The organism is Legionella stuttgartensis (genome assembly GCF_977063405.2).
Genome location: NZ_CDRUHA020000059.1, coordinates 1 through 115,343 on the forward strand (window position 1 = coordinate 1; position 115,343 = coordinate 115,343).

Genomic DNA, 115,343 nt, shown 5'->3' on the forward strand with positions numbered 1-115,343 from the left:
TCATTAGTCCCTTTATTTTAGATGAGTTTTCTGTCTTGGTCTTTTTGTAAACTTCTTGGGGTATTTTCTGGTGAAACTTTATTGATGGCCTGCGCCATTTACTAGCGGGTTATTAGCACTGTCTACACCATTTTATCCATTACTCATTGCCCTACTTTTCTTTGCCCTTTCCTGTTTCTATACCGCATACTTTAACGTAGATATTAATTTTAACCGTATTGCATTTTCACGAGGACTAGCCGGTATAGGCCTAGCATTATTTTTATCCCCCCTCTTTCATTTATCAGTATTCACTTTTCCTGAAACAAAGCTCGCTGAATGCATATGTTTTTTTCATGTGTCACGTTTGCTTGGTAGTGCGTTAGGCGTTTCATTATTTCTTATTTTATGGCATAGACGCGAAGTCTTTTTTCACCTTCGATTGGGCAGCAATTTGACTGCATTTTCCCCTGAAACACAAAATTTTTTACAACAGGCAAAACTATTCCATCTCCAAGGTAAACATGCTCTTGCTCAATTAAATAATTACCTTACGCGTCAGGCTATTGCTTTGGCACTTGATGATTGTTTTTATCTTATGGGTTGGATGGCGCTTTCTATGATGTTTTTGTTAATTTTTATAGCCGTAGCTCGTGCTAATAAAGATCAACCCCTTACAAGAATGGTATTAAATCATAGTGTTCCAAAAGTTAAGCAATCTTAAATATTTTTTGAACATATTATTCTATTTTCCATCAACAATTTGCAACAATTAAAAAGTTTTGTCCATTTATTACGCTTTTGAATTGATAATTTATCATTTTTACAAAATTTACATACTCCTGAAAGCTTAAATTTAGTTCCTCTTCAAATAAATATTCATATTCAAAAACAATTGGCATTTTATATTTTTCTATTGTTTTTACCGCCCCTTGCATTGCCAATAAATCACCGCCTTGAATATCGATTTTCATAAAGCTTACTGGTTTTTCAAAATCAAGATCATCTATCATTATTGATTTGACTGGACGCCCTTTCCCATAGACATAATCTATTCCGTAAGAACCATAAGTAGAAAATCGCTCGAAATCTTGGACAGGAAAAAACAGAGTCTCATCCCTACGATTATGGACTGCACCGAAATGACTTATGATGTTTTGGGCATTTTCTGCAATATTTTTCCTCAAAACAGAATAAACAAAATCATCAGCCTCAAATGCATGTACGACACCTTCATCACCCACTAATTGAGAAAACAAAACTGCCATTTGACCAAAATTAGAACCAATATCTAATACTGTAGTTCCGGGTTTAATATAACGCTTAGCTACTTCATAAATAGGCTCATCAAAAATATTCCCAGAAATGATGGCATTCGCAATAATGTCTTCATGCGCATCCGTTGGCAAAAAATAATTTCCTGTAGCAGTGATATGGTGTGTAAGGCTATCCGTTTTTTGACTTTTCTTAACAACTGTTTTGTTTATTGAGTCCATTCTTTTTTTAAATTCATCACAATGCCAAAAAGAATTTAACATTTCGATGAGTGATTGATGATGAGCATAATGAATATCCAATACTTCGATACTTTCTGGTTGGCGCCCCAAAAAGATATGGTACATGGTACATACATCTTCTTTAGTAAAATCTTTCACTGTCTTTCCCTAGATCAGTAGATCATATCCCCCGACCAATTTATGTAAATTAAATTTGAATCAATAATCTGAAACTCAAAGGCTTATAGCTACATAAAAGATAACGCTACATTTGCCCTATTAAAAACATCAATGAATTAATGCTAATTCTTCTGTAAAAAATGGACCATCCATAAGTTTTTCTGGCCATTTATAAAGCATTACGGTAAGAGTATTACGATGTTCACCAAATATAAAATCGACAGAGTTGGTGCGCGCAGGAATCATCTGATGTTGCGTGTTATATACTGTCTCTAAATGGTCCCTTATTTTTTTAATTACTGGCGAATCCTTTTTATTTAATAACAATAAGCAAACCCCTATTTCGGCAATAACATCATTCTCCGAGCGCTCTATTATTTGTTGCATATTACGCTCAAAATAATCGCTTATCCAGAGGAAGGATTCGTCATTTACTGAGTTTTGATAATAATGACTCGCTGCAGTGACAAAATACGTCATACCATAAAGTTTTGCTTCATACTCCAATTCGGATAGTTGACTATCCATATAATCGGGAAAAGTTTGCTGAAAAAGTTTGGTATAGGATTTCCTTAAATCAATAATATTTAAATCATGTAAATAATATACATAATTAACTAATTGAGCTCCATAAATCCTAATGTTTTCCTCATTGACGATAAACGCCTCCAAGCGAGGGATTTGAGTTTTTAAAATGTCTATAACCGTATTCGTCTGTGGAAACAAAGAAGTATTTTCCAAATGATAGGAAAAAATCTTATTAGTTGTCTCTAACAAATAAAGATAAAAAAAGTAATCATGGGTTAATTCAAAATAGCAATTGAAAGAAGGTTCCTATCACTGGAACTTTTTATAATTTGATGTACTATCGCGAAAGGAAACCTGGGAATTCTATTCTCTATAATCCCCGGGTTTCTCTGCATTAAACCCTGGCTACAAGACCTATTCAACCTTACGCCAAGTGGTTCCGTTGACCCCATCTTCTAACTCGATGCCACGACTTAGTAAGTCTGCTCTTATCTGGTCAGCACGCCCCCAATTCCTATCAGCACGTGCTTGAAGTCGCTCAGCAATTAATTGTTCTATTTCTACTCTATCCTCTTCAGCAAATCCTGATTGTAAAAATGAAGCCGGGTCTTCCTGCAATAGCCCCATAATACCTGCTAAATATTTCAAGGTAGCACCTAGAACCGGTGAGTTATTCTTATTTACTTCATGGCTAAGCTGAAACAAAACAGATAATGCCACGGGTGTATTAAAGTCGTCATTCATCGCCTGGTTAAATTCATTAATCCAATGATTATCTAATTCTCCGTCAGCAATAGTATGGCCGTCTTTTATGGTTTGATACAAACGAGTTAATGCTTTTTTTGAGTTGGCCAAATTTTCTTCAGAATAATTCAATGAACTACGATAATGACTGCTTAAAAGGAAATAACGCACCACTTCAGGATGATGATCAGCCAAAACATCAGCAATAGTGAAAAAATTGCCCAATGATTTTGACATTTTCTCGTTATTAACTTGCAACATTCCTACATGCAACCAATAATTTGCAAATGGCTTTTCGGTAGCCGCCTCACTCTGAGCGATCTCATTTTCATGATGAGGAAATTGTAAATCCAAACCGCCCCCATGAATATCGAATTGCTCACCTAACTCACTCATAGCCATTGCAGAACATTCAATATGCCAGCCTGGACGTCCTTCACCCCAAGGAGATGGCCAACTGGGCTCGCCTTGTTTTGCTTTTTTCCATAAAACAAAGTCCAATGGGGAGCGTTTTTCTTTCACAATTTCAACACGAGCTCCAGCGACTAATCCCTCTAAATCCTTGTGCGATAATTTACCATAGTCAGCGAATGAGTCGACTTGGTAACATACATCACCATTATCGCTAAGATAAGCATTTCCTTTCGCAAGCAAACGTTCAATTAATTGAATAATACTGTGTATATGCTCCGTAGCCCGTGGTTCTACATCCGGTGCTAAAATATTTAAGGCTTTTGTATCCTCATTCATTGCTGCAATATACTGAGCAGTCAATTCATCTATTGGTATAGCACGCTCATGTGCACGTGCGATAATTTTGTCATCAATATCCGTAATATTACGCACATATTTCACCTCATAACCTTGGGAACGCAAATAACGAACAATAACATCAAAAGCTACCATAGAGCGAGCATGGCCTATATGACAATGATCATAAACAGTAATACCACAAACATAGAGCCCGATTTTTCCAGGTGCAATTGAAACAAACGGTTCTTTTGTTCTGGTTAAAGAATTATATAAATGCAACATATCTGCCCCTTTAGCTTACCCTAGTTTTCCCCAAGTATCTTTCAAGTCAACGACACGATGAAATATGTTAACACGTCCATCTTTTAATTCATTAACACCATAGTATCCCAAACGCTCAAACTGAAACACTTCGCCTTCTTGCTGAGTTGCTAAAGCTGGTTCACAATAGGCTTGTTTTATTTGCAATGAGTTATGATTTAAAAATTGGAAAAAATCGTCCTCTCGGCCAGGGTTGGGATCATTAAATAAACGGTCATACTCTAATACAGTCACAGGATATGCATGTTCACATGATACCCAATGGATGACCCCTTTTACTTTTCTATCTTCAGGATTTCTTCCTAAAGTTTTTTCATCATAGGTACAGCGCAACTCAATAATATTGCCCTGTTCATCATGAATCACTTCATGACATTTAATTACATAAGCGTGACGTAAACGCACTTCAGCCCCGGGAGATAAACGGAAGTATTTTTTAGGTGGCTCTTCCATAAAATCTGAACGTTCAATAAAAAGCTCTCGCGTAAACGGTAAATCACGTCGCTCCGAATCTGGATCTTGCTGATTATAAGCTGGCTTTAATACTTCTACTTTACCTTCTGGATAGTTTTCTAGAACTACTTTTATAGGATCCATAACGCATAAAGCGCGTTTCGCTGTTCTATTTAACTCATCACGAACACATTCCTCAAGTATGGACATATCGATTACAGAATCACTACGTGATATTCCTATTATTTCACAAAACTGGCGGATTGCAGCTGCTGGATAACCGCGTTTTCTCATCCCACGTATCGTAGGCATTCGTGGATCATCCCATCCAGTAACAGCCTTTTTTTCGACCAGCTCACGTAATTTGCGCTTGGAAGTGACTGTATGTGATAAATTCAAACGTGCAAACTCTGTTTGTATCGGTTTTGCAGGTAACGGTAAATTGTCTACACACCAGTCATAGAGAGGACGGTGATCTTGAAACTCTAAGGTACACAATGAATGAGTAATTTTTTCTAAAGCATCGGAAATAGGATGAGCATAATCATACATCGGATAAATACACCATTCGTCACCAGTACGCTGGTGATGCGCATGTCGAATGCGGTAGATTACCGGATCACGCATGTTCAAGTTACCAGACTGCATATCAATTTTTGCTCTTAATACATGGGCACCATCAGAAAACTCCCCTGCTTTCATGCGTGTGAATAAATCCAAGCTTTCTTCGATGGGTCGATTTCTGTATGGACTTTCACGTCCAGGCTCTTGTAAGGTTCCGCGATAAGCACGAATTTCTTCCATGCTTAAACTATCCACATAAGCCAAATCTTTTTTAATAAGTAACACAGCAAAATCATACAACTCATGGTAATAGTCTGAAGAGTGCGTCATGTCATGCCATTCAAACCCTAACCAACGTACATCCTCAATAATGGCATTGACATACTCTTCCTCTTCTTTGATTGGATTAGTATCATCAAAACGTAGATAACAGATTCCTCCAAACTCTTGCGCCAAACCAAAATTCAAACAGATAGATTTAGCATGCCCTACGTGCAAATATCCGTTAGGTTCGGGAGGAAAACGAGTCACTACAGACTTATGTTTGCCACTCGCCAGTTCATCAGTAATCAGTTGTCTTATAAAATGAGCTCGTTTTTCAGTTAATTCTATCATTGGGATATTTCCGTCACTGTTATTACTATGTAGCTTCAGTAAAAATAAGCTATAACTCGATTAATCTTATATGCCGGTTATTGAATACCGGATTCCCAGGTTACGCTTGTGTTCATCAAACCAACCCAATAATGCATTTTTCTCTATATCTCATTAGTTGGAATAAGACTGGCGCAACTTTTGTTATCATTTTAAATTTTTATCCATAGCATGTCGCATAGAGTAAATTAAATCGGCTCCCGCTTCCAACATATCTTTATTCGCGTTGTACGCTTCCAGAACTCGTGTAATCAGGGCCGCTCCAACGATAACACCATCTGCAAATCTGGCAACTTCTGCAGCCATTTCTGGTGTTTTTATGCCAAAGCCTACCATTAAAGGAAGCTTGGTTTGTGCTTTACGGCGTTGATACTGCGCGTTTAAAGATGATACATCCAATGCATCTGAACCAGTAACACCTTTTAAAGACACATAGTACAAATAACCCTTGGCGAATTGGTTAATTAATGCCATTCGCTCATCGGATGTCGTAGGAGAACAAAGAAAGATACTGTATAAACCATATTTTTGCCAGATCTTAGCTACTTCTTCACTTTCCTCGGGAGGTAAATCTACTAAGATTGTTCCATCTACCCCGGATTCTATTGCCTGTTGTGCAAAAAGTTCATAGCCAAAATGCTCAATAGGATTTAAATAACCCATGATAACAATTGGCGTCTCCTGATCCTGCAAACGAAACTCTTTCACCATATTCAAAACCGTTTGGCAATGCACATCCTGAGCAAGCGCTCGTTCCATTGCTCTTTGGATAACAGGTCCTTCCGCCATGGGATCAGAAAAAGGAATACCCAGTTCTAAAATATCTGCCCCGGCTCTAACCAGTTCATGCATAAGCTTCACCGTGATTTCGGGATAAGGATCTCCGGCAGTAATGTAAGGACTAAGCATTTTTTTACCACTGGCGTTCAAGCGCATCAATGTTTTGTCGATTCGATTCATACGGTAATCCCATCAATTTGTGCCACAGTGTGCATATCTTTATCACCTCGACCTGATAAATTCACGATAATACTTTGATCCACTGACATCTTCTTGGCAAGCTTCATTGCATAAGCCACTGCATGGCTGGACTCAAGAGCAGGAATAATTCCCTCAACCCGTGTTAAAGTACGAAAAGCGTTCAATGCTTCATCATCATTAATTGCTTCATAAATAACGCGTCCTGTATCTTTTAAATAAGCATGTTCAGGACCTACTCCCGGGTAATCAAGACCTGCTGAGACGGAGTGAGTATCTTTGATTTGACCGTATTCATCACAGAGCAAATATGTCCGGTTACCATGTAACACCCCCGGTTTTCCCGCAATCAATGAAGCAGAATGTTCGCCACTTTCTAACCCCTTTCCTCCTGCCTCAACTCCATAGATTGCAACCGTTGAGTCACTTAGGAATGGGTAAAATAAACCGATTGCATTAGAGCCACCGCCTACGCAAGCAACTAATGCATCGGGTAAGCGTCCGGTTTTTTCCAGAAATTGAGCTTTTGCTTCTATGCCAATAACAGATTGAAAATCTCGAACCATCTGGGGATAAGGATGTGGGCCAGCCACTGTACCAATAATATAAAAGGTATCATCAACATGGCTTACCCAATCACGCATCGCTTCATTTAATGCATCTTTTAACGTTTGTGATCCTGATGTAACTGGGACAACTTCCGCACCTAACAATTTCATGCGATAAACATTAGATGACTGACGTTTTATATCCTCAGCCCCCATATACACCACGCATTCTAAACCTAATTTAGCCGCTACTGTTGCAGAAGCCACCCCATGCTGGCCAGCGCCTGTTTCGGCAATTACTCGAGTTTTTCCCATACGTGTGGCAAGGAGCGCTTGCCCTACTGTATTATTAATTTTGTGCGCCCCGGTATGGTTCAAATCCTCACGTTTTAAATAGATTTGTGCCCCCCCGATTTCTTTACTTAAACGTTGAGCATGATAAAGTGGATTAGGTCGTCCCACATAATCTTTTAATTCAGCATTTAGCTCTGCTAAAAAATTGGGATCTTTTCGATATTTTGCATAAGCTTCTTCTAATTGCTTTAATGCATACATCAGGGTATCTGCTACAAAAATACCACCGTAGGGACCAAAGTGCCCGTGCTCGTCAGGAAGTTCTTTTTTGTTCATCTCTACCTTCATTAACTTCTTAAAAATGAGCCTGGGTGAAGCGCAGCGTAACCCGAGATCAGCATTCCAATTTCCCGGGTTACGCTGCGCTTCACCCAGGCGACTATACTACCAATTTAACAATTTCTGCATAAACCGACTCATTTTGCCATGATCTTTAATCCCAGGTGATACCTCAATGCCACTGCACAGATCGACAGCATAAGGATGACAAGATTTAATTGCTTCGAGTACATTAAATTCATCCAATCCACCAGCCAATATGTAAGGCTTTTCCAGCTTTTGTGGAATAATTTTCCAATCAAAAGCACATCCAGTTCCACCGCGCGCTACCTCTGAAGGTGTGTCTAACAATAATGCGCGTGCTGTTGCAAAATCCTGTGCAGCCTGATGAATATATGTTGCTGAATTACAGTGTATTGCCTTAATAAAAGGCATATTAAATTGCTCGCAAAACTCAGCGGATTCATCACCATGAAACTGCAATAGCTGAATCGGTAATTCTTCTACTATTTGATGGACTAAATCACGTTCAGGATTCACCAAAACAGCAACGGAATTTACAAATGCAGGCAAATCTTTTAACAAGACTTTTGCCTGATCTATTGAAACATAACGTGCACTTTTCGGATAAAAAATCAAACCTATAGCATCAACACCCAGATTAATCGCATGCGCGACATCTTCGCTACGTGTCATACCACACATTTTGACTCGTATGCGTGCCAGATTCATTATTTCTCCATAAGAAAAGAAGGCCCCGGATTATTCTGTAATATAGAAAACGTCTGAGGGTAAGTCACTTGTACTAAATACAACCCATAAGCAGGTGCTGTTTCGGCACCGAGTCTTCTGTCTTTTGCTTTTAGCACTTCATCTACCCAAGATACAGGATGTTTTCCTGAACCTACTGCAATTAATACACCAGCAATATTTCGTACCATATGATGTAAAAAAGCATTAGCAGTAATATCTATTATCACCAAATCACCAGTACGACTCACCTGTAATTTATGAATATTCCGCATAGGCGTATTCGACTGACATTCAACAGAGCGAAATGAAGTAAAATCATTCTCTCCTAATAAAACCTGGGCCGCTTGATGCATCAAACGATGATCTAATTGCCGGTATTGCCAAGTTATATTGCTTCGAAATAAAGCAGGTCGAATAGCACCATTATAAATAACATAACGATATCTTCTCGCAGTGGCAGAATATCTCGCATGAAATTCTTCTGTTAATTCTTTTCCCCATTTAACGCAAATATCTTTAGGCAAAAAAGAGTTCGCGCCATGAATCCATGCACGAATACTACGCACTTTATCACAGTCGAAATGAATTACTTGGTTTGTAGCATGTACACCAGTATCTGTCCTACCTGCGCAAACTACAGAAATAGGACCATCTGCTACCTTTGATAAAGCATGTTCTACGGCTTGTTGCACAGTATGCAAGCCTGTTTGTGCTTGCCAGCCATGATACTGGCTACCATCGTACTCAAGCACTAAGGCGATACGCATTGAATATTCCTGATAAAAGGGTCAATTTATAATACAGTATATGTTTTGTCTATACCTTAATATAATTGATTTACAAGTTTATTAAATATTATAGTAATTTCTTTTATCTTGGTTCTGATTTTTAGTAATTAATGATTTTCGCCTATAAATTAATAGGTATTAAAAAGTGTCTTCGACTATTTTATTGATTTGATTCATTCAATTATGATACTTTCTCATTCCGCAATTAATTGGCGTCAATAATTGTGCATATCATTATAATCATTAATTGAGACTCATTATGAAAAGGAATTTATTTTACTTAGGTATTACCACTTTATTATTTGTCTGCCATAGTTCTTCTTTCTCTAAAAACATCGAAAACATTCAAAATTCCTTACATCAATCTATCTCCAACGCTCAAGGTAATTGGTTTTTATCAATTGGAGGAGGCGCGCAATTTCCGGAATTAAATTCCCATACCAAAGTAAATAATGGCTCGGGGTTTCCAGCCCCTTATGGTGCAGACCGCTACTCAATTACGAGTAATAATGGAGGAATTATTGCAGCATCTGCAGGCCGACGTTGGCAAAATGATGGCCTCTGGTTCCCTTCTTATTCATTGAGCATCTTTTGGCAGTATTTTTTCAAAACACATATCAGTGGGGAAATTACACAATATTCTTTACCTCAATTTACAAACTACAACTACAATCTGGACTTTACTTCCAATCTCTTATTAGCCTCTGGAAAAATAAATCTGATGAGATATGGAATATTTTCACCATTCATTAACGGAGGAATTGGCAGCTCTTTCAACAATGCCTCTAACTATAGTGAATCCGCATTATCAGGAGTTACCCCGCGAATTAGTCCTGAATTTAGAAACTCTAATACAAGTGAGTTCGCTTACAATATAGGTGCAGGTGTGGATGTACAACTCCTTCCGCAATTGTTCCTCTCAGTGGGTTATATTTACCAGGACTTAGGCCCACTCGCCTCTGGTAACGGAGTTAATGCTTGGACTGGAGAATCATTAACTCTTGGTTCCTATCGTTCAAACGAAGTTTTAATCACAGCCACCTATCTTTTTGGTAAAGAAAAGAACTTTGTTAAATAAAGAAATAAAACCCTCATAGATAAGCCTGGGTCTAGCGTAGCAAAGCCCAGGTTGTTTTTGCTAATGGAGCTCACGTTACGAGCAAAACCCTCATCCAGGTCATAATAAAAATTATGGTTTTCCTTGTATTTCATCAATTAAGCGTTGCGCTTCATCTTTTTGTGACTTAGTACCATGTTCCATAACTTCGTTTAAAGAATGCAATGCAGATTCTATATCTTCCATTCCTATATAAGTTCTTGCTAGAGCAAGCAGAGTATCTAGTGCCTTTTTGTTTTTTAACTGGGAAAGATCACTATTCTCATCGTTTTTCTGTGTTTGAATTACATCATCAGATGAAGGAGTAAAATCCAAACCATTGTCCTCATCGCCGTGCTCTTGAGAATTATTTTCTCCTAGAGTCGGCTTTGATGTAAGCATATGATGTAAACCCGATTCAAACTCAAGTAAATTATCTTCTTGAGATTTATCTTTTTTGCCATCATTAGTTCGCTCAGATGACTCAAATTTCTCTTCAGTAGGTATAATTTCCAACAAGTGCTCTTCATCTGTTGCCAATACTTGAGGCTCAGGAGCATTAGAAGTACCTTTTGTGAACTCACTTGCAGCCTCAAAATTAGGTTCTGTTTTTATCACAGGTCTAAACTCTAATTCCGGCTCAGCCTTTGGTTCAGGTTCTGGTTTTAATTCAGGTTCTGGTTTTAATTCAGGCTCAGGTTTTAACTCAGGCTCAGGTTTTAACTCGGGTTCAGGTTTTAACTCAGGTTCAGGTTTTAACTCAGGTTCAGGTTTTAACTCAGGCTCAGGTTTTAATTCAGGCTCAGGTTTTAATTCAGGCTCAGGTTTTAATTCAGGCTCAGGTTTTAATTCAGGTTCAGGTTTTAATTCAGGCTCAGGTTTTAATTCAGGTTCAGGTTTTAATTCAGGCTCAGGTTTTAATTCAGGCTCAGGTTTTAATTCAGACTCAGATTTTAATTCAGGCTCAGATTTTAATTCAGGCTCAGGTTTTAATTCAGGCTCAGGTTTTAATTCAGGCTCAGATTTTAACTCAGGCTCAGGTTTTAATTCAGGCTCAGGTTTTAATTCAGGCTCAGATTTTAACTCAGGCTCAGATTTTAACTCAGGCTCAGATTTTAATTCAGGTTCAGGTTTTAATTCAGGTTCAGATTTTAATTCAGGTTCAGATTTTAATTCAGGTACAGTTTTTTCATTAGACTCTGCTTTAAACTCTTGTACAGGTTCTTCCGTAATAAGCCCCTCATCAGAACAAATAATGGGTTTCTGTGAATCAGAATGTACAGTAATTGGAGCATTGGTCTTTGCTGTAACGGATCCTTTTTTTGCTTGATCACGCCATTTAAAATAAAAATATGCAGCAACCCCACTCGCCCCACCAGCAACAAGCAATAACAGAAATAAAATCCAAAAATCAGATGAGTGATCTGAATTGTTCATGGAGTTGGCTTGTCCTGCAATGGCTATCCGCTCTTTCATCATCGTTTGAATTTGATTACGGATTAATTGAAGCTCGTGATCGCGTATATCTAATTGTTTTTGTAATCTTTTATTTTGTGTTTGTAATAAACTGAGTTGTTCTGTTAATAGAGCATTAGACTCCCGCAAAGAATCTACTGCAGCAGTTGTAATTGATATTTCAGCTTTCAGTGTCCTATTTTGCTCAGGACTCACTTGTTTCTTGGTCTCCAAAGACGAGATTGAACTTGGCAAAGTAAATCTAGACAATGTTTGGCTCGGTATCAAAGTTGAAACATCAGAAAACTTTGGTACAGGCGGTATTTGTGAGTACTCAACAGAGGCTGCACTGGATGCTTGTCCTGTTATATAGGGAGGAGCTAATACATGATTAATTGATGTTTTTTCGTTCCATGCTTTATCATGAGCCATTACTTCAACTGTAGCTAAGTCAGCTGGAACCTCCTGAAAATCTTTATCAGAAGGAACGTTAAGGCGAACTCCATTTTTTAATCCATTTAGATTTCCATCAATAAATGCATCCGGATTTGCTCCTACAATTGCAAGAACAATTTGCGGTAAAATTGCTTCTGAAGTTTTATATCTTTGTGCAATCTGCCATACATTTTCATTAGATACTGTCGGACCATAAACTGCTTTTTTCTTTTGTGTAGCCTGATCCTGATTCACTTGACGATACTTCTTAGTCGAACCTGTTGTATTTTGATGATAAGTAGTAAATTTTCGCTGATAGGTTAAACCGCTTTGTGCAGTTGTATTCGCTAATTTATAACCAGGTGGATCCAGCAATACCGTAAAAACTTTATTAATTTGCCCTTTAGACCAGATCAAATCGACAACAAGTTCCATATAGGGATCCGTCATTCGTTCTGTTGAGTGAACGATCACAACGAATTTTCCCTGTTTATTTTTTCTAATATCAAAGGAAAGAGAACTAACTTCTTCAGAATGCTCAATACCTAAGCTTCGATAGCTTTGTGGATCAGCAAGTCCTACTTTAATACCGGACAAAGAAACGTCGTGTACATCGAGTAATTCAATTTCAGCAAGAAAAGGCTGGTCTAAAGCTGATTCTACTTTCATTTTACCTAAACCTAGGGTGTACGCACTTATTGGCAAAGTAAGTGAAAACAGAGATGAAAATAAAACCGTTTTTTTCAATCAGAGCTCCATGCCCTTTGGGGTTGAAGACAGAAAATTAGCTTTTAAAAAAATTAACATTCTTTACTAATCCATTCAAGTAATTAGCGTTCTTATGAACATCTTAAGTAGAACTATTTAATTTAAAATATTCTATTTGGCTCACGAAACAAAATACTATGAAAAATGCATTATTCAATTAGATAACTCTACTTGCAATGCATGCAAGAGTCCATCGTTATCTCTATAAAATTTCTAACAAAAATGAGCTTCCCATCTCAAAAGGAATAATTGATAATAGCATGAATTATTATTAAAAATAGGATAAAAATCATGGAATTCAGCAAAATAAATCCGCTTGCTTTAAGTATTTCTATTAGTATTCTATCAGCACTTGCTTCATTTTTTATGGGCTTGGCGGCATTTGTTTTTTATACTGGTAAACCCTTTGTCGCCATGGTAGGCAGTATATATCTTTCATATACTCCCTCCGTGGCTAATGCCGGTCTAGGTGCGGGCATAGTACTCATGAACACTTTTGTTAGTAGTTATATTGCTGCTTGGGTATATAACTTTCTGCTCGATTACATTAGATAAGAGTTGGCTCCTTAGTATAATCTTGTGTCCCATGATAATGGGATGCAGTATAACAGTCTTCAAGGGAAATAAAATCAAACCAACAGGTTTGAAGTAACATCAACATCTTGTATCCCATTTCAACATTGGTTTCAATCAATTGATCGATAAGTAATTCTAATTGTTCATGCTGATGCAATGGTTGTTTTGCTTTCGGCTTTTCCTTACACATTTTAGCAAACATAGCCTGGAACCTTTCTTCAACCATTTTAGGTACGGTCGAATTACCATCAAAAATACGATGATCCGCGCTGATAGAGACGGGCAACATATCTTTAGGTACAAATGACTGTGTATCATGTTGCCAAACAGGTCTTCGATCAACTTCCATTATAGTAAATCGCATGGACTCAGTTTTACGAAGTGGTGCCATAGATTGGGTATAACCAAAAACACCAATATTACTTAATGAGATATACGGTGTTCCTGCGAGGGGATATGGATAAGTGTTATATGCATATTCATAAACCATATCTTTCATTAGTTGCTGTATACGTGGATTTGTTTTTTCTAAGTGTTCACGTTTTTTATAGCAATAAACCATCATACCTACTATGGTGCGAATTTTTGCAGACAAATCATAAAAGCTAAGATTATGACAATTTTCGAAAACAATTGTACCTAGATGATCACCACATCCCGGCAGCAATACGACAAGACCAACATAAGCTTCCTTCGTTTGGAAAATTTTTCGAAAACTCAAATAATTTCTAAAAGAATCCGAGAGCGTCATCCAGGAACTAACTGCCTGCAACATCAAAGTAGTCAAGGTCTCTGAAGCAAATTTTTTATTAAAAAAGTCAAGGCATGAGATATCGATCCTAAACTGTCCAGTCATCGTTGGATCGCTTGGGTTATCCCACTGAGTCATGAGTGCTTTTCGAATTGGAGTCATTTCAACTTCTCGATTTGACTCAGTATAATTTCGAACTCTAGGTAATAGTTCATCTGCAAATCCAATGAAATTCTTCCAATTTTCACTGGGTTCAAGATTGACTTTACTTAGCTGCTGAGTATGTTTTCTATTGAGGGATTCTTTAAAATGCATCACTCCATCAACACCCAATAAAGCACAAACAGAAGACATATATTTATATTGCATAAAAATATTGGTGATTAATTGTTCTTCCAGATAAGCAATTTTCGGTTTTATTTGCTCAACATCTGGCATACCAATATCACGATATAAATCGGCTTCGCATACATGACGATGCTCATCTTCGAGAATTGTTGTGAATACTTTTGGTGCAACACCATAACGATGTAGGCTTTCAAAAATTTCCTCAATCCATCCCTCACCTATAAGATTAAGCAACATAATTGCTACTTTAGGGCAACTTTCTGCTCGAATAAAATTACAAATGATTTCAATATGTGGGCTGTAGGGAGGTGGAGAAGCATAAGGGGCGCAAAGCATATAAACAATTTTAGTGAATACTAAGCCATGAAATATTTCGTCAAGCAATTGTTGACGCATGCGCTCTCTGTATTCAACAGTAGACATTTTTGATTCAAATTTAAGCGGAATTTGCACTGCCAATACTTCGAGCTGTGCTAAAAGTGAAAACGTGTAAATATAAAATAGCTTGTCAGATTGAAGCTCAAAAGGTAAACCATCGCAAAATAACTCGTCAATTCTATTTTTAATGAGTTGTTTCTCATCTGCCGTAATCTTGTTCCATCCCTCTAAAATCCATTTTTCTGCGCCCCAAGATGGTCTAAGTAATTCACTAAGTTCTTCCACAATATTTACCATAAAATCAAAGGTATTTCAGTATAGAGATAGCAAGCTTATGAGTCAATCATGCTCCGTTGCAAAAAAATTTTGTAATTTAGCTCCTCCTCACCTGAGTAAAATATGTTCAGCTCTTTTAATCTGTCATGTACAAAGTAAGATGCTTCCAATAACCATGATAATAATTAATAATGGAACGAATTATTAGGAAAATAATAGGTAGCTATATGAAATTCGGCAAAATAGATCCTGTTGCTTTAGGGGCATCTCTTGGCGCTCTCTCTGGAATATCTACATTCTTCATGGGGTTAATGATTGTAATTTTTAATAAAGGGAAACCCTTTACTGGTGTGATGGGAACAATATACATGACCTATGATCTCTCCTTACTCCAATGTGTTCTTGGTGCAGTCGGAGTATTCATTAGTACCTTCATTAGTAGCTTTCTCATCGCCTGGCTTTACAACACTTTGAGTAAACGAGTTTGAAGCAGATGTACAGTCCAATGTACGAGACAATAATGCGAACTAACTTCATTACAGAAGCTTAAAATTTTTTTTGAATTCCAGTACATAGATATTAAAGTTCAATGAATAGTTGGGAGTAGCTTAAAATTATGATAATTACTTCATACATCATTAATCCTATTGCATTACCCCAACCTCTAATTCATAATTTATTACCTTGCTTTTCTTATGGGTAACTATGTCTGCATCATTGATTGATGGAAAGGTTGTCGCTTCTCTTCGTCGAGAGGAATTAAAACACCATGTACATGATTATGTACAAATAAATCATCGCGCACCAGGTCTTGCTGTCGTTCTGATTGGCAATGATCCAGCCTCTACTGTCTATGTAACCAATAAGCGTAAAGCGTGTGTCGAAGTAGGTATTACCTCTCATTCTTATGACTTATCTGAAAAAACAACTCAGGAAGAACTAATCAAGCTGATTGATGATTTAAATTGCTCTGATCAAATTGATGGGATTCTTATCCAATTGCCATTGCCAAAACATATAAATGAACGTGTCATTATTGAGCACATCAAACCAGAAAAAGATGTTGATGGCTTTCATCCTTATAACTTGGGACGACTAGCACAGCGTAATCCATTATTACGCCCATGTACGCCTCTTGGCATAATGAATTTATTAAAACATTATCAAATTGAAGTCAAAAGGAAACATGCTCTAGTTATTGGTGCATCAAATATTGTGGGTCGCCCTATGAGTTTAGAATTACTCCTTGCTGGAGCAACAGTAACTATTGCCCATAAATTCACCCAACAATTAGAAAAATTTGTGCGAACCGCTGATATTGTGATTATAGCCACAGGAAAAATGGATATTATTGATTGTGAATGGCTAAGTAAGGAACAGATCATTATCGATGTAGGTATTCATCGATTAGCGGATGGTAGCATTAGAGGTGATATAGATTTTACAAAGGCGGTAAACAAAGTCTCATGGATAACTCCCGTACCCGGCGGCGTAGGACCAATGACTATTGTCACATTACTCGAAAATACACTAAAAGCGGCCACTTTAGCGAATCAAATAGACGGGTAATTGATCAATAAAAACCCCCCGCCTTTTATTCCAAAGCGTTTAATAACTGGCATCTTTTAGAGACGCTCAGCTACTTATCTAAAATATCCCAGTCAAAGTCTCCGCTCAACTCGTCGAAATCATCTTTAAATTCCTCTTTTAAACGTTTACGCTCTAGCTTCTCTTCGAGCATACGTCTAATGTTTTTTCGATGAGCTGTAGATTCGATATCATCATCGTAATTATAATCAGAGAATGATTGGTCATCATAGTCTTCGTGAAGATCCATAGCTTTCCCCTTTTATACTCTCTTAAAAAGAGTATAGTAGACAAATTATAAAAATGTTTTAGGAACACTATGCTCAGTTATCAACACGGATATCATGCAGGTAATTTTGCAGATGTCATTAAACATATTGCTTTAACCCATCTTTTGAATTACCTAACACGTAAAGATAAGCCTCTTTTTTATCTTGAGACCCATTCAGGGAAAGGCTTATATGACTTAAAGAATAAACAAGCTGAAAAAACTCAGGAATACAAACAAGGCATTCAACGAATTTGGCCTGATCAACGCACCCTACCCTCTGTTTTTCAAGACTATTTTCAGGCGATCAATCAACTCAATTCCACTCCTTCATTAAAATATTATCCTGGTTCACCGTTTCTCGCGATTAATACCTTACGTATGCAGGACAGAATGTACTTTTGTGAGCTTCATCCCAGGGAGTTTGAAGCTCTAACCCAGCTTCAGCGTATGAATAAGAAAGTGCATTTTAGCAATACTGACGGTATCGCAGCGATGAAAGCACTACTTCCACCGCCAGAAAAAAGAGGATTAATTTTTATTGATCCTTCATTTGAAATAAAAGACGAATATAAAGAAATTCCTCTTTCAATCAAACACGCTTATTCTCGTTTTTCTACAGGTGTATTTTGTCTTTGGTATCCGTTGGTCGATAAAAAATTGACTGATAGACTTAACAGAGGTATGAAAGAAATCAATGCCAAAAATGCTTTACGTATTGAATTTAATCTGACAGCAAAGCCAATGGAAGGTATGTCGGGTTGTGGTCTATGGATAATTAATCCACCCTTTACTTTAGCAGAAGAAATGAACACTGCCTTAAATATACTTAAAACTTATTTTAATCCGGATAGTTCCTCTTACATCATTGAGACTTATTCATGACGATTTATCCTATTCCTGCTTTTTCAGATAATTACATTTGGGCCATTATTGATACAACTGCAGGAACTTTTGATTGTGTCGATCCTGGTGATGCAGAAGCAGTAATCGAATTTGCACAGACACAACAACTGCGCTTGGGTTCTATTTTGTTAACTCATCATCATCAAGATCATATTGGAGGAGTAAGTCAATTACTCAAAACCTATCACTCATGCACTGTTTATGGTCCAAGTGATCCGCGCATCCCTTATGTAAATAATACGATACGAGAACATCAGTCCCTTCGAGTTGGGCGATGTGTTTTCAAAATTTTATTCAATCCAGGACATACCTCAAGTCATATTAGTTATTATGAACCTAGTAAAGGATTATTATTTTGTGGTGATACCCTTTTTTCTGCGGGTTGTGGCCGTGTTCTTGACGGGACAATGGAACAATTACATCAATCATTGCATCTTTTCAAAACATTACCCCCCACCACAAAAATATTTTGCGCCCATGAGTACACAGAACAAAATCTACGCTTTGCACAAACAGTGGAGCCTAATAATCCGGTTATTCAACAATACTTAAAAAAGATACAAAGCTCCTCCCAATTTTGCACGCTTCCGTCAACTCTGGAACTCGAATTATTAATTAATCCCTTTTTACGTACCAATCAGCCCGAAGTACAAAAATATGCATTAACACATGGGGCAACATCAAATAACTCATTAGAAGTATTCAGCGTTTTAAGAGAAGAAAAAAACATATTTAAATAAGACCAGGTTTTTATGGAGATACAAACCGAGCTGGCACAACTAATTGAGGCATTTTCACTTTTTCAGCGGGAGATGTGGAGGGTAATTTGTTCTCACTGACTCCCCTCTTCATATCGATACTGGAGGTCTTTTTCCCCATAAAAAACCCAAGTTTTGAATTTGAAAGAGTGGGAATTATACTTTCATTCGAAGCTCCTCTTGCCTTTTGTCTTATCTTCTCATGAACCAATAATTTAGATTGCATATCTTCATTCAAAACAAATGAGGGTATCTCATCCAATAATGCCGTTTTTTCTGAGAGATTTGATTGTTCATTGCTTTGTGCGGAGAATTGGTTAAGAAAGACGGGGGCAACCATCCATGCAGCAAGAGCAAAACAGACTAAAGCCACAGGGATAGACAAATATATAAAGCTATAGCTGATAAAAGCCACTGTTGCCATTAAGACAACAAGCTGCTTTAAGCTAAAATGCTCCGATGAGTCTTTAACCTCCTGCTCGAGTTTGGGTGCTACTGCATTTACCACAGGCTTCAGTTTCGCTAACTCGCTTTTAAACTTACTCAGAGTTAAAAGATACGTTTTACGAAGATTTAACATGTTTTGTTTATTTTCTTCTGCAATACGCTCATGATTCGTTTGATAATCCAATAACTCTTGAATCGCTTGTCGACTTTTCTTAGGTAGATCATCAGGTATTGTTTCGAGCCATTGCCCCAATTCCTCAAAAATAGTCTCCTCGGGAAGTTGCTCCATTAATGCAAAAAAATTTGGATGAGCGGTTATCTTGATTAAATTGATAAATTCAGGAAATGAAAAAGAACTTATTTGACCTATAAAATTAGAGTCTAACAAACTTAATTGCAACAAACTTTCATAATAAGGACTATTTTTTAATACATTTAAAACTCTCTTTGAGTGGCAAGCATGTTGCAAAAAAGCCATGACCGTGTCAACTTGTAATAACTCATTAGGTTTGCATTCTCTGTACTGTTCCAACAGCTCTAGAACATCGGGAATAACTTGTAGCCATGGGATGTATTGTGGTTTTTCTATAAGCTCTAAGTATTTTGATAAGGCTAATAGAAGCGCTTTATTTTTTACTAATGGACCAAACTTATCTAGTAAAAGTCCTATGGTAATTTTTTCATTATCTAATGTCGTAATTGCATGAATGGCCTCCGATAAATCATTACCAATGTCGTCAATACCAATAAGTATTTGTGCTACTAGAGACTCTGAATTTGCAAAACTACGTTTGAGCGTTTGTTTTATCCATCCGAAAATCGTGGGGATGATAAAACGATTTATAATAAAAGACATTGGTCCTCCAATAAATATGGAGCCGACACTAAGGACATGACTTATTCCTGTGAACCATGTGGTTATACTTGAAATATCGAGGGTAGGAAGACGTATCTCATCCCATTTTTTTTCAAGTATCTTAGCCTTCGTTGTATCAATATAATTTTCTATATAACTTCTGATCGACTTGACAGGAACTAATTTTCCAATTACCGGGATGGTTTGCGCAAATTCCAACATTTCATCCAAACTTGTTTTAATTAGTTTAACGTATGCATTTATCTGCTCTGATCCAAGCATTCCCTTTTCATCTACAGCATTCCCCAGTGCCTGTTTAAAGCTGCATTTCTTTTTAAAATAAGGATCAAAAAGCTCAACTAATTCATCTAAGTTATCAAAATTTTGTTTTGTTATCTTATGACCATCCAGTTTCCATTTACGGTGAAAAATGTCTGAAAAAATCCGTAATTGCTTAACTGTGGTTTGCAAATGAGGCGTTAATTTTTTTACAGTTTCAAGTGGAATAGAGGGTTGTACGAATTGCACATCATTAAATTGATTTTCTGGAAGCCAATTATCCACCACGTGTTGATAATCACTGATTCGTGTTGACAAAAATTCATCTATTACTTCATCATCGAATAAGGGGTGTTGCTCTAATAATTTTCCATAATGCTTCTCTGCATTTCGATTTAAGGAACTTAAAGAACGCAATAACTGCTGTGGATCCGCAATCGAATTATCCTCTCCATATTGGGATGCTAATATTTTATCAGCAGTTTCCCGCAGTTTTAGAATCTGGTTTACCATAAAGTTACGAGCTTCTTCTAACAAACGAGTTTTTGCACGTTCTTGTTGTTGTTTTAGGCTAATATTGAGTTGATGTTTTCTAAAAGCAGCTGCCAAAGTTTCTGGGGAGTCAGAAGGATTACCTAGATTTTGTGCATCAATGATTGAGATAAATTGTCCAGGCTTCCCATTTCGAGCTGACCTTCCTTGAATTTGGCGCAACTCACTGGGAGTTAAATCGGTACATAAATTAATGGTCAATAAACCATCTTCATGCTCCGGATCAATATCTGCACCTCGAGCAAGACTTTGATTCGCCGCAGTTAAAACATCATCTTTTCCAGCAGTATAAATTATATTTTCTTCTGATTTCCCTGCCTCTTCGAAACCATGATAACTCTGAATTTTCCAGTCTGTTCGCGACGTAATAAAATTCTTAAATAACTCTGTATATTGTGGTGAGCGGGTAATTAACAAAATAGGTTGAGTTGGATTTTGCAGTTTGTGTTGCTTAATCCACTCAAATGTTTTATGAAGATGCTCTTCTCTCCCGAACACTGTTATTAATCCCAGATCTTTGGATCGATCCGGATAAAATGTAGGATAACTGAACGCTAGTAAACCTTGCTGCGTATAAAACTCAGCCCGTTCTACGCAGGACCCAGCTGTTCCAGTCAAGCCAATAATAGGGCCATTATGTAATCGATAATAATCAAAGAAATTTTTTGCACTGTTAACAAGGATTGTTTCGGTGCTCGGTTCAATTTTGAATGGATGAACTGGTGGCGGTTGTTTATTATTTAGCCGTGTATGGAGTAATTGTTGGACATACTCTGAATAATTAACATTAGGAGCTGGTCTTTTAGTACTATCAATTATAGGGGCTGCATAAAAATATTCCTTACCCTTTTCACTTATTTTAACGATGTAATAGTCTTCTTTCTCTTCAAGCTCATGAGCAATCATGGCTGATTCAATTAACATCCCTAAAAACTCGTTGGGTATTTTTTGTATAAAATCAAGAAACTCTTTACTTGGTTTTTTAGCAATAAAATAATTCTTTAAATTAACGATATCGTCGTCTTTGCTGCAGGGATTATTTAGATAAATTTCCTTTTCTTTAACAAATTCAAGTAATAACTTATTCAGTTCGGGCCACAATTTTGTATCTTTGCCCATAAGATCTATTGTAGCTGCCAAGCGAAACTGCACGGTAGAAGTTAAAGTTGCATCAATTTCATCCCCCACCAAAGAGGGATTAGTTGGCATCACTTTTTTTTCCAACGCCATACGCATGCGAAATAAAGAAAGATTCGATGCCGTAGAATAATTTATGCCGTTGGGGATATATTCTGGATGAGTACTTTGTGCAGTGATAATGCTTTTCCCATAAGGGATTCCTAAATATTGATAGAATGGTGAAAATTTCTCCAAGGCGTTTTTAGCCAATTGATCATTTTCAGTAACAATATCAACCGTTCGCCCCATTCCACACAGTAAAACAGCATGCATTGCAGCAACAATACTCTTCCCTTCTCCGGTTTTAATTTCATGAATTATGTTGCCCGGATAATGAATGTGTTTTAGAAGTGTTAATATTTGCGTGTGTCGAGGAAATTTATTAGTAGTTCTATATAGAGCTTCAACACTTAACGCAATTAATAGTAATTGGTTACGTTGAACATTCACTCCTCTATATAATTGTTCTTGTAGTACTTTGAACAGGAGCTGAAACTCTCTTTCATTCAATTCATTAATAGTGACTTCTTTGTTAACTCCATCCACATAAATTTTTATGGGATTTTGAGCCATATAGGACATTACAAATTGATAATCCTGCAATAACTGCGCTTGTTCCTGAGGGCTCAATGGTAAATCGTCATCTGTTTCATGCGATTTCAGTTTAATTTGCGAAATTTGTTCCCTTATTACTTCGGGATTATAATCATATCTTTCGAGGTTCTCTTGATATTTTTTACGCAAAAATAATGCAGTAGCCTTTTCTAAAGATGTAGCTGCCAATAGTTTTATGACATCTTCAACATTCGCTATCTTTAATTTATAGATCGATGCTATTTTCTTCAAATCCTGGATTGGTTTGTTGTTAAGATTTTGCAATTGAGTTAACAGCGATTTGTTCTTTGTCTGACAAACTTGACCGAGCAGCAACAAGCAGCGTATGTCCTTTTCTTTTTTTTGCTCGAATAAAGAAATTATTTCAGGGAGTTCTTGAGTAAGACCCTGTTGGTAAAGCCCCTCCAGTAAATTTAATGCAAGTGTATTGGGTTTAACTATTTCTAAGAGTTGGATTATTCGTCTTAATTCAGTCGCATCTAAATCCGAATGGGACTTTAGGAAATGGCTGCCTCCTTCACTATCAATAAGGGGAATAAGTTTCTTAAAAAGTTGTTGCGCTTCGACCACTCCAAATGGCAACAAAATTTCCATTAGATTAAACAATAAATTAAGATCTCCTTTCACTCCAATTAATAAAAAAGTTTCCAGAAGCGTGCTAATTAAATCTTTTGTGTTGGCTAAGGCGTAGTAAAATTCAGGCTTTTTCGCCAAAATCAGTAAGAAATGAGCAGTTAACTTGTCTAATGATGGTTGATTTTCATGTTTTGATATTTCTGTAGCCACAAGCTGGATCAAAGAAATAAATGAATCCTGGTTTAGGGTTTTATCAAGAAAATGGTCAAAGACAAGATGCACAAAGGACTTTGAATTTACTTGAAAGATTGTATTATTAGAATACAAGCAGGCCTTTATTTTATCAAAATTCCCCAGAAAATTTCCCATATCCATTTTTGGATAAAGTTTTTCTAAATAATACCTAATAAGTTTTTTATATTCCGGAGAACTATTTAACTCATCACACCAAACATCTATAAGTGGCCATGGAGAAAGCCCAACTTCATTTATGGCGGGAAGTGCTTTTATCAAGTTTTCTTTTTGCGTTGATAGGAAATGTTCTATATTTTTTTTAGGAAATTTTCTTAAGAAGATTTCTGGTATTGGAGTTTTAGCGGTTTTGTACGCAAAAGTATGCTGATTTTGCCAAATACTCCATAAGCTCTGAATCCCCTTATGTTCATCGGTGGTTGTTTTGTTTAATTGTAAAAATAAACTGTTGATGCATAAAAAAATCTCATCAGATGATAGTGAATTAGACAAGCTATGGCTTTTTATAAAAGCCATAAATTGCTCCGTAAATCTCCTGTGGTCGAGATCCCGATGATATCCTTTCCCGGTATATTGAGTGACATAGAAAGCAAATAAGAGTTCTGAGATAAACTTCGTGTTTGGACTTACTGCTTGGTGTATCAGTGGTTCATACAAATTTCGATAATAATTAAGACTTTCCCTTAGGTTTTGTGCTCCCAAGTATCGAAAGACAGCTGTTTTAAGCAAACTATTGTCGGGTTGATGACTTTTAAGAATGTTTAAAAGTTCCATCTCAGAAATGGAATAAGCATTATTTTTAGGATTGATAGCTGATGCATGAATTTGCATTTCAGAAGAAATCACGTGAAACCCATTCCAAGTACAAGCATATGGAACATCCATAGGTAAAAATGAAATCCCTTTGATTTCTTCAATTTGTTCTTCTAATGCATGCTTGGATATGGCATGGTCAAGTAAGCGTTCTAGCCCTGTTGCGAATGTTTCAAATGAGGTAACTGGAGCAATACATAAACCATAATCATTAATTAAGTTTGATGTAAGTTGACTTAATAATTTTTGTGCTTCCTCCTCATTATTTTCGCTGTACGCCAAAAACTTTGCATACAATCGGTACCATAAAGCTTCAACCGTCCAGAGATTATGGGCAGTGATTTGGAAATTATTTTCTGCAGCAAATGACATTAAGTGCAAACAAAATCGGTCGAAATCAGGCCATTCATCCGGGGATTTGGAAATAGGAATTCGCGCAGCTAATCTTATAAAAGTTGATTTTAAGAATGCCTTAAGAACTTCTTTGACGGCTGAACTATTGACTGCATATTGAAAGTAAATCTTATAAAAATAGTCTAATAATGCCCGTTCTTTCAAAAAAGATAATAATTTTAAAAACGAATCAAGACCCTTTTTATGATTACAAATAAGAATTTGTAAAAGGATTTTTAAGTTGTCCTCATTGTGCACAGTAAAACGTGCCATAAATTGCTCTAAAAGCTCAACTTCCCCCAATCGATTCGGACAATAAAAACGTATTAAAACGAGAAATTGATGCTCCAGAACGCCAATTTCTTCCTTATTTAAAGATGGATGCGAATTAAAAAGCTTAAGCAGTGATTCAACACTCTGAATAAGTTCAATTTTTTGTCTACTGTCAACCGAGCCCAGTTCCTCTTCAGTAATAAGTATGCAAGGTTGAAGAGAAGGTACAAATAATTCCTCAGTGGGCGACTTTTGTTCTATAGATGGTATATTCCATAAGCGTGAAAGAAGTATTGAAGATACAGACTTGGGTATATCATTTGACGTGGTTGTATAATCATATAGGGTGCGCCCAAATAAGTAATGGTCCTTAATTATTCGATTTTCTTCAAACAGTCCATCGCGAATAAGCTCGATATTCGCTATAAGAGAATCAGCCACAATCGCTTCAATATTATCTATTGCATAATGAGGTAGTTTAATTTTTATAGCGGAGGACAAACCCTCTTCAGCCATCAATCCAATACCGAATATTTTAGCGGCTACTTGCATACGAAAGGCATTATCATTTGCAAGTTGTCCATAAAAATGCGCACGACTATGGTGCTTTAAATAAAACTCAGTGAGACACCCTGCTTGTTTCAATAACTGTTCTTCATTGACGACAGTCGGTAGTTTTTTTTTGGCAAAAGTCTCTAATCGTCTACAAAAACTTTCTAAATTAACTTTTAAATCCCATGATGAAGCAACTGTCGTTTGGGAAGACACAGCTGCAGCGTGCACGGATTGCTGATTAACCGCTTGTTGCTGAGTGTTTTGAATTTGCTGATTAACCGCTTGTTGCTGAGTGTTTTGAATTTGTTGATTAACTACCTGTGTCTGCGCAATAGATTCTTGCTGTGTTATAGATAATCGTGCAGTGGACTTTAGTTGTCCACGACTTAAAGTTTTGGACCTGCGTATATTTTCGCTTACTTCTTTTGCATATATATATGCAGTAGGTTTATTTTGGGGTGTTTTCTCATAAATTTTATTTAACAATCTGAGTTTTTTCTCAAAAAGATCAGGAGCTAATGCTAATTCTTGAATATTTCTGTATGTAGCCGATAAAAAATTTCTTGAAGACAAATAATACCCTGCCTCTTGCGGAAGGGGTTGAAAAAGACAGGACGTTTCCTGAGTTTCGGGTCTTAGTTCCAATAAATTCGCATTAATATTATCTTTAGTAATTAAAAAAATGTGAATCATTGAAGTAGACTTACTTTCTTTTATCAACCTTAAAATATCTTCATAAACCTTTTGTCGCTCGAACTCATTTTCATATTGGCTTCCCCTAAAAACGAAAGTCAGTTCCGGAATCTCGTAGAAGACACTGTTTCGAAAAAAATTAATTAATTCAGAAACATTAATTGGATAAGCAAGAGCGATAACCTTAGAGATGGAGGCTGTTTTTAAAAACTCATAGGAAATGGATACTTTGTAGCTAATAAAAGATGCGAAGACAGAATCAAAAAAACGATAATTTTTCAACGGAGTAGTGTAATCTATATAAGGTTTATCCCAATCAGTGGAATAAGGGTTATTTGAATAATGATTAGCAATCGTTTGATTAAGAGGATCTCGTGCTGATATAGAGGGTTTATATTGATAAAATATCCCTTTTCCTATTTGATAAGATAAACGATCTGTCATTTTCTTGTATTCAGTGGTAGTTCTTACACATACATCAATACCCGGTCGAAAATGAGAAGGGGGTTCTTCATGTTCAGGCACTAGAAATACTTCGCGAAAATTTATACCAATTGTAAAACCATTTTCCAAATACTGATCCAATTTCCTAAGCAGGATATTGGTTAAAAACGATTTATCATACCAATCGCCAAGCTCATCCAGTTCAGCTATAGTGTCCAACGAAAGGTATGCTTTACGACTCCGCCAAAACGGTAGACTTTGAATTGTGTGTTCTGAATTCCCACTCTGGAGTTGCATAGCGGCAATTTTTTCAGCATAGGGATTTTTAAACCATCCCATTAAGAATTGTTTTAGTATAGGGATAGTTAAATTGTGAATAACCCCTGACTCAGAAGAAGTCCATAAGTACTTTGGTTTATTCTGGACAGAAAAAAAAGAGGTAGGGTGTTTTTTTACATAAAGAAAAGCTACATCTGAATTTTTCATGAAACCACTTTATTAATTATGCTATGAAAACCACACCTACCATTAATAAATGAGCTATCCAAATCCCGCGAGATAGAGTGCCCTCACCTTAATCAATGTGCAAGTATATTGTTCTTTATCGTGTTTCACAATGAAAAATATATTTTTAAATAATCGAAATTCAATTTTAAGCACTAAAGAAAAAGGTATGTTTATCATTTACAGTTCAAAACTGTTAGTCATAAAGAATTAATTTTATTCTTTATGGCTTAGATGAATTCAACAAGGGTTTAATACTATGGCTAATTTTAGTAAACTCAATAGCTAATAATATTCATAGGTATTGACCATTGAAATTTAAGTTTTTCAAAATAAAAGTTTTTTTATTCTGGCTACTCATTTTTTTGGGCATTACTAACAACACAATAACCTTTGCAGCGGTTGATTCCTGGGAAGTATTACGCGCTCAACTCACCTTAGATCATCAAACATCGCGGCCTGAAGTACAGGAGCAAATCCGCTGGTTTATAGCACATCCAGGCTTTCTTACTAAAGTATGTCGTCAATCTGAACCCTATCTTTATCATATTATTTATGAAGTAAATAAGCGAAATCTCCCTGGAGAGTTAGCTCTGTTACCCATGATTGAAAGTGCTTATGATCCTTTTGCTTATTCCGTAGCGGGTGCGGCGGGATTATGGCAACTGATGCCACAAACGGGAGCAGGCTTGGGATTAAAACAAGATTGGTGGTTTGATGCACGGCGCAGTATCAGTTCCTCTACCGATGCCGCGCTCAATTATCTTCTATATCTTAATAGATTCTTTAATGGCAATTGGGTTCTGGCCATAGCTGCATATGATGCAGGCGAAGGGACTATAGACCGAGCGATCAAAGCAACGGGTGGACGTGCTCAAAGTTTCTGGGATTTAACCGTCCCAAGAGAAACTCAAATATACGTGCCTCGTCTGCTCGCCTTAGCAGAAATCATTAAAAGTCCCACACAATATAAAGTAACATTACCTGAAATTCCTTATCTTCCTTATTTTGTCGAAGTAAATATTGGGAGTCCAATTGATTTAAACCACGCTGCGAAAATGGCGGGAATCAGTTATAAAGAATTAATCAAATTAAATCCGGGTTTTAATCGTTGGACAACCGCTCCCGATAAGCCCATCAAATTGTTAATCCCTGCTGAAAAAGTACATCAATTTAATTTAAATCTTGCGAACCTTCCTGCAGAAAAACGTGTGAGCTGGGAAAAGCACATCGTACAACCTGGCGACAACTTGGATAACATTGCTGTTAGATACCACACAACGGTGAATTTAATAAAACAGTTAAATCAGCTGAGGACAAATCATGTTGAGCCCAATCAGTTCCTTTTAATTCCGAGTACCAGAAATACCCCGGTAGTAGTTAAACGAGAGCCAGCTATAAATGTCCTCCCATTAGAACATCAAATAACTGTCCCACAAAATCATCGTGTTATTCATATTGTCCAAGAGAATGAGACCTATCAGACGCTGATAAAAACGTATGGTGTTAGTGTTAAAGAAATTCAAATGTGGAATAAATTAGCAACAACTCAAGCTCTACAAAAAGGGCAACAACTCATTATTTTGAAAAAAGTAACTCCACCAATACACTACATTGTAAAAAAGGGGGACAGCCTCAGTTCTATAGCGCAACAACATAAAACCAAAATAGAACGTATTCTTTCATTAAACCCCGGCCTCAATCGAAACGATCCTTTATTAAGTGGACAAAAAATATTAGTCGGTTAATTGATAGGCGTTAAATGAGTTAATGAAGCATAGCCCCGATTTACTCTGTTCTTGGACTGAACTAACCGTTTTTATGAATACATAATTCCCGATTGCTAACAATTATTTTGCATTTGTAGTATAAAGCAAGGAGGTGAGCACAAAAACTTGTGTTATAATGAAAGTAACTTATTTTATTGCATTAAAGTATATGAAATTACTATTTGATTTTTTTCCTATAGTTTTATTTTTTATAGTATACAAGTTTTTTGGTATCTATACTGCGACAGCTATTGCGATGATTGCCTCTTTAAGTCAAGTCGCTTTTTACAGATTAAAATTCCAGCATTATGAAAAAATGCATCTAATCAGTCTTGCAATAATCATGGTTCTTGGAGGAGCTACCCTCTTCTTCCATAATCCCTGGTTTATTAAATGGAAGCCAACCGGTATTTATTGGCTCTCAGCTTTAGTCTTTTTTAGTTCAGGTTACATTGGCAGCAAACCATTGATCCAAAAAATGATGGAAGCAAATGTAACGCTACCAGGAAGGATCTGGTATAGACTGAACACAGCATGGGTATTGTTTTTTATTTTAATGGGTGCAGTAAATATTTACGTTGCCTATAATTTTAATACCGATGCCTGGGTTAACTTTAAGTTATTTGGTGGGGTTGGTTTTACTCTGCTTTTTGTATTAATTCAAGCTTTTTATCTAACAAAACACATGGACGAGACTGGCCTTGAAAAACAATAGGAGCAAGAATGAGACTATTGCTAGTAGAAGACGACGAGTTACTTGGTGATGCGGTCAAAACCGGCTTAACCCAATTTGGTTATATAGTAGATTGGCTTAAAGATGGTGAAGCAGCTCGCGCGGCTTTAAAATCCGAATCATTTGAGCTAATTATTCTAGATTTGGGTTTACCAAAGCTATCTGGACTCGCATTATTACAAAGCGTACGCCATGATGGTAATCCTACTCCAGTTATTATTTTAACAGCCCGAGAATCAGTTGAAGATCGTGTAAAGGGATTGGATAGTGGAGCAGATGATTACTTAATTAAGCCCTTCGATCTCAACGAACTTAGCGCAAGAATCAGAGCTCTAGTTAGACGTTCACAAGGCCGTGCTGACTCAGTTCTGCAATATAGAAATATTACTCTAGATCCAGCCGCCCACTCCGTATTCGTTGATGATGTTTTAGTTAATGTTCCACGTAGAGAATTTGCATTATTACAGAAACTTCTAGAAAACAGCGGTCAGGTTTTATCACGTGAACAGCTCATGCAAAGTATTTATGGTTGGGAGGAAGATGTAGATAGTAATGCACTTGAAGTTCATATACATAATCTACGTAAAAAACTTAATGCCAACTTTATTCGAACAATTAGAGGTGTTGGATATATGGCAGAAAAAAATGATGGTATTGCTGTATCGTGAAATCTTCTATAAGAAAGTTTCTTCTAATCAATCTATTGTTGGCCATTACTATAACGACCACATTAACTGCTATAGGTAACTACTATCTTGATCAAAAGGATATTCAAGATCACTTGGATAGTTTAATGGCCGTTTCCGCTCTTTCTTATCAAGCTTTATTAGGTGATGATCTTCATCAACGCCCTCTTGCGAAAATTCAAGAAGCACTCGAAACAATCCCGCAAAAGATTGATACATACTATCAAAAGAGATTTCTGAATGAAGAGCCTCCTGAAAATTATCTCGATAAGTTTAATTTTCAAGTGTGGACCAATGGTGGAAAACTGTTATTGCATTCCTCCTCAGCACCCAAAATTCCTTTGACTTCTGAAGTAGATGGATTTAGTGATAAAAAAATATCCACCCAAGATTGGCGTGTTTTCACTACTTACAATGATAAAGCAGGAATTCGCACCGTTTTAGCTGAGCGTTACGATACCCGAAACGAGCTAGGTCATCGAATTGCACAAGATGACCTCTATATTATGCTTTTAACATTCCCATTATCTGGCTTATTAATATGGATTATTATTGGCCGTGGTTTAGATAGTCTGGATAAGGTTGCAGAAGAAGTAGCTAACCGCGCCCCCACTCATCTTGAACCGGTTGATTTACACGAAGTTCCGGAAGAAATCAAACCCGTAATTGACGAATTGAATAAATTGTTTTTCAGACTCAAAGAAGGATTCGAACGCGAAAAACGTTTCGCAGCTGATGCAGCGCATGAACTACGCACCCCTCTTGCCGCACTAAAAACACAAGCGCAAGTAGCATTGCATTCTAATGATATAGAGGAAAAAAATCAGGCACTACAAAAGCTTATTGCAAGTGTTAATCGAAGTACCCACATAGTTCAACAGTTACTTACTATGAGCCGACTTGTACCAGAAGCAGCGCACATGGATGAGAAAGATGAAGTTAACTTAAGTCGATTAACTCGCGAAATACTTGCTATGCTTGCACCTGCGGCGGTCGAAAAGCAAATTGATCTTGAATTTGAAAGTGATGCAGAAAATTTAACTGTTTATGGAAATTCTACTGCTCTGGGAATATTAATTCGTAACCTTGTTGATAACGCTATACGATACTGTAATGCACATGGACGGATTATCGTACGTCTGGCTAAATTAAAAAATGAGATAATGCTTGAAGTCAGTGATAACGGACCAGGTATCCCAGCGGAATTACAATCACGTGTTTTTGAGCGCTTTTTCCGTGTCTTAGGAAACAAAAGCCCCGGAAGTGGTCTTGGCTTAGCAATAGTTCAGCAAATTTCCGAATTGCATGGTGGAAGACTTATGCTCGATACCCCTAAAGAAGGCACAGGTTTAATTGTAAGATTCTTCATACCTGTCCAAGAAAATAAATAATGTAGTAAACAGGTGCATATCTGCACCCGAAGAATAAAATAAAATGCCTCTTCCATTCCATACATTTCATTAGCGAGCTGCTAAAACTTGCAATGCATCACGGATAAGCTGCTCACAACTTTTAGAATTATCATTCACCTTATTGACTGCTTTTAACGCTTCTTGAGGCCTATACCCCAATGCTTCTAAAGCACACACTGCCTCATCTTGACCACTCATTATAGGAAGCGATTTATTTAGAGAAGCCGAAGCGGACATAGAAAATTGTTTCATACTATCACGCATTTCAACGACTAAACGTTCCGCCGTTTTTTTACCTATGCCTGGCAACTTCATTAAAATGGAAGCGTTTTCCTGTTGAATGCATTGAATAAATTCATTCGGTGTTATACTCGAAAGAATTGACATGGCCAGTTTTGGACCAATACCATTCACTTTAATTAAAGCTCTAAATAGCTCTCTCTCTTGTCTCTCTAAAAAACCATACAAAAGTAAAGCATCTTCACGAACTACTGTGTGTATGTGTAACCCTACTGAACCATTTAAACTATCCAACTGAAAAAAGGTATTTAATGAGGTTTCGACATCATATCCTACACCATGGACATTAAGAACCAATTTTCCTGGTTGATGTTTATCAATAATTTGTCCATCCAACCAACCAATCATCTCTTTCTTCTCCTTAATCCCCGCCTGCCAATTACTGATGACAAATTATGACGCATATGACTATGGCAAATTGCAATTGCCAATGCATCTGCAGCATCTTTCTGTGGCGCCTTATTCAGGGCGAGCAAATGCACGACCATGTGACTTACTTGCGCTTTTTCAGCTGCTCCATAACCAACAACCATTTGCTTAATTTCTCGTGCTGAATACTCGCTTACTTTAACACGATGAGATGCAGCAGCAACCATAGCCACCCCGCGTGCATGCCCTAATTTTAGAGCTGAGTTTGGGTTTTCATGCATAAATATTTGTTCAATCGCCACTTCATCTGGTGAGTAATGATCCATTAATTGACAAATACCATCATATATTTGCAATAATTTTTGACTCAGCTCACCATCTGGAGTAGTACGTATACAGCCACTATCAACGTACTCGATTTTACGGTCTGATTCTTTTATCAGACCGTATCCAGTAATCCTTGAGCCAGGATCTATCCCTAAAATAATGGCCATTAATTCATTGATTCTAGAAGTTTTTCTGAGAACTCAGCATTACTATATACTTCTTGAACATCATCTAAGTCTTCCAACATATCGATTAATTTCAAGAGAGTTTCCGCCGATTCATCATCAATAGAAACTAAAGTTTGTGCACGCATGGTTAAATGAGATTGCTCAATATCTAAGCCTGCTTCTGTAAGCGCATTTAATACACTATGATAGGCTTCAACTGGGGTAATCACTTCAATCTGACTATCATCAACAGAAACGTCATCGGCACCAGCATCTATAGCAATTTCCATCACCTGTTCTTCAGACTGTCCAGGCGCCATAAGAATCTCTCCTTGATTGTTGAAGAGATAAGATACTGAACCATCAGTCCCCAAATTGCCACCGCACTTAGTGAATGCATGACGCACTTCGGATACAGTTCGGTTTTTATTATCCGATAAGCAATCGACAAGAACTGCAACTCCTCCGGGTCCATAACCTTCGTAACGCATGGCCATCATTGTTTCGCCTTCGAGTCCACCTACACCGCGCTTGATGGCATTATCAATTGTATCCCGCTTCATATTTGCAGCAAGCGCTTTTTTAACTGCATCCCTTAATCTTGGATTAGAAGACTCTTCTCCTCCTCCCATACGAGCCGCTACGGTAATTTCACGAATTAACTTAGTGAATATTTTTCCACGTTTTGCGTCTTGAACTCCTTTCCGGAATTTAATATTTGCCCACTTACTATGACCTGCCATAACACTACCTCAAACCATATTTAATTTTGTATAAATTATACATGCTCTTTTGTTAAAAAGAATAACTTAACTTACATTTGGACTCGACATTTTTAACTTTTTTAGACTATAGTAGCCACCATCTTTACGTTTTTAAAGTTATTGTAAATAAATGTGGCCTGAAAGAAGCGTGGTATACTCCAGGTTAACACTACAGTACATATTCCCCGGGTTTCGCTGCGCTCTACCCAGGCTACTCAATGAACCATAAACACTAAAGGAGATAACAGTGTATTTGCAGGGATTTGGTAATCATCATCAAACTGAAGCAGTTCCAGGCGCTTTACCAAGTAGCCAAAATTCACCACAACACTGTAGCTTAGGTCTTTATGCCGAACAATTAAGTGGAACGGCTTTTACTCGTCCAAGACAGAATAACCTACATAGCTGGCTTTATCGCATTTTACCTTCTGTTGCTCAAGGTACTTATCAAGCCTATGAAATTGAACTGTTTAAACCTCATCATGCGGAACAATCTCCAAATCCCTTACGTTGGTCTCCCATAGAACTATTTAAAGAAGAAAATTTTGATTTTGTTGAAGGAATGTTTCATCTTGCTGGAAGCCAACATGTGAATGCATATGTTTATCATTGCACTCGCTCCATGCACAATAAATACTTTGCCAATAATGATGGCGAAATGCTTTTTGTTCCTTACTTAGGAGAAGCAAACTTACACACTGAGTTTGGAAAATTAAATATATGTCCCGGTATGATCGCTGTTATTCCTCGGGGTGTTAAATTCAAAATGGAACTTATTGGTCCCGAAACAAAAGGATATCTATGTGAAAATAGTGGTAGCCCTCTTACTCTACCTCCGCTAGGTGTCATCGGTGCAAATGGTTTAGCTAATCCACGACATTTTCAATATCCAATTGCAGCGTTTGAACAAGGTGTTACGCAAGCAACTGTTATATGTAAGTACCAAAATAAATTATGGACAGCGAAATGCGATCACTCCCCTCTTAATGTAGTAGCCTGGCACGGTACTTATGCCCCCTATTGTTATGATTTAAGCTTGTTTAATACAATTAATACAGTCAGCTTTGATCATCCTGATCCTTCTATTTTTACCGTGTTAACTTCCGAAAGTGATACCCCCGGTGTAGCAAATTTAGACTTTGTCATTTTTCCTCCTCGGTGGATGGTAGCCGAACATACATTTAGACCGCCCTATTACCACCGAAATTATATGAATGAGCTCATGGGACTTGTGCGAGGTGAATACGATGCTAAAAAAGAAGGGTTCTCGCCCGGCGGCGTAAGTATTCATAATTGCATGACACCCCATGGACCGGACCAAGTAAGTTTCGAACAAGCGGTAGCACAAAAATTAGAGCCTGAACTGTATTTGAATACCTTAGCTTTTATGTTTGAAACCCGGGATGCATGGATGGTTACTGAGCAGGCCATGCGTATACCTCAGATGCAAAAAGATTATGCTGATTGCTGGAAAGGACTTAAGGTAAATTTTAAATGCCCATAAACATGGCATAGGTGCAACTTGGCTGCACCAGAATAAGTTCAGGAAGCTCATTGAACGAAGTGAAAAGGGATCTCCGTCTTTGCGGAGATACCCCCAATTACAGTTAAATTGCTCTCATAAAGTTTCAACCAAAAACTTTAAGTCCTTTATTTAAAGCACAATCAAGCTGATAAGTTGCGAGCTGTTTAAAATTCGTAGCATCCATCACTGTATTTTTTATAGAAATGTTTCCATCTGAGCTTATATTATATTTAACGAGTTCAAAGATAGGAATACCGCGAGCAACAGGATTATCCAAAGTAAAATGCTTTATTGAGGCAGTAATTCGTTTATCATCTATAATAAGGAAAGCATCAGGTTGTACCGATGCGGTAATAGAATTCAAAGACGGTTTTTGTGAACTACATTCTTGAATATTCATTACTAAAGTAACTTTTTTTCCTTGAGAGATTGCATCAGAAATGTCCATAAATGTTGTTAATTGTTCTGCACGAACCACTGAAGATAAAACAACTAAGACCAATAAAATCATTTTCTTCATTACAACTGCTCCTTATCTTTTTTTATTAATATAAAAAATGTAAACGTTCTCGCCCAATCCACTAAACAGTTACTAAAAAAATAGCCTGGTTAAAACGAAGTAGTTCCTTCATTTTAACCAGGCTAAAATAAATGGATTAAGATTTTTGCAGTTAAAATTTAAAACAAATCTTCCTGCGTTAATCCCATTTTTTCCAATAAACCACGTAATGTTTTTAATGCTTCAACTTGGATTTGACGAACGCGCTCTCGTGTCAAATCAATTTCTTTACCTACATCTTCAAGCGTTGCTTTTTCAAAACCTCTTAAACCGAATCTTCTTGCAATAACCTGTTGTTGATTTTCAGTCAGCTTATCCAATAAAGATTCTATATGTAAACGCAAATTTTCATTGGTGAGCAACTCTGCAGGATTCACGCTGTTTTCATCAGCGATAGTATCCAATAAAGATTTATTTTCATCAAAACCAATGGGTGTATCAACAGAGGTTACTTTATCATTTAAACCCAACAACTTTTGAACATCTTCCAATGGTTTATCAACCATTTCTGCAATTTCTTCAGGTGAGGGCTCATGATCCAGTTTTTGTGTGAGTTGTCTTGCGGCCCTAAGATACACATTCAACTCTTTAACCACGTGTATCGGTAAACGAATTGTCCGCGTTTGATTCATAATAGCACGTTCAATCGTTTGTCTAATCCACCATGTCGCATAAGTTGAAAATCGAAAACCTCGTTTAGGATCAAACTTCTCGACTGATTTCATTAGGCCTAAATTTCCCTCTTCAATTAAATCAAGAAGAGGTAAACCGCGATTAAGATAACGACGTGAAATTTTAACTACAAGACGTAAATTGGATTCGATCATCTTTTTGCGAGCAGCAACATCTCCTTTTAAAGCAAGAGTTGCATAATGCACTTCTTCTTCAGCGCTGAGCAAAGGAGAAAATCCAATTTCACTTAAATAAAGCTGTGTCGCATCCATCATTTTTTGTGCATTTTTGCCACGAAATGAAGGGAATGCAATATCATCCGAAAAATCAGGAAACTCGGTAACTTCTTCTTCATCTTTTTCAAGAAGCGAATCAATGTCCTCCTCTATTAAGAGCGATTCATCGTCTGGTTCAGACCATTCTTCATCCTTAAGTTCCGGTTCTTTTATTGACTCATCGTCTTCGTGCATTGTTTTTCACCTATAGTGTTTCGTTATGTTGAGAAATTTATTCCATAACTTCATTATACTTCATAAAAACATTATTGTTGCTATAACTATAAGTTATCTGTCAACCTTTTTGTAGATAATTCAAAGGATTGACTGGTACACCCGACCTTCTGATTTCAAAATGAACACCTGTATACTTGCGATCGATAACACCCGCTATTGCGATAATTTGTCCTGCTTTCACATGCTGTCCTTCAGAAACCATAATGCGTGTGTTATTACCGTACGCAGTTAAATATCCCTGATTATGTTTAACAATAATCAAATTACCATAACCAGCTAAACCACTTCCAGCATAAGCGACTACACCACTTGCCGCAGCAATTACTCGCTCACCTTTTTTACATGCAATATTTATGCCTTTCTTACCTTGTTGAGGAACAAATGATGTAACAACACGTCCACTCACAGGCCACATCCATCCAGAAGCAGAGCGTGCATACCTATTCGCAGGCGAATAAATTACAGCAGGTCGTGCCTGTCTTTGGGGTGCAACATAATAATTTCTCTTTGTTATCGGTCGACGCGCTGTTTGTCTATGTCTCGAAGTAATGCCTCGCAAATTGATAACCTGCCCTACTCTCAAAGAATAAGGAGGATTAATACGATTCAAGCGAGCTAGAGTTATATAATCAGTATCATAGCGAAATGCAATAGAAAACAGGGTGTCTCCACGTTTTACGACATACGCTTTTTGATGGCGCCAATAAGGATTCCATCTAGATTCCATAACGGGAGCTAAATTATTCCCGCAACCTACTAAAGTCATTATGAGGAAAAGACATAAAAATCTTTTGCAAAATGTGACTATCATTTATTACCCCAAGCAAATTATTTTATTGAATGTGGATCTCATCGAGCCAGTTGGCTAATTGATCGAACATTTTGTAATTCGTCATATCCAAATGAAGTGGTGTAATTGAAACATACCCTTCGCTTATAGCATAAAAATCGGTTCCAGGTCCGGCATCAGCCTCTGCCCCAGGCAAGCCAATCCAATATATTGGCCGTCCTCTAGGGTCCTTATCTTTTACTACAGGCTCAGCACCATGTCTCGTTCCCAAACGGGTTACTTGCATCCCTTTTATTTTGTCCAAAGGTAAATTAGGAACATTAACATTTAAAATAGTTTGGGAAGGCAGGCGATGTTGACTTAACTGCATCACCAACTGTTTAGCAATCGTTGCTGCCGTATCATAATGCTGAATATTCTCCCCTACCATAGAAATCGCAAGGGCAGGCAAGCCTAAATAACGACCTTCCATTGCAGCAGCTACAGTACCTGAATAAAGAATATCATCTCCTAAATTAGCACCATCATTAATTCCAGAAACAACCATATCAAATTCAGTATCTAAAAAACCAGTTACCGCTAAGTGCACACAGTCCGTTGGTGTACCTTCAACACTATAATAGCCATTATCCAATTTTTTGACTTTTATTGGTCGAGACAAAGTCAAAGAATTGCTTGCTCCACTTCTGTTTCTGTCGGGGGCAACGACATCGATTTCAACAAAAGTTGACAGCTCGCTCGCTAGTCTATTAATTCCAGGTGCAAAAACCCCGTCATCATTACTTATTAATACTCTCATTTTTTAACTCATAGGTGATTCAAACCATCTAACCACTGCTAAATGATCGGCTAACTCACGTTTGTTTTGAGTTAAATTGGCTTGTAAATTTTCATTATTATTCTCAGTTTTCAATTGTGCTTGCTGTTTAACAATCGTCTCTTGTAACGCCATAATTTTTTTTCCGAAACCTTGGGGACTAAGTTGTAATTGATAGGCCAGTTTATTCATACGATTGGCAAGAACTTCCATTTGTTCACAAGTCATACCCTGTGGTTGTCGTTCAGGACAAGCTTTCATCGCTTGTTGCAATTCATTAGGATGTGATTTGTAATAATGTTCATTTTTCGCTGAGCAAGATGTTAATCCAAAAATGAGCCATAGTGCTATCAAACATTTATTCATACGCAACCTATTATAAACTACAAAAAACCGATATTATCATTACACAACTGCTAACGCCATCTTATGAGATAACCATGCTTGATTTTAAATTGCTACGTGATCCACAAACAGGAGAACAATATATTGAAACCTCTCTTTGTGGAAAACCCCTTCTTACCACTCCTCAGTTGAACAAAGGGACGGCGTTCACAAACGAAGAAAGAAAAGAGTTTGGCCTATTAGGCAAGCTACCACATCGGGTTGAAACATTGGATGAACAAGTCAAACGAGCGTATTTACAATATTCCAGTTATACCACGCGATTACAGCAAAACATTTATTTAAATAATTTGCACGATAAGAATCAGATCTTATTCTATAAATTAATCAATCGCCATTTAGGTGAAATGCTTCCAACAATTTATACCCCCATAGTAGGAACTGCAGTAAAACGATTCAGTCATGAGTACCGACAACCTCGCGGCTTATATATTTCTCATTCAGATAAGAATCAAATAGAAGAAATATTAAAAAATCGTTCTAATCCAGAAATTGATGTGATTGTCGTTACGGATGGAGAAGGTGTTTTAGGTATTGGTGATCAAGGGATCGGCGGAATGGATATTCCCGTTGCCAAACTAATGGTCTACTGTTTGTGTGGGGGCATCGAGCCAACTCGTACCTTACCGATATTTCTTGATGTGGGCACAAACAATCAAGATCTCCTCAATGACCCTATGTATCTTGGTTGTCGTCATCCTCGCATCAGTCCAGCAGCATATGATGAGTTTATCTCCACTTTTGTTCATGAGATTCATAAACAATTTCCCAATGCATTTTTACACTGGGAAGATTTTGGTCGAGGGAATGCACGACGCATCTTGGAAAAATTCCAAGATCAATTGTGTACCTTTAATGATGACATTCAAGGTACAGGTGCCGTGACATTAGCTGCTTTATTAGCTGCCTGTGATGTAACCGGCTCAAAACTGCATGAACAACGTATTGTTGTTTTTGGTGCTGGATCAGCAGGAACCGGTATTAGCGATCAAATTATTGATGCGATGGTACGTGAAGGGATTAGTCCTGATGAAGCATATCAACGATTTTGGCTAATTGATCGGCAAGGTCTGTTGCTCACCACCGATCCCGATCTTACTGAAGCACAAAAGTGTTATGCACGGGATCCTAGAGAGATAAATAAATGGGCCATCAATGAAAAACAACATCCCTCACTGACTGATACTGTACGACATGTGAAGCCCACAGTACTTATTGGTTGTTCTGCGCAACCAGGTGCGTTCTCGCAAGACATCGTTGAAACCATGTCAGTCAATTGTGAACGCCCTATTATTTTTCCCTTATCAAATCCAGATGAAAAATGCGAAGCCAAACCTTCAGATATATTAACGTGGAGTCAAGGCAGAGCCCTAATTGCTACAGGTACAGCCTTTCCTGAGGTTGAATACCATAATCGAATGGTACAAATTGCACAATGCAATAATGCATTGGTATTTCCTGGCATAGGGTTGGGAGTTCTCGCGGTAAACGCAACAAAATTAACAAAAGAAATGATTCTAGCCGCAGCACATGCTTTATGTAAGTTTGCACCTAGTAAAAAAGAAAGTTATTTGCCTTTATTACCCTCTTTGGATGATGCACAAACCGTTGCTAAAGAAATTGCGGTTGCAGTAGCACGTTGCGCTATCGATTCAGGGCTCGCCCAAAAAAATAATGATGCTGATTTAGAAAAATTAATAGAAGATATGTTTTGGGAACCAAGATATTTACCGTTTAAGTATAAAAAAGCATGATCATTAGTAGCCTGGGTGCAGTGCAGCGCAACCCAGGCTAAATCCGAATTAATTCCCATCAGGCTTTACAAAATTTACTTGAACGCTTTTCAACGTAGCCGTATCAGGCTCCCAAGAACGCGCATATTTAAGTACAATTACAGTACTATCGGGATAACTTTTCCCCTTCTGTCGCGCAAAGGTGAAATGCATTTGCCCGCCAGCGCCAATTAGATTGGTTTTCGGTCTTTCATAACTGCTACTACGGAGTGTTAATAAATTTTTATCGAAACGTACAATTGACCATTGAAATCCTGTGGTTGGATTTGCTGGTAACGTGACTACAAAACTTGGAGCATTCACATTCACGTTCATGGATGAATTATTATTTGCATGGATCATCGTTGATAAGCTAATAAGTAACAAACTCAGTACGGTTTTCATTAACCTACTCCTTTTTTATATCCTACAATCAGTTTAGCCTATTTCATCAGGATCAGTTCCCTTTTGTTTTAATTCTGCCCATAAAACTGTCAAAATACAATTCACTCAAATGTTCAAAATTTAAAATTCTCTGATAAAAGTTAACTATTTGACTCTATTGATTAAATTGGATACTCTGCGCAAAGCTCAATCACCGAGAGGATTTTATGTTATATTTAATTGGCTGGGATGAAATTAGTGAAATACTGGATTTAAAAAATGAAGCAGGAGATGAAAATTACTTTTCAGGAATCATTGAGCGAACGGTAAACACCTATCGAGAACGTCCCGGTTTTTTTAATCGATACCGAGATGGTCAGGAGTTTGCTGGCGAACTACTAGCGCCTGTTTGGTACCCTTTAATATCTACGCTTGGTACCGCGTTTATGGCATTTACTGCAGTTGTAGCTGCGTGTTACTTCGTTGGATTTATGTTGTTCGGTCTTTTATCAATTTTAATGATGGATGAGGGCTACCGTAATACAGCTTTAGAGGGTGTCCACAATAGTCTTGCACTAACGGGTTTAACGCTTCTTGGCACTGCAGCAGGCCTGTTGGTGACTCTTGTCAGCATCCCCCATAGTATTTTTTCACTTTTTTCTCGTTCAGTCGCCACAGCAGTTGCAGCAACAACTGAGGGGTGTGATGATGATCTTCAATTTGTAATGTAACCAGGAATTTAAGTAGCCTGGGTGAAGCGTAGCGAAACCCAGGAATGCAGTATAATCGATCTCGCGCTCTACAACGTGCCCCCAGAATCCAAAGTATATTAATTTTCAATATAAATCTTGATATTAGCGCCTAGAAAAGCGATTATTTTATCTTTTTATAATCACAGTAGGAGCGCGTGTGGAACACGAAACCATGGAATTTGATGTAATCATCGTCGGTGCAGGACCGGCGGGGTTATCTGCCGCGATTAAATTGAAGCAGCTGGCTTTGGCTGCAAAAAAAGAATTATCTGTCTGTATATTAGAAAAAGGAGCTCAAGTTGGGGCTCATATTCTTTCCGGAGCAGTTCTAGAACCACGAAGCCTTAAAGAATTACTTCCTGATACCTGGCAAGATGCGCCTCTTGATACTGCAGTAACCGAAGATCTGTTTTATTTTCTAACTCAAAAAAGTTTCTATAAACTTCCTACCCCTAAACCCATGCATAATGAAGGCAATTATATTATTAGCCTCGGCGAACTTTGCATGTTTCTTGCCCAACAAGCAGAGTCTCTGGGTTGCGAAATTTATCCTGGTTTTGCTGCAGTCCATGCACTTTATAATGATCAAAATCAAGTGATGGGGGTTGCAACTGGAAATGTAGGCCTCGATAAAAATAAAGAGAAAACGAATAACTATCAACCAGGAATGCATTTACTTGCCAAGCAGACTTTGCTTGCTGAAGGATGCCGTGGACAACTTAGCCAAAGCCTAATGACACGTTACCACCTTAGGGATAAAGCAAATCCGCAGACCTATGGCTTGGGAATAAAGGAAATATGGCAGATCAAAGCAGAACACCATAAACCCGGCCAAGTGATTCATACCGTGGGATGGCCAATGGATTTTTCAACCTACGGTGGTTCATTTATTTATCACTTATCAAAACAACGTGTTGCTCTCGGCTTTGTCGTTGGTTTGGATTATAAAAATCCCTGGCTAAATCCTTTTGCAGAGCTTCAACGCTTCAAAACACATCCCTTAGTTCAACCTATTTTAACTGGAGGAGAACGAATCAGTTATGGTGCACGAGCGCTTAATGAAGGTGGGTGGCAATCTTTACCCAAACTTACCTTTCCAGGAGGGGCATTAATTGGTGATGCTGCGGGATTCCTTAATGTCCCTAAAATCAAAGGAATACATACAGCAATGCAATCAGGAATGCTTGCAGCAGAAGCATGCTTTGAAGTTCTACAACAAGAAACCGAAGAACGATTTGAATTAACAAGTTATTCAGAAAAGGTCAAAAATTCCTGGCTAGAAAAAGAACTCTATTCCGTACGCAATATAAGACCAGGATTTAAATACGGGTTAATTCCAGGTTTGATCAACGCGGCTTTTGAAACATACATTACGCGTGGGCATTCCCCATGGACACTGACGAATCATGCAGATCATACTGCTTTACTTCCAGCAAATGAAGCAAAGAAAATAGATTATCCTAAACCTGACGGTGTGCTTACTTTTGATAGGCTGTCCTCTGTTTTCTTATCTAATACCTATCATGAAGAAAATCAACCTTGCCATCTCGTACTGAAAAAACCTCAATTAGCTATAGATATTAATTTAAAAACTTACGCATTTCCGGAGGGTCGATATTGTCCTGCAGGGGTATATGAAATTATCGAAGAAGAACAGGGGCCAAAATTGCAAATTAATGCTCAAAACTGCATTCATTGTAAAACTTGTGATATCAAAGATCCTCGACAAAATATTGTTTGGCATGCCCCAGAAGGTGGTGGTGGGCCAAACTACTCCGGAATGTAACCACTGAGGCAGGTTGAGCGTACAACTTCAACCCGCCTTAATTCATTTATTGTACACTTTTTCAAAAAAATGCCATTTTTTTAGTGTTTTTTTCGTCATTCTCAATCATAATCCGCCCCGAAAAATTAATAGTAAAAGCCTCCGGCTGTTTTTTACAGTAAATCATTTAAAGGTGTACCCAATGTCTAAACTAACCAAAATACATAAAAAGATACTTGCCAATTTTAACAATTTTGTAGCCGACACAAATCAATTCCAGTTATTAGCTAAAAATATTGAACTATTCGAAAAAATACCCACGCGCTATTTAGACAGACTTCATAGAAATATAACAACCTTTGATTTTGCAAAAAACAATGATGCTCTACTAATTATTGCATACAGCTACATCCACTATGCTTATGAAAATAAGAGCAACTCCAATCTAAAAGACTCCCTTATTATGTTAGACAAGGCCAATGATTGTTTTCAGAAAATTAGTGATTCCTATACATTACTACCCCCTTTTCAATTAACTCAAATACACACAGAGCACCTACTGAAAGCTAACTTTCAACTACATAAAATAAAATTGCTCAAAGCCGAAATGCGGCTCTTTTTTATTGAAAAAGAAGGAGTACAGGATATACCCAACGCTGATTTAATGAGAAAAGAATTAACAAACATTATTGCCGAATACTCTAAGTTTAAGAGGATTTTAGATGGCAAATATAAGGATAGGATTCATAGATCTCAACTTTCAATAAACCGCCAACTTCTGGAATCCATTGAAACAGGTCTTGCCCAAGCAAATGATTTATTAGAGAAGCTACCACGACAAGCAACAGCAAAACGTCAATTTTCGGAAACTGCTTCAGAAAATAATCCACCAAAACAAAAAAATGTACAAAGAACGCCCAAAAGAAAGAAAACTCAACATGGAGTAGCGAACCAGAATGATTCAAGCTCCATAGCTCCAACCCCAGTAGAACAAATAGATACAAATAGCGAACACTTCCAACCTGAATGGGATGGTTTGGCAGCATTAATTGCCGCAGCATCTTCGGCAGTTCCCATGGAAGCCCCTGAAGGGAAAGGAAAAGAAAAAGAAGAGGAAGAAGAAATAAGACTCCCTAGCGCCCCCCAACCTTCTATTCCTCAGTGCGTTCAAGACAGTAAAACGTTTCTAAACACGTTTCAAGATTGGTCTAAGCTGTATTTCTCTCGGCATGCTGATTATTCAGAACTGGAACAAACTGAAAAATCTCTAGAGAAAATTGCTCATTCCTTGTTGTTGGCCGCTGTTAGATTAAAAAAAGAAAGCAGTACATTTAAAGATCAACAATTCAATCCTGTAGCCAAGGTCGCGGTTCAGTTTCTTTCATTTATGTGTGGTGTAGGAACCCAATCAAATTTGGAAGCGATAGAAAAACAAAGTTTATTATCAAAAACGTATTCTCCACTTTTGAAACCGTTTATTCGTTCATTCCTTAATGTTCCACCTGAAAAATACATTGGCCATCTCAGAATTCAGTTTACTCCTGAAGCGTCTTCTAATATTTCATTTCGTGGTTTAGGAATTCAAGAAATGGTCGAACAATTATTTAAATTGTTTGAAACAGTATTAACTCCAGAAGATTATCAAAAAGTAACAGAATGTTGTCTTAATGGTTTAATACAAGCACAAGAACGATTAGTTGAACAAAATGCGGCTGAATTTCATTCTAGAATAGCGATGTAAACTATTCCTGGAGCGGGTGAGCGAAGTTAAATCTGCATATCAGGAAATTACTTCGTTTCACCCATAATCACACTTAGCATTTTGTATCATGGAGGATACCGACATTGTAGAATTTACAGTTTACGTGAACATTTTTTGTATAAACCACATTGACATGATCAATTGTTTTACATTAAGATATAAAGTTAGGTTAAAAGACCCATAAAAATTAGGTTTAGAGCATCATGAAAATTACATCTTAATCCGCCCATTCATGGGCAAAGTGAACAAAAGTCTTTTTAGATTTTTTATTTTACTGCCTAAAGGCACACTTAAGAGTAAATCATGAACTATAAACCAACTCAATTTCGATGTTTAAGTCTTATCCATTCTCATAAATCCTATTTTGAACCATTTATTTATAACCTACGTTCCAGCAATTTGCTTGGACTAATTAGGCGTAATAAAGCAGACATACCGATACAACGAAACGTTCGTTGTGACCTTTGGCATGCTGAGGGAGTTAACAAAGATGAGTAACGCCTATTTACCCAACCGCTTAGGCTCTTTTATAGGACATTTTTTAAAACCCTATCGTAAGATTGTTATTTTATTTATATTCATTGCAGTATTAGCTGGATTTTGGGGACCATTTAATAGCCTATTAATTAAATCATTCATTAATACGTTAGCATCTGAGAAAGGCGCTGATACATCCTGTCTTAATTGGATAGCGGGATTGTTGGTATTGAACTTTATAGTTTTTGATAATATCACCTGGAGAACTATCGGGTATCTAAATTATAAATTTGAACCAGTTATTAAAAATCAAATTATTAGTCAAACTTTTGATTATGTTTTAGGTTCTTCTTATCAATTTTTTCAAGATAATCTATCAGGGCGTATTACGGATCAAATTACAACTCTTGCAGATAATCTTGAAATTATTCTTCATAGAGTCTCTGTGGATTTCATTCGCGGAGCTTCATTACTGATTGTTTCATTTATTACTGCTTATTATGTCAATGTCCTGTTTTTTTACATTTTATTACTTTGGTTTATTGCCTTTGCTTCTTTTAGCATTTGGATGTCCTCTCGATTAGTGCACTTGTCTGATGAGCATGCAAGCAATGAATCTCAACTTTCTGGTCAACTCGTCGACGCCTTAAGTAATCAATCCAATATCCGCATCTTTTCTCAAAAAGCTTATGAAATGGACCGAATGAGCTCCTTTTTTCGGTTAGTCCAACAAGCCTATCAGAAAAAAGAGCTTTTCATTATGTTGTTGAGCAGTGTACAAGGCGCAATGATTGCAGTGATGATGGGAATGGCAGGATTTACCTTAATCCATTTGTACAGCAAAAAGCTTATTAGCATTGGTGATTTTGCTTTAATTTTAGGACTTTCAATGGAATTGGGTCATATGATGTGGTACACGATGTTCCAAGTGGATCAGTACAACCAAGCTCTTGGGAAATGTAAGCAAAGCTTGAAATCGTTGATGATACCCCATGACATCGAGGATAAAAACGAAGCCTCAGAATTAATTGTTACTCACGGTAAAATTCAGTTCTCAAAGGTTAAATTTAATTATCGAGGGACGTATTCGCTTTTTCAAAATAAGTCAGTGACGATTGAGGCCGGTCAGAAAATTGGATTAGTCGGATATTCTGGTAGTGGCAAATCAACCTTTATGAACCTTATCTTAAGACTCTACGATGTTGTAGATGGCCAAATTCTTATTGATGGTCAAAATATCAGTGAGGTCACCCAAAAAAGTCTTAGACTCGCTATTGCTATGATTCCACAAGACCCAACGCTTTTTCATCGAAGCTTGATGGATAACATACGCTATGGAAAGATTGATGCGACCGATAAGGAAGTTATTGATGCCTCTCAAAAAGCTCATGCACATGAATTCATTGGTCAATTACCAGAAGGCTATGGTGCCTTAGTAGGAGAGCGTGGAATTAAGCTTTCAGGAGGTCAGCGCCAGCGCATTGCAATTGCCCGCGCCATATTAAAAAACGCCCCCATTTTAATGCTTGATGAGGCCACCTCTCAGCTTGACTCTGTTACCGAAACGAATATCCAAGACAGTTTATGGCAATTGATGCAAGGAAAAACAACTCTGGTTATTGCCCATCGCTTATCTACCCTTCTCCACATGGATCGAATTTTAGTATTTGATAAAGGACATATTGTTGAAGATGGTACTCACCGCGAACTGCTCAAGAATGGTGGTTTGTATAAAACCTTATGGGATGCTCAGATCGGTGGATTTTTGCCAGATAAACAGGAGGAAGAGTCTGGTATTTAATGAATCATCAAATGTCCATGAATAACTTATGTATCTTCAGCAGGGAGCAACTGTCTGAGTTGCTCCTAGCTAAAGTAATATCCCAATCAATATAAGAGAATAATCGCTAATTAATGGGGGTTAAGGCCGAAAACTCGAGATTCTAACTTTTCCTGATTTTCATCAAGCTCTAAGGTATTCGCTTCTAACATCTTTTCAGCTAGCCTTTTGGCTAATTTTGGCAAATCCTTTGGAACCTCCTTGAATGTCCTTTTAAATCCTTTCGTATAAGACGAAATTTCATTTTTTATCACTGAAAGTAGTTCACTGTCCTTGCAAATAAAAAAGTCTAACTCAGAAGGAGTACACGCAGGTTTAGAGTTCTTTTGCTTTAAGATCCAACTTATTTGACTTACGAGAAGCCTACAAAATTCATCATGCTCTGGTAATAAGGAGTTGAAGCTAATAAATCCAGGAGGAGTAAACTTACTTTTAATAGCAGAATCAAAAGTAGCCTCCTTGATTCGTAACTCCTCTAGATAATCATATATCTGAACTATTGAGTGTCCTAATTTCTCTAAGGTTTCAACGTATTCTGGCCCATGATAAACGTTTACATAATGCGCCAAAAACGGCAAAACTATTGCTAGTGGCTCATTAAATTTTTCTGTTTGCAAGAAGTCCAAACCAGCTGTTTGTATTTCAGCTCTTAATTCATACTCTTTCTTTTGTATTCTCTTCATTGTCATTAAGTTACTATTTATCTCTTTAGGAAAAAAATGACGTTTGTCTTTATACGAGAGCCCTTTAACGAAGGGGTAATCATCAAATTGTGTGAGTCCCATCACTGCATCGATACGTTCCCTTAAGAAATCACAGAGTTTATCGACTTGTCCAGCGTCATCACTTGTCTCTATTAAATACACCGTTAATGCTTTATCAAGTATTTGGCAAAGCTCTCTTATTCGTTTAACCTGTTCTCCTTGCGCATGTTGAAGCAGTTTTTGAGCTTCTTCAGTGTGAACAGACTTTAAGCTGGCTGCTGTATGCCATGGGGACTTAGTCAGCGATTCAATATAGGTATTGTAATGCTGCGCTAAAACGGTACATGCAAGCGTTCGACGATATAACTCTGGATGTGTTTCTTCAGAAATTAAATTATCCAGGCAAAGCACACCAAACATTGTTCGATGACTTTCAACTCTTTTTAATATTGGCGCTTCTACTTCTTTAGACTCTACAACTTTAGCCGTTTTTTTCTTAATTTTTAAAGTGTCATTACTAAGGGCTAAAGGTATCCCTGCTGGTGCATTATAAGGAGTGGCGGGTGGAGCTGCTCGCGGAGATGCTGGAGGAACTGCAGGAGTAATTGGTAGCGTTGGAAAGGAAGTGGATTTTCCACTTCGAAAAAATTTTAATGCCTGGGTAATTGAGCCTTTACCCGAGGGCGTTTCTGAATGCCCATTCTTCTCATGGCTTGATTTGTCAGTAATAGGAGGATCACCTACCTTTATTTCTCCCTGAGAATCAGGAACATTAATCTCTCGAGGCGATGTAGGTCCTGAATTGCTTTTAGGGAGCTTTGACGGTTCGAATTTGCGCGGAGAAGACGGTAGCGATTTGTTTTTTTTCATAATACTCTTCCTTAAATTATAAAAACAGGGAAATTCTAGTTTAGAATACCCCATAAGATCAAATAAAAATCAAAATGTGATATTTATTGAATAAAAGAATTAAAAAAGGCAAATATTGTCTTTTAGGACAAACTGTAAGTTTTTAAACTTAATGTATGAAGTAACTTATTGCATTTAAGCGCTCACTTTACTCCAATGGCACCAGGTTAAGCTTATTCTCCTAGAGCCTATGTTCCGCGAATTGTTCGCAAGACGTAGACATAGAGTAAATATAAAAATTCTCAACTTAGTGCCATTACACTTGACTCAGATATTTTTAGGGTGATAAACGTTGGAAATTCCATTTATTAGTCTTTAAAGCATATTCCCAAACATCGGACAGTTCATCTTGTCGGTAGGCATAGAATATCATGCGTTCCGGTTGGATACGGAAGCCGCAATATTCAGGACTGAGAGGTATTGGTTTATTCAAAAATGACTCCTCTATCTTCTGACGCTTTTGTTCGAGAATATCTTTACTCTCAATTAATTGCATTGAAGTAGGAGCATAACTTAAAAAGCGAATTTGTGCCCATTGTGGATAGCTGTCCCAATAATGTTTATTCTCACCCTGATTTAGAAGTAGAGTTTTACCTTCAATAATCACTTCTCGTTGTAACAGCTCCAACCAGAAAACAAGACTTACCTGAGGATTGTTTTTTAGTTCATTTACTTTGCGAGTACTTTTTTGCGTAAAAAATAAAATTCCGTCATCTGAAATTTCACGAATAGCAACGACTCGACTATGTGGTACACCATCTAATGAAATAGATGATAAAACTGCGTGACATGGGTTAGGAGCACCAGCCTCCCGTTCACTCGCTAGCCAAAAATTCAACTCAATAAGAGGATTTGATTGCATTACACTTCCTTGGGCTTAAAAACTTAGTCGAAAAACTATCTCGGACTATAGTTCTCAGTCTTCGACTCTTCATGGCCTGCAGTTTTCGAATGTTCTATCTCTTCTGTCCAATAAGTTTGTTTATGACCTCGAGCCTCTAATTCACTTTCCATCTGCTTGGCCTTTTCAAAAGGAATGTTTTCTGCAACAAAAAAAGTATTGCCATGAGTGTCCATACGTTTAACATTGGCCATTTTGAAAAGATTAGCCCCCTCTTTAATTTTAGGGATTGAACTAAAAAAACGGATCATAACAATTCCTCACTATATTGACGAGATTTTATGGCTCATACTTCGTTAGCGTTCACAGCAATCAGGGCAGCAAGAGGCTAAATACTTAAGTTATCCAAGAATGTAAGCCTACGAGCAGCATGTTATCTTATTATTTGCGACATCCGAGGGTATCTGATGACGACTCCTTGAAAAGTCTATTTAAATAATCTGAATATAGATTTTCATGCTTAGGTGATGACTTTATCGCATTTTCTAAAAGTGCCTTCACCTCGCTTGCTAAAATGTTATCTTGGAATCGAATATCCCCATGCTCATTTGTTGCAACAGGAACAATATTGAGCTTACCCTGAGATAAATCACCTTTTGGCCAACAAACTTCTACACCTGAAAACTGATGATGTACGACCTTAGGGAGATGTTTTGTATAAAAAATCAAACTAGGCTTATTTAAATCACCACGCTCCAATAGATCTAAAACACGTGAGAAATCACCTTCTACTCCATTTTGTAAATCAGGAAAGTAACCTAATACTTCCGCACTCCCCGTGTCATTTTTGAGATCGATACACGTATCTTTAAGGATTTCTTTGAACATATTACTTCGCACAGTATGTAAAAAAGGACCAAACAATTCGCCGTGTTCTGGATGGTTTACCGAAACCTTTTGTGCAAGCTCCACCAAGGTTGGTTCAGACTCAGTATGATTAAAGCGTTGGAAAAATCCTAGCCACTGTGAGGACGCATTGGTGTTCTTTGATAACATATTGGTAGGATGAGAAGCAACGATTTTCCTGAAGGCTTTATACATAAACAATCCTTAGTAAAATTTTTAACCTCTCTGATATTAACATGAGCGAATAACAATAGTCTATTTTTGGATTAATTGGTATGCTTCAAAAAAGGAACATCTATTGATGTCAAATAAAAAACAGCTTGTCATGCAATTTCATCAAGACAATGCTCATAAATTATCATTGTTTTCAATGGCAAAGTATTAATGGCTTTTTGCAAATCAGCTTTCAACGCGTTGATTAAGAATAAATCTCTAATTTGAACATTTCCGTATTCATTTGTGAGCGCAATAACAATGTTGAGTTTATTATTCTGCAATTCTTCCTGTGGCCAAAAAACCTCTACACCAGAAAACTGATGATGGAAAATCTGCGGTAATTGGGAAGTATAAAAAATGAGTTGAGGCGCACTAAAGTCCGCTCGCTCCAGAAGATCCAAAACAACGGATACATCTCCATTATCCATTTCTAAAAGATTGGGATAATATCCTAAAATTACCGAGCTTTCTTTATCCTCCAATTCAATACTGTTATTTTGTAGAATTCTTATATAAGAATTCTCCGCAGAATACAGAAATGGACCATAAAGCTTACCATCATTTGGATGAACAACCATCGGCGTTAGAGCGTGTTTAAATAGCTCTCTCGTGATGTCTTGTTTATATTTAGGATGGATAAAAAAACTGTCCTTTTTTGACATATCCCATTCCTTAATTAAATGCGATTATTTGTAGTATAGGCTATATTGATGGCGTGTATATATTTCAATCAATCAGATTGCAGATTAATCTAAATATAGGAATAGGTAGTTTAATATAATGTATCATGCGTATAGCATGTTTTAGATGTAAAAATTCATTACAGCCATTATCCAAATTCAATTCCAATATTCTCAAGACCTCTCTTGCCATCTCATAAGGGGGATGCACCGATATCAAACATATTGCACCTACATAATCTATACTGATCATAGGAAAACCAATCAAGGCAGTTAAGATGAGTTTCTCAAAAATACAGAATCTACAGAATATATTAAAAAATTCTAAGACTGTAGCTACTAAAATGACCGGCGAATACTCCGCTGAGCTCATGAATCAATCAGGCCAGAACTTAAATCAATTATCTTGGGTAATACGCCATCCTACTAATGCATTGCACATAGAGGTCAATAAAGAGGATAAGCTCGTAGTGCCAGAGCAAATTGATCTACAAAAAGTGCTACCGATATTAGTACATTGCAGTTCCGAAGATACCCAAAAACATTTAAAAAAAGAATTAAAAGGCGCGACACTTGCTAATTACTTTCGCTCTAAAGGAGCTGTTGATTCTCCCGGTATGTTGATAGATAAAGTAGTTCAGGAATCTTTAAAAAGACCAGATATTAATGTGGGTTCATTTACGCATTCAACCACTGAGAAAGGATTGCGAGCGATTGTGCTAGACGGCCATTTAAGAGAGCCGGATTACATGCAAGGAGGAATGGCAAGCCAGCCAGGCATTTGCATGAGTACGGATATTCGTTCCCGTAGCATTTCAAAAGCCATTGAAAGCAAACTACATCAACCTATGCTTTTTTACAGTGCTGATAATAGTAAAGTTTCCATTGGAAGAAGCGCATATGCGCTTAGCGATGGAACTACCGTCAAAGCAAATAATGTTTTACCCATTCAAATTAGTGCCACTTATATACCAACAGAAGGATTCGAGATCATTGATTCTAAAAATTTTGCCGAAAACCAAGTGGGAGGTCTTATTTTAAACCCACTTGCAGATAGAGCCTGTCTCTTTCAATTCATTTCGATCATGACGACATTAACAGGAGATAGACTGTATGATAGTGACAATAATGTTTATAACCTGGAGGATATTACCAGGCTCCCTTTGAAAACTGTAGCTGATATTGCAGAGCGTACTCTAATGGACCATGCACAAATGTTCGACAGTGAAAATAACTCAATAATGGTTACTATTTTAAGGAGAGCTTTTCATGAATATAAAGAGGAAGCTGAGTTAAAAACAAAAGCGCTCGAGACGTGTATTCTAAAATGTAATACCGACCCACAACTGGAAAAAGGGTTTAGGGCTGTTCCAGGTTTAGTAGAAGTTGCACTAGCCACTGTAAAACTAAATCAAACTGGCCCTGAGTCTATAAAAGAGAACCCAATAACCCCTTGATAAAAAATCGGTAAGCGTTATTGAGCCACTGCTTCCTTGGTTTTCGATCTGTAGGTTAATTCTAACTATTTTTCATCAAAGAAAAATATCCATGCTTTTCTTTTGACCTAAAAAGCGCTTAATCAATTGTATCTGAAACTCAGTTGGAAACATGCCATCAATTATGAAATCGGCGTTTTTTTTCAACTGTTCATCAAAAAATAAAGGCCTCGCTTTATCTAAATAAAACTCCAACTCAGCCATAAGCTCCATTTTCTCTTTTTTTTCTTCTTTAAAGTCTCGTAGCACTCTTCTGCATAAGGAAACATCTAACGGAACTTCAATATGAATACATACATCAATATATTGCCCTGTCTGTTGATGTAATCGCCCCAAAGGAGCGTCAAAAATAATGAACTCCCTAGGTTTTAGCCTATCCTGGGTTATCGGATGTACCATTGAATGCCCTGCCTTAAGTCCTTGCAATACAGTAGCAAGTTCCCTGTAATTCCACTCTTGGTAATCTTGTCCACCTTGATACCACTCTACATAATCTTGAGGGGCAATGGAAATTTCATCAAACTCATCCCAATTAATTTGTAGCGCACGTAAGCTTTTCGCAAGCATCGTAGAAAGCGTTGATTTTCCAGCACCTGATACACCACTAATGCCAAGTACCGTTGCCATAAAATACCTCATCTCATTACTATTAAAAAAAAAATGTTTATTATATTCTACGCTCTAGTTTGATTTGACATATAGGGACGTAAAAATTTAACTACTCTATAGGAGGGTAAATATGGTTAATTCGTTCCATTTACAAGGTGTAGAAGCCCTTAATAACGCTAAATACATTCAAGCTAAAAATTTATTTCTTAAAGCAATAAAACTAAATCCTGAAGCTGCCGAAACCTACTTTTTTTTAGGAAAAACCTGCTTTTTAGCCGATGAAATACAGGAGGCTATTTCTTATTTGCAACAGTTTATTAAGTTAACTCAGGAGACAAAAGAACAAGAAAATCAATCGAATGCCTTTGATCTGTTAGGACAATGTTATGCCGCCGACAATAAGGATGAGATAGCCATCACGTGTTACTTAAATGCTATAGAGTGTGATCCTTCTTGCGTGTCCGTACGACACAATCTAGGTTTGCTTTATATGAAGCTCGCTCAAGGATATCTGAATATCAATTTACAAAATTGTCTTACTTTATTGCGGCATGCTCAAATTGCACTCAAGTCAGCACTGGAACTATGTAATGACAATCCCATGTTTTTGCATTCTATTGCCAGCTGGTATGAACAATATATTGAACTACTGAAGAAATTATCTGAAGACAACAGCCTTGAAGAAATGATAAGCAAACAGTTTAATCACGCTATTCACTATTACCTTGAGGCTATAGCTCACTGTCATCAAAATGACAAATTACTTCACAATGGAATTATAGAAAATCTTACGGAATGTTATGCACAATTCGGACATCATCTATACAATACCCAAGCATATACAGAAGCACAGAAACTCTATACCTCAGCTCTTGAACTGGATGAAAATCACTTTACAGCGCTCAATCAACTAGGTATGTGTCTATTCAAACAAGGTGTATATATCGAAGCACGAACTAAGTTTGCAGCATTTTTTGAGCGAACTCAAGACGCGCAGGATAAAGCAGATGCCTTGCTTAATATAGCCTGTTGTTATCGATTAGAAAAAAATTGGGAAAAGGCAGAGCAATCGCTCGATGGAGCAAGAAAATTAGCGCCTCAAGATCCTGAAATCGATAAGGAAAACGAGAATCTAAAACAAGCAAAATCTCAAGCGCTGCTTGTAGTGGCAGAGCAAGCTTTTTTTGATCCTAAATTGAATAACAATTCTGCTTTATCATCCAAAAATACGGATAATTTACAGTACAATTAATCAGACAATTCTAACTTAGGTGCCTCTTTTCCTGGGTTTCGCTGCGCAGCCCCCAGGTTACAATAACGGAAGATGTGATCCCGAACGCAGAGAGGGATCTCCAGAAGATTAGTATAAGTAAAAAATCAGGAGATCCTTCGTCGTAACTCCTCAGGATGACGCGGTCGTGCATGCCTCTACATTTATCCGTTCTTTTGGGCAAGCCATACAGTCGCGTCGCCACAATCTGGATCGCTAATCTTATGCACCAATATCCGTAAATTGTTCGTATGTAAAATCGTTTCATACTCTTTAGTATCCAGTGAAGCATGAAATAAATCATGGCCCCCATTGTCACCCCAAACTTCCCCTGCTTCAGGTCCTGAAGTAAAAAGTAATAGGCCTTTTGGTTTAACTAAGCCAGAAAATAAATTTAACGCATTTCGTTGATCGGCTTGTGGTAAATGAAAAAAACTATGCCATGCAATGACAACATCAAACGGCTCAGTAAACTTCATCGTCCTCATATCCTCCAAGATCCATTGAGCCGTGGGAAAGTTATGTTTACAACGCTCTATCATTTTTTTGCTGGCATCAACACCAGTTAAGTCGTAACCGGATTCAATCAAAAATTTCGCAATAGGTTCTCCTGTGCCACAACCAATATCCAGCACACGTCCACCATGAGGAAAATATTTTTTTACTTGTTGCAAATAAAACTGCTCCATAAGGAGCTCTTTATTACGATGCGCATCATACCAATCAATTATTTCATCATAAGCTTCATAAACTTTATTTTTATTTGATTTTTTTATCATTGCATTCATCTTAATTTAAAATTGAAATAGTGGTGAAAATGCCATATGCCTTAGCTCATTGAGCCACTGTTCCCTTGGTTTTCCACCTGGTGCCGTAGGTTCATTCCAATTATTTTTACACCAAAGATAAATATCCAGGCTCTTCATTTGGCTAAAATCATTTATCGCATGTAATAACTGCTCATCAATAGATAAAATACTCTTATATCCTTCTATCATCCAGGCAAATTTCGCAGCCCACTTAGAATAGGGATTACCGCATAAATCTAAAAAAGGCTTAGCAATATCAGCCATAAACCAATGATAAACTGGCTCATCAAAGTCAATAAAATGAATGTTTTTGCCGTCAAACAACACATTTCCTGGACGATGATCGCCGTGTGTCAAACCGAAATTAACATTATTTATTTTAAAAGTTCTGAAGTGCTCGTCAATAGTGTGGAATAAATCCTGGATAGCGGAGTCTTCATAAGCAAGGTAACCAGCCGTTTCCTCCCATAAGTCCTTCCAACTTCTAAAATGATGGTCATCCGCCTGATAAGTTCCTGCAGCGCGATGCAAACGAGCCAATGCTTGCCCCCAGTGAACGTATGCATTTTTATCCTGATATTCGAAATGCATGATTGTTCCCGGAACTTCCGAACAAACTTGAGTTAAAAAATGAAGCTCCTCTTGCACAACAGTTTCAATATAATATCCATTTTTCGATATAAGTACTTCACAAACTGGAGCATCATTTTGAAACAAGTGTTGTTGAAAATCGATGGCAGCTAGTAATTCTTTTTCAGGACGAATATTTTCATGAGTTATGCGTAAATAGAATCCTTTACCCTCAGACTCAAAACGATACACACAATTGATTTGGTTATTTACCAACTGCAAATTACCTGGATTTTCTACCCATTGCGATGCAGCTTTAAAAGCTGTTTTATTGCTGATTTTTTTTAAGGTATTTTCCCAAACCATAACGTTAACCTAATAAGTTGTTTACCCTGGGACTAGACTTAATCGAAAACACTCTTCAATTCGTCCCCTATCGTGAAACTCAATGATTGCATCCAATATTTGTTCAACATCGCCTTTTTCAGCCCAAAAACTCTGAAAAGCCAAAGGATGTTTCGCTCTAACATTCTTTTTAGAAATTTCTTGAGGATTTTCTATTGCTTTGGATAGTGTATTTAATAATGTAATCTTATCTTTTATTTTTTCATTTCCTGGACCAATTTGATCCTCCAGTAATTTCAATTTGTTCTGAATCAGCCCTACAAGATAAGGCTTAGCTTCTCCTCTATCCATTCTTCGAATTACTGCACTGTAATCACAACATGTAAACATTCTGTGATGTTTAGGTTCTACTTCCTTATTTTGCGGGTTAAAAATTGCCTCCTTATTCACAATTGCATCCTGCGTTACATCAGGCTTGCTCAAATGAAGCCAACCTTTGATAAGTTGTTTTACAGAATAGGGAGCCATACGCCACAATAAATCTACACCAGTAAATAAGACTGCTGTAATTGAAAACACTGTGCCGACAACTGGAGCTATAGGAAAAAGTAAAGCAAAAACCACCGCACCTAAAGCTGAGGATAAAAAAGCCATGGCAAACGCGTTACTTAAAGCGGCCTGCTTATAATGCATCCGTTGAATACTGTCTTTTGGAGATTCAAAGGCTCTATATAAGTTGAGTCCAAACATCATGAGCTGATGAGTTAATGCCACTAGTAAACTACTAAAGAAAAACCAAGGGCCTGCAGCAAAGCTAAAATCAAGAATCTTCGAAATTGCAGCACCATAAAGTGATACACTGGCTAAAACAGCACAAACCGCAGAAGTAGCAAAAAGTGACCACTTATCCACATTGCGATTGCTGGCTTTTGTAAGTTGATATCCATTAATTAAGGCATTTACAGTTAATAAGAAGCCAATAAAAGGCAAAATGATATAGAACAAAGGAGATACGCTAAATGCCGCTGAAAGTCTTGCGTCAGCCATCGTAGCAAATAAAGCGATTTCCTGAGTTTCTCTAATGTATGTAATCGCCTTCTGGAAGTGAGTAACAAACATAAAGCCACCTGATAAATTATTATTATTCCTTTTTGCTTGGGCTCAATACCCAATAAGAACGCTTAAAGCATAACCTGACTACTGAGAGCCATAATGAAGTTTATGATAATCTCACAAAACTCTAGATTATGGCCGCATCAATAGTCAGGCTATGTTTCTGCTGTGTAGCTGTTTATTATTGCCGCAAATGTGGGAACAAAATAACATCCCGGATTGACTGAGAGTTTGTAAACAACATGACCAAACGATCAATACCTATACCCTCTCCGGCTGTAGGAGGCAATCCATATTCCAATGCCTCGATATAATCACTGTCAAAATGCATGGCTTCTAAATCACCTGCATCTTTTTCTTCAACTTGCTTACGGAAACGCTCGGCCTGATCTTCTGCATCATTTAACTCAGAAAATCCATTGGCGATTTCTCGACCAGCTATAAAAAACTCAAAGCGATCAGTCACATCTGAATCATTATCACTACGACGTGCCAAAGGTGAAATTTCAGTTGGATAACCCGTAATAAACGTAGGCTGAAATAATTGATGTTCGACAGTTTCTTCAAACAATATGATTTGCAGCTTCCCTAAACCATCCGTTTCTTTGAAAGGAAACCCTTTTTTCTTCAATATCTCACGACAACTTACGATACTTTCTAACTGTTGAGCGTTGATTTCTGGATGATAATATAAAATTGCTTCTTTCACCGTCATACGCGCAAACGGCTTATTAAAATCAATAATTTGACCTTGATATTCAACCTGCCGTTTTTCCATCACTGTATCACAGAGGTAGCGTAATAATTCTTCGGTAAAATTCATCAAGTCTTTATAGTCTGCATAGGCTTGATAAAATTCCACCATAGTAAATTCCGGATTATGACGCGTTGAAATTCCTTCATTGCGGAAATTACGGTTAATTTCATAAACACGCTCAAATCCACCAACAACGAGACGTTTTAGATACAGTTCTGGCGCGATACGCAAATACATAGTCATATCCAAAGTATGATGATGTGTCACAAAAGGACGTGCCAAAGCGCCACCCGGGATAGGATGCATCATGGGTGTTTCTACTTCCAGATAATAGTGTTGATCCATAAACTGTCTAAACGCTTGAATCAATCGCGAACGTGTTAAAAAAGTAAGACGACTTTCATCGTTAGCAATTAAATCTACGTAGCGCTTACGATATTTAACTTCTTGGTCAGCTAAACCATGAAATTTATCAGGTAAGGGGCGCAATGATTTTGTCAATAACTCAATATCCTCTGCATTTACAGTAAGCTCACCTGTATTTGTCTTAAACAACTCCCCTTTAACCCCAACGATATCGCCTAAATCCCAATGCTTGAACTCCTCATATTGCTCGGGAAGATCATTGGCACGAATATATACTTGAATCCGACCTGAAAAATCTTGAATATGAAAAAAACTGGCCTTGCCCATAATACGTCTCAATACAATGCGACCGGCAACAGTAACCTTAACATGCTGTTCTGCTAAAGTTTCTTTATCTAATGAATCATAATGTTTTATGACCTCTTCAGCTAAATTTTCACGACGAAATTGGTTTGGAAAATTAAAACCTTTTGTACGTAACTCAGCTAATTTTTGTTTACGAATATAATAAACTTCGCTTTCATCTATATGTTCAATTTGCTCTTCACTCATGCTGCCCTACTCCTGCCTTTAAACTGGCTTCAATAAATTGATCCAACGCCCCATCCAATACAGCTTGTGTATTGCTTGTTTCAACACTGGTCCGTAGATCTTTAATACGAGATTGATCCAATACGTATGAACGAATTTGAGATCCCCAACCTATATCTGATTTACTGGCTTCTAATGCTTGCTGCTCTGCATTTTTCTTTTGCATTTCCAATTCATATAACTTGGCACGCAGCTGTTTCATTGCCTGATCTTTATTGCGATGCTGGCTTCGATCATTCTGGCATTGTACTACAATTCCACTTGGTGCATGAGTAATACGCACTGCTGAATCAGTTCGGTTAACATGCTGTCCACCGGCCCCGGAAGCTCGGTACGTATCAATACGTAAGTCGGCAGGGTTAATTTCTATATCAATATCATCATCAACTTCAGGCGAAACAAATACTGCTGCAAAAGAAGTATGTCGTCTATTTCCTGAATCAAAAGGAGATTTTCGCACTAAACGGTGCACCCCACTTTCCGTACGCAACCATCCAAAAGCATACTCTCCTTTAAAATAAATAGTGGCACTTTTAATACCGGCAACCTCGCCTGGGGAACACTCAATTAGTTCTGTAGTAAACCCGTGTTGTTCACCCCAGCGTAAATACATGCGCAATAACATCTCGGCCCAATCTTGGGCTTCAGTTCCACCAGAACCTGATTGAATATCTAAGTACGCATTTGAGTCGTCCATTTTTCCGGAAAACATTCGACGAAACTCTAAATCAGCAACTTTTTTCTCAATGGAAAATAGCTCTTCGCCAATTTCATTGATAGTTTGTTCGTCACCTTCCTCACGCGCAATTTCAAACAATTCATTTAGATCAGTAATGGATTGACCTAAGCAAGTTAAAGTTGAAACCACTCCTTCCAGCTGGGTTCGTTCACGACCCAGGGCTTGAGCAACCTCCGGATTATCCCAAACATTAGAGGACTCCAACTCTCGAACGACTTCTTCTAAACGCTCACTCTTAGCATCAAAGTCAAAGATACCCCCTAAGCGCTTCTACTCGCTTAATAAGATCCACCAGATTAAGATTAATTTGGTTTACTTCTAACATAAGTGTCTCTTTAAAAATAGTAATTAGGTCATAGCTCTAATCTTCACACTGCCTGCGTGGAGCAGTCTACGATAAGATAAAGCGCGACTAAGTAAAAAATAAGTTTGGGATTTTACCGTGAAAGTAGGCAAAAAAACAGCTATGGAGTCTTCATTGCAGTCCGATAAGCTTGCAAATTCATTAATAAATCAGCTTCTGCTGGAGATAAATGACAACTTTCAACAATTTCATCTCGATTTCCACCCATTTCCAAAATACGCAAAGCATGGCGATAACCGCCATCATTAGCTCGTTTATTTTCTAAATCCTGAATTTGATTATCCATACTAATCAATTGAGTATTTATCTCTTTTAATTGTTTAGAGAATAATAAATCGGCATGAATCAACATGGGATGGTCCTTAGTGATTTGCTCAATTAGTTTTTGCTGTATATCCAATTGTTCCTGAAAATGAATAAACTTCTTCCGCTGATTAAATAAGTAATTCAGTAAAAATAAAAAAATAACCCCATTTACACTTAAAATAAAAGTAATCATTTTATATTTATATCCTTATTTCCGATGACTACACGATGAGCTGCTGGATGACTTAGCTCTGGATTTAAAAGACGAGGAATATTTCTATCCAAAGCAATGATGATAATCACCCTACGATTTGCAGCCCGTCCTTGTTCTGTAACATTATCAGCAACAGGATATTGTTCTCCATATCCCGTCACTAAAATGCGATTTGTTGCAATCCCAAATGAATTTAGAATACGGCCCACAACTGCTGCGCGCATCGCAGAGAGCTCCCAATTTGACGGAAATTGTGGGGTTTCTATAGGAATATTGTCTGTATATCCCTCAATGGCAATAATAGAAGATGATTTTTTAATTTTACTGGCCAATCGCATTAATTTAACAAAGGCTTCTGGTTTTAAATCGGATTCACCGGAGTCAAATAAAGCACCTGATTTAATATCTAACTCAACCCACCCTTCTTGTCGATTGATTTTATAATTCCCATCTTCCAACTCTGCTAATGATTGATTTAGTTCATCAAGCCCATCTTTAAAAGGACTTTGAAACTGTTTGGTTTGTGGTCCGTCTTTTATACTTTTCGTTGATTTGAGTGCCCGAGCTTCATCTTTTTTATTGAACGCTGATTTCATTCCCTCAGAAAGGGAGCGATACTTTGAAATATTTACAGAAGAAATAGCATACATCACTACAAAGAAGGCAAATAGCAAGGTAATAAAATCTGCATATGAAACAACCCAACGATGATTATCGTTATGTTGTTCATTTCTTTTTTTTCTTTTTTTCATCTTTCTTCTGTTGGCCAAAATTATTGAGTTTTAACAGCAAAATTCCTGGACTTTCTCCAGAAGCGATCGCAACTAACCCTTCTACAATCATTTCGTCATAGTGCACTTGACGAGCAATACAACTTTTTAATTTATTCGCCACCGGTAAAAAAATAAGATTGGCCATTCCCACTCCATATATCGTAGCTACGAATGCTACTGCAATACCTAATCCCAATTCACTAGGTTCCGATAAATGGCGCATTACTTGAATCAGCCCCAATACTGCTCCCAATATTCCTATAGTTGGACTGTATCCCCCCATACTTTCAAAAACTTGTGCTGCATGGGAGTCATGCGCTTCGACACGATCAATCTCATCCTCTAGAACTTGTCTTATAGTGAGTTTATCTACGCCAATAACTAACAACTCTAATCCTTTACTAATGAGGGGATTTTTTTCAACTTCCAAATGCTCTTCCAAGGAAAGCAAACCCAGCTGACGGGCTTTTCGTGCCAAATCAAACATCTTGTTGCGGCAGTGTTCAAATTCGAGTTTGGGAGGTTTGATAACCCAGGGTAAAATTTTAAAGGCTCTTTTAAAAGTACCTAGTGGTGTTTGCACCATAACAGCACCTACTGTTCCCCCGAGCACTATTAACAATGCAGAAAAGTTCAATAGGGTCTGCATGCTCCCACCTTCTAACATCTGCCCTACTGTAATAGCTAAAAAACTGACTAACATCCCTATTAAAGTTAATGCATCCATTCATTTTATTCCGGTAATCGTGATTTAATACGATGTGTTGCCTGACTGAGGATTTGTGAAACACGTGACTCACTAACGCCAATAACCTCTCCAATTTCCTTTAGATTTAAATCTTGTTCGTAATATAAAGAAAGTACCATGCGCTCTTTTTGAGGCAATCCACGAATTACGTCCGATAAACGCCGCATTAAATCGCTATGAAATACATTAACATGAGGCTCGGTAGAAGCGTATCCATCTTCGACTTGTAGGGCATCGTCAGTAACACCCAAATCTTCAAAACCATATAAATGACTGCTTACAGAGTCTTGTAACATTTCATGGTATTCATTAAGTGGTATTCCGAGTTCAGCTGCTATTTCTGAATCTTTGGCCTCTCTTCCTAATCGGTGCTCAACGGATTTCACTGCTTCAGAAATCATTCGTGCATTACGATACACTGAACGAGGAACCCAATCATTACGCCTTACTTCATCAAGCATATATCCTCGGATTCGGATTCCCGCATAGGTTTCAAATGAAGCACCCTTGGAAGAATCATAATGTCTTGTTGCTTCCAGCAAACCGAGCATCCCCGCTTGTATTAAATCATCGAGTTGTACACTTTGCGGTAACCGCCCCAATAAATGATGTGCTATGCGCTTAACCAACAAGGCATGAGTTTTTACCAGCGTCTCTTGAATTTGCTGGTTCACTTTGCTATAGGCAGCCAAAGCATCCACATTAATCTCCTTAAAAGTCACCCGCTACTAAACGTTCTAAAAAGAAACTGGTATTACCGCCCAGCAGGGAACTAGGTGGCCACTCAGATACTTCGTCTGCTAACTGTCTCATCGCCAAAGCAGCAGCGGAATCAGGATAAGCAATTAATACGGGTTTTTGCATTTTCACTGCCCTGTGTATGTGTTCATCAAAAGGAACCGCTCCTAAATAGTCTAGCTGAACCTCAAGAAATTGCTCGGAAACTTTGAATAATTTATTAAATAATTCTCGTCCATCACGCTCATTTCTCACCATATTGGCTAGAATATGGAACCGTGTCCATTCATAACGCTTGCTCATTACTTTAATTAAAGCATATGCATCGGTTAATGACGTGGGTTCATCACATACAACAACGATTAATTCTTGCGATGAACGAGTAAAACTTAAAACCGTGTCAGATATACCTGCAGCAGTATCTATAATCATGTAGTCTAAATCATCAGTAAGCTCATTAAACGCATCAATAATTCCAGCCAGCTCTGGTGGAGAGAGTTGTGTCATAAACTCTGTTCCGGAAGCGGCGGGAATGACACTAATACCATTAGGACCTGGCAAAATAATGTCACTTAAATGACAGATTCCCTGAATTACATGCGATAAATTATATTTAGTATGCAGCCCCAGCATAATATCGATATTTGCCAATCCCAAATCAGCATCAAGCAGCATTACTTTTTTATTAAGCTGAGCCAATCCAACTGCCAAATTAACAGAAACGTTGCTCTTGCCAACTCCGCCCTTTCCCGCCGAGACTGCAATTACTTTAATCGGCTTAGCACGCGATAGATTTCTCAGCCCCGAAGCTTGATCACTTATATTTCGTCTCACTTTAGACATGATATTCTCTCCCAGCACTTTGATGTGCTTTCCTAACATTATCTGTCTGAAACAGTTGTGCTTCCTGTTCAGCAAATAACTCAACGAGCTGATGGCGTGTTGCCATTTTAATGTCTTCCGGTACACGTTGTCCGTGTGTCAAATAGCTCACACCTAAACCCGATTCAATAAGTGCACTGAGTGCACCGCCTACAGCTAACGATTCATCCAATTTTGTCAAAATACACTGATCAATTTGATCTGCTTCATAACGTCTTATCGCATCAATTAATACTTGGTAATGACTTGTTGCCGGTAAAACTAAAACCTTAGAAATCGACTGCAAATAAGTGCCTAACACATGCATTTGTTTTACAACACGTTCATCTGCAGGGTTCATTCCAGCGGTATCAATCAAAATTAATTTCTTATCATTTAATTGCCGTAACACGCGCGCCAAAGAAATCTCATCTTGAGCAACACACACCTTAACTCCTAAAATTTTTCCATACATCATGAGTTGTTCTTGGGCTGCGATTCGATAAGTATCCATAGTCACCAGGCCTAACTTATCTGCGCCAAATCTCAAAGTAAATCGCGCTGCAATTTTAGCCAATGTTGTCGTTTTTCCAACACCAGTTGGTCCAACAAAAGCATAAACACCGCCCTCTTCTATTCGACGTGTATCACAAATGCTTAATTGATCTGTAATAAGATTCAGTACAGATTCCCACCCTCTTTGTTGATTTAAATCAGGTCTTACCGAACATGCCCAAGTCGCAGCAGTGGTATGACTTACCCCCAGATACAAAAGTTTCTGAAGTAAAATAGTATGTAAAGGCTCATGGACCCCCACATTTCCTCTTAATTGTGCTTCGAGCATCCCTCTTAAAGTTTGAATCTCCTGACGCATATCCTCAAGCGGGGTTTGCATTTGAAATTTAGGAGTCTGACTGATGGGTTCAGCACAAGCTACCGCTGCTGAAGTTGACAGAATGGTTTCATCAAAATCAATCGCAGCAACAACTTCCACGCCTCCATCAACATGGTGGCTGGATAAAATGACAGCATCTGCACCAAGTGTCTCTTTAATTTGTTTCATAGCGCTGCGTGTATCGGCCGCAACAAAACGTTTTAATTTCATAAAGCCTCCTGCTTATGAAGAAATTTGTCACTATTCACGCAATGCCTCTATAGAAATTGTAGCCTGCTTGTAGGAAAACTGAGAAGTTTATAACTTGGAATTGCTCTATTGCATTATCATTCCAAATTCTCAGTTCTTCATTTTTATCCTACTGTGCCTACTATTCTTATTTGTTTATTATCAGGAATCTCCTGATAAGACAAAACATGAAAGTCATAAGATATATTACGCACAAATCGTGCCAACACTGCGCGTATCCCTGGCTGTACGACTAATACAGAGCTCTCTTGTTTTGCCTGCTGTTGCATTGCTAATTGAGTCAATGAATGTTGTATTTTATCTGCCATTCCTGGCTCGAAATTTACGCCCCCAGATCCACTGCTCTGAATAATGTTTTGCAATAATTGTTCCAACTCAGGTTTTAACGTAATAATAGGTAACTCCTCATGCACGCCACTGATTTTTTGAGTAATTAATCGAGATAAAGCGATACGAACCTGACTGATTAAATACTCCGTATCCTTAGATTTTGGCGCTAACTCCGCCAAAGTTTCGACTATAGTACGAATATCTGTTAGAGGAATATGTTCGATTAATAAACCTTGCAATACTTTACTAACCATTCCTAAGGAAAGACCATCAGGTACTAATTCTTTCACTAGTTTAGGGGAGCTTACTGCAAGTTTATCTAAAAGCTGTTGGGTTTCTTCATAACCTAACAATTGCTGACTGTTTTGCTCTAGTATTTGGCTTAAGTGTGTAGCAACAACTGTTGAAGAGTCGACTACAGTATAACCTAAGGTATGTGCTTGCTCTCTTTGACTTTCATTAATCCAAACCGCTTCCATACCAAAGGCTGGATCACGAGTTTTTATTCCCTCAATTTCGCCAAAAATTTGTCCAGGGTTTATAGCCAAGCACCGATCAAGATGAATCGCCGCTTCTCCCATAACTACTCCTGCCAAACTAATTCGATAATGGTTAGGTTTTAAATCCAAATTATCACGTACATGTACTGAAGGAATTAGAAAACCCAGCTCTTGTGATATTTTCTTGCGTACCCCTTTAATACGAGAAAGTAAAACGCCCCCTTGTGCTTGATCCACTAAAGGTATTAAACGATATCCTACTTCAAGACTTATTACATCGACAGGATTCACATCATCCCAAGACAATTCAGTCGAAATATTCGCATTTGGAACTGCAAGAGAGTCATTTTCCTGAGTAAGTTGCTCCTTTTGTTTTGCTTTGTCTTGCTGGAGAAATAAATAGGCAATTCCTGCCAAACCTGCAGAAAGAAGTATAAATGCAACATGAGGCATTCCAGGAATAATACCAATCAATCCAATAATACCCGATGCAATAATCAAAGAACGTGGATTGGCAAGTAACTGAGAAATTACCGCATGCCCCATATTTTGTGCACTTGAAACTCGAGTCACAATGATGGCCGCTGCGGTAGATAAAACTAACGAGGGCACTTGCGCCACTAAACCATCACCAATGGTTAATAGAATATAGTTATGCAGGGCATCAGAAACACTCATTCCATGCTGAAAAACCCCAATAATCAGTCCACCGATAATATTAACTACTAGAATTAAAATCCCGGCAATTGCATCGCCACGAACGAATTTACTCGCACCATCCATCGAACCATAAAAATCTGCTTCTTGCGCTACTTCCAATCGACGTTTTACTGCCTGCTCCTGGTTAATTAAACCTGCATTCAAATCCGCATCAATTGCCATTTGCTTTCCAGGTAAAGAATCCAAGGTAAAGCGCGCACTTACTTCGGATACACGGCCAGCACCTTTAGTTACTACAACAAAATTGATGACTACTAGAATCATAAAAACAACCAAACCTACTGCATAGTTTCCGCCAATAACTACTTCACCAAATGATTGAATCACATGCCCAGCCGCATCAGTACCTTTATAACCATTTAATAAAACGACTCGAGTTGAGGCAACGTTTAACGCCAAGCGTAATAATGTTGCAAGTAAAATAACGGTTGGAAATACAGCAAAATCTAAAGGTCTTTCGCTATAAATCACCGCTAACAAAACTACAAGTGACAAAGCGATATTAAAAGTAAAAAACATATCCAATAAAAATGGAGGCAAAGGCAACATCATCATGCCAAGCATTATGATTAGAACTAAGGGTGTACCCAAACCTTGGCGCATCCAATATTGCATATACTGTAATGCTTTATTCATTAGCAGCCTCCTCTGCATCACGCACTAACTCTGGTGGAATAGGAACATTCTGTAATACAGAAGGTTTATAGTCATAACGTTCCTTGTTACGCAGTTGAAATACATAAGCTAAAACCTGAGCTACAGCGACATAAAGTCCTCTGGGTATTTCTGCATTTAATTTTGTCGAAAAATAAAGCGCTCGAGCCAGAGGAGGCACTGAAATAATGGGAATTTGATGTGACGTAGCAATTTTATTGATTTGAAAGGCAATCAAATCTTTACCCTTTGCAACTACTATTGGCGCTTTATGGTTTTTTTCTTTATAACTGATCGCAACAGCATAATGAGTGGGGTTTGTTAGCACAACATTAGCTTTAGCTATTTCATTCATCATTCGTCGTCTTGATATCTCTTGTTGCGCACGACGAATAGCGCTTTTTATTTCGGGCTTACCTTCCATTTCTTTGTATTCATCTCGCAATTCCTGCATAGTCATTTTCATGTTTTTTTGATGCTCATATAATTGAAAAGGTACATCAAAAGCAGCGATCAAAATCAAACTAGCAGCAATCAAAACAAAAGATTTCACTACGATCAGGCTACCGCTGCTAATCGCTGTTTCTATAGGAACATGCGCTAAATGAAGTAATTCAGGAATTTGTGCTTTAAGTACTATAATGGCAACTGCTGCGACTAAGAGAAATTTGAAGAATGACTTGGACATCTCGACAAAACCTTTCAATGAAACCATACGTTTGAGTCCTTGAAATAAATTGAGTCGCGAAAACTTAGGTTGTAACACTTGGGCACTGAATACCCACCCGCCCATCAGCAAAGGCGCTGCCAAGGTCACGAGAAAAATAACCACTAATAATGGCATTAAGGACCAAAATCCCATCTTAGCTAGAAAAAACAAGCGCTCCACGCTTACAACTGAAGTCAGTGTAACTCGCGTATCGAATTCAAATGCATGGCGCATCATAACTGCTAATTGCATTGCTAATTGCTTTCCAAAAACCAAGAATCCTAAAGCAGTAAAAAGTAATGTTACTGTGGTATTGAAATCTCTTGAACGAGCAACCTGACCTTTTTTACGCGCATCTCTAAGTCGCTTGGCCGAGGGCTGTTCCGTTTTTTCTTGTGTCTGTTCTTGATCACTCATCAAGGTAATATCCCTATCATAAAACGCATGCCCTCTTTGATAAGATCTGCCATTTGTACTGCAATACTCGACAACCCTACCTTAATCACTACCATTCCCATAATTAAAGTAATGGGAAATCCTAAAGAAAAAATATTTAATTGAGGCGCAGCGCGAGACATAATTCCGAATGCAAGACTCACAATAAGTAAAGACAGTAAAGCAGGAATTGAAATCAGAAGAGCCTGCTTAAACATCCATCCCGAAAATAAAACAACATTCCACACCATTGATTGACTTACCGATAACTGTCCTATAGGCATTAATCTAAAACTATCTAATAAGGTTTCAAAAACGGTTAAATGGCCATTAAGTGACAAAAATATTAAGGTCATCATCATTGAATAAAACTGACTGACCAATGGAACACTTGCTCGGCTTGAAGGATCCACCATCAGCGCAAAACTGAGACCTGCCTGCATCGCAATAATTTGTCCTCCTAAAACAAATACCTGAAAAACAAGCTGTAAGACAAATCCCATCAATAGTCCAAAGAGGACTTCCTGGATGATATAAGCTAAATAAAGTCCATTGAAATTCAGGAACGAAAGCTCTTTAGGAACCATAAAGGCACAGACGCAACTTAAAACGAAAAGCAGAATAATTTTAATACGAGCTGGTAATAATACAGAAGAAAACACAGGTACAGTAAGTAGCAATCCACCAATGCGCCCCATGGGCCAAATAATCTGACTTATCATATGTATTATTATTGGATAATCCAGTTTCATCTGCAGCTAACCGATTAAGTAAGGAATATTGGTAATTAAAGAATCGGTATAATTCACCATAGTCTTCAATAACCACGGACCGGCAAATACGAGCATTAAAAAAGTAATAAATAATTTGGGTATAAAACTTAAGCTTGTTTCATTAATTTGTGTTGCTGCCTGAAACATAGAAACAATCACACCAACAATCAAACCAGGAAGAATGAGTACCATTATCAATAACAGCATCAAATACACACCTTCACTGAATATAGAAACTACAGACTCTGGAGTCATTTTATTTCCCTATAATTTTTATTTTCCCTATAATTCATAATCTGGATGCAAATGAATTTTTAACTCGTAGCAAAACTCGACGCCAACGATCCCAAAATAAGTGTCCACCCATCGACCATTACAAACAGCATAATCTTAAAGGGTAATGAGATAATCAAAGGTGATAGCATCATCATACCCATAGCCATCAGAACACTTGACACCACCATATCAATAATTAAAAAGGGTAAAAACAAAATGAAGCCAATCTGGAACGCTGTTTTTAATTCACTCGTTATGAATGCAGGAATCACCACACTCATTGGCACTTCATTGAGGTTTGCCGGATTATTTTGCGCAAATTTTTCAAATAATGACAAATCATTTTTACGCGTTTGATTTAACATAAACTCACGCAAAGGAACCTGTGCATTTGCTAATGCTTGAGGAAATTTCATAGTCTCTGCGAGATAAGGCTGCACTGCCGTATCATTGATTTTATTAAAAACTGGAGACATCACAAAATAGGTCATGAACAATGCGATACCAATTAAGATTTGGTTTGTAGGAGTCTGCGCCAAACCAATAGCTTGACGTAATATAGAAAGTACAATAATTATCCTTGTAAAAGCCGTCATTGCCATTAACATCCCAGGCAAAACAGTTAACAAAGTCATAAAAATTAAAATTTGCAGATTAACACTATAAGTTTGCTCACCGTTCGCTCCAGGTTGTACAGTCATAGCTGGTAATGATAAAGGGGCAGCCTGTAAAGCAAGAGGAACCAAACCCAACAAAATGATGCATACAGTAGCTAGGACAAAACGCAGCGCCACTCGAGGTTTATAAGAACTGTCGCTTTTTATGTTATAGGAGGAAGATCGCATCATTAAATTCATTGTGTTCATCTTATGATTTCTTAACAGATTTAAGTAGATCTGCAAACGAAGTTTTATTTATGGAATCAAAACCTGTAGGTAATTGTTCACCAAAATCGTAAAGCAGCGTGACATGTCCAGAACCCGAACCAACCAGCAAATAACGTGCCCCCACTTTTAACAAGGTAATTTTTTCCTTGGGGCCTAAAATCATACTCGCTACTGATTGAAATCCTTTTGTCGAGCCCATTTGCATACTATGTAAGCGCTTCATCACCCAAGACAATACAAGGATAATCAATAAAACTAACAATAAGCCCATAAACACCCGCAGGAGTTCTCCCTGATTAAGTGCAGTTTGCATCATCTTAATCGCTTAATTCGTTCTGCTTTGCTGACGATATCGGTTAATCGCACACCAAATTTATCATTAACCACGACCACTTCCCCGTGAGCAACTAAAGTCCCATTGACTAAAACATCAAGCGGATCACCAGCTAAACGATCAAGGGCAACAATGCCTCCTTGGTTTAGTTGGAGTAAATTACGAATAGTCATTTTGGTACGACCGATTTCTACGGTCACTGATACGGGGATATCCAAAATCAAATCCATTTTTTCACTGTCTGCTTCCTGAGGAAGAGTATTCGATGGTTTTGGTTGTTCAATTGCTTCTTGAGACATTACTCATCTCCTAATAACTAATATTTTTTATTATTTTTACAGCACGCTTGTCATTTGTCGTACCTTGAGTTGCCGTAAAGCCTGGGGTTCCTTCAATATCTAAAGTAACTATTTCTTTCATTTCCATAGGTATAAAATCACCTACTTGCCATGACATCACAGCACCAAGAGTGCTTGTTGTCTCTGCCATTACTGAACTCACAGTTAATTCAACATCCATTAACTCTTCTTTTAGCGATTTGACCCAGTTCGGATCAATCTCATCATCTGGACGAGAAGCACCAAGTTCCAATTGTTCTTTGATTGGTTCGACCATGGAATAAGGCAACACAAAGTAGAAAATACCTATTTCTTTACCGAAATCCATAGAAAAACGCGCAACTAATAGCATTTCTTCAGGTTCGGCTATGTTGACCAATTGAGGGTTTGTTTCATCATTAAATTTAGTGATATCAATCTGAATAATGGGTTTCCAGGCTTGAGTCAGGTTGGCAATAAGCTTTTTCGTGATCACATCCATAACACGCAACTCAGTCGCTGTAAAATCCGTTCTGTCTTTTTGGGCAAAGAATTGAGAACTACCCCCAAAATAATAGTCGACAAGATCATAGACAAATGTACTATCAAAAAGGATTATTCCTTTTCCTCGTAATGGTTTGAATTTAAAAATACTCATTAAGCTTGGGTTGGGCAAACTTTCCATGAAGTCGCGATGTTTTATAATAAGTAGTGAATCTTGCTTAATCTCAAAATCCTTGGCAGTCACATTATAGATATCAGATGCAAATAAGCGCACGGCACGGTCATAAATTCTATCCAATACAGGCAACTTGCCTTTGACGATACGTTCCTGAGCAGTAAAATTGAGTGTTTTTACATCATTTTCTTTTTTTATTTCAATAGGCTCAAATGCGGAATCTGCTGCATCTTTTTTACTACTTTTTGCTTTCTTATGATCCGATTTTTCTTTAGTAACTGATGGACCCTCTGATTCTTGGTGTTCCTCTTCCGGGGATTCACCAACTGTTTTCAGTAATGCATCTATTTCTTCTTGTGATAAAACGTTTTTATCAGCCATATAAGCAATCCATACTATTTTTAAACTTGAATTTCAGTCATTAAATTCAAGTACTCATCATGATTTTTCTATTGAATACCCTTATGCAAACTATATGCCATTTATAAAAAAGTCCTGTCATTTAGTAGAAGTGTGCCTGGGTTATGGATATCTCATCCCGAACAAAGTGAGGGATCTCCTGAAGATTAGCATCCATATAACCCAGGAGATCCTTCGTCGTATACTCGTCACGATGAGGAGGTCGCGAAGATTACCAAGAAATCAGTGCCATGTTTGATTTGACAGTTACAAAGTCATATGCCAATCATTTGACAATCAAACGAAATAAATTGGAAAAAATGCAATACAACTCTACTCATTAATTTCTTGCTGACATTTTGCCTTTGCCATCTTTCGACAATTATCCTGACAATCAATTTCAGTAGAGTTCAGACATTGTGAATTAATACAATCTTGGCTTGTATTGTGAAAACACTGAGTTCTGTCATATTTTTGTGCACCTAAATAATCCTGAGGAATATCTGCTGCATAAACAGAAAGGGAAAAGAGAAAGCCTAGAAAGATTGAAATAGTTTTCATCATAATTCCTTTTAAATATGTTTCTAAATGAATTATAGTCTTAAAATATTGGAAATAATGAAAGAACATATAAAAATGCACAGCAAAACAAAAGTATTCACCAATTTTAGCCGTGCGCACTTTAGCCAGTCGTTCTGTTTACGTCCAGACAGCGAAGAACAACTTGCTGATTACCTTGCTCATAATCCCCAGAAAAACATTCTCGTACGTGGTTCAGGACTATGCTACAACGACAGTTGTTTTAATACGAATGGTTTTATTATTGATAGCGAGCGCTTGAATCACTTTATCGATTTTAACCCTGAAACAGGGGTCGTACTCTGTCAGGGAGGAGTACCGCTGAGAGATTTATTTTTAGTGCATCCCGATTTTATTCCCCCTGTCCTGCCAGGAACTGTTCATGCTACAGTTGCAGGTGGCATTGCTCATGATGTGCATGGAAAAAATAATCATCACGAAGGTAGTTTTGGACACCATCTTATTGAATTCGATTTACTGATTGGAAGTGAGAAAATTCATTGCAGCCGTAAGGAAAATAGCGAATTATTTCATGCCACGATTGCAGGTTTTGGCCTTACAGGAATTATTACTCGGGCAGCACTCCGTCTTAAAAAAGCTCCTCGTTTTGTTCAAGCCACACATAAACAATTTGAATCACTTCAAGCACTTACTGAATGTATGATAACAACGGGCATTCACCATGATTATCAAGTAGCCTGGCTTGATCTCCTTCATCCTATTCCCCGTGCTATTTTTTCTGTAGCGGATTATTGCAAACCATTCGAAGATAAAAAATTAAAGATCCACACTGTACCTAAAATTCCTTTTTCTTTAATCAGGCCCTGGGGTGTCAAATTATTTAATCAGCATTTTTTTAATCATAAAAAAGGGCAAGAAAAACTAACTCTTGAGCAATTTAATAATCCACTGGATAAACTCATCCATTGGAACAGACTTTATGGTCCTAAAGGACTAGTTCAATTCCAGGCAGTTTTTAGTACAGAGCATGCCCCAACCATTTTAGATCAATTAGTTCAATTGATGCGGCTACATCAAGCAACACCAACTCTTGCTGTACTCAAGCTGTTTACCCAATCTGGCGAAGGTTTGCTTTCCTTTTGTAAACCTGGATTTACACTGGCAGTTGATTTTATTCATAATATACAAGCGAGGCAGGCAATCTATGCCATGAATCAATTAATCACTGAAGTCAATGGTCGAGTGTATTTAGCTAAGGATTTCCTCTTAAATGAAGAACAATTTAAGAAGATGTATGATCGGCATGAGCAATTTTCTCAAACTCTTGAACGTCATGCATGTACTATGAACTCTGATCTGGCAAAACGATTAGGGATTAAAAAATGATACAAAGAACTTGGGTCATACTGGGCGCAACCTCCATCATTGCAGAAAAATTTGCTCATATTGTTGCCCAATCAGGACATCAATTAATTCTCGTAGGCCGCCAACAAAATCAACTCCAACTGATCGCAAATGATATCAAACTTCGATATCAAGTGAGCTGTGATGTACTTGTTCTAGATTTGATCGAGCAAGTTAATGACCTGCTCTCTGTTTTTAAAACAGAAAACCGCGAGCTCGATTTACTGATCGCACATAGCGACTTTACCGATAACGATCATTTGAATATTGACACCATTTCTCACCTCATCAAAGTAAATATTTTGACAACTACCTTGTTGATTCACACCTACTTAAATCGGCAGCAAAAAGAATATAATTTATTGTATTTAAGTTCTGTTGCTGCATGTCGTGGGCGCGCCAAAAATAGTCTGTATGGAGCAAGTAAAGCAAGCATTGAAATTTACCTTCAGGGTTTACAGCAAGCAGCCCACAATAATTTACACATCACCATTGCTCGCTTGGGTTTTATTGATACCAAACAAACTTATGGCATGCCCGGAATTTTTTATGCAGCCCCCGCGGGTTCTTGTGCAAAAGCTTGTTGGAAAGCACTACGAAAAAAGAAAAGACTATTTTATTATCCTTTTTTTTGGCGAATTATCATGGCAATAATTACTCGATTGCCATTCGTTCTTTATAAGAAAATGGGTAAGATGTGATATCAGATTGATTCGCTTTACATAGAATCATGCAACCCAGTGAAGCGTTTAATCCAAATCTCTGGCTCATCACACTCGTTTACTTCAAAATTTTAATCATTGGTAAAATTGTTTTTATCAAGCCAAAAAATTGTAAAATATAGATAACTAAAATAATAAGAACGAGTACATTTAATAAGCTTTTAATAGATGGCGGCATAGGTATGAACATATCGATTAGCCATAAAACCACCCCAAAGACAACGATTACAGCAATTAAATTCAAGAGCCCGGCCATAACTATCCTTTTTAATGATGATTCTGTTTAAAATTATAGCAGATTTACAAAGACTTAGGAGTTATGAAATTTACATAGCTTGGGTGCAGCACCACCCGGAAATCTGAAATCTTATTAACTCAGGTTCTGCTACGCTGTACCCAAGCAAATGATACGCCAGAAAAACTTATTCGCTTTTTGGGCTCTTCTCCTTCAAAAGATCACGAATTTCAGTTAATAATGTTTCTTCTCTAGTTGTTTTTTCTTTCTTTTCTTCTTTTTTTCTTAATAAAGAAAGTGCTTTAATTGCAATAAAAATTGAAAATGAAATGATAGTAAAGTCAATCACTGCTTGTAGAAACTCACCCCACTTTACAACCGCATCACCTACGATAAAGGTTTTTTTTGCGACATTCACTCCACCTAATATTAACCCAATTAAAGGCATAAGAATGCCGCTAACCAATGAACTAATAATTTTGCCAAATGCCGCGCCTATAACCACAGCGACGGAAAGATCAATCACATTCCCTTTAATCGCAAATTCTTTAAACTCTTTTAAAAAACTCATGTCATTTCCTTATGTAATGATTATTTTACAGGTAAGTAGCCTGGTGGAGAAACCCAGGCTACAGAAATACCATTTACGAATGACGCACCATTTCTCTAATTTCAGCTACTTTTTTCTCCAAATCAGATGGCACAACACCTCCTCCCTGAGCCATATCATCACGACCACCACCTTTTCCACAGAGATGTCTAACCAAAGTAGCTGCAGTAGGTGCTTTCCCTAAAATGTTCTTACTCACTCCAGCAATCACATTCATTTTATTTTGATCCACCGTAAATAAAACAATGACCGCTGAATCAAGTCTGGATTTCAGTTGATCCAAAGTAGTACGCATAGTTTGACTATCAACACCTTCCAATTGTTTCACCAGTAAACTGATTCCATTAATTTGTTCTACTTCATTGGCCAGATCGGCTCCTGACTTATGTGCTTTCTCACTTTGTAATTTGGCAATTTCTTTTTCTAAACTTCTACTTTCGGTGATAAGCTGTTCTATTTTATCCGGTAAGTTATTCGTTGTGGTTTTTAACAATGAAGCTAACTCACTTAACAGTGACTGTTGCTCATTGATCCAAACTAGCGCATAACGACCTGTTACCATTTCAATACGTCTTACACCACTTGCAATTCCGTATTCTGCAACAATTTTAAACAGCCCAATGTCGCCTGTCCGTCGTGCATGAGTTCCGCCACAAAGCTCTTTGGAGAACTCACCCATAGATAATACACGTACCTCATCGGTATATTTTTCTCCAAACAGAGCGACTGCTCCACTTTTTTTAGCGGAATCAATATCCATGATTCGCGTAACAACTTCGTGATTAGCTCGAATTTGATCATTAACTAATACTTCAATTTCTTTGATTTGTTCTGTGGTCAATGATTCAAAATGGGAAAAGTCAAAACGCGCGCGCTCCGCATCAACCAATGAACCTTTTTGTTGGACTTGCGGTCCGACTACTGTTTTTAAAGCAGCATGCAATAAATGAGTAGCTGTATGATTTAACCGAATTGCTTCTCGGCGCTCGTTATCTATTTCTGCTTTCACTAACTGATTTAAAGTTGCAGAGCCTTCTACTACTTCACCATAATGGACTATAGCGAATCCTTTTTTTTGGGTATCATCGACACGAAAACGAAAGCCAGGAAGCTTCAATACACCCTTACCTCCTACTGGGGAACGCAACTTTGAGCCAGTACTCGTCAATATTCCCTTATCACCTACCTGACCTCCACTTTCCGCATAAAAAGGTGTGTGATCTAAAACTACAGCTCCTTTCGCCCCCTTACTTAAGACTTCCACTTCATTTCCATCTAGAAGCAAAGCAATAATTTTTGCTTCTGTTTCTTTTTGTTCGTACCCATGAAAGTTAGATTGATAATCCAATTGGGCACTGGTGCTATAATCCACGCTGAACTGACTGGCAGCCTGAGACTGCTCTCTTTGCTGCTGCATCAATTGATTGAAGCCATCCATATCTACATAGAGGCCTTGCTCTCGAGCTATGTCAGCAGTCAAATCGACTGGAAAACCGTAGGTATCGTAAAGTTTAAATGCGATTTCCCCTGAGATTTCGTGGCCACCAAGAGAATGCATTTGCTCTTGCAAGAGACGCAATCCTTGATCGAGTGTGCGGGCAAACTGATTCTCTTCTTGGCTTAGAATTTTTTCTATATGAGCTTTTGTTTTTATCAATTCAGGATAAGCATCACCCATTACTGTAATTAAAGGCTCTACTAATCGTGAAAAAAATGGCGTTGGCAAACCTAGTTTATTACCATGCCTTATTGCCCTTCTAATGATTCTTCTTAGTACATAACCTCGCCCTTCATTGCCAGGTATCACGCCATCAGCAATTAAAAATGCGCAAGAACGAATATGATCGGCAATTACCTTTAGAGATGTGTGGTTTAAATCAGTAAGATTTCCAAGTTTTGCTGTCGTTTGAATTAGATATTGGAAAATATCCGTTTCATAATTGCTGTGCACGCCTTGAACCACTGCAGCAAGTCGCTCAAGTCCCATACCAGTATCTACAGAAGGTTTGGGTAGTGGATGCAAATTCCCATCTTTATCCCGATTAAATTGCATGAATACTAAGTTCCAGATTTCAATATATCGGTCCCCATCCTCATCAGGACTACCTGGAGGACCACCTGGAATTTCAGGACCATGATCGTAAAAAATCTCGGTGCATGGACCACAAGGACCTGTATCCCCCATAGACCAAAAATTATCTTTTTCACCGCAACGTGAGAAGCGTGCAGCCGAAACGTTCATTTCTTTTAACCAAATATCCTCTGCTTCCTGATCTTCTTTATAAACAGTCACCCACAAACGCTCTTCAGGCAAATGTAGAACTTGGGTTAAAAATTCCCAAGCAAATTTTATTGCTTCTCGCTTAAAATAATCACCGAAACTAAAATTACCCAACATTTCAAAAAATGTATGATGTCTTGCTGTATACCCCACATTTTCCAAATCATTGTGTTTCCCACCTGCACGTACACAACGTTGTGCAGAGACCGCTCGCTGATACGAACGTGTTTCAAGTCCTAAAAATAAGTCCTTAAATTGCACCATGCCCGCATTAGTAAATAATAAAGTAGGATCATTAGCAGGAATTAAGGAGCTGGACTCCACTAGTTGATGACCACGTTGTGTGAAATAATCAAAAAATGCTTCTCTAATTTCAGAACTTTTCATTTCGAATCAACACCAATTTGAGTTAATTTTAATTTTCGACCGTACTAGGGGAATGCGCAGTAATTGGGCTTAAGTTCAATAAACTCCCTCTCCCAGCAATGGGAGAGGGCTGGGGTGAGGGTAATAAATGCCCTCATCCACCCTAACGGGCACCTTCTCCCCTTTAGGGAGACGGGAATTTCGCTTAACTTAAAAACAGCAATTACTACGCATTACCCAGACTACAAGGCACCTAGGCTACGATTTCATTTTTATTTTTTCAATTCTTTTTTCACTTGAACAATGGTATCCATACCAAATCCACGATAAAGCAAAAAACGTTGTTGTTTTTGGAGCTCATCAAACGACAAATCACTTTGACCTTTAGTTTTTTTCTGCCATACATCTAAAGCATAAGTCAACCAATTATCTTCCTCCTGCTGCAAGAACTGATGAATTAATTCCTTATCAACTCCTTTACTACTCAATTCCTGGCTTATTTTTAAAGGTCCGTAACCTTGACGTATTCGTAAGCGACAGCATATTTCTACAAACCGTCGATCACTTTGTAAATCCAAGCGTTGACATTCCTCCAATGCTTTTTTTGCTTCTATCGCACTATATCCTTTTTGCTTTAATTTATCACAAAGCTCTAGTGCACTGTGCTCACGCCTAGACAACAGGCGCACAGCACAAACAAATGCTTTAGTCATCAACAGCCTCAAATTCCTCTGCACTAGCTGACGCAAGCATAGGGAGTTTTTTCTCTAAAAGCTCCGTACGAATTTGATGCTCAAGAGTTGCTGCAACTTGAGGGTTCTCTTTCAAGTATAAGCGAACATTATCTTTACCCTGGCCAATTTTCTCACCTTTATAACTGTACCAAGCTCCAGATTTTTCAATCAGATTGAGTTGAACACCTAAGTTAATAATTTCACTTTCACGAGAAATACCTTCGTTATAAAGAATATCAAATTCGGTCATCTTAAATGGTGGAGCCACTTTATTCTTAACGACTTTAACTCGTGTTTCACTACCTAAGACTTCCTCACCTTTTTTAATTGATCCAATGCGACGAATATCCAGGCGAACGGAAGCATAGAATTTTAGTGCATTACCACCAGTAGTTGTTTCGGGGCTACCAAACATTACACCAATTTTCATACGAATCTGGTTAATAAAAATAACCAGCGTATTAGAACGTTTAATATTAGCAGTCAATTTACGTAAAGCTTGTGACATGAGTCGAGCTTGTAAACCAACATGTGAATCCCCCATTTCCCCTTCAATTTCGGCTTTAGGAGTTAAGGCGGCAACAGAGTCCACGATAATGACATCCACTGCAGCGGAACGCACCAACATATCGGTAATTTCTAAAGCTTGCTCCCCTGTATCAGGTTGAGAAACCAGTAACTCATCCACATTAACACCCAGTTTTTGCGCATAGCTTGGGTCTAAAGCATGTTCTGCGTCTATAAATGCGGCAGTACCCCCCATTTTTTGACATTCGGCAATAACTTGTAATGTTAAAGTTGTTTTACCAGAAGACTCTGGACCATAAATTTCAACAATACGTCCTTTGGGCAAACCACCAATTCCCAATGCAATATCTAATCCTAAAGACCCTGTTGAAATAGCTTCTATATCTCGGGCTATATTACTGTCACCCATACGCATCACTGAGCCCTTACCAAACTGCCGTTCAATTTGCGAGAGCGCTGCGGATAATGCTTTTTGTTTATTTTCTTCCATAATATTTTCCAGATAGTTATAAGCAAGGGTAAAATTATCACACAGATAGGAACAAGCAGCAAATTGATTCACTGGATTAAAGGAGTTTTTTTGCTCAAGCCAAAATGAAGTAAAATAGAAATTTATGTTGGGTTATTTTTGCACATATGGTAAAATTATGAAACACAACTATCCAAGATAGATATTATGCAAAGTAAATGTGAAGAACTAGTTTCTAAAGTAACAACTCCATCATTATATGCAGCACGCGCCGCAAAAAATATTTCTAATGCCGCCAAGCATATCTTTTTCCCAACACCAGAGGAATCAAATGTACCTCTTATAAATCGTGTGCACGTTGAATTTGAGCGAAAAGCATCATATGTAGCCGAAGATATAGTAAGCCTAACTATAGGAAAATAAATAGAGCACTTAGACGATTGCTGCAGTAACCCGTGCTGTCATCAACATCTCTTTTTATCGCACCATATTTATCAATTTTTGATATAAGAAAGAACACCCAACAAAGCCTCCTGACATGCAGCCAAGCGTATGTCGTGTCGATCCCCAGTGAATTGTTTTCTTAAAACCTTGGGTTTCATGCCTCTAGCTGCCCAACCAAAACACACTGTTCCAACTGGTTTCTCAGAGCTACCACCATCTGGTCCAGCAATACCAGTAACCGATACGGCTACATGTCCTACACTATGTTGTAACGCACCAGTCGCCATCGCCAGAGCAACAGGTTCACTAACTGCACCATATTCTTCAATTAATTGCTTAGGTACTGAAAGCAACTCTTCTTTCGCGAGATTACTGTACGTAACAAACCCACGTTCAAACCAGACTGAACTTCCAGGAACTTCAGTGAGATAACTTGCAATGAGCCCGCCAGTACATGATTCAGCTGTAACTAACTGCCAATTCATTTTTTTAAGAATTGCTGAAATTTCTTTGATTAGTTTATCAAAAGAACTCATAAATAGGCCGGAATTTTCCTGGGTTACGGCCTAAGCCTTCACCCAGGTTAAAGATTTTACTGGTTTTGAGTTTGATTTCCACCAGCTGGTTGTTGCGCTGGAGCTGGTTGTTGTGTGGTAGTAGTTTCAGTAGTAGTGGTTGCTGTAGGTTGTTTGTTACTTGACTCACCACATGCAGTTAGCGCTAATGCTAAAAAACCAGTTGCTGCAACTAAAGCGAAACGTTTCATTTCATTCTCCCTATAAGTTTAATATTTTTTTAAATCCCTTTAGATTCTAGCAAATAAATTTAACTTCAACCATGACCTATTGATATTTCAATAAAAAAGTATGGCAATATCTTACTTTAGAATCTCAAAAAATTAACAACCCATTTAGCGAATACCCTATCATCACAGTGTTGCTGCAATGATTTTAATCCCTGGTTAACTACTTCTTGGCTTAAGTTATTTTTGCGCAGTTCAATCAACGCCTGGGAATAGTTTTTGCTGTACTCAGGATGACCTTGTACGGTGAGTACGTTGTCGCGAATCTGCAACATGTAAAACGGACAGAAATCACTTGCAGCCAAAACCTCTGCCTCTTCTGGAAGAAGTACAACTTGATCCTGATGACTAACGATTAGATTCAAAATCCCTAAAGATGGCGACATCCATGGCTTGGGTTGGGTAATTTTATTTATGGAAATACCAACACCCCACCCTTGATGTGCTTTTATAACCTTTCCTCCTAACGCCTTCGCAATAAGTTGATGACCAAAACAAATCCCTATGAGTTTTTTTCTAGCCGCATGAAGACATCGAACGAGTTCTTCAAGCGCGCTAATCCAAGATAAATCGTCATTAACACCATAGCGACTCCCGGTAATAATATAAGCATCTGCGGCATCAATATGACTTGGCAATTCACCATAACGAGCATCATAAATAGTGAACATCAAATTGGGTTCTTCCTGATGCAGTAGCTTGGTATACATTTCCGAGTAGGCTCCATGTACAACAATTAACCTTGGATCTACTTGGTCACATTGCAATATTCCAATTTTCACGGCGTTCCTTAAGGTGCTTCTGCCAATCGCATCATCACCGTCTCCGAATGATAGGAATAATCACCGTGGATTGCAGCCATCAGAATACATTCATATTGTTGCGCGTCGAAAAGAATTGGATTGCCCTGAGCAGAAGGGTCTTCCGTCGCCATTATTGCAATACGTGTCACATGTCGTTCATCAATCCCAATTTCAATTAAACTATGTTCAATACCTAATTCACGTCGCAACTGGATTATCCAATCAAAAAATCCATCAAACCCATTTTCAATCTCTAAGTAGGTTGCTAACCGTTTTATTTTATATTCAATCTCGGATCGATTTGCGTGCACTACATAAGGCATCAGAATGGCATTTAATCGTCCATGATGAGCGTCATAAATTGCTCCCAAAGGATGAGCAAGTGCATGCATTGCCCCTAATCCACGTTGAAAAGCCGTTGCCCCCATCGAAGAAGCTACAAGCATTTGGGTTCGGGAGTTTAAATCATTACCATTTTGCATCACTCGGGGTAAATGTTCTTTTATTAGACGAATCCCCTCAAGAGCAATTCCTTCTGCAAGCGGGTGATAGCCGGGAGCACAATATGCTTCCAAACAATGAGAGAGCGCATCCATACCTGTTGCTGCGGTAATATTCGGTGGTAAAGCAACAGTCAACTCAGGATCTAAAATAACCATAGCGGGCATCATTTTAGGGTGAAAAATAATCTTTTTGCGTTGTTGCTGGGTATCAGTAATCACCGAAGCACGCCCAACTTCTGAACCAGTACCTGCTGTACTTGGTATAGCAATGACAGGAGCTACACCTGCGGCATTCACTCGTCGCCAATTATCTCCTATATCTTCAAAATCCCATAAAGGACGCTCTTGTCCAATCATCAAGGCAATCGCTTTACCTGCATCAAGCGCGGAGCCTCCTCCAAAAGCAATAATCCCATCATGTTGTCCTTTTTGATAAGCACCTACACCGGCCATGACATTTTCTCCCGATGGATTGGCTTTTACATCGGCGAATAAGGAGCTAAGCAAACCCGCATCACGACAATGTGTCAAGATGGACTCAACCACCGGCAATTTCGCGAGATTACTGTCGGTGACTAAGAGAGGCGACTTCATTCCTAAGGCATGGCAAACGTCGACAAGTTCACGAACACGCCCTGCTCCTACCTTTATCGAAGTGGGATAATTCCAATTAGCCATCAATAATGTACTCATTATGGTATATTCCTTTCTAAATTAACCGTTTTTAAATGATACGATTTGGGTCTAGTCAGTAAGTCATATCCTATAGAAGAGAGCGTACATCCACGCCCAGAATTCTTAATTCCAGTCCAAGCCAATGCAGGATCTAGATAATCACAACGATTGATAAAAAATGTTCCTGTATGAAGTTGTTCCCCAAGAGCAACTCCTTTGGGAATATCTTGAGTAAAAACCGCGGCTGTTAGCCCGTAGTCACTGTCATTCATTAATGCAATAGCTTCCTCGTCACTGTCGACAGCCATGATACCGACCACGGGACCAAATGTTTCTTCTGTCATTATCCGCATTTTGTGATTTACTTGGGTTAAAATTTGGGGCGCCATATAAGCAGTCCCAGGCTGATCCATCATAAAATCTCGACTATCAATATGTGCTATGGCTCCTTGCGCCAATGCTTCTTGAATCTGTGTACGTACAAAGACCACTGAAGAAGGACGGACAAGTGGTCCCAAAGTTGTTTCCGGATCATCAGGACGCCCAAGTTTATATTGTTTAACGAAGGCTACTGCCTTATTAACAAACTGCTCGTAAACACTCTTATGAACATAAATACGTTCAATACCGCAACAGGATTGGCCTGAGTTAAAGAACGCCCCATCCATCAGTGTATCTACCGCGTTATCAATCTCCGCATCAAAACGCACATAAGCTGGATCTTTCCCACCAAGTTCCAAGCCAATATTCAAAAAACGCCCCGCGGTTACTCGCTCTATCATTGCCCCACCCGCAACAGAACCCGTAAAAGCAATATTGTTTATTGACGAATCACGCAAAATTGTTTCGGTATCAGAATGAGTCAGATGCAAATACTGAAACACTCCTTGAGGAAGATTTGCTTCTCTAAAAGCTTGGTCAAACCGCTCTGCTACAAGGGGTGTTTGCGCTGAATGTTTGAGCAATACCACGTTTCCAGCCATAATGGCTGGAATAATCGCATTTACAGCCGTAAGGTAAGGGTAGTTCCAAGGAGCAATAACGAATGTAAGTCCTAATGGTTCACGTTTTATGTAACGGATAAAGCCCGTTTTTTCAGGTAATGAGATAGGGGCAAGTGCATCGCGTGCAGCAGCGATCATATAACGAGCCCGCTCCTCAAGACCATTAATTTCCCCAGCAGCATAACGAATGGGTCGCCCCATTTGCCAGCAAATTTCTTTGGCAATCTCATCCTTCTTTGCAACCAAAGCATCTACTGCCGCATTACAGTATCTCTCGCGTTCGGATAAAGAAGTCGCTGCCCAATATTTCTTTGCACTTAATGCACTCTCCAAAGCAAATTGAATCTCAGCATCTTTAGCAAAAGTACGTTCTACATATAAAGAGTTATCAATAGGTGAATAGGTTTTCAATGTGTCATTCATAATCGAGGCAAACCCATGTTATATAATTTCAAAGTAACGGTCCAATTCCCAGTCTGTGATGTGACGTCGAAATTCCCGCTCTTCCCATTCACGAGAGGCTGCAAAATGCTCAACAAATGAATCGCCAAATAAAGAACGAGCGGCTTTGGATTCCTTAAGACGAGTAGCAGCCTCCCAAAGAGTGCGTGGTAAAGCAAGCTCTGCTTCGTGCTGTTGTGTATAAGAATTACCTTTAATTTCAGGGTATGGTTCCAGTTGTTGTTCAATTCCATACAAACCAGAGCCTAAAGCGGCTGCCAAAGCCAAATAAGGATTCGAATCGGCAGAACCCAATCGATATTCAACCCGTTGCGACTTGTCACTTCCCGGTATAACCCGTAGTGCTGTAGTACGATTTTCCACACCCCAGGTTGCATCAGTTGGAGCCCAGAAGCCTGGGATCAAGCGAGAAAAACTGTTCACCGTAGGTGAAACCATTGCCAAAAACTCGGGCATGAGTCTCTGTTGACCTGCTACAAAATGCCGTTGAATTGTGCTCATGTTATGGGGCATAGAAGGTTCATAGAACGCACTGGATCCTTCCTCTTTATGACGTAAAGAAAGATGAATATGTCCGCTTTGACCAGGATAATTCGGCGACCATTTAGCCATAAAAGTTGCCATCATATTGTTGCGTTGCGCTAAAACCTTCATAAATGTTTTAAACAAAGCAGCTTTATCCCCTGCTTCAGTGGCCCTATCTACAGCAATCGCGGCTTCAATCACTCCCGGACCTGTTTCCGCATGCAAACCCTCAATAGGAAAATCCATAACCTCACTCATATTAAGGATCTGATGATATAAATCCGCATGAACGGTATTGCGAATCATTGAATAACCAAAGAAATCAGGCGTCATAGGTTTTAAATCGCGGAAACTTTTAGAACGAACACTGTCAGGTGTTTCATCAAACATAAAGAATTCATATTCTAACGCGGCATACACGACAAATCCCATTGAATCTGCTTTATTAACAAGCCGACGCAGCAATGCTCGAGGACACAAGGTTTCAGCCTCTCCCGCAAATTCAGCCATAAATAACAACTGATTTTCTTCAAAAAAAACATCGCGACACGTTTCGGGAAGAATGCGCACGAGAGTGTCAGGGTAGCCAGTGTGCCAACCGGTATATTTCCCATTATCGTATAGTTTATCTTTGGAGTCCCAGCCCAAGATCACATCACAAAAAGAAAAACCATTATCCAGAGCCGAGAAGAATTTATTGCGGCTCATATACTTTCCAAGCATCACACCATCTAGGTCAAATAAACCAACTTTGACATGGGTTAGATTACGCTCTTCAACAATTTTTTTTGCTGCTTCAACTGTCTTAACATCCTTTGGAGTTAACATAGCATTTCCTTTGCCTGTTGATTATGAATTATTCGATTTCTTTCGAAATTCGCTGCAAATGTGAGGTGCAAGAAGATATGAAGCTTGAAACCAGAATATGTACATCAATACATGAGATTCAAGCACTATATCGACGACGCAATTCTCCTTTGTAAATGGTTTTCGAAAATAGTCTATTGATAATATCCCAGATTCTATTATTGAATCCAGGGTTATTTATTGATGTTGAAAAAGACATAAAATGAAAAATAAATACACATATTTTTCCTCTATACGAAAGATTAACTGATAATCTTTCCTACCACTTCAAATTGCCTCTACTCTCCCTTATATGATTTTGTTAAACTCGCCACAAGTTTCACTCAAGTAAAAAATATTCATGACAACATCCCATACCCCTATGATGCAACAGTATTTACGCATTAAATCAGAATACCCTGATATGCTCCTGTTCTACCGTATGGGTGATTTTTATGAATTGTTTTTTGATGATGCCAAACGTGCATCACAATTATTGGATCTTACTTTGACCCATCGCGGTCAATCTGCTGACAAGCCAATACCGATGGCTGGCGTTCCTTATCATGCTGTAGAAAACTATCTGGCAAGATTGATTAAAAAGGGCGAGTCAGTAGCAATTTGTGAACAAATAGGAGATCCAGCAACCAGTAAGGGACCTGTAGAACGACAAGTGACCCGTATTATTACCCCAGGAACGGTGACTGATGAAGCGCTTTTGGACGCTAAAAAGGATAATTTACTTTTGGCCGTTCACCACCAAAAGCAAAAAATTGGTCTTGCATGGGTTGAATTAAGTAGTGGCCGTTTTCATTTACAGGAATTAGCTGAAACAAATCAGCTGAGTGCAGAGCTTACTAGGTTACAACCTGCTGAGTTGCTCTTAGAAGAACGATCGTCCCTGGAAGAATACTGTCAAAATTTCCCAATTAAACAAAGGCCAGGCTGGGAATTTTGCTTTGACAATGCCAAAAAGCTCTTATGTGAGCAATTTTCAGTAAATGATCTCACTGCGTTTGGCGAGAAAGAATATACCACCGCGCTGGTTGCAGCAGGTGCATTATTGGCCTATTTACACACCACACAAAAACAAGCGCTACCCCATTTAACTACCATAACCCTAGAACATACACATGATTACTTGCAACTCGATGCAGCAACACAAAAACATCTAGAATTATTTGATAATATAAGCGGCAATCATGAAAACAGCGTATTATCTCTTTTAGATAAAACCGCCTGCTCCATGGGCGGTCGTTTACTCAAACGCTGGTTAGGAAGACCACTTAAACATCGGGGTCAGATCAAATCTCGCCAGGATTCAATCATGGAAATAATGCATTTGCAAAACGATGCATCTATCCATGAGTTGTTAAGACAAACTTGTGATGTAGAACGAATTATTTCACGTATTGCACTAAAATCAGCTCGACCACGTGATTTAGTTGCTTTAAGCCATACTTTAGCCCTTCTTCCCGAACTAAATAATATACTTGCACATAACAAGAGCGCACTCACCCTACATTTAAAAAAACACCTTAAGCCAGTACCAGCACTCCAGCAATTGCTTGCATCAGCAATCATAGAAAATCCTCCAGTATTAATTCGTGATGGCGGCGTTATCGCTCCCGGTTTTGATGAAGAGCTTGATGAATTAAGGATGCTTAGCACGCGTGCTAACGATAAACTCATACAATTGGAACAGGAAGAAAAACAAAGAACTGGACTTTCTTCCCTGAAATTTGGCTTCAATAATGTACAAGGCTACTATATTGAGCTGTCCAAAACACAGGCTGAGAAAGCACCAACTCATTACCATAGAAAGCAAACATTAAAAAATGTAGAGCGTTATATCACCCCAGAATTGAAGCAATTTGAAGAGAAAGTATTATCCGCACAAGTTAAAGCCTTAGCACGTGAAAAATGGTTGTATGAAAATTTACTGGTGGAAATCCAGCAAAATATAAGCGAATTAACACAATTAGCGCAGGCCCTAGCTCAACTGGATGTGATAAAGACTCTAGCTGAGCGAGCACAAAGCCTCAATTGGTGTTGTCCAAATCTCGTAGCTGAATCGCAAATTACTATTGAAGCCGGCCGTCATCCAGTAATTGAACATTTGCTACAAGAACGTTTTATTGCCAATGACCTGCAACTCAAACCGTCGCAAAATATCTTACTTATCACCGGTCCCAATATGGGTGGTAAATCCACTTACATGCGCCAAACGGCTTTAATTGTACTTCTGGCTCATATTGGCAGCTTTGTGCCCGCTAAATCAGTAACTTTAGGACCAATTGATAGAATTTTTACCCGCATTGGTGCTAGCGATGATTTGGCCTCTGGACGTTCAACCTTTATGGTAGAAATGACTGAAACAGCACAAATTTTGAGACAGGCAACCCATGAAAGTCTGGTTTTAATTGATGAAATCGGTCGTGGCACCAGTACTTACGATGGGATGGCGCTTGCTTATGCCACCTGCACCTATCTGGCGACAACCATAAAGGCCTATACTTTATTTTCCACTCACTACTTTGAATTAACCAACCTTCCCCAACAATGTTCATGCATTCGGAATGTTCACTTACAAGCCTCCTTAGATACTGGCCGCATCATCTTTTTATATCGAGTGGAGCCAGGACATGCAAACCGAAGTTATGGACTAGAGGTCGCCGAGCTTGCGGGCATACCTGCTGAGGTCTTACACATTGCCCATACGCATTTAAATCATATACAAAATCAACCGCCATCGGCTCTTCAAGCGCAACCTATAGTTCAAGTAAAGCCTCATTCACCTATTTTGCGTGAATTGGCGCAAATTGATCCCGATCAATTGAATGCCAGAGAGGCGCTGGATTTGATTTATCGACTCAAAAGTATGGAAACCGCTGATGTTTAATAATGTAGCCCCCAGCAACGCAGCAAAACTCGGGGTTTCTAAACTTGAATAAAACCTCTTAATCCGGGAGTTCGTCTGCACCGTACCGGCTACATTACTATGTGAATAGTTTTATTCTAGCCCTATATTTCGATTAAGTGTATATTCGTAAAAGCGTTTTATACGCAGAACAAGAGGATATTTCTGGTGAAACAAGTACTGAGACTATCATGAAAAAATTAATTTATATGATACTTCTCATTACCTGTTTTACATTATTTGCTAAAAGTAATGACACAGCATCCATTACAATTTATGGAGTCGCAGGAAAAGTAGAGGCGAACGTTGAAAAACGATTAAGTGAATTACAAAAATTAAAACCACTCTCCAAATTCAGCCTAGAAGAATTGAATGAACAAGTAATTCAAGCGGTCCAACCTTTTGGTTATTTTAAGGCTGTAGCAACACTTCAAAGACCAAACGTTCAGCAGTTGATCATTACCATTCATCCTGGCCCACAAATCATGATTTCAGGGCTTACCATGGAACTCATTGGTGAAGGATCACATAATCCTATCCTGCGTGATGCAATAAAAAATGTACCCCTAAAACAAGGAACGCCCCTTTTCACGGAGCAATACGAACAAACCAAATTAAAACTTCTTGATAGCGCAGAAACGCAGGGTTACATGCGTGCTGGATTTCAGAAAAGTGAAATTTTAATCGATGAAGATAACTATACAGCAGAAATCACACTCATTCTTGATACTGGGCCACTTTATTATTTTGGCCAAATACAATTTAACCCTACATACATTAACCCTAAATTATTGCATCGTTTTGTTCCTTTTCATCCAGGACAAGTCTATTCAGGGAGTAAGATACTCAAATTAAATAATGATTTATCAAACAGTGGTTACTTTAGTTCGGTTCAGGTTAAACCACTAATTACAGAAAATCCCACAACTCCCGTGAAAATCTATACTGAACCTGTATCCAAATACTCTTATACCCTTGGTGCAGGTTATGGAACAGATACAGGACCTCGCGGTCGAGCCGCTTTGCATGTAGTACCAGTCAATAGCGAAGGGCATAAATTTAATCTTATGGCTCAAGGATCTTTTGTTCAAAATGCCCTGCAAGCCCAGTATGTGGTTCCCGGTAAAAATCCTGTGAATGATCAATATACTCTTACCGGAAATTTTTCGAATTTAAGCTACAGTGCAGGTTACAGTAATTCCTTTCTTATTTCACTGGCGCAACAACATCGTGTAACCAATTACCAACGTACTTTATCAGTAAATACCCTTTATGAAGGATTTCATTATGCGTTACAGCAAAATACAAAACAATTTCTGCTCTATCCCAAAGCAAGTTTCACCTTTAGCAAAACACAAGATCTGCTTTTTTCACCGTCCGGATATAACATCACTCTAAATGGCCTTGCTGCAAATCAAGCCCTCTTGTCGACTATTAATTTTGCCCAAGCTTCCGTGGATATGAAAGCTGCGATGCGGATTGAACCAATTCGTTTACGTCTTTACGGACACGCAATTCAAGGGGTTACTGCCATCAACAACATCAACCAACAACCTTTGTCACTTGCATTACTTTTAGGAGGAGCAGATAATCTAAAAGCATTTAGTTTTAATTCAATAGGTCCAGGCAGAGTCATCAGTTATGCTGGCTTTGAAATTCAAAAGGAAACTAAAAAAAATTGGTACCTCATTGCATTTTATGATGCAGGGGCTGTGTACAACCCAACTCCTTTAGTTAGTTATTATGATGCAGGCGGTGGGTTAATGTGGGTTTCACCTATAGGTCCAATTAAAATAGGATTGGCGCAAGAAATTAATAAACGGTGGCAGCGGAATAGCAGCAGCCCTCGATTGGTGATCAGCATGGGACCAGACCTATGAAGCGACTTCTGGTAAAAACGCTGCGAGTGTTAGTTAAAGTACTTTATATTTGCTCGTTATTTCTTATTTTATTCGGTGGTATTGCCTTATTCTTAGTAGGCACCAAATCAGGGTTGCGTACTGTAATTCACTTCAGCGGCTTATATCTCCCTGGTAGCCTAAAAATTCAACAAATTGAGGGTAGCTTATTAAATCACTTTATTGTGAGTGGAATCGAATATCAAAATAAAACACTTAAAGTTAAAATAAAACAATTGAATGTGCAGTGGCATCCTCACTCTCTACAAGAAAGCCAATTAATAATTGCAGAATGGCAAGGACTGCAATGGAATATAGAGCAAGACAAAATCATCGATAGTAAAAAAGGAACGATTACAGCAACCGGTGTCTTGCCTAATCTACAAATTGATATGCGCTCCCAAATGATTACTGCTCCTGAAGATCATTGGCTAATGAAGGCAAAAATTCGCGGAACTTTCCCTTGGCAGTGGACTTTTGATGCTAATCTAAATCCACAGAATAGCGCCCCCCAGAATGCTCGCTTGTATACCAATTTATCAGCTCGAGGTGAGATCACCGCCCACAATCAAGGAAATTTATTAGTCAAAATACGTCCTGGGTTTTATCATGAACCCAATAATGACGCCCTCCCAGTTCTTCAATTTAAAGGTGGCTCTTTAAAGATTCTCCTTTCACCTGAATCTCTTAAAGGTTCTGGTCTTTTAGCGATTGATGAACATAAAAATTTAAAACTCAAGTTTCAGTTACCTAAATTTGCCCTTGATACTGGCCTTAATGACGAGCAATCAATCAACAGCGAACTAGTATTGAAAATAAATTCTTTGGATTTTTTACAAAAAATTAGCCCCGAAATTAACAACCTCAAAGGACAGTTAGTTGCTTCATTAAAAGTAAGTGGTACTTTGAATAAAAGCAAAATCGAAAGCCAATTAAGATTGAGTAACACCCATTTCGACTTACCTAGATTAGGACTTTATATCGATGCTTTTGAAATAAACGTGCGTGGAAAAGAACGCTCTTGGGAGACAACAGGCTCAATAGCATCCTCGGGTCATCATTTATCGCTTACTGGGAAGGGAAAACTTAACTCCAAATTTATAGGTGATTTCGTATTAGAGGGAAATGATTTTCCACTGGTTCAAACCAGTGAATACAAAATTGACATTTCACCAAAACTCAATCTGCATTTCACTCCAACGGTACAATCCATCTCCGGTAACATCTTGGTTCCCTATGCAGAAATTAAACCTCGCTCATTCCATAACAGTGTTTCTTTACCCGATGATGTAGTTTACAAACGTAAAGAAAAACCATCCACTTCTTTTAATTTGTTTAATAGCATGGATATTGATCTCGAGATGGGAAAAGAAGTTGCAGTCAGCGTCAAAGGCTTAAAGGGTTATTTGGAGGGAATACTCCATTTAAAGCAATCACAACAAAGCTCAATTAATGCATTTGGTGAATTATCTGTGAGACAAGGTACATATAAAGCTTATGGGCAGGATTTAGCAATACAACAAGGACAATTACTCTTTAGGGGTGGTCCCATCAGTAATCTAGAAATTAATCTAAGAGCCGCGAAAAAAATTTCCACTACCTCAACAACCCTCGCGACTTCAACTCAACTTTTAGACTTTAATAGCTCTAACATGCAAAATATTAATTATGGGGAAACCATGATTTTAGGCGTTGAAGCAACCGGTCGGTTAACTCGTCCTAAAATACAATTATTTTCTGATCCTGCAACGCTTTCCCAAGCAGATATTCTTTCCCTGCTGGTTCTAGGTCGCCCTGCGAACCAAGCAGATAAAGCAGGTGGACAATTACTTCTCACAGCTATATCTTCAATGAATCTAGGTAGTAATACGAATAGTCTTCAACTTTTAGAACAACTCAAACAAACTGCTGGTATCGATTTTAATGTACAAACTAATACCAATTATAATCAACTTACCAATACCTCAAGCGACACAACCTCCTTTGTAGTAGGAAAATCTCTTTCAAAACGTCTTTATTTAAGCTATAACATCGGGTTATCACAAACAGATACGAATATGTTGACGCTGAGATACTTACTCAACCGATTTTTTAGTATCCAAATCAGCAACAGTGATACCAGTAGCGGTATTGATTTCTTGTATACCTCCAATAAGAAAATAAAAAAACGAAAACCTAAAGTAAAGGCGGGATGAGAACTACAAAGGCGTATTCTGAGTTATGTACTTTGCACACTTCACCCAGTCTCTCATGAGTTGTGTTAAAATACCTCGAACTTTTTGGGATCCGAGATCTTTTTAGACACAGAATGAACTATATGATTAGGAATTAATTCCATGACCGATTACAACATACCATTAAGATTAACTCGTTTAAGAAGTAATCCGATGTCGCGAGCTTTAGTTAGAGAAACACGCCTACATCCTCAGCAATTCATTGCTCCTTTATTTATCAGTGAAGTACTTAATGCCCCCCAAGAAATAAGCGCGATGCCTGGTCAGTTTCAATTAAGCCTAGATTGCATCCCTAAAGAAATTGAATTGCTTAGTTCCTTGGGTATTCCTGCAGTACTTCTATTTGGTATTCCTAAACATAAAGATGCTTATGGTAGTGAATCATTTAATAATGAAGGAATTATTCAAAAAGCGATAAAACAAATTCGTGCTGTGAATAAAGACATCCTTATTATTACCGATCTTTGCTTTTGTGAGTACACAGATCATGGTCATTGTGGTGTGCTTAATGAAGAATGCATTGATACTGAAAAAACCTTAGCGTTTCTTGCAAAACAAGCTCTAAGTCATGCGCAAGCTGGTGCTGATTGGGTTGCACCTAGCGGAATGACCGATGGAATGGTGACTGCGATTCGCGAAGCCTTAGATGCACAAGGATATCAGCATATTCCCATTTTAAGTTACAGTGCTAAATATTGTTCTTGTCTATATGGTCCTTTTAGAGAGGCAGCCCAAGGAGCTCCAAAATTTGGCGATCGCAAGGCCTATCAGATGGATCCTGCTAATGGATCTGAGGCCTTAAGAGAAACAGCCCTGGATCTTGAGGAGGGTGCAGATATGATCATGGTGAAACCTGCCGGATTTTATTTGGATGTTATAGCAAAACTAAAACAAAACTTCCCTGAAGTGCCTCTTTGTGCTTATCAGGTAAGTGGTGAATATTCAATGATTAAAATAGCTGCTCAAAATAAACTCATCAATGAAGAACACGCTATTATAGAAAGTTTGATTGCAATAAAACGTGCTGGAGCGGATTTTATTATTTCTTATTTTGCCAAAGATATTGCACGCTTGTTAAGTCAAAATAAATCATCGATATAAGATGCCCAATGCGACATTTATTCTTACAATAAAAGCCCATACTGAATGTGTCTATGAAACCTATGGTGATAGACACTTAGTTATTTTCCGATATACTCTTGATGGGTTTTAGATGTAGAAAAGCCGATTAGTTAGATCAATTTGACTGTTCACTAGCCATAGTGGAGAGGATAACAACTAACCAATCATTTATAATTAAACGGAGAAAAAGATATAATGAATTTAATATTTAAAGGTTTTTCAGCAGTAGCTTTAAGCATCAGTGCTTTATCCGCTTTTGCAAGTCCAACGTATTTAACCACGCATAATAATACTCCTGAAGAATCAAACGCTTATATAGCAGGCGTCCCTTCTGCATACCCAACTCCCGCCAACTCAACTCAACGAGTTTATTGGAATCTCGTAAAATTGGCCTGCTACGGACATACTACTGGTAGACAATGTTCTGCAGTAATTAAAATGGCCACCAATACATCCAATCCTGTAGAGGTTGGTGAGGTTCATATGGATCTTGATACTGGCGATATCACTCCAAAGTTTTTATCTAAAAACGGATATACCCTTACTGTAAATGGTCTTGGCGAAGCAACAATAACCAAAAAATAATTCTGAATTGGGTAGTGGGAAAACTCCCCAAAATCACAGAATATTTCATATAACAGACAAATAAAAAAGCCACTTGAAGTGGCTTTTTTATTTATTGGAACTACTTTTAAATAGTTATTTTGTAGGCGCTGGTGGAGCTTTATCAATAATCCATGTCAATTGAGCACCAACAAGATCTGCACCAAAATTACCGTCATCAACATCGACATTGTATACAGATGTTTGTGACAGAGCCTGTTCAGAATGAACATTTGGTTTATTACCAGCAAACAGATGAGTGTACCCTACATCAACACCAATATTGGGTCGCCATTGATAATGGCCGCCAACGGCGATAGCCCAACGATCCACGTCTGGTAAACGAATATTTCGATCCGTGTCATTAGTTGGAGTCTGATCATAACCCCCACCCACACGAAGCATCAACTTCGGATTTACATGGTAGTTTGCACCAAGCGCAACGCGCCAAGAATCGTGATAATTTTGCGGTACATTGCTATTAATATTTGCTTGCGTGACAGGGAAAATTGGTGCATGCCCAATATTTGGAACAGCCACATTATTCAATTGGATTTCTTTGAAAACCCCCCATCCTGTGTAAACAACAGATCCCAATAAAGCGAATCGCTCATTGATGTCTTGGTAAGCACTTAAAGTAAGTACATCAGGAAATTCTTGTGGGTTACTAAATAAGTCATTATTTGTTCTAGAAGTCGAAGGAGGTAAGACAGGGAAAACCAGATTAAATTGGTTGTTAGCCAATATTCCAGAGAAACGGCTATGTCCATAGAAAACATGTCTGACTCTGGATTGATAATTAAGACCTATACGGGTGTGATTGTCATTAAATATTCCCATCACCCCAACATGGAATCCAACACCCCAAGAGGACGCTTTGTTGTAACTTAAAGAGTCAACAGTCGCAGGATTTTCTCCAAGAATTTGAAATAAAGTCGGCGCACCAATTATTTGATTGAATTTAGCGCGAGACCATTGAAGATCAAGACCAGCTCCCAATGCAAAATTTTCAGTTAATCGAGTACCTAATTCTGGTGAAAAATTAGAAGTTAATATTTCGGTATACGTTGCTGAATAACGGACTGGAGAATCAGGAGCCCAATCAGTAGACAAACCAAAAGGGGCAGTAACGCTAAAACCGAAGGTAGTACGCTCACCTAAAGGAAGCGCGTAATGGAATGAAGGGACAAAACCATTATAACTCCCATCTACTCCTTCGAACTCTTGTACATATTGAACCGCAGAAGGAAACGGTGGAGGAAGACCGGTCGAAGTAGTAAAGGTACTAGTACCATCTAGTTTCATAGTAGGAAATATGCCCACACCACCAAAAACTACTTGTTGTTCACGAAGTAAAGCTAAACCAGCAGGATTATACCAACCGGTTGATGCATCAGCGGCTTCTGCAGCAGAACCAGCAGCATAGTTACCAACTGTATATCCGGTAGCTTCTCCATATAAAGAAAATCCAGATGCATGAACTCCACTAGTAGCCAGAACACTAAGAACAGCCGCATTAACCAGTGTTCTTAAAGGTTTGTGCATATTTTTCACTCCTTTTACTCCTCAAATATCATACTTCAAAAATTGAATAAAACACGTCCGCTAAAAAATCGAGTGTAACCTTTTTTCAAATCATTAAAAATACCTTTTTCTCATTTATATTCAACAGGTAATGAATATTAATCCATAGTGATCCAATTGAGCCCATCATGAACAATTAATGGATAAAATTAGCGATAGTTCTGTAATTCAAGTTGTAAGAACTTGTGTATCGACTCCTGTCCATGCTAATGTGTATTAATTTTGTGCGGAAATGAATCATGCAACAAATAGTAACTAAATTTGGTGGTACCAGCGTTTCAACTCGCAACAATTGGAATAATATTGTTTCCATTACCAAAAAGCATATGAGTTCCGGGGTGCAGCCGGTTATTGTTTGCTCCGCACTAACCCAAATATCTAACAAACTTGAAAAGGCTATTGAAGCTGCTTTAATCAATGAACACCAAAGTATTCTTACTGATATTCGTAATGGGCATCTTAATCTCTCTGAACAACTGGAAGTCAATCCTGAATTAATAGCAAAAGACTTACTTCAACTCGAACAGTGGCTCACTGGAATTGCCTTATTAAAGCAAGCTCCGGCAAAAACGCATGCAGAAATTTTAAGTATGGGCGAATTGATGATGACCCGCTTAGGACATGCATTTCTCGAAAACCAAGGAATTCATTGTAAATGGTTTGATGCACGTGAACTCTTAACCAGTACGCCCTTCCCTGAAGGTGGGTCTGCAAATTACCTCTCTGCTCGCTGTGACAGTGAATATGCTCCTGAATTAGTTGAAAAATTTACATCCTGTGGCGCTCAAGCCATCATTACTCAGGGATTCTTTGCTGCCAATCCCCAAGGCGAAACGGTCTTACTGGGTCGTGGTGGTTCAGATACATCCGCTGCGTTACTTGCAGGCAAGCTTCATGCCGCATCATGTGAAATTTGGACTGATGTTCCTGGAATTTATACGGCCAATCCTCATCAACTGCCTCAAGCCCGTTTATTGAAAAAATTAAATTACGATGAAGCTCAAGAAATTGCGACCATGGGAGCAAAAGTATTACATCCTAACTGTATTCCTCCGGTTCGGCGCGCCAATATTCCAATGTCAGTCAAATTTACTCAAATGCCAGAACACTCGGGAACACTGATTACTAAAGATATTGATGAAACAGCACCGTTAATAAAATCCATACAGATTAAAAACAGCATTTTATTGATCTCTATAGATACTTTGCACATGTGGCAACAAGTAGGATTTTTATCCGATGTATTTACAGCCTTTAAACACCATGGTTTCTCAGTAGACTTACTCTCCTCTTCCGAGTTTAACGTCACTTTATCACTGGATATCAATAGTAAAATACATGATCGACCAGCCATTAATGCGTTACTCGACGAGCTAAACCAATTTGGTCGTGCAAAACTTATTGAACCCTGTAGTGCAGTGAGTCTGGTAGGCCATCATATCAGAACTGTATTGCCACAACTTGGCCCAGCATTGGAAGTATTTGAAGCAAAACAAGTCTACTTGATGTCACTGGCATCCAATGACTTGAACCTAACTTTCGTGGTTGATGAGTCGCAAGCAAATCAATTATGTCAAAAACTTCACCACTTACTTATAGAAAATAATCCTCAAATTTTCTACTATTCAAAAAGCTGGCATGAAGAATTTGGCAAACCTTCGGCTCGCAATATTCCATGGTGGGAAAAAGAGCGCGATCAGTTATTAACCATTGCCTCAGTTAATTCACCTTGTTACGTTTATCACAGTCAAACCCAAGCGGATCGAGCGAAGCAACTACTGGCATTAAAGTCAATCGATACCTTATTTTATGCAATTAAAGCCAATCCTCATCCATCGATTTTAAAAACAATGGAACACGAAGGAATCGGTTTTGAGTGTGTCTCCATCCAAGAGTTAGACCGAGTACTAGAACTCTTTCCTAATATTGACCGTAAACGAATTTTGTTTACTCCTAATTTTGCTCCAAAAACAGAGTATGAATATGCTTTAAATATTGGCTGTTATGTTACTATTGATAGTTTATATCCATTAGAACGTTGGCCAGATTTATTTAAAAATCGCGATGTTATTATTCGTATTGATCCAGGTACAGGTGCAGGTCATCACAAACATGTTTCAACGGGTGGAAATGAATCAAAATTTGGTATTACGCAAAATGATATTGAGCATGTCGTCGCCTTAACTAAGAAATATAAAATTCAGGTAGTAGGGTTGCATGCACACTCAGGGAGCGGCATCCTCACTCCAGAATTATGGCAACAAACCGCTTTAATGCTCGCCTCGTTAACAGAGCAATTTCCACGGGTCAAATCCATTAATCTAGGTGGTGGGCTAGGTATCGTAGAGAAACCCGGCCAACAACCATTAGATTTCGAAAGTATGGATGCTTCGTTGATGGCAGTTAAATCACGTTATCCTCAAATCCAAATCTGGCTTGAACCTGGTCGTTTTTTTGTAGCAGAAAGTGGTGTTATCCTCGCCAAAGTGACCCAATGCAAAGAAAAAGGAAAGGTAAAATTCGTTGGGATAGAAACAGGTATGAATTCATTAATCCGACCTTCGTTATACGGTGCTTATCATGAAATCGTAAACCTAAGTCGGTTGCATGAAGAAAAGGCAGGTTTTTCTCATATAGTAGGACCCATTTGTGAATCAGGAGATACCTTGGGTTATGACCGATTATTGCCTGTAACAGAAGAAGGTGATGTGTTATTAATTGCCAATGCTGGGGCTTACGGTCGTTGCATGAGTTCCCATTACAATTTGCGCCCACCGGCACAAGAAATTGTTATCGACTAAAAATCCCCTCTCCCTATTGGGAGAAGGGATTTTCCCCTCCTTCTAGCGCTCAATAATGTACAGGAATAAAAATAATGCTAGTCGACAGTGATCAACGGAGCCAAGCCACTAATCCTTCCTTATCCTTTATCGTGCAAGCCCCAGCAGGATCGGGTAAAACTGAAATTCTGACCCAGCGCTATTTACGATTATTGAGCACGGTAACAGCGCCCGAGCAGATTATCGCATTAACATTTACTCGCAAAGCCGCGAGTGAAATGCGTGAACGTATTGTTGTGGCGCTTCAACAAGCAGCCCATAATAAAAAGGCCAAAACTCCTCATCAACAAAAAACGCTTGATTTTGCCCATGCAGCACTTCAGCGTGATGCTTCCTTTCAATGGGATTTGTTACAGCAGCCCAATCGCTTAAAAATAATTACAATAGATTCCTTATGCCAAAGCATTAATCAGTCAATTCCTCTCTTGGAAAAGCAAATTTCTTATTCACAAATTACTGAAAAGGCTGAAAGTCATTATTTAAATGCTAGTCGATGTTGTATTCAGTTTGCTCTGACATCCCCTGAATATCAGAATGCAATAAAAACTCTTTTGTTGCATGTTGATAATCGCCAGGATCGATTACTTGAATTATTCACAGTCTTACTCTCTCAAAGGGATCAATGGATAACTCCTTTATTTCAAGCACGTTCCCAAGAAAAATCGGCTTTCGAACATGCACTACTTCTTATAGAACAACATGAGTTAAAACGCTTTACACAAAGTGTGCCCCCACATTTGGCTCAGAAATTAACTCAATGTGCCCGGGAATTAGCAATCATAGAAAATGATTTTAATTCACCACGGTATCCACTAAAAAATTGGTATGATTTCCAACAGACCACCCAAGAGATTGCCGCCGCTTTAAGTAAACTCTTGCTTACAGGAGATGCAAATTTCCGTAAAAGTTTTGATCATCACGTCGGCTTGCTCAGTACCTCCTGCGCTCCTGATGAATATAAAAGACTAAAAAATGCCAGCAAAGAATTACTTAACGAACTCAATGAATATCCTGATTTTCTTGAGGCATTAATCCAAGTCAGTAATTTACCTAAACCCGAATATGATTTAGAACAATGGGACGTCTTACAAGCGCTGTTTTTGTTGCTCCCCCTTCTTGTAAGTCATTTACATGTTTTGTTTAGCGAACAAAATGAAATTGATTTCACTGCCATATCTCAGCAAGCATTGAATGCTTTAGGGGATGCAGAAAGTCCTACTGACTTGGCTTTGTATCTAGATCATACACTTCATCACATCCTAGTCGATGAGTTTCAGGATACATCAATTACTCAATTTGAATTGTTAACGAAACTCGTTTTTGGGTGGCAGGAACATGACGGGAAAACTCTATTTATCGTCGGCGATCCCATGCAATCGATTTATCGATTCAGACAAGCTGAAGTAGGATTATTTTTTCGCGCTAAAGAAGAGGGCATTGGGCCTGTTAAATTGAAATCACTTGAATTAAGCTGCAACTTCCGGTCAACACAAACTATTGTTAATTGGGTTAATAATCAATTCACCAATATCTTCCCCAAACAAGTTGATATAGAGTCTGGAGCCGTTTCCTTTCATTCAAGTGTCAATGTCATTCAAGATGAAGAATGCAGTGCAATTCGCCCCTTACAATTTAAAAATCGGGAACAAGAAGCAACAAAACTCATCGAAATCGTTCAATACGAATTACAAGCTCATCCTGAGCAAACAATTGCGATTCTGGTGCGCTCAAGAACGCAACTAGCTGAAATCATTCGACTCTTGCGCCAACATCAAATTCCCTATCAGGGTACGGATATTACTTTATTAGCCAATCTAGGTCATTTACGTGATGCGTGGTCATTGACTCAGAGTTTATTGACGCCAGCTAATCGTCTCTCCTGGCTCGCAGTACTTCGCAGTCCCTATTGTGGTTTGGCTTTAAGTGACATTCATGCCATTGCTCATTTCAATAAGAAAAAGTCGATTTACTTTGCCTTGTTACATTTAAATAAAATCCATGGATTAAGTGAAGAAGGAAAGATTCGCGCCGATTTTTTTATACGAGTTGTGCATAAATCTTTAACTCAAAGATATGAAAGCAAGCTCTCAGTCTGGGTGATTCAAACTTTAAAAGAATTGCATATGGATAATATCCTGAATGCCGCTCAACTCAACGATCTGGAGCAATTTTGGAGCTTACTTGATCGTTATGAACAAGATGGTCGTTTACCGGATCTTAAGGAATTTCTCTCGGAACTTAACAAACTCTATTCACAACAAGCCAATCCCTCTCGTTTACAAATAATGACTATTCATAAATCCAAAGGGCTTGAGTTTGATACCGTAATTTTACCTGGTTTGGGAGCGCAACCCAATCGTGGCGATAATCCGATGTTACGTTGGCTTAATTTACCGACTCAAAAACACGGCAATTTGTTACTCATGTCCCCTATCCAAGCGGCACACCAAGAACATTGTGCTTTATATGATTATCTAAGTCGATTAGATGGAGTTAAAAGCCATTATGAATCTCAACGATTACTCTATGTAGCTGTAACACGGGCAAAATCACGTCTGTATTTAATGGATCATTCTGAACGCTCTTCCAAAGCTTCATTTAGATATCTTCTAAAACATTTAGAATTTACTGAAGATACCCCCCTGCCCCTGACAGAAGAAACAAACGTGTCTTTACCCAAACTCGGACGTTTGCCCCTTGATTATTACCGAAATAAAGAATCTGAAGCGTTTGATGTCCGCCTCAGCATCAAGAATACTTCATCTTCCTTATCGACAAGTATCCCTAGATTAATAGGCATCGTAACGCACCGACTCTTGCAATGGATATGTGATCATCATCCGAAAAACATGACGGAAGTTCCTTGGAACCTTGCACGGTATGAATTACGAAAATTAGGTTTCGATGAAAAAATGCAACACGAGGCTCTTGCAAACATCCAAGAACAAATTACTAGGATGTTTGAAGATCAAATAGGACTATGGATCATTAGCAAGCATCATCAGGAGCAAAATGAATACGAGTTATTGGTGGAACAATATAATAGACCCATTACACGTATCATTGATCGCACTTTTGAGGATCAAGATAAACGCTGGATTATTGATTTCAAAACAGGAAAAGAAGATGAAACATCAATGATGAAACATCGACAACAATTGGACGAATACGGTTCTTATCTCACAATGCATACGGCTCTTCCTATTTATTGTGGTATTTATTACCTCTCCAGCAATCATTGGGTTAGTTGGGAATATGAGCCTGTCGGACTCACTGTTTGAACTCGAAAACTAATCCTATGAAATAAAACTGCTCTGCGCTATTATTCCTCTTTTGTGTTAAAAAGGCCAATCCATGTCCACTGAAAATACTGTAATCCACTTACTAAGTACCTTAAAAGATCCGTTTCTTGATCTTACCGGTAAGGAAATGAATTTACAGTGCAGCCTTGAAATAACGGATAAGGAGTTGCTCATCAACTTAACTGCCGGGTTTCCCTGTAAACTGCTTGAAGAACATTATATACCTCTCTTACAAGCAGCATTACAATCTGCATTTCCCAAACAAGACATAGTGATTCAGATCACCCAACGAATCAAACCGCACAGAACACAACTCGTTGGTAAAGGTCTGCGTGGCGTTAAAAATACAATTGCAGTAGCTTCAGGGAAAGGAGGCGTTGGAAAATCTACTGTAACTGTAAACTTAGCAACAGCATTAGCACGATTAGGAGCACGAGTAGGTATTCTGGATGCGGATATTTACGGCCCAAGCATGCCTTTAATGCTCGGCAAAACCGAGCCAGTAGAAATCAGCGGCGATCATTATCTTCCTGCAAAAGCGCATGGAATCCAAACCATGTCTATTGGTTATTTAACAAACAGCGAGCAGGCACTCATTTGGCGAGGTCCTATGCTTGCTAAATCACTAATCCAAATGTTGGATATTACTCTTTGGGATGATCTGGATTATTTATTCATTGATTTACCACCAGGAACCGGGGATATCCAATTGACTTTAGTACAAAAAATACCGCTTACCGCAGCTATAGTAGTAACTACTCCACAAAACGTAGCAACTCTTGATGCACAAAAAGCGATAAGCATGTTTTCTAAAACAGGAATTGATGTGTTGGGTATTATAGAAAACATGTCCACTCATATTTGCAGTCAATGCGGACATCAAGAGGCAATTTTTGGTGCAGGTGGAGCTGAAGCACTTTGTGCTACACATCTTACTACATTACTAGGACAACTACCTTTGGATGGACGCATAAGACAAAACTGTGATGAGGGAAACCCTACTGCAACTCAAGCGCGTAATGAGTTAACGGATACATTGATTAAAACAGCCATGAAGAGCGCTATGGAGTTAGCGAAAAAACCAATTAACTATGCGGATAAGTTTCCCAAAATTGTTGTTGAGTGAACTCAATAGAGACAGCTATAATCGCATTGTACTATGTAGTAAGGTTAGCGTAGTGACTTTGTTTTAAGTTAAACACCACTCCCTTCTCCCAGGGTGAGAAGGTGCCCGACAGGGCGGATGAGGGATTCACTAGATCACCCTCACCCATCTCCCATTACTGGGAGAGGGGAATTTATTTAACTTAAAACAGCATTACTAAATGCGATAACGGGTAAATCCATTAAAATAATAACAATAAATAAATTAGCCATGGACCGATTAATAATAATAACTCTAAGCCTCTTATATTCCTGCGTGACTTTAGCCAAGTCTTCTTATCAAATTGATTTAATTATATTTGCACAACCAAATCAAAACAGGGAAGTGTCAGTTGATGCACCGCTTATCCCAACGAATGCCAATACAATTTCTTTGAAATCAGATTCAGAAAAATCGGGGAAATCCTATCAGCTATTATCCCCTTCTTCTTCAAGCTTACGTGATGAATACTATCTACTGACTCGAAAATCACGTTACCAAGTCCTGGGACATTATTCATGGAAACAACCTGCCAATAATCAAAGCACTGTTGCTCTGCCCTTTGTCGATCATAACGGTTGGCAAATGCAAGGTACTTTAAATATAAAGCAAAGCAATTATTATACTTTTGATGCAGAACTCCAGGTATCGCCACCCAATAATCCACAATCATCATTCACTGTCTCACAAAAGCAACGCTTGAAAGATGATGTAGTTTATTATCTCGACAATGCTCAGATTGGTATGTTAGTTAAAATTCATAAAGTGGGATAAATCATTGTAGCCTGGATGAAGCGCAGCGAACCCGAGCTTTTTGTATAAGTTCCCGGGATTCTTATTGCACTTCTTCAGATTACAGACTACAAACTCATTTTTTCCCTGGAGGAAAAATCCGATCAAACACCGATGCACCACCCTCCACAACATGATTCATAGTAACGTTTAAATCGGAAGCTCCAGAATTGGTCTTATTTGCAAAGAAGCCCCAAAAGCCATTTCCCGCTTGTTTGCTCCTGCCTACTTCATGCAATCCAAATAAGGCAGCGGCGGTTAAAGTCAATGAAGCAAATGGACCTAATCTGGCATATAAAGGTGACATAAATAAATTTCCAAAACTGATTAATGCGCCAGTTTTTAGAGCTTTTTCAGGATTGATTTGATCTCGGGGCATACTACACTTCCTTGAGTAATTGTTTTAAAAGAAAATTCATGGATGACTTTTCTTATCACTAGGCATAATTTCATCGAAAATAGCCGCACCACCGACAACTATATTTGCAATAGCATTTTCAACTTCAGTACTTTTGTCACCGGTATTACCCCCAAAAAAAGAGTTAAGGCTATTTACTCCGTTTTGGACAGGTCTTCTTTTTTTACCTATTTCGTGTGCGCCATATATAAAAACACCAGTGCCTATAAGGGCAGTAGTCAACCCAAACTTGGCATCTATCCAATACAAAGGGGCTAAAATGGTGTTTCCTAGAGCAAGTAGAGCCCCCGTCTTTCCTGCATCATCCATATTTATTTTATCTTGCGCCATTTCAATATTCCTTATGAATTATTGTTTTTAGTACAGACTAAGTGAGCATCAATAAAATTGCAAGCATAAATTAATACATCATATTGATCAATATCAAGCCAAACACGTAGTGAATTGAATTCGGTCAGTTCGTAAATTATACTCTCATATGATGCAATCAAATCATGAGCTCATAATGACCCAAAATAGCCGAATTATTGATGCGCTCACCTTATGTCTCAAACAAAAGTCCGGTAAGGATTTTAAATTGAATCAATCTGCTGCTTACGCCGGGCTGACTGACTTGTATGAACACTATTCCCTGGAAAACAAAACCGATCAATTTTTTGAGGCATTCGAACAATTATGCATGATTCCCGATGATTATCTTCTTGGAGACAATCCAATTTTGGATGGTTTTATCATTCAATTCGAAAAAGTATTCCATCCCAAAAAAAATGAAAAAAGAATGGATCGCCCTACCCCATGGTGGGAAGTTGACCGTGAGCGCCTGCTCGCAATTGCAGAAATTCATTCTCCATGTTACGTATATCACAGCACGACACAAATATCTCAGGCACAACAATTACTGAAATTACAATCAATTGATACTCTATTTTATGCAATCAAAGCCAACCCTCATCCTTCTATTTTAAAAAAATTGGAAAAAGAAGGTATAGGATTTGAATGTGTTTCCATTCAGGAGTTAAAACGGATAACAGATTTGTTCCCCCATATAAACAAACAACGAATTTTATTTACTCCAAATTTTGCACCAAAAATCGAATATGAAATTGCAATGAATTTAGGCTGTTATGTCACCATCGATAATTTATACCCCTTAGCAAACTGGCCTGAGCTATTTAAAAACCGTGAGATCATAGTCCGTATTGATCCAGGTGCAGGTGCTGGTCACCACAAACATGTTGTAACCGGAGGAAATGAATCAAAGTTTGGAATTGACCAAAATGACATAGAACAACTGCGCACCTTAACTCAGAACTATAATATCCATGTCATAGGCTTACATTCGCATTCGGGAAGCGGAATTCTTACACCAGAACTTTGGGAGCAAACTGCTTTAATGCTCACATCACTCATTGAGAAATTCCCTAATACGCAATTCATTAATTTAGGTGGTGGCTTGGGGATTGTTGAAAAACCAGGACAAAAACCTTTGGACCTTACACAACTTGATACACGATTATTAAAAGTAAAAGCAAAATACCCTTATTTGAAATTCTGGTTAGAGCCTGGTCGCTATTTCGTCGCGGAAAGTGGCGTCATCTTGGCAAAAGTCACTCAGTGTAAAGAAAAAGGCGAAGTACAATTTGTAGGAATTGAGACGGGGATGAATTCTTTAATCAGGCCGTCTTTATACGGGGCTTATCATGAAATTGTCAATTTAAGTCAACTGCACTCAAAAAAATCTAGCTTTTCCCATTTAGTGGGTCCGATTTGTGAGTCGGGAGATACTTTAGGATACGACCGTTTACTCCCCATAACCCGAGAAAAAGATATCATTTTAATTGCGAACACTGGAGCCTATGGACATTGTATGAGTTCCCACTATAATTTAAGACCACCTGCAAAAGAAATTATTTTAGAAGCATAATAATTCTTCCTCCATTCTTAAAATCTTAGCTCCTTTTTATTTTGCATAAATTTCAGTCACTATGTATTGTATTAAATTAGTCTGCCAATTATAATTGCACCACCAAAAAATAGGAGTGTTGACTATGCCGAATCAAGGCAAAATTATTAATGTAGTAAACTTTTGTCTCAAGCAAAAAGGCAATATTGACTTCACTCTGAATAAAAAAGGAATTTGCGCAGGACTCGCAGCTCTACATATCAAATATGCCTCAAAAAGCATTAAAGATAATTTAGAAAGTAAAACTGCTCAGTTTTTTCATTTACTCGACCAGCTAGCAAACTTACCCAGCACTTATCGCATCGGGGATAATCCCGCTCTTGATAGTTTCATTATCAAAGTTGAAAAAGCATTTCGTGCTGATGAATATAGTTATTATGAAATCTTGCAAAGTGACATTGAAAAAATATTAGATACTGAAAATAAACCATTAAAAAATGAATTTAATTTGGGACTTGTAACAAGCGAGGCAGCATGGAAAGAAATTTTCAAAAAAATTGTCCGCGATAATCGCTCCTATTCAGTTTTTAGTAATAACCATGCAATTTCCTTATCTGTCGAAAATGGTAAATTTATTGTTTACGACCCAAATTACACGAGAAGAACAAAAGAGTTTGAAACAATTGATGATTTAGTTAAAGAATTTAAAGATTGCTTTCAATATAAAGATGATTCTTTTGGTCTGGCAATTCGAGCATTTGCTCCTCCAGATGCTACTCCTGAGCACTATCCCTCTCAAGATGAATTACATCAAATTGCATTTACAAGTCAGGCTGATTCCAATTCAAGTTTCTTTGCAGCTATAGCAAGAGATACCAACACCCTCGAATACTTATTTAAGCAAAATAGAATAGCCTATGACAAATTAGCAAAAGAATATTTTCGTCCTGAGTTTAATAATCTTTTAATGCAACAACCTAAGTCACCCATTCTAAAGAAAGCTGTTTTACGAGGAATTCTTTGCACTCTTTACGTCGGAAACATTAAGGAAACAGAAAGCTTAATTGAGCATTACCGCAAAACATATACTACAGTTGAAGAACAAGAAGAATTAAAACATGAATTGCAGGCCCTACTGGACAGCTCAGCAAAACAACTAGTTCTGCTCATGAAAAGGGAAGCAAATTACACAGAAATATTAAAGTTATTCGATCAATTAAATCTCACCAAGGAGACTAAAAATCAAACAATTTGCAATCATTTGCAACTACTTACGTATGTTAAACAGGACGTGGCTGCTAGTACAATAGAACACTTTTTAAGCAAACTGTCTCCCGAACAAATAATAAAACAAATTCAATGCGCTGCGACTGCCAACCAACATCATGTTTTACATTTGTTATTTCAGCAGTTAACCAAGGCTCAAATTACCCCCAAATCATTTCCTTCAATTTTTAATAAAGAGCTTATTCAAGAGGTTAATGTAACCACTTTGAAAAAACTTTTTGAAAATGACTTCAGGGTCAATCTTCAAGACCCTGATTTACTTGCGGAATGCATGGAACGTAACGATAAATCTATTTTTGAAACTTATGTCCAAGCATGGCTTAAACAATCAAACTCTCCTCTTTGGGAACATATTGAGAAACGTGAATACGATTTAATTGATCTCAGAAAAAAGCTTGGTTCTCTAACGATACTCAATGTCCTTATTTTCTTACGCAAAAATGAGCATGTTAAAAAAGCATGGCAAGCTAATATTCCAGAAGAAATGATCAAAAGTGCACTCACAGTTGCCATATTGAATGGTAATAAAGAAATGAGCGTATTTCTCCAAGAAAAGCTGCAATCCAAAAAAAGCAGTCTTGATTCAGATACTTTAGAGTTTCTCTGCACAAAAGCATTAAAAGAAGAAGACTTATCTATTTTAGATATTCTTACTCAATTAAAATTTAACGTACTGTATAAAACTGAGGACCTTAATACAATTTTGTGGTTATGTTCTGACTATGAAGATTATTCAATCATCGAAAAATGTTTTGCAAATGCCAGCCCTAAAATAAAGCAACTTATTTTAGAATACAGTTTAAACAGGAATATTGAACCTGTAATATCAATCTGTGTTAAAGAAGCCCCTCAACTATTTAATGAATACCTCAACAGTTCTGCTTCAAATACTAGGAATCTTGCCAAACTCAATCGGGTAATGACCAAGATTCCCGCCCACACCCTTTCGTTAAACGCCAAACCAGAAGAACAAAAAAAACAAGTTAGAGCCTTATTCAAAAATAAGCTCCCATCGCTAGCAAAAAGATTATTTCACACAATAAAATGGGAAGAACAAGATCTGGATGAATTCCTTAATGAACTAATCCAAGACAAAAATGAACATGGGATTAAATTACTATTACAACTCGCGCCCACATTAAAGCAACGACCAAAACTGATCGCTCTGCTTGCCCAAAATAATATGTTAATACCTTTAGATTATTTGTTCGAAGAACCAACTAAAAAACCAACTGAAGCAGCATCTGAAGAAGCACCTGTTGTAGTTGATGAGGAATTAACCGAACAAATATTTATTTCCGCCTTAGCCAATAACAATCGAAGCTTGGTTGCCAGATTTTTAAGCCAAGGAAGAATAACTCCTAAAACCCCATTAAAAAAATCTATTGTAGAATTACTGAAACAAGCTATAGAAAAAGGTAATGATTCTGTTTTAATACCCTTTATTGAGTCTAATCTTGATTTCGGATTAGATTTTAAAGAATTATTTCTTTTTGGTTGTGCGAAAAAACAAGCAAAAATAGCCAATCTGCTACTTACCAAAGAATTGACTCTGAACACGATTGAAAGAAAATCTGCCATTCAACAATTATTTGGTGATCAATCTATCCCTACTTTGTTTGATACAGTTTATGAACAAGGTTACGGCAGACTTTATCAATTATTATTAAAAACAAACGTCCAAAACCCAAGGGAGTCGCTTCTGAATTCAATTAAAAGTCCAGAGCAAGATCCTTCAATTCAAAGCAGCCCACTTTATTTAAATCTCTTAAAAAGAGCCGTTAAAGAAAAAAATGAGAAGATATTTAAAACCTTGTTTACTCAAAGTGATCTTCCCATTACCCCCAATAAAAGTATTCTAGATGCGTTAAAAGATCCCATACTTTTTGCAAGTATCTTTCCTTTATTTGAAAGAAAATACAGTCTACAAAAATTATTAGCGGAGGCATTGCAACAAAAAGAATGGGGTGCATTAGCCAATCTTCTTGAAAATAGAAAATTGGACGACTTAGATAAGGACCTACAACAGCCTATACAAGATCATGGTGCGTACATCATCCAAGCTTATATGGAGAATCTAGAAGCTCATTATGATAAAACCGACGTACGACCTCAATTGTTTCAGCTTCTTAATGGTAACAATCCTCAAACTCTTACTCAACTAGCAGCTCCATACCGAGAAGTTATTCAAAAAACTTTAGAACGTGTTGAGTTTAGGATGTTAAAGGAACAACTTGATTTAAACAATCAAATTTATCGTTATACCTTTGACAGTTTACCATTGAAGCAAGCACTTGAAGAACTTGCTAAAATATTTACAAAATGTGAAAAGCTCATTAAAGAACAAAAAATTGATTTGGATGTAGCCATTGAAAATTTGGAAATAGTCAATCATCTGGCGCAGATAAAAATCATTATGGCTGGAAAAGACATCTCTCCTGATTACTTAAGTGAAAAACATTATGGGCTTTTGGAACAATTAGTCGAAAACCCTCGATTTAAAGAGACTTGTCAATTGGAATTTAAGCTTCATTGCTTACTCAGACAATTTCAAAAGCCCCTTTCGGAGCAAAGTGAGGAAGTTTCCAAAGAATTCCACACAACAATTAAATTACTTCGTGAATGTTTAACAAAAGCCAACTTACCAGAAAATTTTGTTTTGCCTGAAATTCAACGCTTTTTCCCCCCTAAAACCAATGCGGTTCTACAAGAATCAGAGAAGAAGGAAACAGAATTTTTAGACTCAAATCCTGTCCCACCAGGACCAGAAATGAAAGACAAAGCTTCGTTCCCATCAAGACCGGTGTCACAAGAACAAGAACAGATGGATACAGTATTATTGCCGTCAAATCCTGTTTCATTAGAACTAAAAAAGGAAAAGAATCCATCTTTACCTGCTAAAACAGTTAAGAAAAAATCAACTTTAGATACATCGAAATTGGATAAATTGAAGCAAAGCTGTACTAACGCAGTGGAGTTTTATCTAGGACATCGTGACCAAACTTTAAGTTATTTTTCTTATTTTCTGGATTATTATCGGGGTAAAATTCGCGCCAAGCATTATAATGATTTAATTAAATCAGCTCAAACAGAACAACAATTGTATATCCTGGAATATGCGATTTTAGTTAATGATGATACAACTCAATTTAAAAAAGATTTGCTGTTTAAACTTGAACTTCCAGATGAGCGAACAGCCAAGAAGACTCTCGAAGCCGTAATTCGAAAATCTTTTGCTAAGGACGAGTTACCCCATATAGATGCACTGATTGAGTCAATCAATGACAAAGCCAATGGAAATGATAATCAACCAACTGCACGCTTATTTAAAGAGGAATTGGAATATTTAACACACCTTGGTAAGCCTCGGCCTCAAGGTCCCATGAAGAATTATTCTTTCTTTAACCAGCAAAACCCATTTGTTGGATTCTGGCAATGGGTAATAAGCTGGCTTAGTGGTGACAATTCCTCTAATAATGAGCATAAATTATCCTCGGGAAAATAAACCATAATTGCGCTTTTAGCCTGGGTCAAATACAAAACAGCCCCGAATTAGCGCTACTTATACTCTCTTCTTAAAAAGCTGGGACTGGGCTCCGCCCTCACCCAAGCTTTTTTATTTTGGAAAATATTCTACATCGACAAATTATGCTAGGATGGAAACATCTTTACTATTTGTCAGAGCATGATGCACGACGCACTAAAAAAAATCTTTCAAATATATCCTCAAACAGAAGCTCCTTTCATGCATGAACAACTTTCAGAATGGAGCAGCACACGACCCTTGACTGGCCTACGAGTAGTTCATCATGTTCCAGTAGTAACCAATACTTTATTAAAAATAACATGTTTACTCGCAGCTGGAGCTGATGTCACCGTCACCAATCCTACGGAATTCTGCCATGCGCATCCGCAAGCAGTGTCCTCTTTAAAAGAAGCCAAAATCCGTTATGTAGAGGACCCACACTCACTTCTTGGAGAAAAATTTGATTTTTATTTTGATTGTGGGGCTCAGCTTTATCAATTTCTTGGAAAACCTAAAATGGGTGTCATCGAATTAACTGGTTCTGGTGATCAATTTTACCGACAACAATCACTCGATTTTCCTGTGGTTAGTGTGGATCGCACGCGGACAAAACAACTCGAAACAGTTTTTGGATGTGCTGAAAGCAGTCATATGGCTCTAGCTCAATTGACAGGAATCAATCCTACTGAAACCTCATGGATTATTTTTGGTTTTGGGAAAATTGGCCGTGGACTCGCCTATTTTTGCACCCAAAATAAAGTTCCTGTGGTTGTTGTTGATTCGAATGAAGAACAACGAAAATTAGCCAATAAGTTAGGTATCAAAGCACTTGTTCCTCAAGATTTCAATGAATTAGAGCGTGCATTGCTGGAAGCGAATGTGGTTGTGACCGCAACCGGAGGAAAAGCAGTGATGAGTGATTATCCTCACTCCTGGTTTAGCGGAAAAATTCTCGCAAACTTAGGAGTCTATGATGAGTTTGGTCCTCACTTCAGTGATGATGAGGTTTTAAATCATAAATTGCCAATCAATTTTGTACTCAATGATCCCACACCAATGAAATACATCGATCCTGAGTTCTACATACATAACCTAGCCGCATTAAGATTTCTCAACGAAAAACTACCTCCAGGGGTTCATGGAATATCAGCAACTTTGGACAATAATATTATTGAGCGCTGGTGTACTCACCACTCATTTCCCTTAGATAAAATAAATACCTGGATGTATTTATAGTCTGAGAAAAGCAAAGACGAACTTCATCTATTGCACTCGCAATAGATGTTCTCTTTTTTAAAATAATTTACACTTTCTCCATGATGCTATATATTTCGCCTTTTTTGTTGAAACAGAATTAATGAATTTATTGGCCTCAACACCTTCATACAACTCCAAAAGAACCACTATCTGGTTGGTCAGCGTATTTTTTCTATTGTTTCAATTTTTCTTGCAATTATCTTCAGGAATTATTATTGGCGCCATCATGCATGAGAAACAACTCACCGCATTCACAGCTGGTCTATTAAGTAGCGCTTTTTATTATGTTTATACCACAATGCAGATTCCCGTTGGTCTTCTTTTTGATCGATACAATACGCGAACATTATTATCAATAAATGCTCTGATCTGTGCCTTAGGTTGTCTTTTATTTTCTACAGGCTATAACTTATTTGTGCTATTTCTAGGTCGCCTGATAATCGGTGGTGGTTCAGCCTTTGCTTTTGTGGGTATGACCCGAGTCTTACGTCAACATTACCCTTTAAAGCAATATGCTTTTATGATTGGACTTACAGAAACATTAGGATTTACCATTACTGTATTTAGCATGATTGGAATGGGATCACAGATAACTCGTATTAGTTGGCACTATTTTCTTGCTGGTGCTGGTGGCATTGGTCTTTTAATCGCTTTTTTGTGCGCAAAATTCATTCCCAGTAATAAACCTACAATCAATCATCAATATAAAAAACATTTACTGCTCATGTTGAAAAACAAACTCGTATGGATAAATGGATTGTTTGTCGGCTTAGAATTTTCGGTTATTACTGTTTTTGCTGCAATGTGGGCTGTTCCTTTTCTCCAGCTAAAATTGGAGTGTTCTTTGGAAGCAGCAAGTATTCTCACATCGATGATCTTATTAGGGGCGGGTTTAAGTTGTCCCATTTATGGCTGGTTGTCTATTCACTTATCTACACGTAAACCGCTCATTCATATATCCTGTTTATCCACAGCTCTTTTATTTATTCTTGTTCTTTACTTACCGATCCAAAATATGATTCTTACAGGTATCTTATTATTTGCAATAGGACTTTGTTGTGGCGCATATATGCTTGCATTTACCATTGCGAATGAGTTGGCACCTCCAGAATCACTCTCTGCATGCACAGGCTTTACTAATACCCTGGCAATGGCTACAGCCCCTTTATTACAGCCACTGATTGGTTATTTGCTGGATTACTTCAAAGGCGGTACAAATCTCCATGCTCTAAACGATTATCAACTTATCCTGTTAATCATTCCGGCTGCATTAATTATTGCCAGTGCATTATCACAATTTCTGCCGGAAAAAGAGATATAAATATTCGCTTTTCTCTGTTTTCTTATTTTTAAGAAAACTCAATTGGGTAATTCTTGCTTCATTAATAAAACCTTAATAATTTATCTATAAAATAACAAATATTATCCAGTGTGTAGTTATTTTATATGGCGACTTCTAAAGCAGAAATTAGAAAACCTACTGACTCTCCCAAAAAAGAAATAAGCTATTTTGT

At 38.0% G+C, this 115,343-nt stretch carries 97 protein-coding genes and 1 pseudogene (1 of these 98 running past the window's edge); 37 read left to right on the forward strand and 61 right to left on the reverse strand.

Annotated elements, in window-relative coordinates; genetic code table 11:
* The first annotated feature begins 337 nt into the window (after window positions 1-337).
* On the forward strand, window positions 338-703 hold the full coding sequence (locus ACWTEW_RS18235; RefSeq protein WP_454783076.1) for a hypothetical protein: 366 nt from the start codon (window positions 338-340) through the stop codon (window positions 701-703).
* Between the two features lie 31 nt (window positions 704-734).
* Here the strand turns inward: ACWTEW_RS18235 and ACWTEW_RS18240 are convergent, their stop codons facing one another.
* The 8 genes from ACWTEW_RS18240 to truA form a co-directional block, all read right to left on the reverse strand.
* A complete protein-coding gene (locus ACWTEW_RS18240; RefSeq protein WP_454783077.1) occupies window positions 735-1,634 on the reverse strand; it encodes an FkbM family methyltransferase in 900 nt (299 codons plus the stop codon).
* A gap of 129 nt (window positions 1,635-1,763) precedes the next feature.
* On the reverse strand, window positions 1,764-2,432 hold the full coding sequence (locus ACWTEW_RS18245; RefSeq protein ID WP_454783078.1) for a DUF3541 domain-containing protein: 669 nt from the start codon (window positions 2,430-2,432) through the stop codon (window positions 1,764-1,766).
* A gap of 165 nt (window positions 2,433-2,597) precedes the next feature.
* On the reverse strand, window positions 2,598-3,962 hold the full coding sequence (gene cysS / locus ACWTEW_RS18250) for a cysteine--tRNA ligase (protein ID WP_454783079.1): 1,365 nt from the start codon (window positions 3,960-3,962) through the stop codon (window positions 2,598-2,600).
* A 15-nt stretch (window positions 3,963-3,977) separates the two neighbouring features.
* Complete coding sequence (locus tag ACWTEW_RS18255; RefSeq protein WP_454783080.1) at window positions 3,978-5,633, reverse strand: glutamine--tRNA ligase/YqeY domain fusion protein; 1,656 nt, start codon at window positions 5,631-5,633, stop codon at window positions 3,978-3,980.
* A gap of 186 nt (window positions 5,634-5,819) precedes the next feature.
* Complete coding sequence (gene trpA, locus ACWTEW_RS18260) at window positions 5,820-6,632, reverse strand: tryptophan synthase subunit alpha (protein ID WP_454783081.1); 813 nt, start codon at window positions 6,630-6,632, stop codon at window positions 5,820-5,822.
* On the reverse strand, window positions 6,629-7,828 hold the full coding sequence (gene trpB / locus ACWTEW_RS18265; RefSeq protein ID WP_454783082.1) for a tryptophan synthase subunit beta: 1,200 nt from the start codon (window positions 7,826-7,828) through the stop codon (window positions 6,629-6,631). The genes trpA and trpB overlap by 4 nt, the downstream gene beginning before the upstream one ends.
* A gap of 108 nt (window positions 7,829-7,936) precedes the next feature.
* Window positions 7,937-8,563, reverse strand: a complete 627-nt coding sequence (locus ACWTEW_RS18270; protein WP_454783083.1) for a phosphoribosylanthranilate isomerase — start codon at window positions 8,561-8,563, stop codon at window positions 7,937-7,939.
* A complete protein-coding gene (gene truA, locus ACWTEW_RS18275; protein WP_454783084.1) occupies window positions 8,563-9,351 on the reverse strand; it encodes a tRNA pseudouridine(38-40) synthase TruA in 789 nt (262 codons plus the stop codon). The genes ACWTEW_RS18270 and truA overlap by 1 nt, the downstream gene beginning before the upstream one ends.
* Before the next feature lie 280 nt (window positions 9,352-9,631).
* On the opposite strand from truA, the gene ACWTEW_RS18280 reads away from it, so the two are divergent.
* A complete protein-coding gene (locus ACWTEW_RS18280; protein ID WP_454783085.1) occupies window positions 9,632-10,450 on the forward strand; it encodes an outer membrane protein in 819 nt (272 codons plus the stop codon).
* 111 nt (window positions 10,451-10,561) lie between these two features.
* Here the strand turns inward: ACWTEW_RS18280 and ACWTEW_RS18285 are convergent, their stop codons facing one another.
* The gene (locus ACWTEW_RS18285) at window positions 10,562-13,105 is read right to left on the reverse strand and encodes a FimV/HubP family polar landmark protein (protein WP_454783086.1); all 2,544 of its coding nucleotides are present in this window, start codon (window positions 13,103-13,105) and stop codon (window positions 10,562-10,564) included.
* A gap of 312 nt (window positions 13,106-13,417) precedes the next feature.
* Here ACWTEW_RS18285 and ACWTEW_RS18290 point away from each other — a divergent pair, with 312 nt between their 5' ends.
* On the forward strand, window positions 13,418-13,681 hold the full coding sequence (locus ACWTEW_RS18290; RefSeq protein ID WP_182393310.1) for a hypothetical protein: 264 nt from the start codon (window positions 13,418-13,420) through the stop codon (window positions 13,679-13,681).
* Here the strand turns inward: ACWTEW_RS18290 and ACWTEW_RS18295 are convergent.
* Window positions 13,674-15,464 carry a 2-oxo acid dehydrogenase subunit E2 gene (locus ACWTEW_RS18295; RefSeq protein WP_454783087.1) on the reverse strand — a complete coding sequence of 597 codons (1,791 nt, stop codon included), beginning with the start codon at window positions 15,462-15,464 and terminating at the stop codon, window positions 13,674-13,676. The genes ACWTEW_RS18290 and ACWTEW_RS18295 overlap by 8 nt on opposite strands.
* A 218-nt stretch (window positions 15,465-15,682) precedes the next feature.
* Here ACWTEW_RS18295 and ACWTEW_RS18300 point away from each other — a divergent pair, with 218 nt between their 5' ends.
* Both ACWTEW_RS18300 and folD read left to right on the forward strand, forming a co-directional pair.
* Window positions 15,683-15,943, forward strand: coding sequence for a hypothetical protein (locus ACWTEW_RS18300; RefSeq protein ID WP_454783088.1), 261 nt, complete (start codon window positions 15,683-15,685; stop codon window positions 15,941-15,943).
* A 217-nt stretch (window positions 15,944-16,160) separates the two neighbouring features.
* Complete coding sequence (gene folD / locus ACWTEW_RS18305; RefSeq protein ID WP_454783089.1) at window positions 16,161-17,024, forward strand: bifunctional methylenetetrahydrofolate dehydrogenase/methenyltetrahydrofolate cyclohydrolase FolD; 864 nt, start codon at window positions 16,161-16,163, stop codon at window positions 17,022-17,024.
* A gap of 70 nt (window positions 17,025-17,094) precedes the next feature.
* Here folD and ACWTEW_RS18310 read toward each other — a convergent pair whose 3' ends face one another.
* On the reverse strand, window positions 17,095-17,292 hold the full coding sequence (locus tag ACWTEW_RS18310) for a PA3496 family putative envelope integrity protein (protein WP_454783090.1): 198 nt from the start codon (window positions 17,290-17,292) through the stop codon (window positions 17,095-17,097).
* A 69-nt stretch (window positions 17,293-17,361) separates the two neighbouring features.
* Between ACWTEW_RS18310 and ACWTEW_RS18315 the strand changes: the two genes are divergently transcribed.
* Window positions 17,362-18,195 (forward strand): 23S rRNA (adenine(2030)-N(6))-methyltransferase RlmJ, encoded by an 834-nt coding sequence (locus ACWTEW_RS18315; RefSeq protein ID WP_454783091.1) that lies wholly within the window; start codon window positions 17,362-17,364, stop codon window positions 18,193-18,195.
* Window positions 18,192-18,956, forward strand: a complete 765-nt coding sequence (gene gloB / locus ACWTEW_RS18320; RefSeq protein WP_454783092.1) for a hydroxyacylglutathione hydrolase — start codon at window positions 18,192-18,194, stop codon at window positions 18,954-18,956. Before ACWTEW_RS18315 ends, gloB begins: the two co-directional genes overlap by 4 nt.
* A gap of 10 nt (window positions 18,957-18,966) precedes the next feature.
* On the opposite strand, the gene ACWTEW_RS18325 is transcribed toward gloB, so the two are convergent.
* On the reverse strand, window positions 18,967-27,387 hold the full coding sequence (locus ACWTEW_RS18325) for a preprotein translocase subunit SecA (protein ID WP_454783093.1): 8,421 nt from the start codon (window positions 27,385-27,387) through the stop codon (window positions 18,967-18,969).
* 329 nt (window positions 27,388-27,716) lie between these two features.
* Between ACWTEW_RS18325 and ACWTEW_RS18330 the strand changes: the two genes are divergently transcribed.
* The 4 genes from ACWTEW_RS18330 (at window position 27,717) to ACWTEW_RS18345 (ending at window position 31,984) form a co-directional block, all read left to right on the forward strand.
* Window positions 27,717-29,153, forward strand: a complete 1,437-nt coding sequence (locus tag ACWTEW_RS18330) for a lytic transglycosylase (protein ID WP_454783094.1) — start codon at window positions 27,717-27,719, stop codon at window positions 29,151-29,153.
* 190 nt (window positions 29,154-29,343) lie between these two features.
* Window positions 29,344-29,889, forward strand: coding sequence for a septation protein A (locus ACWTEW_RS18335; RefSeq protein WP_454783280.1), 546 nt, complete (start codon window positions 29,344-29,346; stop codon window positions 29,887-29,889).
* An 8-nt stretch (window positions 29,890-29,897) separates the two neighbouring features.
* Complete coding sequence (locus ACWTEW_RS18340) at window positions 29,898-30,575, forward strand: response regulator (protein WP_058512365.1); 678 nt, start codon at window positions 29,898-29,900, stop codon at window positions 30,573-30,575.
* On the forward strand, window positions 30,572-31,984 hold the full coding sequence (locus tag ACWTEW_RS18345) for an ATP-binding protein (RefSeq protein ID WP_454783095.1): 1,413 nt from the start codon (window positions 30,572-30,574) through the stop codon (window positions 31,982-31,984). Before ACWTEW_RS18340 ends, ACWTEW_RS18345 begins: the two co-directional genes overlap by 4 nt.
* Before the next feature lie 69 nt (window positions 31,985-32,053).
* Here ACWTEW_RS18345 and ruvA read toward each other — a convergent pair whose 3' ends face one another.
* The 3 genes from ruvA to ACWTEW_RS18360 are packed head-to-tail and all read right to left on the reverse strand — an operon-like array spanning window position 32,054 to window position 33,911.
* Window positions 32,054-32,653 (reverse strand): Holliday junction branch migration protein RuvA, encoded by a 600-nt coding sequence (gene ruvA, locus ACWTEW_RS18350; RefSeq protein ID WP_454783096.1) that lies wholly within the window; start codon window positions 32,651-32,653, stop codon window positions 32,054-32,056.
* Window positions 32,650-33,168, reverse strand: a complete 519-nt coding sequence (gene ruvC, locus ACWTEW_RS18355) for a crossover junction endodeoxyribonuclease RuvC (protein ID WP_454783097.1) — start codon at window positions 33,166-33,168, stop codon at window positions 32,650-32,652. The genes ruvA and ruvC overlap by 4 nt, the downstream gene beginning before the upstream one ends.
* Window positions 33,168-33,911 (reverse strand): YebC/PmpR family DNA-binding transcriptional regulator, encoded by a 744-nt coding sequence (locus tag ACWTEW_RS18360; RefSeq protein WP_454783098.1) that lies wholly within the window; start codon window positions 33,909-33,911, stop codon window positions 33,168-33,170. The genes ruvC and ACWTEW_RS18360 overlap by 1 nt, the downstream gene beginning before the upstream one ends.
* 268 nt (window positions 33,912-34,179) lie before the next feature.
* Between ACWTEW_RS18360 and hmgA the strand changes: the two genes are divergently transcribed.
* Window positions 34,180-35,436 carry a homogentisate 1,2-dioxygenase gene (gene hmgA, locus ACWTEW_RS18365; protein ID WP_454783099.1) on the forward strand — a complete coding sequence of 419 codons (1,257 nt, stop codon included), beginning with the start codon at window positions 34,180-34,182 and terminating at the stop codon, window positions 35,434-35,436.
* A gap of 124 nt (window positions 35,437-35,560) precedes the next feature.
* Here the strand turns inward: hmgA and ACWTEW_RS18370 are convergent, their stop codons facing one another.
* From ACWTEW_RS18370 to ACWTEW_RS18390, 5 genes are all read right to left on the reverse strand, one after another.
* Window positions 35,561-35,977, reverse strand: coding sequence for a VirK family protein (locus ACWTEW_RS18370; RefSeq protein ID WP_454783100.1), 417 nt, complete (start codon window positions 35,975-35,977; stop codon window positions 35,561-35,563).
* Between the two features lie 158 nt (window positions 35,978-36,135).
* Window positions 36,136-37,158, reverse strand: coding sequence for an RNA polymerase sigma factor RpoS (gene rpoS / locus ACWTEW_RS18375; protein WP_454783101.1), 1,023 nt, complete (start codon window positions 37,156-37,158; stop codon window positions 36,136-36,138).
* A gap of 100 nt (window positions 37,159-37,258) precedes the next feature.
* Window positions 37,259-38,011 (reverse strand): peptidoglycan DD-metalloendopeptidase family protein, encoded by a 753-nt coding sequence (locus tag ACWTEW_RS18380; protein WP_454783102.1) that lies wholly within the window; start codon window positions 38,009-38,011, stop codon window positions 37,259-37,261.
* 22 nt (window positions 38,012-38,033) lie between these two features.
* A complete protein-coding gene (gene surE / locus ACWTEW_RS18385) occupies window positions 38,034-38,789 on the reverse strand; it encodes a 5'/3'-nucleotidase SurE (RefSeq protein WP_454783103.1) in 756 nt (251 codons plus the stop codon).
* A gap of 3 nt (window positions 38,790-38,792) precedes the next feature.
* A complete protein-coding gene (locus tag ACWTEW_RS18390; RefSeq protein ID WP_454783104.1) occupies window positions 38,793-39,173 on the reverse strand; it encodes a hypothetical protein in 381 nt (126 codons plus the stop codon).
* A 74-nt stretch (window positions 39,174-39,247) separates the two neighbouring features.
* Here ACWTEW_RS18390 and ACWTEW_RS18395 point away from each other — a divergent pair, with 74 nt between their 5' ends.
* Window positions 39,248-40,966 (forward strand): NAD-dependent malic enzyme, encoded by a 1,719-nt coding sequence (locus ACWTEW_RS18395; protein WP_454783105.1) that lies wholly within the window; start codon window positions 39,248-39,250, stop codon window positions 40,964-40,966.
* Window positions 40,967-41,014: 48 nt separating this feature from the next.
* On the opposite strand, the gene ACWTEW_RS18400 is transcribed toward ACWTEW_RS18395, so the two are convergent.
* On the reverse strand, window positions 41,015-41,389 hold the full coding sequence (locus ACWTEW_RS18400) for a protease inhibitor I42 family protein (protein WP_454783106.1): 375 nt from the start codon (window positions 41,387-41,389) through the stop codon (window positions 41,015-41,017).
* Window positions 41,390-41,595: 206 nt separating this feature from the next.
* Between ACWTEW_RS18400 and ACWTEW_RS18405 the strand changes: the two genes are divergently transcribed.
* From ACWTEW_RS18405 to ACWTEW_RS18425, 5 genes are all read left to right on the forward strand, one after another.
* On the forward strand, window positions 41,596-42,099 hold the full coding sequence (locus ACWTEW_RS18405) for a hypothetical protein (protein ID WP_454783107.1): 504 nt from the start codon (window positions 41,596-41,598) through the stop codon (window positions 42,097-42,099).
* A 178-nt stretch (window positions 42,100-42,277) separates the two neighbouring features.
* Window positions 42,278-43,906, forward strand: a complete 1,629-nt coding sequence (locus ACWTEW_RS18410) for an electron transfer flavoprotein-ubiquinone oxidoreductase (RefSeq protein WP_454783108.1) — start codon at window positions 42,278-42,280, stop codon at window positions 43,904-43,906.
* Between the two features lie 181 nt (window positions 43,907-44,087).
* A complete protein-coding gene (locus tag ACWTEW_RS18415) occupies window positions 44,088-45,626 on the forward strand; it encodes a hypothetical protein (protein ID WP_454783109.1) in 1,539 nt (512 codons plus the stop codon).
* A gap of 324 nt (window positions 45,627-45,950) precedes the next feature.
* Window positions 45,951-46,145 carry a hypothetical protein gene (locus ACWTEW_RS18420; protein ID WP_454783110.1) on the forward strand — a complete coding sequence of 65 codons (195 nt, stop codon included), beginning with the start codon at window positions 45,951-45,953 and terminating at the stop codon, window positions 46,143-46,145.
* Window positions 46,138-47,925 (forward strand): ABC transporter ATP-binding protein, encoded by a 1,788-nt coding sequence (locus ACWTEW_RS18425; RefSeq protein WP_454783111.1) that lies wholly within the window; start codon window positions 46,138-46,140, stop codon window positions 47,923-47,925. Before ACWTEW_RS18420 ends, ACWTEW_RS18425 begins: the two co-directional genes overlap by 8 nt.
* Before the next feature lie 110 nt (window positions 47,926-48,035).
* Here the strand turns inward: ACWTEW_RS18425 and ACWTEW_RS18430 are convergent, their stop codons facing one another.
* The 5 genes from ACWTEW_RS18430 to ACWTEW_RS18450 all read right to left on the reverse strand — a co-directional run bounded on the left by ACWTEW_RS18430 (window position 48,036) and on the right by ACWTEW_RS18450 (window position 52,202).
* Complete coding sequence (locus ACWTEW_RS18430; protein WP_454783112.1) at window positions 48,036-49,538, reverse strand: hypothetical protein; 1,503 nt, start codon at window positions 49,536-49,538, stop codon at window positions 48,036-48,038.
* A gap of 316 nt (window positions 49,539-49,854) precedes the next feature.
* Window positions 49,855-50,439, reverse strand: coding sequence for a pyridoxine/pyridoxamine 5'-phosphate oxidase (locus ACWTEW_RS18435; protein ID WP_454783113.1), 585 nt, complete (start codon window positions 50,437-50,439; stop codon window positions 49,855-49,857).
* Between the two features lie 35 nt (window positions 50,440-50,474).
* Entirely contained in the window at window positions 50,475-50,729 is a 255-nt protein-coding gene (locus ACWTEW_RS18440) for a hypothetical protein (RefSeq protein WP_454783114.1), read from the reverse strand.
* Window positions 50,730-50,859: 130 nt separating this feature from the next.
* Window positions 50,860-51,519 carry a hypothetical protein gene (locus tag ACWTEW_RS18445; RefSeq protein ID WP_454783115.1) on the reverse strand — a complete coding sequence of 220 codons (660 nt, stop codon included), beginning with the start codon at window positions 51,517-51,519 and terminating at the stop codon, window positions 50,860-50,862.
* Window positions 51,520-51,647: 128 nt separating this feature from the next.
* Window positions 51,648-52,202, reverse strand: coding sequence for a hypothetical protein (locus tag ACWTEW_RS18450; RefSeq protein ID WP_454783116.1), 555 nt, complete (start codon window positions 52,200-52,202; stop codon window positions 51,648-51,650).
* A gap of 296 nt (window positions 52,203-52,498) precedes the next feature.
* On the opposite strand from ACWTEW_RS18450, the gene ACWTEW_RS18455 reads away from it, so the two are divergent.
* Window positions 52,499-53,677 (forward strand): hypothetical protein, encoded by a 1,179-nt coding sequence (locus ACWTEW_RS18455; RefSeq protein WP_454783117.1) that lies wholly within the window; start codon window positions 52,499-52,501, stop codon window positions 53,675-53,677.
* A gap of 75 nt (window positions 53,678-53,752) precedes the next feature.
* Here ACWTEW_RS18455 and ACWTEW_RS18460 read toward each other — a convergent pair whose 3' ends face one another.
* Window positions 53,753-54,343, reverse strand: coding sequence for a nucleoside/nucleotide kinase family protein (locus tag ACWTEW_RS18460; protein WP_454783118.1), 591 nt, complete (start codon window positions 54,341-54,343; stop codon window positions 53,753-53,755).
* Between the two features lie 112 nt (window positions 54,344-54,455).
* On the opposite strand from ACWTEW_RS18460, the gene ACWTEW_RS18465 reads away from it, so the two are divergent.
* The gene (locus tag ACWTEW_RS18465) at window positions 54,456-55,577 is read left to right on the forward strand and encodes a tetratricopeptide repeat protein (RefSeq protein ID WP_454783119.1); all 1,122 of its coding nucleotides are present in this window, start codon (window positions 54,456-54,458) and stop codon (window positions 55,575-55,577) included.
* A 182-nt stretch (window positions 55,578-55,759) separates the two neighbouring features.
* On the opposite strand, the gene ACWTEW_RS18470 is transcribed toward ACWTEW_RS18465, so the two are convergent.
* From ACWTEW_RS18470 to ACWTEW_RS18565, 20 genes are all read right to left on the reverse strand, one after another.
* Window positions 55,760-56,374 (reverse strand): class I SAM-dependent methyltransferase, encoded by a 615-nt coding sequence (locus ACWTEW_RS18470; protein ID WP_454783120.1) that lies wholly within the window; start codon window positions 56,372-56,374, stop codon window positions 55,760-55,762.
* A 15-nt stretch (window positions 56,375-56,389) separates the two neighbouring features.
* Window positions 56,390-57,340, reverse strand: a complete 951-nt coding sequence (locus tag ACWTEW_RS18475) for a phosphotransferase enzyme family protein (protein WP_454783121.1) — start codon at window positions 57,338-57,340, stop codon at window positions 56,390-56,392.
* Between the two features lie 21 nt (window positions 57,341-57,361).
* Window positions 57,362-58,438 (reverse strand): hypothetical protein, encoded by a 1,077-nt coding sequence (locus tag ACWTEW_RS18480; RefSeq protein WP_454783122.1) that lies wholly within the window; start codon window positions 58,436-58,438, stop codon window positions 57,362-57,364.
* 175 nt (window positions 58,439-58,613) lie between these two features.
* Window positions 58,614-60,107 (reverse strand): lysine--tRNA ligase, encoded by a 1,494-nt coding sequence (gene lysS, locus ACWTEW_RS18485; protein ID WP_454783123.1) that lies wholly within the window; start codon window positions 60,105-60,107, stop codon window positions 58,614-58,616.
* Window positions 60,100-61,210 (reverse strand): peptide chain release factor 2 gene (gene prfB, locus ACWTEW_RS18490; RefSeq protein ID WP_454783124.1). Its coding sequence is split into 2 segments (ribosomal slippage): window positions 60,100-61,134 and window positions 61,136-61,210, totalling 1,110 coding nucleotides; the frame shifts between segments, so codons are not numbered across the junction. Before prfB ends, lysS begins: the two co-directional genes overlap by 8 nt.
* A gap of 139 nt (window positions 61,211-61,349) precedes the next feature.
* A complete protein-coding gene (locus ACWTEW_RS18495) occupies window positions 61,350-61,748 on the reverse strand; it encodes a DUF2802 domain-containing protein (RefSeq protein WP_454783125.1) in 399 nt (132 codons plus the stop codon).
* Window positions 61,745-62,521 carry a flagellar motor protein MotB gene (locus ACWTEW_RS18500; RefSeq protein ID WP_454783126.1) on the reverse strand — a complete coding sequence of 259 codons (777 nt, stop codon included), beginning with the start codon at window positions 62,519-62,521 and terminating at the stop codon, window positions 61,745-61,747. The genes ACWTEW_RS18495 and ACWTEW_RS18500 overlap by 4 nt, the downstream gene beginning before the upstream one ends.
* Entirely contained in the window at window positions 62,496-63,269 is a 774-nt protein-coding gene (locus tag ACWTEW_RS18505) for a flagellar motor protein (protein WP_454783127.1), read from the reverse strand. Before ACWTEW_RS18505 ends, ACWTEW_RS18500 begins: the two co-directional genes overlap by 26 nt.
* A 5-nt stretch (window positions 63,270-63,274) precedes the next feature.
* Window positions 63,275-63,991: an RNA polymerase sigma factor FliA gene (locus tag ACWTEW_RS18510; RefSeq protein ID WP_454783128.1), complete on the reverse strand. Its 717-nt coding sequence runs from the start codon at window positions 63,989-63,991 to the stop codon at window positions 63,275-63,277.
* Between the two features lie 10 nt (window positions 63,992-64,001).
* Window positions 64,002-64,871: a MinD/ParA family protein gene (locus ACWTEW_RS18515; RefSeq protein WP_454783129.1), complete on the reverse strand. Its 870-nt coding sequence runs from the start codon at window positions 64,869-64,871 to the stop codon at window positions 64,002-64,004.
* Window positions 64,864-65,994 carry a flagellar biosynthesis GTPase FlhF gene (gene flhF / locus ACWTEW_RS18520; protein WP_454783130.1) on the reverse strand — a complete coding sequence of 377 codons (1,131 nt, stop codon included), beginning with the start codon at window positions 65,992-65,994 and terminating at the stop codon, window positions 64,864-64,866. The genes ACWTEW_RS18515 and flhF overlap by 8 nt, the downstream gene beginning before the upstream one ends.
* Before the next feature lie 143 nt (window positions 65,995-66,137).
* Complete coding sequence (flhA, locus tag ACWTEW_RS18525; protein ID WP_454783131.1) at window positions 66,138-68,219, reverse strand: flagellar biosynthesis protein FlhA; 2,082 nt, start codon at window positions 68,217-68,219, stop codon at window positions 66,138-66,140.
* A complete protein-coding gene (gene flhB / locus ACWTEW_RS18530) occupies window positions 68,212-69,363 on the reverse strand; it encodes a flagellar biosynthesis protein FlhB (protein WP_454783132.1) in 1,152 nt (383 codons plus the stop codon). Before flhB ends, flhA begins: the two co-directional genes overlap by 8 nt.
* The gene (gene fliR / locus ACWTEW_RS18535) at window positions 69,363-70,133 is read right to left on the reverse strand and encodes a flagellar biosynthetic protein FliR (RefSeq protein WP_454783133.1); all 771 of its coding nucleotides are present in this window, start codon (window positions 70,131-70,133) and stop codon (window positions 69,363-69,365) included. Before fliR ends, flhB begins: the two co-directional genes overlap by 1 nt.
* A 6-nt stretch (window positions 70,134-70,139) precedes the next feature.
* Complete coding sequence (gene fliQ / locus ACWTEW_RS18540) at window positions 70,140-70,409, reverse strand: flagellar biosynthesis protein FliQ (RefSeq protein ID WP_454783134.1); 270 nt, start codon at window positions 70,407-70,409, stop codon at window positions 70,140-70,142.
* Window positions 70,410-70,468: 59 nt separating this feature from the next.
* Complete coding sequence (gene fliP, locus ACWTEW_RS18545) at window positions 70,469-71,296, reverse strand: flagellar type III secretion system pore protein FliP (RefSeq protein ID WP_454783135.1); 828 nt, start codon at window positions 71,294-71,296, stop codon at window positions 70,469-70,471.
* 1 nt (window position 71,297) lies between these two features.
* A complete protein-coding gene (fliO, locus tag ACWTEW_RS18550) occupies window positions 71,298-71,630 on the reverse strand; it encodes a flagellar biosynthetic protein FliO (protein WP_454783281.1) in 333 nt (110 codons plus the stop codon).
* Entirely contained in the window at window positions 71,630-71,950 is a 321-nt protein-coding gene (fliN, locus tag ACWTEW_RS18555; RefSeq protein WP_076547449.1) for a flagellar motor switch protein FliN, read from the reverse strand. Before fliN ends, fliO begins: the two co-directional genes overlap by 1 nt.
* A gap of 10 nt (window positions 71,951-71,960) precedes the next feature.
* Entirely contained in the window at window positions 71,961-73,028 is a 1,068-nt protein-coding gene (fliM, locus tag ACWTEW_RS18560; protein WP_454783136.1) for a flagellar motor switch protein FliM, read from the reverse strand.
* Window positions 73,029-73,379: 351 nt separating this feature from the next.
* Entirely contained in the window at window positions 73,380-73,610 is a 231-nt protein-coding gene (locus ACWTEW_RS18565; RefSeq protein ID WP_454783137.1) for a hypothetical protein, read from the reverse strand.
* Between the two features lie 72 nt (window positions 73,611-73,682).
* Here ACWTEW_RS18565 and ACWTEW_RS18570 point away from each other — a divergent pair, with 72 nt between their 5' ends.
* Together ACWTEW_RS18570 and ACWTEW_RS18575 are read left to right on the forward strand one after the other, a co-directional pair.
* Window positions 73,683-74,972, forward strand: coding sequence for an FAD-binding oxidoreductase (locus tag ACWTEW_RS18570; RefSeq protein WP_454783282.1), 1,290 nt, complete (start codon window positions 73,683-73,685; stop codon window positions 74,970-74,972).
* Window positions 74,969-75,691, forward strand: coding sequence for an SDR family NAD(P)-dependent oxidoreductase (locus ACWTEW_RS18575; protein WP_454783138.1), 723 nt, complete (start codon window positions 74,969-74,971; stop codon window positions 75,689-75,691). Before ACWTEW_RS18570 ends, ACWTEW_RS18575 begins: the two co-directional genes overlap by 4 nt.
* Window positions 75,692-75,770: 79 nt before the next feature.
* Here ACWTEW_RS18575 and ACWTEW_RS18580 read toward each other — a convergent pair whose 3' ends face one another.
* The 5 genes from ACWTEW_RS18580 to recA form a co-directional block, all read right to left on the reverse strand.
* Window positions 75,771-75,968 (reverse strand): Thivi_2564 family membrane protein, encoded by a 198-nt coding sequence (locus ACWTEW_RS18580; protein ID WP_454783139.1) that lies wholly within the window; start codon window positions 75,966-75,968, stop codon window positions 75,771-75,773.
* Window positions 75,969-76,134: 166 nt separating this feature from the next.
* Window positions 76,135-76,518, reverse strand: a complete 384-nt coding sequence (mscL, locus tag ACWTEW_RS18585) for a large-conductance mechanosensitive channel protein MscL (RefSeq protein ID WP_454783140.1) — start codon at window positions 76,516-76,518, stop codon at window positions 76,135-76,137.
* 73 nt (window positions 76,519-76,591) lie between these two features.
* Window positions 76,592-79,225 (reverse strand): alanine--tRNA ligase, encoded by a 2,634-nt coding sequence (alaS, locus tag ACWTEW_RS18590; RefSeq protein WP_454783141.1) that lies wholly within the window; start codon window positions 79,223-79,225, stop codon window positions 76,592-76,594.
* A 251-nt stretch (window positions 79,226-79,476) separates the two neighbouring features.
* Complete coding sequence (gene recX / locus ACWTEW_RS18595) at window positions 79,477-79,917, reverse strand: recombination regulator RecX (RefSeq protein ID WP_454783142.1); 441 nt, start codon at window positions 79,915-79,917, stop codon at window positions 79,477-79,479.
* Window positions 79,910-80,956: a recombinase RecA gene (recA, locus tag ACWTEW_RS18600; protein ID WP_454783143.1), complete on the reverse strand. Its 1,047-nt coding sequence runs from the start codon at window positions 80,954-80,956 to the stop codon at window positions 79,910-79,912. The genes recX and recA overlap by 8 nt, the downstream gene beginning before the upstream one ends.
* A gap of 186 nt (window positions 80,957-81,142) precedes the next feature.
* Here recA and ACWTEW_RS18605 point away from each other — a divergent pair, with 186 nt between their 5' ends.
* Window positions 81,143-81,358, forward strand: coding sequence for a hypothetical protein (locus ACWTEW_RS18605; RefSeq protein ID WP_454783144.1), 216 nt, complete (start codon window positions 81,143-81,145; stop codon window positions 81,356-81,358).
* 71 nt (window positions 81,359-81,429) lie between these two features.
* Here ACWTEW_RS18605 and ACWTEW_RS18610 read toward each other — a convergent pair whose 3' ends face one another.
* The 6 genes from ACWTEW_RS18610 to ACWTEW_RS18635 form a co-directional block, all read right to left on the reverse strand.
* On the reverse strand, window positions 81,430-81,915 hold the full coding sequence (locus tag ACWTEW_RS18610; RefSeq protein WP_454783145.1) for a CinA family protein: 486 nt from the start codon (window positions 81,913-81,915) through the stop codon (window positions 81,430-81,432).
* A 56-nt stretch (window positions 81,916-81,971) separates the two neighbouring features.
* Window positions 81,972-82,145: a hypothetical protein gene (locus ACWTEW_RS18615; RefSeq protein ID WP_454783146.1), complete on the reverse strand. Its 174-nt coding sequence runs from the start codon at window positions 82,143-82,145 to the stop codon at window positions 81,972-81,974.
* A gap of 116 nt (window positions 82,146-82,261) precedes the next feature.
* Entirely contained in the window at window positions 82,262-82,963 is a 702-nt protein-coding gene (locus ACWTEW_RS18620) for a glutamine amidotransferase-related protein (RefSeq protein ID WP_454783147.1), read from the reverse strand.
* An 8-nt stretch (window positions 82,964-82,971) separates the two neighbouring features.
* Window positions 82,972-84,180 carry an iron-containing alcohol dehydrogenase gene (locus ACWTEW_RS18625; protein WP_454783148.1) on the reverse strand — a complete coding sequence of 403 codons (1,209 nt, stop codon included), beginning with the start codon at window positions 84,178-84,180 and terminating at the stop codon, window positions 82,972-82,974.
* Window positions 84,180-85,589 carry an aldehyde dehydrogenase family protein gene (locus tag ACWTEW_RS18630; protein ID WP_454783149.1) on the reverse strand — a complete coding sequence of 470 codons (1,410 nt, stop codon included), beginning with the start codon at window positions 85,587-85,589 and terminating at the stop codon, window positions 84,180-84,182. The genes ACWTEW_RS18625 and ACWTEW_RS18630 overlap by 1 nt, the downstream gene beginning before the upstream one ends.
* An 18-nt stretch (window positions 85,590-85,607) precedes the next feature.
* Complete coding sequence (locus ACWTEW_RS18635; protein WP_454783150.1) at window positions 85,608-86,981, reverse strand: glutamine synthetase family protein; 1,374 nt, start codon at window positions 86,979-86,981, stop codon at window positions 85,608-85,610.
* 379 nt (window positions 86,982-87,360) lie between these two features.
* Here ACWTEW_RS18635 and mutS point away from each other — a divergent pair, with 379 nt between their 5' ends.
* The 5 genes from mutS to ACWTEW_RS18660 all read left to right on the forward strand — a co-directional run bounded on the left by mutS (window position 87,361) and on the right by ACWTEW_RS18660 (window position 95,758).
* On the forward strand, window positions 87,361-89,901 hold the full coding sequence (mutS, locus tag ACWTEW_RS18640; RefSeq protein ID WP_454783151.1) for a DNA mismatch repair protein MutS: 2,541 nt from the start codon (window positions 87,361-87,363) through the stop codon (window positions 89,899-89,901).
* 209 nt (window positions 89,902-90,110) lie between these two features.
* Window positions 90,111-91,799 carry an autotransporter assembly complex protein TamA gene (locus tag ACWTEW_RS18645; RefSeq protein WP_454783152.1) on the forward strand — a complete coding sequence of 563 codons (1,689 nt, stop codon included), beginning with the start codon at window positions 90,111-90,113 and terminating at the stop codon, window positions 91,797-91,799.
* A complete protein-coding gene (locus tag ACWTEW_RS18650) occupies window positions 91,796-94,012 on the forward strand; it encodes a translocation/assembly module TamB domain-containing protein (protein WP_454783153.1) in 2,217 nt (738 codons plus the stop codon). Before ACWTEW_RS18645 ends, ACWTEW_RS18650 begins: the two co-directional genes overlap by 4 nt.
* A gap of 141 nt (window positions 94,013-94,153) precedes the next feature.
* A complete protein-coding gene (hemB, locus tag ACWTEW_RS18655) occupies window positions 94,154-95,152 on the forward strand; it encodes a porphobilinogen synthase (RefSeq protein ID WP_454783154.1) in 999 nt (332 codons plus the stop codon).
* A 216-nt stretch (window positions 95,153-95,368) separates the two neighbouring features.
* A complete protein-coding gene (locus tag ACWTEW_RS18660; RefSeq protein WP_454783155.1) occupies window positions 95,369-95,758 on the forward strand; it encodes a hypothetical protein in 390 nt (129 codons plus the stop codon).
* A gap of 114 nt (window positions 95,759-95,872) precedes the next feature.
* Here the strand turns inward: ACWTEW_RS18660 and ACWTEW_RS18665 are convergent, their stop codons facing one another.
* Window positions 95,873-97,330, reverse strand: coding sequence for an OmpP1/FadL family transporter (locus ACWTEW_RS18665; RefSeq protein WP_454783156.1), 1,458 nt, complete (start codon window positions 97,328-97,330; stop codon window positions 95,873-95,875).
* Window positions 97,331-97,599: 269 nt separating this feature from the next.
* Between ACWTEW_RS18665 and ACWTEW_RS18670 the strand changes: the two genes are divergently transcribed.
* From ACWTEW_RS18670 to ACWTEW_RS18685, 4 genes are all read left to right on the forward strand, one after another.
* Window positions 97,600-100,161, forward strand: coding sequence for a bifunctional aspartate kinase/diaminopimelate decarboxylase (locus ACWTEW_RS18670; RefSeq protein ID WP_454783157.1), 2,562 nt, complete (start codon window positions 97,600-97,602; stop codon window positions 100,159-100,161).
* 74 nt (window positions 100,162-100,235) lie between these two features.
* Window positions 100,236-103,481 carry a UvrD-helicase domain-containing protein gene (locus tag ACWTEW_RS18675; RefSeq protein ID WP_454783158.1) on the forward strand — a complete coding sequence of 1,082 codons (3,246 nt, stop codon included), beginning with the start codon at window positions 100,236-100,238 and terminating at the stop codon, window positions 103,479-103,481.
* Window positions 103,482-103,554: 73 nt separating this feature from the next.
* Window positions 103,555-104,628, forward strand: a complete 1,074-nt coding sequence (gene apbC, locus ACWTEW_RS18680) for an iron-sulfur cluster carrier protein ApbC (protein ID WP_454783159.1) — start codon at window positions 103,555-103,557, stop codon at window positions 104,626-104,628.
* Between the two features lie 249 nt (window positions 104,629-104,877).
* Window positions 104,878-105,420, forward strand: a complete 543-nt coding sequence (locus ACWTEW_RS18685) for a CsiV family protein (protein ID WP_454783160.1) — start codon at window positions 104,878-104,880, stop codon at window positions 105,418-105,420.
* Window positions 105,421-105,514: 94 nt separating this feature from the next.
* Here ACWTEW_RS18685 and ACWTEW_RS18690 read toward each other — a convergent pair whose 3' ends face one another.
* Both ACWTEW_RS18690 and ACWTEW_RS18695 read right to left on the reverse strand, forming a co-directional pair.
* Complete coding sequence (locus ACWTEW_RS18690) at window positions 105,515-105,817, reverse strand: hypothetical protein (protein WP_454783161.1); 303 nt, start codon at window positions 105,815-105,817, stop codon at window positions 105,515-105,517.
* Between the two features lie 36 nt (window positions 105,818-105,853).
* Window positions 105,854-106,186: a hypothetical protein gene (locus ACWTEW_RS18695; RefSeq protein ID WP_454783162.1), complete on the reverse strand. Its 333-nt coding sequence runs from the start codon at window positions 106,184-106,186 to the stop codon at window positions 105,854-105,856.
* A gap of 454 nt (window positions 106,187-106,640) precedes the next feature.
* Here ACWTEW_RS18695 and lysA point away from each other — a divergent pair.
* The 5 genes and pseudogenes from lysA to ACWTEW_RS18720 form a co-directional block, all read left to right on the forward strand.
* Window positions 106,641-107,780: pseudogene (gene lysA / locus ACWTEW_RS18700) on the forward strand (diaminopimelate decarboxylase); the annotation flags it as partial.
* 124 nt (window positions 107,781-107,904) lie between these two features.
* Window positions 107,905-112,551: a hypothetical protein gene (locus ACWTEW_RS18705; RefSeq protein WP_454783163.1), complete on the forward strand. Its 4,647-nt coding sequence runs from the start codon at window positions 107,905-107,907 to the stop codon at window positions 112,549-112,551.
* A 183-nt stretch (window positions 112,552-112,734) separates the two neighbouring features.
* Window positions 112,735-113,808 (forward strand): NAD-binding protein, encoded by a 1,074-nt coding sequence (locus ACWTEW_RS18710; RefSeq protein ID WP_454783283.1) that lies wholly within the window; start codon window positions 112,735-112,737, stop codon window positions 113,806-113,808.
* A 121-nt stretch (window positions 113,809-113,929) separates the two neighbouring features.
* Window positions 113,930-115,150: an MFS transporter gene (locus ACWTEW_RS18715; RefSeq protein WP_454783164.1), complete on the forward strand. Its 1,221-nt coding sequence runs from the start codon at window positions 113,930-113,932 to the stop codon at window positions 115,148-115,150.
* 125 nt (window positions 115,151-115,275) lie between these two features.
* Window positions 115,276-115,343 carry the beginning of an SGNH/GDSL hydrolase family protein gene (locus ACWTEW_RS18720; protein WP_454783165.1) on the forward strand. The gene runs 2,017 nt beyond the window's last position, so 68 of the gene's 2,085 nt are visible here — the first part of the coding sequence; its start codon is at window positions 115,276-115,278; its stop codon lies beyond the right edge, outside the window.

Bases quoted from the DNA above. Each gene is read 5' to 3' on its own strand.
- ACWTEW_RS18450 (WP_454783116.1), bottom strand. From the start codon at position 52,202: ATGTCAAAAAAGGACAGTTTTTTTATCCATCCTAAATATAAACAAGAC.
- ACWTEW_RS18390 (WP_454783104.1), bottom strand. From the start codon at position 39,173: ATGAATAAATGTTTGATAGCACTATGGCTCATTTTTGGATTAACATCT.
- ACWTEW_RS18470 (WP_454783120.1), bottom strand. From the start codon at position 56,374: ATGATAAAAAAATCAAATAAAAATAAAGTTTATGAAGCTTATGATGAA.
- ACWTEW_RS18425 (WP_454783111.1), top strand. From the start codon at position 46,138: ATGAGTAACGCCTATTTACCCAACCGCTTAGGCTCTTTTATAGGACAT.
- ACWTEW_RS18625 (WP_454783148.1), bottom strand. From the start codon at position 84,180: ATGAGTACATTATTGATGGCTAATTGGAATTATCCCACTTCGATAAAG.
- ACWTEW_RS18300 (WP_454783088.1), top strand. From the start codon at position 15,683: ATGAAATTCGGCAAAATAGATCCTGTTGCTTTAGGGGCATCTCTTGGC.
- ACWTEW_RS18380 (WP_454783102.1), bottom strand. From the start codon at position 38,011: ATGATAGTCACATTTTGCAAAAGATTTTTATGTCTTTTCCTCATAATG.
- ACWTEW_RS18460 (WP_454783118.1), bottom strand. From the start codon at position 54,343: ATGGCAACGGTACTTGGCATTAGTGGTGTATCAGGTGCTGGAAAATCA.
- recA (WP_454783143.1), bottom strand. From the start codon at position 80,956: ATGGAAGAAAATAAACAAAAAGCATTATCCGCAGCGCTCTCGCAAATT.
- ACWTEW_RS18415 (WP_454783109.1), top strand. From the start codon at position 44,088: ATGTCTAAACTAACCAAAATACATAAAAAGATACTTGCCAATTTTAAC.
- ACWTEW_RS18650 (WP_454783153.1), top strand. From the start codon at position 91,796: ATGAAGCGACTTCTGGTAAAAACGCTGCGAGTGTTAGTTAAAGTACTT.
- ACWTEW_RS18690 (WP_454783161.1), bottom strand. From the start codon at position 105,817: ATGCCCCGAGATCAAATCAATCCTGAAAAAGCTCTAAAAACTGGCGCA.
- surE (WP_454783103.1), bottom strand. From the start codon at position 38,789: ATGAGAGTATTAATAAGTAATGATGACGGGGTTTTTGCACCTGGAATT.
- ACWTEW_RS18405 (WP_454783107.1), top strand. From the start codon at position 41,596: ATGTTATATTTAATTGGCTGGGATGAAATTAGTGAAATACTGGATTTA.
- ACWTEW_RS18505 (WP_454783127.1), bottom strand. From the start codon at position 63,269: ATGGATGCATTAACTTTAATAGGGATGTTAGTCAGTTTTTTAGCTATT.
- ACWTEW_RS18315 (WP_454783091.1), top strand. From the start codon at position 17,362: ATGCTCAGTTATCAACACGGATATCATGCAGGTAATTTTGCAGATGTC.
- fliP (WP_454783135.1), bottom strand. From the start codon at position 71,296: ATGAACACAATGAATTTAATGATGCGATCTTCCTCCTATAACATAAAA.
- ACWTEW_RS18335 (WP_454783280.1), top strand. From the start codon at position 29,344: ATGAAATTACTATTTGATTTTTTTCCTATAGTTTTATTTTTTATAGTA.
- gloB (WP_454783092.1), top strand. From the start codon at position 18,192: ATGACGATTTATCCTATTCCTGCTTTTTCAGATAATTACATTTGGGCC.
- ACWTEW_RS18715 (WP_454783164.1), top strand. From the start codon at position 113,930: ATGAATTTATTGGCCTCAACACCTTCATACAACTCCAAAAGAACCACT.
- ruvA (WP_454783096.1), bottom strand. From the start codon at position 32,653: ATGATTGGTTGGTTGGATGGACAAATTATTGATAAACATCAACCAGGA.
- ACWTEW_RS18455 (WP_454783117.1), top strand. From the start codon at position 52,499: ATGAGTTTCTCAAAAATACAGAATCTACAGAATATATTAAAAAATTCT.
- ACWTEW_RS18360 (WP_454783098.1), bottom strand. From the start codon at position 33,911: ATGGCAGGTCATAGTAAGTGGGCAAATATTAAATTCCGGAAAGGAGTT.
- ACWTEW_RS18580 (WP_454783139.1), bottom strand. From the start codon at position 75,968: ATGGCCGGGCTCTTGAATTTAATTGCTGTAATCGTTGTCTTTGGGGTG.
- ACWTEW_RS18605 (WP_454783144.1), top strand. From the start codon at position 81,143: ATGCAAAGTAAATGTGAAGAACTAGTTTCTAAAGTAACAACTCCATCA.
- cysS (WP_454783079.1), bottom strand. From the start codon at position 3,962: ATGTTGCATTTATATAATTCTTTAACCAGAACAAAAGAACCGTTTGTT.
- fliR (WP_454783133.1), bottom strand. From the start codon at position 70,133: ATGAAACTGGATTATCCAATAATAATACATATGATAAGTCAGATTATT.
- ACWTEW_RS18610 (WP_454783145.1), bottom strand. From the start codon at position 81,915: ATGAGTTCTTTTGATAAACTAATCAAAGAAATTTCAGCAATTCTTAAA.
- ACWTEW_RS18325 (WP_454783093.1), bottom strand. From the start codon at position 27,387: ATGAAAAATTCAGATGTAGCTTTTCTTTATGTAAAAAAACACCCTACC.
- fliO (WP_454783281.1), bottom strand. From the start codon at position 71,630: ATGCAAACTGCACTTAATCAGGGAGAACTCCTGCGGGTGTTTATGGGC.
- ACWTEW_RS18465 (WP_454783119.1), top strand. From the start codon at position 54,456: ATGGTTAATTCGTTCCATTTACAAGGTGTAGAAGCCCTTAATAACGCT.
- ACWTEW_RS18280 (WP_454783085.1), top strand. From the start codon at position 9,632: ATGAAAAGGAATTTATTTTACTTAGGTATTACCACTTTATTATTTGTC.
- ACWTEW_RS18570 (WP_454783282.1), top strand. From the start codon at position 73,683: ATGCACAGCAAAACAAAAGTATTCACCAATTTTAGCCGTGCGCACTTT.
- ACWTEW_RS18705 (WP_454783163.1), top strand. From the start codon at position 107,905: ATGCCGAATCAAGGCAAAATTATTAATGTAGTAAACTTTTGTCTCAAG.
- ACWTEW_RS18340 (WP_058512365.1), top strand. From the start codon at position 29,898: ATGAGACTATTGCTAGTAGAAGACGACGAGTTACTTGGTGATGCGGTC.
- fliN (WP_076547449.1), bottom strand. From the start codon at position 71,950: ATGTCTCAAGAAGCAATTGAACAACCAAAACCATCGAATACTCTTCCT.
- ruvC (WP_454783097.1), bottom strand. From the start codon at position 33,168: ATGGCCATTATTTTAGGGATAGATCCTGGCTCAAGGATTACTGGATAC.
- ACWTEW_RS18660 (WP_454783155.1), top strand. From the start codon at position 95,369: ATGAATTTAATATTTAAAGGTTTTTCAGCAGTAGCTTTAAGCATCAGT.
- ACWTEW_RS18430 (WP_454783112.1), bottom strand. From the start codon at position 49,538: ATGAAAAAAAACAAATCGCTACCGTCTTCTCCGCGCAAATTCGAACCG.
- ACWTEW_RS18270 (WP_454783083.1), bottom strand. From the start codon at position 8,563: ATGAATCTGGCACGCATACGAGTCAAAATGTGTGGTATGACACGTAGC.
- ACWTEW_RS18685 (WP_454783160.1), top strand. From the start codon at position 104,878: ATGGACCGATTAATAATAATAACTCTAAGCCTCTTATATTCCTGCGTG.
- ACWTEW_RS18480 (WP_454783122.1), bottom strand. From the start codon at position 58,438: ATGTTTGTTACTCACTTCCAGAAGGCGATTACATACATTAGAGAAACT.
- recX (WP_454783142.1), bottom strand. From the start codon at position 79,917: ATGACTAAAGCATTTGTTTGTGCTGTGCGCCTGTTGTCTAGGCGTGAG.
- flhF (WP_454783130.1), bottom strand. From the start codon at position 65,994: ATGAAATTAAAACGTTTTGTTGCGGCCGATACACGCAGCGCTATGAAA.
- ACWTEW_RS18435 (WP_454783113.1), bottom strand. From the start codon at position 50,439: ATGCAATCAAATCCTCTTATTGAGTTGAATTTTTGGCTAGCGAGTGAA.
- folD (WP_454783089.1), top strand. From the start codon at position 16,161: ATGTCTGCATCATTGATTGATGGAAAGGTTGTCGCTTCTCTTCGTCGA.
- ACWTEW_RS18645 (WP_454783152.1), top strand. From the start codon at position 90,111: ATGAAAAAATTAATTTATATGATACTTCTCATTACCTGTTTTACATTA.
- ACWTEW_RS18370 (WP_454783100.1), bottom strand. From the start codon at position 35,977: ATGAAGAAAATGATTTTATTGGTCTTAGTTGTTTTATCTTCAGTGGTT.
- ACWTEW_RS18400 (WP_454783106.1), bottom strand. From the start codon at position 41,389: ATGAAAACCGTACTGAGTTTGTTACTTATTAGCTTATCAACGATGATC.
- ACWTEW_RS18670 (WP_454783157.1), top strand. From the start codon at position 97,600: ATGCAACAAATAGTAACTAAATTTGGTGGTACCAGCGTTTCAACTCGC.
- ACWTEW_RS18675 (WP_454783158.1), top strand. From the start codon at position 100,236: ATGCTAGTCGACAGTGATCAACGGAGCCAAGCCACTAATCCTTCCTTA.
- ACWTEW_RS18290 (WP_182393310.1), top strand. From the start codon at position 13,418: ATGGAATTCAGCAAAATAAATCCGCTTGCTTTAAGTATTTCTATTAGT.
- mutS (WP_454783151.1), top strand. From the start codon at position 87,361: ATGACAACATCCCATACCCCTATGATGCAACAGTATTTACGCATTAAA.
- ACWTEW_RS18695 (WP_454783162.1), bottom strand. From the start codon at position 106,186: ATGGCGCAAGATAAAATAAATATGGATGATGCAGGAAAGACGGGGGCT.
- ACWTEW_RS18310 (WP_454783090.1), bottom strand. From the start codon at position 17,292: ATGGATCTTCACGAAGACTATGATGACCAATCATTCTCTGATTATAAT.
- mscL (WP_454783140.1), bottom strand. From the start codon at position 76,518: ATGAGTTTTTTAAAAGAGTTTAAAGAATTTGCGATTAAAGGGAATGTG.
- hemB (WP_454783154.1), top strand. From the start codon at position 94,154: ATGACCGATTACAACATACCATTAAGATTAACTCGTTTAAGAAGTAAT.
- alaS (WP_454783141.1), bottom strand. From the start codon at position 79,225: ATGAAAAGTTCTGAAATTAGAGAAGCATTTTTTGATTATTTCACACAA.
- truA (WP_454783084.1), bottom strand. From the start codon at position 9,351: ATGCGTATCGCCTTAGTGCTTGAGTACGATGGTAGCCAGTATCATGGC.
- ACWTEW_RS18475 (WP_454783121.1), bottom strand. From the start codon at position 57,340: ATGGTTTGGGAAAATACCTTAAAAAAAATCAGCAATAAAACAGCTTTT.
- rpoS (WP_454783101.1), bottom strand. From the start codon at position 37,158: ATGCACGAAGACGATGAGTCAATAAAAGAACCGGAACTTAAGGATGAA.
- ACWTEW_RS18255 (WP_454783080.1), bottom strand. From the start codon at position 5,633: ATGATAGAATTAACTGAAAAACGAGCTCATTTTATAAGACAACTGATT.
- lysS (WP_454783123.1), bottom strand. From the start codon at position 60,107: ATGAGTGAAGAGCAAATTGAACATATAGATGAAAGCGAAGTTTATTAT.
- ACWTEW_RS18395 (WP_454783105.1), top strand. From the start codon at position 39,248: ATGCTTGATTTTAAATTGCTACGTGATCCACAAACAGGAGAACAATAT.
- ACWTEW_RS18710 (WP_454783283.1), top strand. From the start codon at position 112,735: ATGCACGACGCACTAAAAAAAATCTTTCAAATATATCCTCAAACAGAA.
- ACWTEW_RS18440 (WP_454783114.1), bottom strand. From the start codon at position 50,729: ATGATCCGTTTTTTTAGTTCAATCCCTAAAATTAAAGAGGGGGCTAAT.
- flhA (WP_454783131.1), bottom strand. From the start codon at position 68,219: ATGAATAAAGCATTACAGTATATGCAATATTGGATGCGCCAAGGTTTG.
- ACWTEW_RS18635 (WP_454783150.1), bottom strand. From the start codon at position 86,981: ATGTTAACTCCAAAGGATGTTAAGACAGTTGAAGCAGCAAAAAAAATT.
- trpA (WP_454783081.1), bottom strand. From the start codon at position 6,632: ATGAATCGAATCGACAAAACATTGATGCGCTTGAACGCCAGTGGTAAA.
- ACWTEW_RS18630 (WP_454783149.1), bottom strand. From the start codon at position 85,589: ATGAATGACACATTGAAAACCTATTCACCTATTGATAACTCTTTATAT.
- fliQ (WP_454783134.1), bottom strand. From the start codon at position 70,409: ATGACTCCAGAGTCTGTAGTTTCTATATTCAGTGAAGGTGTGTATTTG.
- ACWTEW_RS18495 (WP_454783125.1), bottom strand. From the start codon at position 61,748: ATGATTACTTTTATTTTAAGTGTAAATGGGGTTATTTTTTTATTTTTA.
- ACWTEW_RS18420 (WP_454783110.1), top strand. From the start codon at position 45,951: ATGAACTATAAACCAACTCAATTTCGATGTTTAAGTCTTATCCATTCT.
- trpB (WP_454783082.1), bottom strand. From the start codon at position 7,828: ATGAACAAAAAAGAACTTCCTGACGAGCACGGGCACTTTGGTCCCTAC.
- ACWTEW_RS18565 (WP_454783137.1), bottom strand. From the start codon at position 73,610: ATGATGAAAACTATTTCAATCTTTCTAGGCTTTCTCTTTTCCCTTTCT.
- ACWTEW_RS18615 (WP_454783146.1), bottom strand. From the start codon at position 82,145: ATGAAACGTTTCGCTTTAGTTGCAGCAACTGGTTTTTTAGCATTAGCG.
- ACWTEW_RS18575 (WP_454783138.1), top strand. From the start codon at position 74,969: ATGATACAAAGAACTTGGGTCATACTGGGCGCAACCTCCATCATTGCA.
- ACWTEW_RS18500 (WP_454783126.1), bottom strand. From the start codon at position 62,521: ATGAAAAAAAGAAAAAAAAGAAATGAACAACATAACGATAATCATCGT.
- apbC (WP_454783159.1), top strand. From the start codon at position 103,555: ATGTCCACTGAAAATACTGTAATCCACTTACTAAGTACCTTAAAAGAT.
- ACWTEW_RS18445 (WP_454783115.1), bottom strand. From the start codon at position 51,519: ATGTATAAAGCCTTCAGGAAAATCGTTGCTTCTCATCCTACCAATATG.
- ACWTEW_RS18515 (WP_454783129.1), bottom strand. From the start codon at position 64,871: ATGTCTAAAGTGAGACGAAATATAAGTGATCAAGCTTCGGGGCTGAGA.
- fliM (WP_454783136.1), bottom strand. From the start codon at position 73,028: ATGGCTGATAAAAACGTTTTATCACAAGAAGAAATAGATGCATTACTG.
- flhB (WP_454783132.1), bottom strand. From the start codon at position 69,363: ATGAGTGATCAAGAACAGACACAAGAAAAAACGGAACAGCCCTCGGCC.